The following is a 96,049-nucleotide window of genomic DNA, read 5'->3' as shown; positions in this document are numbered from 1 at the left end:
TGAAGCGGAATGGCGCTCCGTTCCTCTGGAACGGATGCGCAGTTCTTGCGTAATATGCAGCCACCTATTACAGTCATATCCATACGCTGTTTTCGTTATACACTTTATCTCTTAAACAGCAGGATATCCTGTGTAATATGTGCTTTCTTCCTTCCACCGGTATTTCTGCCCGTATATTTGCCAAATGGCTGGAATTGCCCACACTAAATGAGATCAACGATTTAATTGAGACTGGTTTTGTCCAAACAACAAAACGTCGCACTATCTCTCTGCATCCGATGATTCAGGAAATCACCCTTTCAGAGACAAAACCATCTGTAACTCGTTGCCACATATTACTGGATTCTTTACAGCACATATGTTTAATGCATGGAATGGAAGTAGCTTATTACAAAAAGCTATTTCAAACAATCGGAAATATCATAGAATTGATTGAAAAGGATGATATACCAAAGTATCTGCTTTTTCTGGAAAATGCATTTCCATACATGGATAACTATAACTACCACAAAGGTATGAATGGAATCATTCAGGAACTAACGGGGCTGTTAAAGACAAAAAACATTGGCACCGATTCTGACCGGGCATTGTTACTGGATTTTCAGGCTACTCTTGAAATCAAGCCAGAAAAAGCAATAAAACTGGAAAAGGATGCACTTGCCCAGATAGAAAATATCACTGCTGACAATGCTCGCCTTGTTTCCAACCTTCATGCCAATCTCGGTGGACTTTACCGCATGAACGGTCATCCCGATCTTGCAAGAGAACACATGGAAAAAAGTATCTCACTGCTTGACCAATTTAACCTGCTTCATATAAATGACAGCATACCTCAGATTGCCAATTATGCAATGTTCCTGACAGAACAGCAGGAACCCGAAAGAGGAATCTCTGAATTGCAAAAATTATCCGGCATCATCAAGGAATACCATTCCGATGACTGTCTGGATTATGCCAAAGTTCAGGAAACCCTTGGAACCATTTATCTGATGACTGCCAATCTTCCGCAAGCCAAAACACATTTTAAAAGAGCTTTCAAAATATATGAAAATATCTGGGCTGATGAACCAGAAATGATTGAAGCAAAATATCAGGAAATTCAGGAGTTATATCCACAGATTGGATTTTTCATTGGAAAAAATCTATCCGGTCTTTTAACAAAATAAGCATAATTTACGGCGGGCAACTTGCCCGCCGTTATATTCAACTATTCGTCAAATAAATATATGCATCTTCCAAAGTGATATCATTATCCAGGACACAATTCTCATTTGGCTTTCCTTTGCTTAATACTTTCATATGAATTCCATTTTCTACATACTGCTTAGATGATATAGAATAATTGGCTTCTAACAAACGGGCTTCTTCTGCATTTTGTACCGTACAATTCCAAACACAGCCCCTTGCATTTTCCAGCAACCCACTCACGCTTCCAGAATATAAAAAACTTCCCTTTTTCATAATGGCAAGCTGTGTACAGGTTGCTGCTAAATCTTCTACTACATGAGTGGAAAACAGCACAGTTCTATCCTTTGAAAAATCAACCAAAAGATTGCGGATCCTGATTCTTTCTTCCGGATCTAACCCGGTGGTAGGTTCATCAATAATCAAAAAATCCGGATTATTAAGAAGTGCCTGTATGAGTCCGACACGTCTCTTCATACCACCAGATAATTGCCGCATTTTTTTATTCTGATGCTCTGTAAGAGAAGTCTTTTCCAAATAATAGGTAATTCTTTGTTTGAGGTCATTTGTGGATACTCCTGATAGTCCACCCATATATACAAGGCATTCTTTCACCGTAAGATTCGGATATAAGTCGATTTCCTGTGGAAGATAACCAATCTTTTTCTGTATTTTTTCATAATTTCCCTCGTTATACAGAATTCCATCAAGGGAAACCATTCCTTCCGTTTGTTTTAAAACAGTTGTAAGAACCCTCATCAAAGTGGTTTTTCCAGCACCATTCTCTCCCAAAAGTCCGTAAATTCCCTTAGGTATTTCAAGAGATGCCTTATTTACTGCAACTACACCATTTTTAAATCTAACTGTTAAATCATTTATTCTAATACTCATAATCTATCCCCTTTTCTTTAAAGCCATTGGTAATACTGCAAATAAAAGCTGACCCACTATAAAAGACACAAGTGTTCCATAAATCCAACTCTCGGACATTAATTGAGTAGGTTCACAAAAGCTGAAAGAAAACAATCCCAGATTTCCGAAAAATGAACTTCCCGCTTTTGATATAAGTCCAATGACAATTCCAAACAAACATCCTATACCTGCCCACATATTTCCAAGCAATGTACACAAAATCACAGAGCATATACTCCAAAGCCAGATGGTTCCGAACATTGCAATGGAAAATAAAAGGAATATCTGAGTGCCCGAAACGCCTTCGTTTACACTGCCCGGTTTTTGCCAGAAAAACAAAACATATCCAACACAGGAAAGTATTAATAAATATAATATTTGAACGCACACTCTCTGTGATATTACTTTTAACTGCTTTTTTTGATCATACAAATGAAATACATCGGCACGCTTACTTTTTACTTCCATCAAATATGTGTCACTACAAAAAATAATTGTTAAAAATGCTATTGGAGACTGAATCGCTGAACCGATTTCTTCATAGTATATAATCGGATGAATAGCACACAATATCAGTATAAATGCACATGAATAAAAAATCTTATATAACGACAGGCAGTTTTTTAGTTCCGTTTTCAATGAACCCTCCTCCTTTTCCAGATTGTAACAGAAATACATACTAATATAACTGATGAAATTACAAGAATAATCTGATTTATGTTTGACATTTTGGCTACATGTGTTTCAAAAAATCTGCCAGGGAATCGCACCATAATAGAGAACGGTCTCATATAATAAATATCATTCTTCATGGTCAGCATATTTGAATATATAATGTGTAAAAACAAGATTGGTGCTGCCGGAAGCGGATTTTTAAATATTAATGCTGTAATTGTATAGACACAACATATCATCAAAAGATTCGGAACAATATAGATCAGAGAATTCACGCAAAAATCAATTGGTGTTACTGGAAAGCCCGATTCTAAAGACGTTTTCAAACACAGCATAAAGAATATAACATTCAAAATCACTAATACTCCCAGCATACTAATGAATCCGCTTATTACTTTCCCACATATATATTGGATTGCCGTAACAGGCTTTGTATGTAATAATTCATAGGTACTTTTTCGTGTATCCTGAATAAATAAAAATGATAGCAAGACTGTTGCAAAAAAGGCCATATGCAATCCTGCAAAATCCGTAAATTTTTTGGCAAAGTACCAGGAAAAAGAATGTTCGGATAATTTCCTCTCGATATAATGATTGATTTCTTCTGCTGTCCCCTTATGAATTTCAAGGTCTTCATAAGCATATAATGCATTATAATAGCCATATTGGGATTCCAAAAACTCAGAAGCAGTCTTTACATCCATATTCTGAATTTCTTTCATTACATGATCTGCTTCCTGCCTGCTAAATCCAAAACCATTTTGGGATGTGTCCATTAACGTCTCTTTGATCGTATCTTCCCACTCCCTTCTTCTTTCTTTATCATCAGATGTGGGAATGTACCCATCCATGACATCAGCATCTTCCAATGCTACGTCATTTTGTGTGATCTGTTCATTCTGTTTGACATAATGAATTTGCAAATACGATGACAGACATTGATACATACTGGCAACTATAATAATCAAGCCAATCCACAAAACAGGGTTCTTTAAATAATCAAGTATACTTCTTTTTATGATTGTTTTCATTGTATCTCTTCCTTTCTTTATTTCTTTAACAACATCATACAAATCAATTCTCAATAAATTCACAACAAAAAAGACTAAAACCACTTTATTTGTGATTTCAGCCTTATAAAGTATTTTTATTCAGCTTTGAAAAGAGCTTCTACATGAGCACCGCCTTGTCTGGCATTATATATTTTCAAATTTCCTCCATGCTTTTCACAGAAAATACGAGAAATATACATGCCAAGGCCAAAATGCTTTAAATCATCTTGTGGATTCTTATGATAAAATGGTTCTGTTACTTTTTCCTCAGTATCCACAAATCCTATTCCATCATCTTCAACAGAAATTATAAGAAAACCCTCCTTTTTCTTTATCTGCAAAGCAATACTTTTTTGTGTATATCGAATCGCATTTTCCAGTAAGTTGTCTGTCACTTCCATGACAAGTTCCTCATCCACTTTCACAATGTTTTGTTCCTGCACTCTTTCTACCTTACATAATTTACTTTCCTTCTTGGACAGCATGGCAGCTTCTGCCTCAATCTTTTTTGCCAGTTTTGATAATTCTATCTCTGAGCATTGCAGTTCCCTCTGTTCTAAATGGGACATTTTTCTCATGTTTTCCGTGAAATGCTCTATACGGTCAATCTGATACATGCCTGTTTGTAAGATATCAATAACATCCTCTGTTTTTATACTCTCAGCAGAAACAAACTCTAAGAGCATTTCCTGATACCCACGCAATATAGAAAGTGGAGAACGTATATCATGTGCAATTGCATTCCGCAAAGCCTTCTCGTCATCAATCATTCGCCACATCTTTCTGTTGTTATCTGCTAAATCACTTCGCATCATTTCAAATTCTTTACACAAAGTTCCCATCTCATCTTTATTTTCATAGGACACATGAAAATCCAGTTCATTATCTGCAATCATTTGTGAGGCATCTTTTAGTTCCTGTAGAGGTGTCTTTAACTTATTTTTATAAAAAAAGAATACCGCAACAACACTCCCAACAATCGAAAAAATCAGTACCGAATATGTTTCCATAAAGTCACACATTTCCGAAAGATGATGGTCCAAACGATTCATCTGCGATTGATTAGGTCTTGATATCTCAATCTCGTATTTCTTTCCATATTGCTGAAACACGTCCGTATAATCTGCATAATCAATATATTTTTCCCATATTTTATTCTGCATATTTCTTGCAAAATGAACTGTAAATCCAGATAACAGAAATGCTGCCGTTAAGCTGATCACAAAATAAAGCAGAATTGTTTTTTTCAGTGACAAGTTTCTTATTTTTTCCATCGGTATCCAATCCCCCATACAGTTTCTATGTATTCTTTTTCTGAATAATCCGCTATTTTTTTCCTTATACGCCGTACTAATTCCGTTATCGTTCTACTGTCCCCTTGTGCATCATATCCACAGACTTGTGCATATATACGTTCTTTATCAAACACCTGCCCTGGATGCATGGATAAGAATTCAATAATCTGATATTCAATTTTTGTGAACTCCATCCTGTGTCCAGCTATAGCTACTATTTTTTCAGAATAATCAATCAGCATTTCATCCATGAAACGATATTTTGTTTTTTGTTGATGCCTTTCTTCTCTCTTTATGTTTGTAACAATCCTCGCTTCCAACTCCCGAAGACTAAATGGTTTCGTAATATAATCATCCCCGCCCGAAAGCAGCCCATTAATTTTATCATCTTCATCAACTCTTGCTGTCAGAAATAAAATTGGACATAACACTTTACTGCGTATCAGACGACATACTTCAATCCCATCCATATGTGGCATGTTGATATCCAATAAAATAATATCCGGTTTCATTTTTATTTTATTTAATGCTTCCATTCCATCTGTAGCCGTAATGGTTTCATATTGTTTCATATTAAAATAACTACAAAGCATTTTCACCAATTCTTTATCATCATCGACAACTAAAATCTTGTATTTCATCCAAACCGTCGAGTAGACTTTGTCTCGACTTTTCACTTCCTTTCATCTATATTCTTTTGCGATGAGAGGTTCAAGTCTCAAAAGCCCCTCACAGAACCGCACGTGCCCTATTAAGGCATACGGCTCTTCAATAAGCCATTTACCTAATAAGCACTTTTCAGATATATCCTTGGATACTCCAGTGGATGTATCTTTAGAATATTCATATATTGCTTCCACGTCATCCAATACGTTTGGTCTCTGCGTCTCTTGCTTTTCCATAACTCCTGTCTCACATATTTGTAATACTTTTGCAAACCTATGTAGTTCCCATAGATTCCATAGTATCTGTAATGCCCCGTCAGTTTCACATTCAACGCTTCTATGGTATCGGCTATGCTTTCGTGCATATGCTCCCATAACCATTTCTTGACTGCTTCTCTTTTCATTTTCAGCTTCTTCCTGCTTGTTCTATGCAGTACACAGTATTTGCCCCAGTGACTTGTCGCATTGTAGTGTGTAAAGCCGAGAAAGTCAAAGGATTCCTTGGTTCCCTTGTATCTGCCAAAGGGTAGAATTCTGCTTTTATCCTCTGCAATTTCAAGACCGAATTTACGCAGTCTTTCTACCAGAAGCTGATAAAACCTTTGTGCTTCATTCTCGTATTGGAACAGACATACAAAATCATCTGCATAGCGTACCATGTACATTTCTCCCTTAAACTCATACTTTTTCACATAATCAAACCATGTATCTAAGGTATAGTGCAGATACACATTTGCCAGCACTGGCGAAATCAGACCGCCCTGTACTGTTCCAGCTTCTGTATCCAGTCGCTTACCATCCTCCATAACTCCCCCTATCAGAAATCTCTTGATATATCTGATGAAGTTCTTATCTGCTATGTCATGCTCAAGAAATTTTATCATCCAATCATGGTCTAGGTTATCAAAGAATCCCTTGATGTCTGCATCTAAAATGTAATTGACCTTGTCTGCCATGATGTGTTTGTTTACTCTTTGAATGGCATCGTGACAACTTCTGTTTGGACGAAACCCAAATGAAAACTCCTTGAACTTAGGCTCGTAAATCGCTTCCAGTATCTCTTTAAAGACACCTTGAACGACTTTATCCTCAAATGACGGAATACCGAGTCCTCGCATCTTGCCATTACCTTTTGGGATATAGGCTCTGCGCACGGGATATGGCTTATAGGAAAACTTCTTCATTCTGACAAGCAGACTCTCTATGTTTTCTTCTAAGTTCTCTCCGTATTGCTCCTTGGTTATTCCATCCACTCCTACTGCTTTCCCTTTGGGTTGTTTGTTGTAGGACTCTTTGAGTGTGTCACTGTTGACATATTTCATTAGCGACTGAACTCTGCCATATCTTTCTACGAGACTGGCTATTTCTGCTTTCTCTTTTTCCATAGATTTTATGCCTCCTGTGCTCTCTATGTTTTGATTACAAAAGCAACTTATTGTCCGTCCCTTCCCTCCAGCGTCATTACTGCTTTCATCAGTACTATGGACGAATCCGACTCCTCGATGGTCTTCGTTCATACTCACCATTGCATTGGTCGATATTCCCTACTGTCTCATGTACAGAACCATCCAGGTCTCCCAGGTATGTCAAATATAACGATATCAGGTATGCCATGCTCTAGGACTCCGGTGTGTTTTCATAGTCTCGCTTTAACGACTAATCCTTGTTGGTGACCCAAGGAGGTAGCAGACCACCCCACACAATTGATATTTCTAACGAAGCTCAATCACTTCACGCTTACGCATTACGGCGTTCCTGTTCCCTGTCCTACGCTTAAACATCATTGTTAGCCTTTGATGCTCCAAGGACTCGGTACTGGCGACTTGCTAGGTCTTACCAGACTGGATTCCCACCAGTTATATATTCGGCACCGAACTGGCGCACACCTCCAGTATCCATATTATACGATAAAAAACAATGAAATCACAACAAGAGTACATGAAGAACGTAAGCACAATATATCTTTTTTCTCAATTCCTGCTCAATTTCCCCTCAATGCCTTTTTCCTCCGATCTTCTTATGCTTATCTCACAGCAGAGCAGTACCACACCGGTACGACCTGCTGAATCAATCAATACGAAAACGGAGGTATTTTTTATGCGAGAACTCAGAAACACAAAAATCATCGCTGTAGATCATGGCTATGGCAATATGAAAACAGCAAACACCGTCACACCAACCGGAATCAAAGCCTATGAAACCGAACCAATCTTCACCGGGAATATTCTGGAATATAACGGCATTTACTACCGGATTGGCGAAGGACACAAAGAATTTATCCCGGATAAAGCTATGGACGAAGAATATTATCTTCTGACGCTAATGGCTATTGCAAGGGAACTAAATGTCTTTTCCTTCCGTGAAGCAGATGTTCATCTGGCTGCCGGACTTCCTCTGACATGGATCAGAACTCAAAGAGAAGCTTTTCGTTCCTATCTGCTCCAGAATCCAGAAGTCCGTTACCTTTTTAACGGCAAAGAGTATCATCTCCACTTTGTGGGATGCAGCCTTTACCCACAGGGGTATCCGGCTATTGTAAACCAACTTGGAGATTTCAAGGGAACCAATCTCCTTGCAGATATCGGAAACGGAACCATGAACATTCTGTATATCAACAATAAGAAAGCTCAGGAGAGCCGATGCTGGACAGAAAAACTTGATGTAAACCAATGCATGATTGCCGCAAAGAACGCTGTTCTGGACAAATTCGGAGTGAAAATTGAAGAATCCACAGTAGAACAGATTCTGCGGTTTGGAACCGCTGACATTTCAGCACCATATCTGGATTGTATCAGTTCTATTGCCAGACAGTATGTGGCAGAACTTTTTTCCACGCTCCGCAAATATGAATATAATCCTGACCTGATGCGCCTGTATGTGATTGGCGGTGGTGGATGCCTGATTCGTAACTTCGGAACGTATGACAAATCACGAGTCACCATCATTGATGACATCTGCGCCACCGCCAAAGGTTACGAATCTCTGGCTTATATGAGCCTGAAAAGGAGGGGATAAACCATGCAGAACAATATCCGCAACACCAACCTGCGCTTTAATCTGGGCAAAGAACAGCAGCGGAGAGCCTGGGAATATTTACAGACAATGGACAGGCAGGATTTTAAATCTTACAGTCAGGTAATCTCTCTTGCACTGGTAGATTATTTTGACCGCTACTACCGCACACAGGCTGATCCTTATCTGGAAACAAGAGAACGGGAAGAACTTTTTGTGAAACAGATTGTAGATGCAGTGGAAAACAGTCTGAAACAGGCATTGCCACTTTTTCTTTCCGGACTGACTGCAGGCATGGTGCAAAGGGAGCCCCAAATCAGGGCGTCCTTTCCAACACCTGAAAATTCACAGCCAGATAGTGATGTAGACTGGGATTTTCTTGGAGAATAACTGATTGGAGGTGAACACATGACGGACTTTCTGACAGCAGACACCAACCTGCCATCTTATATGATGTTTCCCCGTTTTCTTCTGGACATGGAAATAAACGAAACTGCCAAAATGCTTTATATTATCCTGCTCGACCGGGCAAGGCTTTCCCAGAAAAATGAGGGCTGGTCAGATATCAATGGTCATGTGTTCATTTACTTTACAATTGAAGCACTGGCAGAAGTTCTCCATAAAAGCCAGATGACGGTTAAAACTGCTCTGGCAGTACTGGAAAAACAGGAGCTTATCTTCCGAAAACGGCAGGGACCCGGACAGCCCAATCGGATTTATGTAAAACTCCCAAAAGAAACCATCCACTATACAGACAGATTTCTTTCCCTAAGACAGACAGAAAACTGTCCTATTGACAGACAGGATTCTTTCCCTGATACAGACAGAAAACTGTCTGGTAATAAGAAAGAGATAAAAAAGAACAATTTAGAAAAAAGAGGGAGTAAGGAGCCACTCTCACCCTATGGAAAATTTCAAAATGTTTTTCTGTCAGAAAAAGAGCTGGAAGATATCCGACAGACAATCCCTGACTGGAAGGATTATATTGAACGCTTATCCGGTTATATGGCTTCTACCGGAAAGCAATACCAGAACCATGCAGCTACCATCATCAGCTGGGCAAGCCAGGATCATCCTGCTTCCCGGCAAAGAAATTACGAAAGTGAGGAATACGAAACATATGACAAAATTTACAGAAAAAGCAACCGCTATAACACCAAACAGAGAGATTCAGCCTGATGAATATTTTAACGAAACAGACCACCTGATCTACTGTTCCAAATGCAATACGCCAAGACAATGCCGGCATGAATTACAGGGAAAGGTTCTTATTCCTTCCATCCGCTGTAAATGCCAGCAGGAAATCTTTGAGCAGGAAGAGGCCCAGAGAAAACTTCATGAAAAACAAATGGAAATAGAGCATCTTAAAACCAGCGGCTTACAGGACAAAGCACTCTATGACTACACTTTTGCCAGGGATAACGGCATCAATCCGGAAATAAAACTGGCACACAATTATGTAAGTAACTGGGAAGAGATGAAAGCAAACGCTTCCGGACTTCTCATCTGGGGTGATGTAGGTACTGGAAAATCTTTTTTTGCAGGCTGCATTGCCAATGCCCTTCTGGAAAAAGGCGTTCTTGTACTGATGACCAACTTTTCCCGGATTCTGAATACCCTTACCGGAATGCATTTTGAAGACAGAAACCAGTTCATCAACAGCTTAAACCGCTACAGTCTTCTGATTATTGATGATCTCGGAATTGAGCGGAACTCTGACTTTGCACTGGAACAGGTATTCAATGTGATTGACAGTCGTTACCGCAGTAAAAAGCCCCTGATCATAACGACCAATCTCACTTTATCAGAGCTGAATAACGCCGCTGATATCGCACACAAACGAATTTATGACCGTATTCTGGAAAGATGTATTCCTGTCCGTATCAATAACCGGAATATCCGTCAGGACAATGCAACAGCTAATTTAAAACAAGCGAAAAAAATCCTATTGAACAATCATGCTCCGAACCAGAATTGACTCGAAGAAGTATAACGCAATGATTGTTTTTCACTGGCAGTGGTACTACTTTCTTTCCTCATTTATTACCAGAAATATGTCACTGTCAGTTATCTAAAACCATAGTACCAAAGCATAAGATTTTAAAGCCAAAACCGCCCGGATACGGGCATAAAAAGGAGGTGCCAGATATGGCAGATAAAAGAATTATGACACCAGAAGAAAAAGCACTTTTACAGGCAAAACACCGCCAGGAAGAAGCCGAAGCAAGAAATCGCAAAAAAGAACGTGATGCCAGAACACACCGATTAGTCCAGGAAGGAGCCATTCTGGAAAGTATTGTTCCCCATATTAAAGAAATGGATTTAGATTCCCTGAAAAGGGAGCTGATGATCCGGCTACGGGGAATGTAAACGCACAAGTTCTACTCCCGAAGGGCGCACTTACTCACCACCTGATAAATCAGGCAGTGGTATCCCCTTCGGGGCTCGTGCGCTCTGCCGAGGGCTTTATCCGCTGTTGCAGGCAACATCGAAAGGAGGTGCCAGATATGGCAATTTATCATATGCAAGCTAAAGTCGTCAGCCGTGGTTCCGGTCGATCTGCTGTTGCTGCTTCTGCTTATATGAGCTGTAGCCGCATGTACAATGATTATGATGGCATCCAGCATGACTATACCAGAAAGCATGGTCTGATCTATCAGGAAGTGATGCTTCCTCCAATGGCGCCATTGGAATGGAATGACCGGGAACAACTCTGGAATGCTGTGGAAGAAACCGAAAAGACCAAAGACAGCCGACTGGCAAGAGAATTTGTTGTTGCACTTCCTGTTGAGTTGGATAAAAACAGCAATATTTCTCTTCTTCAGGATTTTATTAAAAAGAATTTTGTAGATATGGGGATGTGTGCTGATTTTGCCATTCACGATACAGATGGTCACAATCCCCATGCACACATTCTTCTTACTGTCCGACCACTAAATGAAAATGGAACATGGCAGTATAAAACAGAAAAAGAATATCTCTGTATCAAAGATGGAGAAGAAAAAGGATTTACTGCTTCTGAATTTAAAACTGCTCAGAAACAGGGATGGGAAAAGCAATATCGCTATAAAGTTGGGAAAAAGAAAGAATATCTGACTTCCTCTGTTGCACAGGAAAAAGGATATGAACGGATTTATAAACACCCCAAGAGCAGCCGATATGGCAGACAGAATCCTATTTCCGAACAATGGAACAGTGATGAACAACTTTGCATCTGGCGGGCAAACTGGGCAGATGCCGTAAATAAAATGCTTGCACGTAATCAGATAAATGCTACCATTGATCACCGTAGCTTTGCAGATCAGGGAATCACCGAACAGCCAACCATCCATGAAGGCTACATTGCCCAGAATATGGAAAAGAAAGGCATGATAGCAGACCGCTGTGAAATCAACCGTCAGATTCGTGCAGATAACAAAATGCTCCGGGAATTAAAAGCCCAGGTAGCAAAACTGGCACAGGCTGTAGAAAAATCTATTCCAATAATAGCAGAAACATTGGAAGCAATCCGCAATCACATGATTTTTACACAATATCATTTGCTCCACAATGAGATGCAAAAAGAAGTGATCCATGACTGGATGAATCATTTTAATCCAATACTGAATAAATACAACACAGTTAAAAAGAAACTCAAAGCTAAAGTTACGGAACGGAAAGAACTGAATGTGCAAAAGGATAAAACCAGTATTTTGAATCCCATCCAGCATATAAAATTAAATCAGCAGCTTACCACTATTACCGAAGAAATCGAAGAACTGAAATCAAGGAAAGAGCAGCTAATCTTCCAGGCAGAATGCTCTACCGATAAAGATATGACGAATCTATCCAAGAAATACGGCCAGATGAATAACAATCTTGATATCCTGGATTCTCAGGACATCTCGCTCAAAAAACAGCTTGAAAAAGATGCCGCCGCTTTCCGGGAAGAAAAATTTCGTCCTGAACCTGAACAGTATACAGAATTGCTGGACACCAGAATCCAGATACGTCCTGATTTCCGGGATAAGCTGATTGAGCAGCTCAAAGGTACTTTTGGTAAGTATTATGACTATCACCGCCGTGATATTGCCGCCAATGAGGTAGATTATCTCAATGTGGAAGATCCTGATGTTTTTTCCCATCGTGCCTGGGAACTTGAATATCAGAGGAAACAGGAGATGCGGCGAAATCAGCCTGCTCGAACTAAGAAAAGGTCGTATGATATGGAATTATAATTTGGTTCTTCTTTGCCCATTATAAACACAAGAGCTGAACAAATAGGATTTTTCGTCCTCTTATCACAGCGGCCAGACGATAAAATGTCAGATGAGCAGTTGGAACAGCTTGCCCCATGGAGCGAGACTGCGAAAACGAACTGTCAAAACTAAAATAGAGAAAGACGCTTGCATCTATCATTTTGGTGCAAGCGTAATTCATGAGTAACGTAGCAATATTTTGCGCTTACGCACATTTTGCCCTTATTCAATCCGCAACCTAAACCCTTCTTGTTGTCGGAAACATATCGAGTTTTTCTAGTTGCTACTATTCTGAAAGTATATCACCGCGAACACTTGTTTGTAATATTAATCTACAAAATAACGAAAATATCTGACAGCCGCGAAAATCGTGCACTCCCCCTTTTATGATTCTTATGGTAACAAACCGGCTGTCCTAATAAATGGACAGCCGGTTGCACTCATATTTCACCTTACTTTCAACCCATTCGAGTATCCAGCGTTAACCATTATTCGTCGCATTATTTCATACAAGACGCCATATTTTTGTGCAAGCTGTCTAATTGTCTTTTGACGACTAGCATATTCTTTAATGGCAGTTTTCTTTTCTGATTCAGACAAAAAATAAATCATACTAGTGTGCTCCTTTCTCTTTTTTGTAAGTTAAGGATAGCACCGTTTTTCTCCAAAATACTTAAGTACGAAATTTAAAAATTTTCTTGGGTTAAAAATGCCCATAGCATCTGCCCAATATATACATCTGCATACCGATGGTTATCAGTCTGCTTACCATACTTAGCACCGAAATACTCTACGTACGCATCATTAATATCCTCTATTTCCTCAGCAGTCACCGGAAAAATAGCTGGCTCGTCATTTTTTATTGCCTCTAAACGCTGCTCCAATGCCATAACTTCTAGTTTTGCTTCCGCAAGTTGCTTCTCATAAAATGCTACAATTGCATCTTTACCCTCCATCTCGCCAGATTCAATTTTTTCGGCCCAGTTTTTCCAAGCAGAAGCTCCTTTGGAATATGTATTTGTTGTATATTCTTCAAACTCTGACGAGACATACCATGACTGTACCATTTTGTAATACACATCCCTTACAGCGCCAATATCAGATTCCTCATCTTTTATAGACTCATACTGTATTTCTTCCTTATCGCTATTCATCTCTAATGCAATAGCCTTAATCAACTCTGCCAAGCCAACGTCTAGACCAACATTTTGAGTACCTATTGCTGGTTTTTGCATAGAACTCATGTTAAAAGGATTTGGAAATACACCAAATTGAGCGATCCAAGGGACAGCCTCTATAAGCTTATTATTCATGTATTCCATGTATGTCATTTTATCCAAATTAATAGCAAGAGCCTGACAAAGCTTACCTATATTTTCCTCTGGTTGATCCATATGCGTTTCTGTAAATAATGCCAATCCATTTACTACTCTTTCCGCCCATATTGCAAGACGCTTTGTAGTAAAATGACTCTGGCAAGATTTATATATAAGTCCTCTCAATTCTTTTGGAAGATCATCTACATCTTTTAATAATGCCCTATAAAAATCACAAATCTGAGTCACTGTAACATTATCTCTGTTAGCATTTTTTCTACTTGAAGGGTTTTTATCCCAATTTTTTATTAGAATTGCCAATAATTCAGCACAAACAACAGGATAAAAGTTTTCTCCTCCCTCAATGCTAGAATCCATTTTAAAAAGAGTTGGATCTATTTCATATCTCTCAAAGACTTTATCTCTTTTGTTTTCAAAAGTACTGCTGGCTTTCATTCCGCAAAGCTTTACCATCTCTGAAGTCGAATAATCAGCAAGCCTTCTTTTTTTCTGCTTTGGCACAAAATCCCTCCTTTCTAAGAATAAGTATTTTACCCAAAGTCATATATTAAGCTGAAAATTTACCATATCAGAGAGCGACGTAATATTCTCATCCAATATCAGTTTTTCTTCTTTTATTTTTACTCTTCCATTCGCCGAAGAAAGACTTTCATGTGTTTTACATAAACAATCGAATAAAGCTTTTATTTTATCTTTATCTATTCTTGAAAGATAATAAATTGAGAAAATTGTAAAATCTCCCCACAACGAGGCAATTATGCCATAATCACTTTCTGCGAATCGAGTTACTATATTTTCAAATAAAAGATTCCATGTATTATCATTGAACATTTCATAATAACGTTCAAATACATCGCTAATTCCGCTGCCTATATAACCATACTTGCTTTCAGATAGAATAAATTTAACAACACATCTATTTACATATTCTTCCATATGTTTTTGGGCGATAATATCTCCTGCCTCCATAATCAGCTTATGTAATCCGATTTCTCTTTTATCTATTTGTGTAAGAATTACTCCTTCCGCCTTTTCATTATATCCATCTTCTTTTAAAAGATTGATAATTTCGAGATTATAGTCCCTTCCTGTTTCTACAGAGAAATCTTTATGTTCCGCTTTATCATACAATCCTTTTGCCATAAGCTTTTCCCGAATTTCAGAACTTGAAATGCGAGAAATAATTTCATAATTGTAACTTCTTAAGGTTTCCAATCGATTGTATTCTCTATCATTCTCTATATACTCTTTAATCCATGAATTTGTAAGTCTGTATAACGCAATTAATTCAGAATCATCAGAAATCAAATCTATATTGCAATATAGAGAATCAAGAACTTTCATTCTCCAATAAACTAAACCTTTAGGAGTATTTTTTAGTTCAAATAATGCATTACAGTACTTGTACCCCAATTTAACGGCATCCTCTAGCAACTCTCGGTCAACTTCACTTGAAAACCTATTATCACCAATAGAATCCGCTAAATTTGAAACGTAAAACAGTCTCATGCCATAACAGCATAATTTTTCTTCATTCAGAGGAAGTTTTTTATAACAATCAAGTAAACCATTTAACGAATAGTCTTTTCTTCCCACATAGCCAAACATTCTATATTTCTGTTTTTCACGTACTTCCTCTATAAACTTGTTTTCTCCAAAGTATTCTAATGCAGGTATCATGTTTTTACATAAATCTTCCATCTCATCATATTCTGATCTCCAAGCCACTCCATCTTCGCCACACCAATATTCTGCAACTTTTAGAAAATCAGCATGCGCATTTGATATACAGAACAACCTGTTAAACTCCGGAATAAATCGAGTCTTATCCCATTCCAAACATTGAACAACCGCTTTACAAATAGTATCGATAATTCCTGCCTTGGGGTTATGCTCGGAAAAGCTCACCAATACTTTACGTAAAAATCTCATAACAGTATATCCATTACAATCATGAGCAGATCCAGCACCGTACTTATCCGCAAAATAAATCAATGAAAAGATATCATCTTTAGATAATACATCATTTCTGTCCACCGAATAAAATTGTTCACTAACATGCTTTGCAATATCATACTGTGCCAATGCTGGTTTATAACCTCTTTGTGATTCACCATTATGAGTTAGATTCAATATTTCTTTATAACATTTTTCAACTAACGATTCCTCAATCCTACCAAACAGGCACAAGTTAGCCTTAATCAAAGAAATTATTCTTAAATCTTCGTATTTATAATCTCTATCTATTTTTATAATATCACTTAAATGGTTGCCAATATATTCTATCCCAGCTTCGCATTTATATGAGTTTAACAGTCCATATGTGCAAATCTCTATAATTATTTCTATAGATGCAGACATTCCTAAAAGAATATTCAACAATTCGTCAAATGATTCTTTTTCAAGATTCTTTTCTTCTGTAATCTGATGAATATATGCATACAATGAATCTGGATTATACCATTTAAAAGTGAATGTTTGCCTGATATCTTCTTTTGATGTAATACTTACACTGGCATCTAACCATCCATCTACAAAATAAACATAATCGTTAGAATTTCCAGTAAGAGCATCCATATAATCTGCACCATAGCATCGAAATATATATCCTGCCTTAACAAGCGTTTCTTTGTTTAGCTCCCCGCTTAACAATGCCTCTATATTATATCCACTGAGGTATTCATCGAAAAGTTTATGTCCTCGTTCAAATCCAGCCTTAGCAGCAAAATCAATATCTAAAATGATTTGCTCTATATCATTTTTAACATTCAAACAATATTTTTCCGCTTTAGTCTTTTTGTTGATACTTTGTGCTTCAAAATAATCCGATTCTTTTGCATAATACTGTATGCAATTTGCATACTGTGCCAAACAAAGAGACACTGCACTTGAATGTATGCATACTTCTTCAAGATTATCCATTGGCAATTGGTGCGCTAGTATAAACTGCTGAAGTATCCTATCAAACGATATCCCATATAATGCTGAATCCATTACATATTCAACATCAATCAGTTTCAACACCTCATCAGTGGCCTTACAAGATACTAGTAAATTAAAAGAGATATCATATCGATATTTCCATAATTCTCTATCCTGTTTAATTCGATTAATTATTGATTCGGTAATTCCTTTTATATTTGAATTGTGAATAATTGCATTCTGTAAAAAAAGCCTTACATCATTATGAAAAGCGAAGTATCTATCGCCTTCACATACAATAATTGGATATAAGCCATTTAAAACAAACGCCGCCTCGTCGTGTTCAACTCCACACATTTGAGCCACGTCATAAGCGTTAATACGTTTACTTGAAAACGCCATAATTGCCTCAATTTTGTATAGCAAAAGGCTTTTTTCCTGCGAACTAATAATCCATTCGTAATATTTATCAATTTGTTTATTTAAAATCACAAAGTAATTTTTGATTATCTTTTCAAAAGTTCTTATATGCCGGTATAGCCTATTGTTACAGGCTTTTCCGGCATTTTTTGTTATGGAAGATACTCTCAAATCTTCTTATATCCCCGTATGTTTTGATGTTCAAAAGTAGTATGTGGAGTAGTAAATTCTCCGTTTACTACTTATGCAATTAGCCGCTTCATTTCTGTTATCGACGTTTCGGAAGTCGTATGCGCGTAATAGTTCAGCGTCATATTGATGTTGGAATGTCCCATGATGTACTGCAATGCTTTGGGGTTCATTCCCGCATTTGCTAACGTGGTGCAGAATGTGTGGCGTAAGGTGTGCGGTGTCATTACTTTTGGCAATGCTACCTTTTGCGTTTTGTTGTATTTCCTCACAAGTCCTCGGAACATACTTTCATAGTTGACCGCCACTTTTGGCAAGCCGTTCCGGTTAAGGAACAGAAATTTTGTGTAGCCCTCTAAAATAATAGGCTGTGCATATTTCCGTTTGTTCAGCACCCGCTGAAATGCTTCCAACACTTTTTCACTCATAGGAATAACCCGGTTGCCGCTTTTCGTCTTAGGTGTTTCCACATAGTAGCCCACGTCTGCAATTTTCAAAAGTTGGTGGTCTACATTGATAAGCTGTTTGTCTAAGTCAATGTCAGCTTCCGTCAGTCCGCAGAGTTCCGAAATGCGAAGCCCTGTCCCTAACAGTATGATAATCTCGTCGTAGTATTTCTGATAGACTTTATCATGCTGCACAAAGGACAGAAAAGCCGCTTCCTGCGTAGGGGATAGAGGTTCCTTTGGTTCCGTATCATCTTCAAGGACGGTGTTCAACTGGAAGTCAAATGGATTTTTACGAATACAATCGTCCTGTATGGCTGTGTAAAAGGCAGCCTTTAAGGAACGCTTGTGGTTGTTAATAGTCTTGAAGCCGTAACCTTTTTCTTTCATGCGTAACGCCCATTCCTTTGCGTCGGAGAGCTTCACATTTTCAATCCGACAGGCTCCAAGTTTATCCTCCTGCAAAATCCGCATGAGCTGTTTTCGCCCCTGCTTTGTACCATGCCGCACATTTGCCCGGTGGCGTATCTGCTTTGCGTAGAGTTGGCAGACCGTCATTTTCTTTCCGATATGGTCGATACCGTCGTCAAGGTCTTTTTGGATTTCTTTCTCTTTTTCCCTCAACGCTATATCGTCGCGCTTTCCTGCCGGGGTTTTGTCCGTAGGCACTAACTTCCAAGAATAAACAAACTGCGGTTTCCCAAAGGTATCTATATATTTGTAGGCATATCTTCCGTCTTTTCTCTGGCTCTCTCCGGTTCGGAGAATACGATTTTTATTATCCCGTCTTTTTTCCGACATCGTTATGCTCCTTTCCATAATGGAAAGAGCCTTGATATGCTTGACTACATTGTACCACATTCAAGGCTCGATTTCACTATCAGATTGCGTCCACCGTATCAATCATTTTTTCAAACTGCTTACGCTTAATCTGAATACGGTTTCCGTTCATCATTACCCAGTCCGGGACGGGATTTTCTTCTGCCAGTTTCCGCAGCTTGCTTTCTCCGATACGGAAATATTTTGCTGCTTCTTCTATGGTAAGCGTGTACTTTTCCCAAATCGGCACGTCGTTATTGTTCAATTTGTCGTCCCCCTTTCTTAACGGGTCAAAAATCAATCTGTGACATAGGCTTTAATCGGACGGCTATTAGCGTAACCTCATGGGAGTTGCACCCCTCCGGCGGTCTGCCGAAGCCCTACCCATTGCCTGCGACGCTTCTAACGCTCGGACTATGGCTGTAAGGAAGTATCATTATATATTCTGTGCGTTATCGCCCGCAGGGTGCTATCCCTACTTTACGGTGTGGTATTTCTCGCTCGCTTTTCGGTTAAGAAAAAGGTCATGGCGTACCCACCGCATGGCTCGGCACAAAAGGAACGTATCCGATTTGCCTTATGCTGCGTCGCCGTTCTCTTGCGTCGCTTTCTTTGTCAAGGTTCAAAATGGCTGTGCTGCCGCGTCAGCAGCGGAACGGAAAAGGGGGAGTAAAGACGTTCCACCGCCGATTGCGGTTATTTCTCTGTTCTAAAATTGAGGACAGCCATCATCAGTTTGGCTTGCAGCCGTTCCCGAATGTCGTTGTCTATACCAAAATAAACATTTCCACGCTCGTCATATAACTTTCGCATGGATAAACGGGCTATATAACCGCTGAAATGCTGCAAGACCATTTTCATAGCGTCCGGGTCGCCCTTTGTCGCTGCCACAATGACAGGATAAGGAACAAGGGCATTTTCAGGGTAGCCGGGTTGATTACCATTCGTCCCATTCATCAGCATTTTCCTCCAAATATTTTCTTAATTGTTCAAAAGAGCTTGTCCGTCTGTACTGTATTGTACTTCTCGGTGTATTGAGCAACTCTGCAATTTCTGTATCGCTCATTCCCTCGAAATAATACAGCAATATGGCTTTGCGCTTTTCTTCCGGCAAAGTACGGATTGCTTCAAGAAGCAACTTCGGCGTGATTTTCTTTCCGGCTTTTTCAAAGACGGTTTCAGCAGTTTCCCGTTTGAAATATTCATCAAAGGTATGTAGCTGTCGCGCTTCATCTAAGGTCATGTCGGAAAAGGTTACTTCCTTTGCCTTATGTGTACGAAGCTCTCTATGAGCGTCGCACGCTTCATTGTGCAATACCGCATTGCAATACTTCTGAAAAGAACATTGCTTATAAAACTCCCTGCTATTAGGTTCCACATTCTCACCTCCTTTCTCGTTGAAAGTTGGTGGTGCTTCCCCCTTTTCGCGGGGTAATACGGAGCTTTGAAAAAATGCCAAATATTTTCGGAAATTTTTTCAAAAATTTTTTTAAGCATACAAAATGCGCCCGTCCGCAAAAAAACGCGGACAGGCGCATAGGAATAATAAAAAGTATTTAGATGATTTAATAGTTCATATCTAAGGGTAGGAATATCCCCGGTGGCGGTCGGGCTTTTTTTGATAAATCAAAGAATGTAAGAATTTGTTGTTGTGGTTTATAACTCATGGCGGCTACCTCCTAAAGCCGCCATGTCTACATGGTTAAGGGTCGTCGTACAGACAAAAAGAAACGGCGGCTCTGAAAATCAAAGCCGCCGAAATAGAATAGGCGCGTGAAAATATGGCTGCTCTGCGACGGCTTTTTTTCTTTGCCGTCGTCCGGCAGATGTTGGTTGTATCATTACTTATTTTTGATTGTTTTTTTAGATATTAAAATCAAGACAGAAAACAATCCACAAAAGAACAAACTCATAAGGCTAATAATGATTTCTCCAAAGGTGGCAGAATAATAGCCGGAAATATTGAATGTAGCAGTAATAGGATAGCAAGCCGAAAGAACATCGGATATACTTGTGAATAATCCTGCAAAAGAATAAATTACTGTAAAAATCAAAGCAAGCCAATAGCCTTTCTTTATTCTTGATACAACCGCAATAACAGGTGCAATAGCAAAGAAAATCCCAATGCCGTCAAGTAAATAGATTTTGAAAAAACTTAAAATCATTTTGATAGACAAGCCCCTAAAATGTAAAATAACTTCAACTAAAAATGTAATGCCGAAAAGCAGCAAATAAAAGAGTACGCTAAATGCAAAAGTAATAAGTAATTTTGCAATCGTCATTTTAGCTTCACTTATAGGAATTAAACGTAATGATTTAATAGTATCTTCTTGTTCCTCACGACAAATCATATAGCTCCCCAAAAGTGCAATAACCGCAGGAAGAACAAAAAAAGTTGCTAAAGACTGTGCTGCGTTCATAAACCACCCTGCGTCATCTATATAGCGTTTTTCCCCAAAAGAAAACTGCCCTTGAGTAAAAACAATAATTGCAACCATAATAACTGCGAATATGGCGACCAACACAATTTTTGAACGTCGGAGTTTTTGATGTTCTGCCCAAATCAATTCTTTCATCATTCAATCACTCACTTTCTATGCTTTAAGGAAATGTACGCAAATACGATAGAAACAATAGTCCATATACCGATACAAAAAAGTGCAGCCGGAATATTGACTTCCTGTGCCAAAATAACACCGGGAATATCTCGCATGATAATTGCTGTTGCACTGGATAGAGGGTGTAGGTACATATTAACCATAAGCAAAATAAAGCTAAGAAAGGTGTAAACCAGTGTCACACATACAGGGAGTATATAGTTCTTCCCGGCAGCTGCAACCGCTAAAAGTGGTAATATGGAAAATGCGGTAAGTATGGCGATTTCAATACATTTCTTAAATAGATAACTGATACTATTCCATTCAAAGGTTATATAACCGGGAAGCATACCGAAAAATACAGACGCTATGGCTGTAAGCAACATAAAACAAACGGAATAAGACAGTACAACAATAAATTTGCTAAAAAAATATCCTGTCTTGCTAATCGGTATAATCCACAACTGTTTGAGCATATCGTTTTGATTTTCGTCATACATGAGCATAGTAGAAACCAAACCCAATACAACAGGAAGTATAATCCAAGCTGTATAGCTGAATGTAGTCCACTTATAAAATTGTAATGGTTCAATAACTGTTTTATCAGCACTTCTGAAATAAAAAACTGCAAGAAGTGGCATGAAAAGAGCGGATAACAGCATTAACACAATAAATTTTTTTCGACGCAGTTTAAGAAACTCTGCCTGTATCAGCCTAAGCAATTCCTTCTCCTCCTGTGATTTTTTTGAAATAGTCCTCTAATGTATCATTGCATAGCTGAGAACTGATAACAGCTATATCCTGTACCACAAGAGCTTTATTGACAGCAGCCATATCCAACGAAGTGTCATAAATCCGCAGGGTGTGTTCGTCCTGTACGGAATATTCGGTAACCCCAAACTGCCTTTCCAAAACAAGAGAAGTTTTCGGTATATCAGAAACTTGCAGAAGTATATACTTACTGTTTCTCTTTTGTAGCTCATTCATGCTGTTTTCTTCCAGTAGTACACCATGGTCAATAATGCCGATGTCATCAGCCAGTAGTGCAATTTCGGACAGAATATGACTGGAAATAAGAATTGTTTTTCCGCGCTCGATACTTAAAGTCTTAATAAAGTCCCTTACTTCTGCAATGCCTATCGGGTCAAGACCGTTTGTGGGTTCATCTAAGATTAGCAGTTCAGGGTCATGTAAAATAGCATTTGCTATTCCAAGACGCTGCTTCATTCCAAGAGAATACTTGCTAAACAATTTTTTGTCCCGATAAGGCAGACCGACAATCTCCAAGGCGTTTTTTACTGCATTTGGCGCAGCAGTACCGCGCAGTTTTGCAAATATCTCCAAGTTTTCCGTACCTGTTAAATTCGGATAAAAGCCGGGTGTTTCAATAATAGCACCAATCCGGGGATATACTCTTTTTTCCCTCCCTTTGATATTTTGACCGAATACGTCTACTTCGCCGGAAGTAATATCGGTCAACCCCAAAATCATTTTCATAATTGTGGTTTTACCCGCCCCATTACGCCCCAACAGCCCATATATCTGTCCTTGTTTCACATGGATATTAACAGAATTGACTACCGTTTGCTCTCCATAAGTTTTTGTCAGTTGTTTTGTTTCAATTACATATTTATTCATCATATATCCTCACTTTCAATAGGTCTGTTTCCGCAATGCAAGTACGGAAACAATGGCTGAAATACTTCCAATTACCAAAAGAGAAATTAAACAGATATTCGGAGATATAGTTATTTCTATTCCTCCCGCCCATTTCTTAACCATTTCTGCTGCGTCAGATGAAATATAGGGATAAATTCCCATAACACTCGCCAGTGGGTGCAGTCCCATAATCCCCGACGGAATAAGCACGACAGGCACAAGATAAAGTAATGCAGCCCCAATCGGTAGAACATATCCCTTTGCCAATGTTGCTAAAAAAATAACGGGGAGCATTGCAAGTGGAACTAACACGCCACCGGCTAAAAATAATAATCCCGCCTGTAAAATTGTTTCCGTATTCAAATCTGTAAAGCCGCCTGCAAGAAAGCCGCCAAGAATACAGATTGCAAAAGTAAGCAGACATAGTGCTAATGACATAAAAATTACCACTGCTATCTTTGAAAAATAAAGTTGCGTTTTGGAAATCGGAATAATCAGAAGTCCTTTTAAGGTATCATTTTTCTGTTCATCAAAGAACAATGTGGTTGCAAACATACTCAACACAATAGGCAGAAACAAACTTGTAAGGTTCTTAAATGCCAATGTGTATAAATCACTAAAACTATTCATTAGTGAGCTACTTCTTGATATACTGAAAGCACGTTCAACTGCGAATATTCCTAAAATTGCAGTTAGAATAAAGATACCTAAGACTGTCTTATTGCGTTTCCATTTCAGCATTTCAGTAGAAATGATAGTCATTGTCTTTTCCTCCTTTCTACCTCCCATTATATAGTATCAACCTTGCCATAACCTTGCCGAAACCTTGCTTTTTTCTTGTTTTATAGCAGGAAAGCCCCGCATTATTTACAGGGCTTTGGGAAGCAATATAGTAAATACAGTCCCTTTATCAGAGCTGTTTTCAGCGGTAATGGTTCCTTTGTGAACACTGATAAGCTCTTTAGCAATCGCCAGTCCTAAACCATTTCCCTTTGCAGACCGCGACTGGTCGCACTGGTACATTCTTTCAAAAATATGTGGCAGCTTATCGGGAGCTATTCCTTTTCCATTATCTGAAATTATAATTTTAGCTTGTTGTATATCTTCACAAATATGCAGTGCCATTTTATCTCCCGCACTATGGATAATAATATTTTGAAAAAGATTGTTAAGTACGCGGGTATATGCGTTTACATCTATGTGAATAAAATACTCTGTTTCGGGTATGACAAACTCATATTCAAAATGATTGCTTTCTAAGACGGGAATCCAATCCGCTATAATGTTGCGGGATAACTCGTTAAGGTCAAATTTTTCAAAATGAAAAATCTGCTCTCCGGAATCCAGTTTTACCCATTCAAACAAATTTTCCACAAAGGATTTCATATAGTGGGCTTTTTCATGTGCGACATGGATATATTCGTCCTTTTCCTCTCCAATAACAATTTTGTTTTCAACCGCTTCCAGATAACCTACAAGAGAAGCAAGCGGGGTCTTTACATCATGTGAAAGACTTGTCATCAGCCGTTTATATGCCTGTTCAGATTGTCTTTGCCGTATAAGCTGCGCCTGACTGTTTACTGCTATTTTGTTAATGTCATAGCAAATTGTTTTTGTCATATCGTTTTCGCCTGCTAAAATACGTCGGTTCAAATTCCCGCCCTTTATATCCTCTAAGGCGTCTTTTATCAGCGCAAGCTGTGTCCGCACACGCCGTAAGACAAAAAGGAGATACATAATAATAAGCAGCATAAGGGCTATCACTATGAAAAGATAAACATTTATATCCATGTTACGCCTCCTTGTTAAAACGGTAGCCGACACCCCGGACAGTTAAAATGTAAAAGGGGTGGTCGGGGTCTGGCTCAATCTTTTTCCTTAATTTGCTAATAAAAGACATAATATTGCTATCATCAAAAGCGTATTCTTCCTCCCATACCTGTGAATAAATTTGTTTTTTGGTAAATACTCGTCCTTTGTTGGAAGCAAGAAAGAGAAGTAAATCAAATTCTTTTCCTGTAAGCAAAACGGGAATATCTTTGACCGTAACTGTACGATTTAATTTGTCAATTACCATATCTTTCAACGATATGCTGTCTATGTCTGCCGTAAAGGGGTTTAAGGTGGTATATCGCCGGATAAGGGAATTGACACGCGCCAAAAGCTCGTTAATACCAAATGGCTTTGTCAAGTAGTCGTCTGCTCCCAGTCGCAGACCGAAAACCTTATCTTCTTCGCTGCTTTTTGCAGTAAGCATAAGCACCGGGATATTGCTTGTATCTCTAATTTTTTGGAGAATCTGAAACCCGTCTATATCCGGCAGCATTACGTCCAAAATAATAAGGGAATAGCTATCTTTATTTTCATCAATTAGACGAACCCCCTCAATACCGTTATATACAGTTACGGCTGATAATTTTTCCTGCTCTATGCACTTTTTCATAAGAGCGCAAAGCTCTTTATCATCATCTATAATCAAAACTTTATTCATGGTGCAGCTCCTTTCCTCGTTTTGTTCTCCCGTCAATCGGTTTTTCAGCGTCCTTTGGTATCAGCCACATATATCCAAGTTTTGAAACACCCGGTATGCGGTTTTCTCTGCAAAGTACCTGTACCCGCCTTTCAGAAATTCCCCATTTCTTCGCTGCTTCGGGGCAAGACATATATTCCATAACACCCAAGTCCTTTCTACAAATCATATCAGTATAATTATAGTCGGACATACGAATAATAGCAAGTATATAAATATGAATTATTATGGCTAATTAGTGGAACTGTATAGACATATCCAAGAAGAAAGGGGAACAGTAAAATGTAACTGGGTGAATAAATATGGCAAAAAGACCAGTAGAAAAATATGACTTCAAAGCCTTTGGAGAAGCGATAAAAGCTGCGCGGACAGGACGCAAGGAAAGCCGCAAACAGGTAAGTGATGAAATGTATATTTCCCCTCGCTACCTTGCGAATATTGAGAATAAAGGACAGCACCCCAGTCTGCAAATCTTTTTTGAGCTTATGCTCCGTTACAATATATCCGTAGACCAGTTTCTTTTAGATACGCCCGTCGGAAAAGATACAAAGCGGCGGCAGCTCGACGCTCTGCTTGATGATATGAGCGATAACGGCATACGGATTGTAACAGCAACCGCAAAGGAAATTTCAGAAGTCGAAAAAGAGGACAAATAGAAACGTCCGGCAAAATTGAATATGGATTTTCGGAAGCGTTGTAATCTTTTTTGAGATTGCAGCGTTTTTCTTTTGCATAAGTTCGGCAAAATGGTTTTTTCTCCGTAGAGGGAAATAAGGACATAAAAGATAAAAAACTTTCTTAGCAAGCATAGGAAAAGAGTACCCTTTTCCGTATTTTCGCCCTCCCGCCCTGCGGTGCGTCGGTTAAAAATTGCTTGTTGGGAAGTGTCCCAAACCCTCGGAATGGAAAGGAACGATTGCATGAACGGACGCAAAAGAAAAGTACAAATCAAATTCTATGTAACAGAGGAAGAACGGGCATTGATTGAACAGAAAATGAAGCTCGTCCCTACCCAAAATATGGCGGCGTATCTTCGCAAGATTGCCATTGACGGGTATATCATTCAGACAGACCATAGCGACATAAAAGCCATGACAGCGGAGATACAGAAAATCGGGGTCAACGTCAATCAGATTGCAAAGCGTGTCAATGCGACAGGCAGCGTCTACCAAGAGGACATAGAGGAAATAAAGGGGGTGCTTGCGGAGATATGGCGGTTACAAAGATTAAGCCTATTAAAAGCACGTTGAGCAAAGCCCTTGATTATATCCAAAACCCGGATAAGACAGACGGGAAAACGCTTGTGTCCTCCTTTGGGTGCAGCTATGAAACGGCAGATATTGAGTTTGAATATACTTTGTCGCAGGCTCGGCAGAAAGGGAACAACTTAGCCTTTCATCTGATACAATCGTTTGAACCGGGAGAGGTGGACTGTGAGAAAGCCCACACAATCGGAAAACAGCTTGCCGACGCGGTAACAAAGGGACAGCATGAATACGTCTTGACTACCCACATAGACAAAGGGCATATCCATAACCATATCATTTTTTGTGCGGTCAACTTTGTTGACTACCATAAGTACAATTCCAATAAGCGCAGTTACTACGGCATACGGAACATAAGTGATAAGCTGTGCAGGGAAAACGGGCTGTCCGTTGTCATTCCGGGTAAAGGCAGTAAGGGAAAAAGCTATGCAGAATATCAAGCGGAAAAGACGGGAACAAGTTGGAAAGGCAAGCTAAAAATTGCCGTTGATACACTTATCCCCCAAGTAGCAAGTTTTGAAGAATTATTGCAGCGGTTACAGGCGGCGGGCTATGAGATAAAGCCGGGAAAATATATCTCCTGCCGCGCTCCCGGACAGGAACGCTTTACCCGCTTAAAAACCCTCGGTGCAGATTATACAGAGGAAGCAATCAAAGAACGGATTGCAGGCAAGCGCACAAAGGCAGCGAAAGCTCCCAAAGAGCAGCGCGGCGTATCGCTGCTTATCGACATTGAAAGTAGTATCAAGGCACAAGAGAGCCGGGGCTATGAACAGTGGGCGAAAATCCATAATCTGAAACTGGCTGCAAAAACTATGAATTTCTTGACAGAACACAAGATTGAGCAGTACGCGGATTTAGTCAGCCGGATTGAAGAAATAAATGCGGAAAATGAAAAGACAGCAGACGCATTAAAGAGCGTGGAGAAATGTCTTGCAGACATGGCGGTGCTGATGAAGCACGTTACCACCTACCAAAAAACAAAAACCGTCTATGAAGCATACCGCAGGGCAAAGGATAAGGACACATACCGGGCAAAGCAGGAAAGCAGTCTGATACTCCATGAAGCGGCGGCAAAGGCATTGAAAGCGGCGGGCGTTACCAAGCTCCCCAATCTTGCCGCCATGCAGGAAGAATACGGGAAGCTCCAAGCGCAGAAAGAAGCCCTTTACACTGATTATGGCAAGCTGAAAAAACAGGTCAAGGAATACGACGTTATCAAACAGAACATAGACAGTATTTTAAGACTGGAAAAAGAACCGGAACGGGGCAGGGAAACCGAACGCTTACAGTAGAAATATCTATAAAAGCGTGGTAGGATAAAGGTATTCCAATATAGACAGGAGCGTGAAAACATGGCAGACCAAACGATACCCGATTATGAAACCATAAGCGCCGCCGTTACCGGAGAAACATGGGCGGTGGAAAAGGTGCTTATGTGCTACAAGGACGAAATCGACAGGCAGGCAACTGTAAAGAAACGTCAGCCGGACGGAACATTCAAACTGGAAATTGATGAAGATATGCGCCAGTATATCACAATGAAGCTGATAGAAGCCCTCCCCCAGTTTCCCCTTGAAGAAATGGAAAGAGAGGAAAAAAGAAATCGGGACAAAAAATCATAAAAAGGTAGACGGGAAGCTGCTGCGGACAGATAAGCAGTTCCGGCATTTGAAGCAACGGCAGAAAGAAACTATCAGTACATGGCTTTATGAGGAATACCGCCGTCTTTGGATAGAAAAGGGACAGGAGCCGCATAAGTACAACAACCGGGAAATCGTTGCCGCTGTTATGGAACGGATAGAAGCTGCGGGGATATGGCTGCCGGAACAGGAAGTAACAAAATATTTTTACCGCAGGAAAACCCATTACCGGAACCGGATAGAAAAAGAATTACAGCCGAAGCCGGAAATGCAGGATAAAGACAGTCAGACACAAAAAGAACAGGGCGCAGGAAGCCAGTAATGACCTCCCGCACCCTGTTCTTTTATATAGGTACTGATTTTAAAATGTTACGCAGTAGAACCCCCATTTTAAGGGAAAAGGTATTCTGTATCGCCTATGCCAGTTTCACGTCATTTATGCCCTGTAAATCAAGGCTTTTTTTGCCCTTATCGCGTAACCGCCGCACGCCGTTTCCTCATGCGCTCGGCTGCCTGTCTGCGGGTAATCCGCTTCCGGCAGTCCGGGCAGTATTTGACGCTGTTCGATTTTGATACAAAGAACGTGCCGCACTCGGTACAACGCTTTTTGTCCTCTGTCTTGAAAAGCTCTGCATACAGTAGCTTATCAAGAGGAAGTACGGCAATTTGAAACCACTTGCATAAAAGCGAACAGGAAATGAGCTGCGGGCAGACACATTCCTCCCCGTCGTCCAGTAAGATACAGTGTCCGCGCTCGCAGTTGCAGCACTCCTTTTTTACAAGGCTGTTGACTTTTCGGCTCTGTGGCGGCGTAAGCCGCTTACCCCCGGTCATACTTCATCAGCGGCGAAAATGGCAAGCTCCGCATACTCGTTTTCTGTTAGCGGGGAAATTTTCTGTAAGGTGCGTTCTGCAAAGGGGCGCATATCCTCGTCCATGAACGGCAGCGCAGCCGTCATATTTTCCATAAGCTGTGCTTTGCTTCCCTCATGGTAAATACTCAACAGGTTCATTTCTTCAACGGTCAGTCTAATCATGCTCATACCTCCAATTCGTGATGTTTTGATTTTGCTGTCTTTTTCGGGACTTTTGGGGATTTTTCTGTTTGTAACTGCGCCCGGACAGAGGGAGGGGACTGTTTCATCTCTTTCTTCCTCTCGCTTTTATCTATCAGCGCATAAACGCCATGCCTGCCCTCCAACGTAGATAAGGAAAGGCTTTTGTAAGGGAGCATGGAAAGCAGCCGTTCCATATCCTTATCCGTTGCCAGTGGAACAAAGTAGGGAGAAAGTTCTACCGCACAATGGGTCTTTTCGGGGCTGTCCGGTTCTCCAAGCCCTTTTACATTTTCCACAATCCGGCGGGCTTCTGTTTCAATCTGTCTATCATGCAGGGCGGCGATATGTAACTGAAAATCCCTCTGCGTATGCGGTGTTCGTTTTTTCTGCTGTTCCCTCAAAAGGCTTTTTAAGGCTTCCGGGTCGTTTGGCTGTGCTTCAAAACGTATAAACTTTCCAAGTTGCGGGTCAGTGTCCCCGTCAAAATATTGTCCGGCAGGCTTTGTCAGCTCCCCATGCTCATAAATCAGCGTGTAGTTGTCGGCAGGGATTGATTTTTCGATTACTTCCCGGAAATGCTGCAAATAATCCAGTTCATAAAGATTGCCCTTGATTTTTTCCTGCTCTGTGCCTGTCAGTTCCACCGCATAGGCAAGGATAGTATCGCGGGTCTGTTCCCCGTAAAACCGCCATGTATTATGCTGCCTTGTGTCCTTTAGAAAAACGTCCCGTTCCCGGAAGCAGCACGTCCCGGACGGGCGGGAAAACCACAAAAGCCGTTTGTCCTCCGGGATAAGGCTTACCGCCGCTTTCCGCAAAATCTGTTTGTCTATGTCAAAATCGCTCTGATAAAAAGCGGTGTTCTGTTTCATTATGGCTTCAAGGGAAGCAATAACGTCCACATTTTCAAATTTTTGTAACTTCATAGGTCAGCTCCTTTCCAAATCCTGTGTTTTCTGTCTTGCCTGTTTCTTCGGTGCCTGTTCTTTCGCTGCTTTAAGCTGCGCCCGGATAGAGGACTTTTTCTCCGGCTCTGCCTGTTTCTTTTCTGCTTTGAGGGCTTCGGCGTATTCTGCAAGGGAAATCTGTCCTCCGGCTTTTGCTTTTTCTTCCAGTTCCGTAGCGGTCGGGGTGTTGTTTATCTGCCCGTCAATCATGTTGTAATTCTGCTCGGTGGTCTGTTCGGCAGCTTTCAGATAATTTTCCGGCTGCAAAAACTCCGGCACGTCCTTATAACCGAAGCTGTCTACATAGTGGGCGGTGTCCTGTCCGTTCTGATGAAGTACCACCACGTCGGAAACGGAAAGGCTGTGTCCCTTAAAATCTTTCGGGTGGTCGATATTAAAGCGGGTGTAAATATCTTCAAGGGAAGTCCCCGGCGTAAGAGGTGCGGAATAGACAAGTGTATAGTTTTTCGCGTCTACCCGGTGTCCGGCGGCAATCAGACGGTCGTAAGGCTCAAAACGCAAGTCCCTTGTTTCGTCCCCGCCTTTTATCTGATAAATGGAAAAGGTGTCTTTATCCTGTGGGGCTTCCTGCTCCGGCTGCCCTTGTGCGAAGTGTTCCTGTGCAGTTACCTTTTGCGCCCGGATATGCGCCCGCTGTAACTCGGTAGGCTTTTCCCCGGTAAGAGGTGCAATCGCCTTGACATAATCAGCCGCATAATAGGCGTTACTGGTAAGCTGCCGCTGCCATACCCCGGCTTTTGGCGACCAACGGAAGCCGTTGCTTTTTAAGGCTTCCCGCGTAGCTTCGTCCGGCTTATCCTCAAAGAAGATTTGCAGACGGTTCGCTTCGGTGTTTGCTTCCACCTTGCCGCCGTCGAATTCCCAACCCACAAAACCGATTTCTTTTTGCTGTGAAAGGGATTTGATACGGTCTTTCACGCGCCGGATTTCCGCGCTGTTGTTGGATAACGCCCAAGTCGCAAAGGGCTTGTCCCCCAAATGCCAACTGCTCGCCATGTCCGCTTTTAATTTTTCAAGCTGTTCCGGCAACAAATGCGGGCAGCCGTCAAGGGTCTTGTGCTTACGGTAATAGGCGTTTACGGCTTTCATGGTTTCCTGTGATTTTTCAAGGCTTTCCAGTTTCTTTTCTAACTTCTGTACTGCCTGCGGGTCGTCTGCACTGATACCGCCCATGCCGGTACTGCGGATTTTATCAAGAAGTCCTTGTATGTCCTGCCATTCCCGGTAATTGCTGTCGCGGGCTGCGTTCTGCTTTTCTTTCTTCCTTGTGGGGAAGTTAGAGCCGCCCGCAATGAGGATAGAGGGAACACGCGCGTCAATCTCATAGCCTTTGTTCATGTTCGCCGCCAGTTTCCGGGCGTAGGTGTCAAGCAGGCTGTCGATTTTCTCATGGTACATCGGGTCTACCCGCTGTTTCTGCCTTTCTGCAAGCTGTACGGCTTCATCTACATAGTGCCTGTATTCAGCCGTCGCGCTGCCTTGCTTATAATCGGAAAAACTGTTTGCGTCCTTTGCACGTTTGGCGGCAGCTTCGTTGATTGTGTAATAAGGTGCGGCGGGTGCAGCTTGTTCCGGCTGTGGTGCTTCGCTGCTTGCGCCTGTATCAGCTTCCGGCTCGGTCTGTGCTTCTTTTTCCTGTACCGGGGCTGTTTCTTCGGGAAGCTCCGGCGCGGCTGCTTCTGCTTCGGGCTGTATGGTAGCTTCCTGTGGGGTCTGTGCCTGTTCGGTGGTCTGTTCCTTATCCTGTGCCTTTTGGATTTCTGCAAAATGTCCGTCTATGGTATCAATCAGACTTGCGGCGGTGCTGCGGATTGTTTCAAGAGAGCCTTTCAGTTCTGCAAGTTCTTTTCCGCTGCTCCACCCGGCGATATATCCAAAGGAATAGTCCGACGTATCAAGCCCGTAGTGTTGGCAAACGGCATAGGCGACGCTTTCTGCCTGTACCTCGCGGGTGCGGCGGTCGGGACGTTCCGGCGCGTCTTTGTCTATGTCATGGAGTGTCGCATGGGCAATTTCATGGATAGCGGTCTTGATATTCTGCAATTCGTCCATGCCCTCGTTGATGAGAATACACTTTTCCTCATAATTGCAGCGTCCTTTTATACTGCCGCTTAGTGCTTCAAATCCCATAGCAAAGGGGGAAGTTTTTTCAAGGGCAGCGAAAAAATCCTGATACTGTTCCACGTCGCCCGTAAGCTCCTTTATCCCAAGGTCGGGCAACTCCTTACCCTCGGTCTGCGACACGTCAAAAACAGATACCACACGAAAGGCGGGGATTTGGATTTCCTTTTCCTCGGTAACGGCTTTCCCGTTCTTATCGAAAACAGGCTTTTGCGTGTCCGGGTCGATTTTTTCCACCTGTTTCTTAACGGTAAAGGGCGCGGGCGCAATTATCTTGATAGCTTTTTCCCCCGGCTTTACATGGCGGTCAAATTCCTTTTCCCATTGTTTATAGCCTTTTACAAGGTTGCCGCCCTGCATGGCGATAAGGATTGTATTGTTTAGGCTGTAATCATGGAATTTAGACATAGTACGCAGATAGTCGGCGTAACGGTCGCTTTCATAAATCCCCAAAATGCCCTGTTCCAGTCGGTCGGTAATCTCTTTCATTTTGTTGGCGGGCTTTTCGGAAGATAGGATAATCGGGAGAACCGGGGGCTGCTCTGTGGCAGTGGTCGGTATGGCTGCGGCAGCGTCAAGGTCTGCCTGTTCCTTTTCCTGTACTGGCGGCTGCGGTGTTACCCGATATTCCTCCGGCACGTCCCGTCCGTCATACCACTGTGTAAAGGTGTTGCGGTTGTTGTAGATATATCCCTGCTCGGTAAATCTGCCCCCGTCATTGATAGCAGCGTCCCGCCCGTATTCCTCATAGAGAAAATAGTTTTTTGCTTCTTCCGGCAGCTCCAACTCGTCCAGTTCTTCAATCAGATAATGCCCGTAATCTTCCTCGGTTTTTACGGACGGATAAATCCAGTAACAGTCAAGATTTTGTGCAAGGTTTATAATGTCCTGCAAGTCCCTTGTATGGTCGCCGTATGTGATAGCCGCAGCAAATTTTTCCCGGTCGTCGTCAAACTGCATTTTCAAAAGCTCGCCCAAATAGTTCAGTTCGTCAAGGCTTTCAAGCTCGGTCAATTTCCCTGCCAGTCCCGGAATAGAGGACTGATATTCTGTGATGTGCAGCTCCCCGTAGTTTTTGCCGTCTATCCCGATACGGTCAAAGACTTCTTTCAAATGTTCAGCAGTCGTGGGGAATGATACCCATTCGCCCGCAGGTCTGCCCTCGGTGTACTTTCCAAGATTAGAAAGATACCCGCTTAAAATCGTTTCTTCCATGCGCTCACTCCTTTCTTTCTCAATCATGCGGTGCATAAGCTCGTAGTCCTCCATGCTCATGCTCCCGTCAAATAGATAGGGGTCGGGTTCTTCGCCGCCCCGGTAGGCTTTTTCAGAAAAAGGCAGCCCCGCAGCGTGGGCGGCGGCTCTTGCTTCCTCGATAAGCTCCGGCGGCAGCCTGTCGTCGTGGGCTTCGATAAATTCCCCGATATTGCTATATCCGTTTTCGTAGTGGCGGCGCACCCCGGCGGTCAGTTCGTCAAGGTTCCTGTCCTCGCCAAGATAGCCGGAATAATAGCCGTTTACCACAACGGCGGCAGGGTCAGCCTGTTTGATTTCTTCCATGCGGCTTCTGTCCTCCGGGTAGAGAATATCGCCCATTTCAAGGTGGAAATATTCCGCGTTCCAAGAACGTCCCGTTTTCCAAAACGCCACCCAAGCGATACCGTCCCTTAATTCTTCTTGATAGTCTTTTACGGTGTCCCGTAAATTTGCCATGTGTAACCTCCTTTCCCAAAGGCAGCGCGGACGCTGCGCTTTCCAGTTTCATCATTCAGTACCCCGCGCCCGCGTTTTTGCCAAAGAGTTTAGATATTTTTCAAGATTTCAGAGGGTTTGGGAAACTTCCCAACAAGCAAAAATCCCCGCCGTTCTCGGTAGAGAAAGCAGGAATTTTACGGAAAAGGGTACTCTTTTCCTATGCTTGCTATTCAGTTATTTTTTCTTCGGAAGCTCCACCCGGTAGTTGACATATTTCCCGCCCGTATCAGCCAATACGATAGTTCCGTCGTAGGTCTTGCCCGTCTTTGGGGAATAGAGCTTTTTCACATTTACCTTGCCGGATTGTAAGAGCGCGGCGGCAATCTTCGGGGTAAAGGTTACTTTTCGTTCTTCAAAGAAACGGTCATTTTTCCACATGGTAAAGATACATTCCTTATTGCTGCAATAGTAATTCTTCTTGCCCTCATAGACAGGAGAACCGCAGCGGGGGCAGCTTCCCAACGCTTCCCGTTCCGGCTTGAACATCTGCGCTTTATCATCAGAAAGAAACGGGTACGTCTTTACCAGTTCCCGCGCCATATTCTCAATACCCTCCATAAATGCGGCGGGGTCTGCCTTGCCTTTTGCAATCTGTGTCAGATTGTTTTCCCATTCTGCGGTAAGCTGCGGGCTTGTCAAGGTGTCCGGCAGGACGCACACAAGGTTGATACCGTCCTTTGTGGGAAGTAGCTGCTTGCCTTTTCGCTCCACAAAACCGCCCTTTACCAGTTTTTCAATGACGGCGGCGCGGGTGGCGGGAGTTCCAAGCCCTTTGCGTTCTGCGTCCGGGTCGGTGTCCTCGCTTCCGGCGTGCTCCATAGCAGAGAGCAGCGACGCTTCGTTGTGAGGTTTTGGCGGTGTTGTGTCATGTTCCGTTACCGTTGCCGCCGGATTTTCAAAGGTCTGTCCCTCGGTAAATGGCGGCAGGGTCTTTTCTGTGTCGCTGTCTGCGTCGTCCGTTTCGGGCTTGTTCTTTAAGGCTGCCCGGTAACGGCGGTCAATCTCTTTCCACCCGTCGTACAGCACTGTTTTTCCCTTTGCGGTAAAGGACTGTCCGGCACATTCAAATGTAGCCGTAACCGCTTCAAAGGTATGTACTGCGGCGGTCGCCATGAGCAGACGCGCCCCGGCAAGGGTAAGGATATTCCTTTCGCTTTCCGGCAGCGCGGCAAGGTCGGTCTTTGCAAGCTCCATAGTCGGGATAATGGCATGGTGGTCTGATACCTTTTTACTGTTCAGCACTTTTGCAAGCTCCGGCGCAAAGTCCATGCCCGCCATAAAAGAAAATTTCCCACAAAGCAGCTTGATAATGCCCGCCGCTGTGTCGCCCATGTCGTCGGTCAGAAATGCGCTGTCGGTTCTCGGATAAGTAAGCAAACGCTTTTCATACAGGGCTTGTGCAAGGTCAAGGGTCTGCTTTGCGGTATATCCGAACAGGCGGTTTGCTTCCCTCTGCAAAGAAGTAAGGTCAAAGAGCTTCGGCGGGGCTGCGGTCTTTTTCTCTTTCACAAGGGAAGTACAGACTGCTTTTGACGCTTCACAAGCAGCTTTCAGCCTGTCAGCTTCGGAACGGTCAGACAGTTTTTCGCTTGCAGCTTCCGCGCCGGATAAGGACAGGCGCACATGATAGTATTTTTCTTTCTTGAACGTGGTAATCGCCGCGTCCCGGTCAACAAGCATTTTTAAGGTCGGGGTCTGTACGCGTCCCACATTCAAGGTATGGTTGTAAAGGACAGAAAAAAGACGGGTGGCGTTGATACCGATTAGCCAGTCAGCCTTTGCCCTGCATAATGCGGAAGCAAAGAGCGCGTCGTATGCTTCGCCGTTCTTCAGATGAGAAAAGCCCTCTTTGATAGCAGCTTCTTCCATTGAGGAAATCCACAAGCGGCGCGTGGGCTTCCTGCACCCGGCAACTTCGTAGACAAAACGGAAAATGAGTTCTCCCTCGCGCCCCGCGTCGCAGGCATTGACGACTTCGGAAACGTCTGCCCGGTGCATAAGTTCCTTTAAGGTCTTGAATTGCTTTTCCTTGTCAGAAGCAACGGTGTACTTCCATTCCTGCGGCAAAATCGGTAAGCTGTCATAGCTCCACTTTTTATACTGCTCCCCGTAGGCGGCAGCTTCGGAAAGCCCTACCAAATGTCCCACGCACCAAGAAACGATATAGCCGCTTCCTGTGAGAAATCCGTCTTTCTTTTCCTTTGCCCCAAGTACGGCAGCGATTGTCTGTGCCACACTGGGCTTTTCTGCGATAACTAAAATCAATGATAATTCCTCCTTTTATCGTTCGGTCTGTCGTTTGTTTTCCAGTTTTCTCATACAGTACCCCACACAAGGGGACTGCCCCTTGTAAGGGCAGCCCGCGCAGCGTGGGGAAGAAAGCTCCGGCGGGGATTTTTCCCGTTTGCCATAGTCCGGCTTCTGTATCATCATCTTTTCAAAGGGATTGTCGGTAAACAGGGTCATACTTCCTCGTCCTCCGTTTCTTCCTCTTTGGAAACTTCCCCGGTATCTGCTTCCGGCTCGTCCTCGTCGTAATCCTCAAAGTCAAAATCTTCAAGGTCGGTGCTTCCTTTCACGTTATGCTTCGGTTTTACAAACTTAAAGTAGTAGAACGCCGCGCCGCCACCAAGCAGCACAAAGAGGACTAAGGCAAGCACCGCGCCGGGATTGCCGTCTTTTTCTTTGGGTTCTTCCGGCTGCTCGGTGGGTGTTGGCGTGGGTTCCTTGCCTGTGCAGCCTGTCAGAGTAGTTGCACATACCGGGCAGGACGTATTTACCTTTCCGACTTCGCATTTTTCCGTACAGTTGCAGACTTCCGGCTTTTTCGTGGCTTCCCCGGTTTCGGTCAGTGCCATAAGGTCGGCTTCGTCCACTTGATTAAGGAAATGTACGGTCTGTTCCCCCTCGGCTGCCCGGTCAATGAGGATATAAAAGTAGTTGCCGCCTTTGGTGGTAACAGTGATAAGCTGCTTATTGCCGCCGAAATCATCCACCAGTGTTGCGTTGCCCTTTGGGGTAAGGGGCGGCGTTTCCGGTTCTTCCACCACTACATTGCTGTCGTTGGTCGCGTCCTCTGTGGGTGGCTCTGCGGCTGTTCCCTGTGCATAGGCAGGGACAGAAAAACCGCCCATAAGGATAAGGGCGGCACAAAGGGCAGTCATGGTCTGTTTGAGTTTATTTTTCATCTGCATTGTCCTCCTGTTCTTCGTAGTCTGCCGCTTCGGTAGCGGGTGCGGCGTTCATGCCGGGAATACCGCCGCCGGACAGCATAGCATTTAATTCCTGCGGGGTAAGTCGCATAGCGCGTACAAGCTGCACGATTTCAAGGTTTTCCGCTTCGGTTTTCTGCGCTTCCAGTCCTTTTAACTTGTTCTGATACTCTGTGATTTTCTCGCGGGTCTTTGCGATTTCCTTATTGATACGGTCGATTTTGTTGTTTGCCATAAAATAAATTCTCCTTTCTTTTCGGGGCTGCTTACCAGTTCATCAGCCCGTAGCCTTTGATACATTGATAGTTGAGGTCATAGCTTTTAATCTTGCAGGCGTCGCCGGAATTGCCCTCAACGGTATAGACGCGGCTTCCGTCCCTGCCAAGCACAAGCCCCACATGGTCGGCAACGCCGTCTAAATCCCAGTCGAAAAAGATAGCGTCGCCCGGTGCGATATTCTCATAGCCGCGTGCGCCCCATTGTCCCCTTGACTGGAACCAAGGAACGCCCTGCCATTCGCAGCCCGCAAAGCGGGGTTCGCTTTTTCCGGCTTGATTGTAGCACCATGACACAAAGCAGGCGCACCATTCCACGCGGCTGTTAAAGCCGTACCAAGACCAGTAAGGGTAGCCGCCCACGTTTCCGACCTGCTGTTTTGCAAGCTCCATAAGCTCCGGGTTTCCGGGACGTGTGCCGTTTACAAACTCCACGCCGCTTAAATCCTCGGACGGGCTTCCGTCGGGAGAGCCGCCGCCAAAAATCAACGGTTTGTTGCCCTGTGTCTGTAAGTACACCTTGAACATTTCAAACTGCTGTGGGTTCAGCAGTTCTTCCGCAAGGGAAGCAATCGGCTTGTTTGTCAGTTTCACATTTAAGATACGGTATTCGTATTCTTCCTCGTTGCCCTCCTCGTCGGTGGTGGTGCGTATCTCGATTTCTTCCGTCAGCGTCAAGGTGTACTGTAAGCCGAACAGCCGTTTTAGCTCTGCCTGTGCGCTCTGCGGGGTGTAACTCTGCAAAAGGGCAGTCAAGTACGACGCTAATTCGTGGGGGTTATGCCCGATAGTATCAAGGTCATAGCGGTATTCATCATAGCCGCTGTGGGTGCTTTCGATATTGTCAATTTCCTGTTGCAGCTCATTTTCCATTGCAGCATAGCTCTGTTCCGTTGCCACAAGGTCGCTGTCCTCGGACGTGTAGGAAGTCCCTAACACGCTGTTCATGCTGCCGGAAAACATTGCCCCACAAGAGGAAAGCCCTACGGATACCATGATGAACAGAAGCAGCGCGGCGATAGCGATTATCACGCCTGCCGGGTGTCGTCCTGCAAAGGCAGCCGCTTTCTTTGCTGCTGTTTGGGACGCTCCGGCGGCAGCTTTGGCGGTGGCTGAGCCGCTTTTCTTTACGGTTTTTGCATACTGGCGTTTGATTTTCTGTTTCTGCATGAACCGGGAAAAGGGATTGCTTGTAAGCTGCGGGTTCTCCTGCAAGGCTTTGTGATACTGAAAATTGACGTTTGCCTTAAACGCTGCCTGTTCTGCCTTTGCCGCTTCCCGGTAGGGTTTCAGCTTATGGCTGCGGTAGCCCTGTTTTAATTTTCTTGTCCCGTACCTTGCGCCGCGCTCGGCAAGTTCCTCCGATTTGTGCGCGCCCTCCACACCGGAATTATCTTTCTCGACGCTATGGATTTTGTTGTGAACAAAAATACCCGCTTCCTGCGCGGGGTGGGATAACGGGTTACTGTGGGATTTGCCGCCGGGTATCGGCTTTTCCTGTTCTTCAAAGCGTAAACGGGTCTTTGCCTTTCCGGTGGTTTCCTCAAAGGTGCGCTCTTTTACAAGTTTCTTCTGCTTCGGGAGAGCTGCCTTTGCTGCGTCCAGTTTGTCGGCTGCTTTTTCCGATTTTTTGATGTAGGGTTGCAGTTTTGGCGTTTCCCGTTCCTCGTCGGTAAACTGCAAGCGTGAAGTGGAAGTACGCAAAACAGCCGCTTCCTGTGCTTTCTTGACTGCCTTTTTGCTTGCCTTTCGGGTATGGGCTGCGTCAAGGTGTTCCATGACACGCTCTGCGGTAGCGGTGTCCGGCTGTGAAAAGTCGCTGTCTGCTTCCCGGCTGCTGATACGCTCGGCAGTCTGCTGTGTTTCATTGATTTCCACCGCACCGTCGCGGGTCATTTTCTGCGTGATTTTATCGCGTGGTTTTAACTGTTTCATAGGCTGCTCACTTCCTCCGGCTTCGTCGTCATAATGCGGTAAAGCTCGGTATCTTTCGGGAAATGGTCTACAAAGGGAAGCACCACATTCCCATAAAAGATAAGTCCCTCGCCTGCTTCGGTGTGGGTTACATACTTCATCTGCTGTGGGCTGATATTTAACTGCTTTGCAAGGATAGCCCGGTCGCCCTGTGCCTGATTGAGCATGAGGACAAAATCAGAGTTTTCAAAGATATTTTCCACCTCGCGGGAAGCAAGCAAGTCCTTAATGTTCTGCGTGATAGCTGTGGGTATGCCTCCCCATTTTCTAAAACGCTTCCAAATCTCCACACTGTAAGCGGCGGTCTGTTCCTCTTTTAAGAGCAAGTGAAATTCGTCCATATAGTAGCGGGTAGATTTCTTTTCTGCCCGGTTAATGGTAACGCGGTTCCATATCTGGTCTTGCACAATGAGCATACCTAACTTTTTGAGCTGCTTCCCAAGCTGCTTAATGTCAAAGCAGACAAGGCGGTTAGAAAGCTCCACATTCGTTCTGTGGTTGAATACGTTAAGACTGCCGGAAACATACAGCTCCAATGCCGCTGCAATGCGGGCAGCTTCCGGCTCCGGCTGTTTTAACAGCTCGTCGTAAAGGTCGCCCAAGATAGGCATTTTTGCCGGGTCGGGGTCAGCAAGGTAGTCCCGGTACACATTCCTTACGGCGCGGTCAATGACGGTCTTATCAACGGGCTGCAAGCCCTCCTTGCCGCCAATGACAAGCTCGCAGAGGGACAGGATAAAATCACTTTTCAGTGCAAGGGGGCTGTCGTCCTCGCTGTAATTAAGGTTCATATCCATAGGGTTCACATACTGGGGCTTGCCGTCCATGCCTTTCCCGGTCGGGGATAAGCGTATCACTTGCCCGCCAAGCCGCTTGACAAGGGCAAAATACTCGGCTTCCGGGTCGCAGATAAAAATATCATCGTCAGTAATGAGAAAGGCGTTTGTGATTTCCCGCTTTGCCGCAAAGGATTTTCCGCTGCCCGGTGTTCCCAAGATAAGCCCATTCGGGTTTTTAAGCTGCTTGCGGTCGCAGAGTATCATGTTGTTGCTTAAAGCGTTCAGCCCATAATACAGGGCAGACCCGGTCTGAAATAGCTCCTGCGTGATGAACGGGATAAAAATAGCGGTGCTTGATGTGGTAAGTCCCCGTTGTATCGGGATAAGGTTCTCCCCCAAAGGGATAGAGGACATCAGCCCCGCTTCCTGCTGATAGTCAAGACGGGTCAGGGCGCAGTTGTATTTCTGTGCAATGCCCGCCGCCGCGAAAATGTCATTTTCCAGTTTCCGCTTCGTGTCTGCCATGTTTACCACAAGGAACGTGAGAAGAAACATTCGCTCGTTGCGGCTCTGTAAATCCTGCAACAGGTTCTTTGCTTCATTTCCAAAGGTGGCAAGGTCGGACGGGATTATATCCATATCGTAACCGCTTCTAACCGCTTTTTTCTGTTCCTCAATCTTCATCTTGTCAAGGTCAGTGATTTTGCGCTTAATGGTCTTGATTGCTTCCGACTGGTCGATACTTTTAATGTGGAGATTGACAATAACGCCTGTTTCCAAGTCCAACATATCCGCTAAGATACGGTCGTTTAACTCCGGGGCAAGGATTTCAAGGAACGATACCGCCCCCGTCTTTTTCCCCATAGCAAAGTAGCGTCCCTCCCCGAACTTGAAAGAGGACGGGGCGATAAAGTCCTTTGTGGTAAGCCCCGTCGGGGTCAGCCAGTCATAAGAGAATGAGAACGGCTCGCCTGCCGGGTGGAATACCCCATGCAGCACCTTTAGGCGTTCATAGCCGGATAAGGGGTGCGCCGATACCCCAAGCACCTTAAAATTATTGAGTACGTCTGTTTCAATACGGGAAAGCCGCGCCCTTGCTGCCGCCGGATTGTCCGCTTCAATGGAAAATGTGATGTACTTATGCTTGACAAGCCCGTTGTTCCCTTTGGCAAGCTGCGATTTCAGCATATCGGAATACTCAGTGCGGATAGAGTTAAAATCGTCATTTTGCAGCGGGATATGGATTGCCAGCGCTGCCTGTTCCTGCTGTGAGCCTTGATTGATGAAAGAAAGCTGCACGTTCACGCTTGCGTCAAAGTAGTTGAGAAAATCGCACCAGTTTTCAAAAATGGCGGTCTTATCGTCTGCCTGTGCAAGCTGATAGTTGATGTCCTCAAAGGCAATGCTCTTTGAATATTTCCGCTGTGCCACTTTGCAGATACCGTCCGGGTACATGGCAAGGTAGGGAATGGTCTGCTGTGCGGTGTGGGCTTTGCCGTCCCCCTTTGCCTGCCGGATAACCGCCGCTATCTGTTTCTTTTCCGCGCGGGTCAGCTTACGCCTGTTTCCTGCGGCTTCCCGCGTCTTTTTTGTCTGTCCTTTTGACAATCGCTGATACCTCCTTTTCTAATGCCCGCTGTTTCTCCAAGAGTGCATACAGGTTTTCCGTCTGATACGGTCGCACTTTGGGGCGGGTCAATTTTGTCTGAATGATGTTCTTTACAACCACTTCAAGGGGCTGCCCATGCTTTTCATACATGGCAACCAAGAAGCAGGGAAGCATGACGACAATCATTGCCATTGCCGCAAGGCTCGTCCCTGCGCTGTCTTTGAACAAAAAGAAAAGTGGCAGTCCCATAAGAAGTGCCACTGAAAAACAAAGGATTTGCCGCTTTGTCAGATTGAAAGCGACTTTTGTTTTGACTTTGGATAAGTCTTTGGGTACAGGTACATACGCCAAGAAAAAACCTCCTTTCTGCCCTTAGTGGGCGTTGAATATAGATTTTGCCAGTGCGCCGGATTTGAACAGGGAGAAACAGAGGATAACGGTATAGGCTGCAAGGGAAAAAATCGCGCTGTGCAGGTTGTCCGCTAAGACCATTTCGCCTACCAAAACCGCATAAATGCCGACGCATATCATAATGAGGAAGCCTTGAAAACCAAGTGCAAACAGCCCCTTTAGGTAGTTGTTCCCAATCTGTCCCCATTCCCGGTTTGTCATGGTGGCAAAAGGGATAGGGGAAACGGAACAGTAGGCGTATATCTCAATCATTCTGCCGTAGAGGATAACGGTTATCAGTACGGACATGATTTTCATACAAAGGCTTACAAGGCTCGTTTCCATGACAAGTAACAGTAGTTCGGGGATTTCCATATCTTTTAGTCCCTCCTGCATGGCGGCAAGGGCTTCGGTTACGTCGATATTCGTATCGCCGCCGATTACCCCCGCCGCGCCGGACACAATATGCTGCGCCATATCAAACACCGCCATAGTAATATCAAAGGTATGTGTTACCAAGAAAACGGCAACAAAGGCTTTGAAAAACCACTTAAAGAACATGAATGTGTCAACGTCGTGCATATTGTTTTTTTCCGTTACCATGCTGATAAGCTCATAACAGAGGACATAGGTAATGACAAGCCCCGCAATGGGTACAATCACATTTTCGGACAGATTTTGTATCATGTTGAAAATGTTCGCGTTCCACCCCTGCGGGGTCTTGCCTACCTCCGCTGCAATGGTGCCTACTTTTTCGTTTACGTCCCCGAACATCGTTGACAGATTACCGTTTATCGCGCCGATAAGGATTTCCTTTATCCATTCGTTAATCGCGTCAAGTATGCTCTCCATAGGCTACCCTCCGTAAACTTATCCGAACAGACCGGAAAGAAGCGGTACAAGGATAGTGCCAATAAGGGCAACGCCGCCGCCCGCCATAAGCTGCTTAATGCCCTGTGATTTTGCACCTGGGTTGTCGTTTCCATATCCCTCTAAGAGGTTGATAACGCCCCAAATGCCTAAGCCTGCGCCCAGTGCGATAACAAGGGTCTGTAATACGTCGATAGCAGAGTTAAAAAATTCCATAAAGCTCCTTTCTGCCGCAAATGCGGCTTGCCCCATAAAAGGGCATAAAAAACGGCGGTCAGTTTTGTAACTGCCGCGGTCATAAGTCCCCGCGCTGCCTATGTGTCTGCCGCGCGGCGGTATTCAGTTGTTAGCGATAGGAATTTTTGTAGGGGCGCGTATTCTGTAAGTTATCTGTTTCTTTGTTACTGCGTCAATTCCTCCTTTCGCTGCTGCTCATACAGGGTTTCACACCGTTTTACAAACTGCCGGATAGCTGCCTGTCGCTGTTGCTCCCGTCGCTCGGCAATGAAAATAAGCCCGTTTATGGCTTCTGTGATTTTCTTATCCTGTTTCTTTCGGATACGTCTATTCATGGGCGGTGTCCTCCTGCAAATCTGCTTCGCTGATTTCGTAATAGTCAAAGGGTTCGTCCGGCTTCACAAGGGCGGGTCTGCGTCTTAAATGCTTTTCCATATCAAAAGTATTTTTCTTGTCATAGTCGGACAGGTATTTATAGTTGGGGTGTTTTGTAATGTCGTACTTATCAGAGAAGAACGGGCGCACCCCTCGTAGCTGCAAGATACATTTCCCGCCGTCCATGACTGCTATTTCATCTTCCGTCATAAGCTGCTTGCCTAACTTCTGATAGTTCAGTCCATGTGATACCTCCCGCCCCCGGTTCTCGGAAGTGTTGAAGCTGTCAATGGTTTCTTTCCCCAAGATTTCCGACATTTCTTTGAGGGTGGTTTTCTCCTTGCCGCCCAAGAACAGGGTGGTGTCGCAGTTTCCGGCTATGGTATCGGCGTTGTCCTTGTAAATGGCTTTTAGCTGCGACTGGCTCTGCAAAATGATTGAAGCGGAGATTTCCCGGCTTCGTATGGTGGCTATGAGCTTTTCAAACTTCGGTATCTGCCCGATATTTGCAAACTCGTCTAACAGACAGCGCACATGGACTGGCAGCCTGCCGCCGTATTCATCATCTGCCTTGTCGCAAAGCAGATTGAAAAGCTGCGTGTAAAGAATACTCACAACAAAGTTAAAGGTATCGTCGGTGTCGGAAATGATAACAAACAGGGCGGTCTTGCGGTCGCCTATGGTGTCAAGCTCCATTTCGTCGGTTTCCATAAGGTCGCGCAGCTCTTTAATGTCAAAGGGGGCAAGCCGCGCACCGCAGGAAATGAGGATAGAGCTTCTTGTCTTTCCCGCAGATAACAAAAATTTCTTATACTGCCGGACGGCAAAGTGTTCCGGGTCTTTTCCCTCCAACCGTTCAAACATAAGGTCAACGGGGGACTGAAATTCCGGGTCGTCCTCGCGGGCTTCCGACGCATTTATCATTTCAAGCAGCGTCGTGAAGTTCTTTTCTTCCTCCGGGGCTTCGTACCAAATGTAGCCGATAAGGGCGCAGTAAAAGAGCCGTTCCGATTTTACCCAAAAATCCTCCCCGGCTTTTTCCCCGTCCCCTTTGGTGTTGGCAATCAAAGTGTTTACCAGTTTCAAAATGTCTTTCTCGCTGCGGAGATAGGCAAAGGGATTGTATTTCATGCTTTTTTTGAAGTTAATCGTGTTCAGCACTTTTATCCGGTAGCCGCCCCGATGCAAGAGCCTCCCGCACTCGACTAAAACCGTACCTTTCGGGTCAGTTACAACGTAGCTTGAGTGCATTTGCATTAAGTTGGGCTTCACGAAAAATCTCGTCTTGCCGCTGCCGCTTCCCCCGATAACAAGGATATTTTTATTCCTTGCATACTTCGGCTGCTTTGGGCGGCTGTTCATGGTAAGCCGTTCCGTCTGTGTCAGCAGCACATTATTTTGAAATACCGGGTCGGTGTAGGGCTTAATATCTTCGGCAGTCCCCCAACGGGCAGAGCCGTATTCGATACCTTTGCGGTATTTCTTCGCGTTCTTGCCTTTTACATAGACAATCAGCCGGATAAGGACAGCCCCCACAATACCGATAAGCAAATCCATACGGGCAAGGCTCGGAAGCGGATTTGTAAAGGCAGCGGAAAAGCCGTCTGCAAGGGAAAGCACCTTGCCGGACAGGTCAGCCCCCGGCGCAAGGCGTACCGCCTGCCCGACTTTATCAAAGAGATACACAAAGAGCAGATAGGGAATGTTGGGAAGCAGCAGCTTTTTCCAGTTGATAGCATTCATCTTGCAATCCCCCTGTCTTTGTTTTTTACTTTGTCCCGCTGCGCGTTCAGAGCCGCCGCCTTTTCTTTGAGGGAAACAATCAGCTTGCGGATAGAGGGCTTTTGTTCCTGCGTCAGCTTCTTTGCGGAAAACTCCTTAAAGGCTGCGGTCAGTGCGTCCGCGTCCCGTCCCTTGAAAAACACAAGATAACGGGGCGGGGTTTCGGTGCTGTCTTTCTTTAGGGCAAAGTCAATCCCGTATTTTTTCGCCGTACTCTCAAAGGCTTTGATATTGTCCTTTGTGATTTCAATGTTGGAAACGCCCGCGTTCTGCTTCATAAGCTGCTTTAGGGTCTGCTTTCCATGCGGGATTTTCTGTCTGTCATGCTGCTTTTTCATCTGTGCAAGCAGGGCTTTCATAGCCTTTTGGAGCTGCTGTGCCGTCAGCTTCCCGGTCTTGATGTAAAGGGCTATGGTCTTTTCGTTAGTTTCCTCCTGCAATGGGTGTCCTCCTTTCGTGTTCTATGGTGGTATGCCCGCCGCCGGGAAGCGGGGCGGGCATGAAAAAAGAGCGTCCGCTTTCACGCCGCCCTGTTAAATCCGTACCCGCAGCCCGGAAAGGTCTGCCGCCCGAATACCCACAAGATACCAGTTGTCCCCGTACTCCATACGGGTCGGCTTCCATTTGCCCCGCACAAAGACCTCCATGCAGTCGCCGCAATGCAAGCCCCCGTAATAGTCGTTTACGTCAAAGCGAATGTCGTAGCGGTCAGCGGTTTCATCAAAAATCAAAGCTCCTGTTTTCTGTGTCATCATAAAATCCTCCTTTGGGTTGGTTTACAGGCTTTCGCCCTCGTTGCAGGTGTAATCGGGTATGCCCTTGCTTCTTGCCGACTGGATAGTACTCCCGCCGTACATATCGTGAGATACAAGGGACGTGTAATAGTTGCCAATCGTAGACGGGGCATTGAAAAGGGCAGCTTTCATGTACTGCTTGATGTTGCGGATTTTGGTGGTGTTTTCCTGCATACAGTCCAGTACAAAGCGGATATGTTCGCTGTTCAGTTTCATAAATTTTGCTTTTACAAGCTCTGCCGGGTGGTCGTCCCCGGCGATACGGATTGTTCTTCGTTTGGTGCAGACAGTTTCAAGAATAAGGGCAAGGATTTCCTCTATCCTGTCCCGGTCAAGGTATCTATCCTGTATCAGATAGTCGTACTCGATATTGTCCTTGATGATTTCCTCATACACGCTATATGCGTCTGTCGTTTCCTTTCGCTTCCGTTCCGGCGGCTGTGCCGCGTCCTCTAAGGGAGAGGGATTTAGGGAATGGAAAGGAATGGAATGGGTACTTGATATATCTGTATTTAATTTTTCTTTTGTTGGTAAGTTAGTCTTTAATAGTTCTTTATTTAATTGCGTTGGATTTTCCAACGTAGGTTTTTCCAACATAGGCTTTTCCAATGTTGGATTATCCAATGTTGGTTTTTCCAATGTAGGTAAATCCAACTTAGGCGGCTGCTCATAGATAACATACGTTGTACCGCGTAAGCATCCTTTCTCATCACGTTCCCTTGAACGCTGTATATATCCGGCATTTTCCAGTTCCCGTACTGCTTCCCGGATAGCGTCAATCTTTTCCCGGTTGATAAGGGACAGTCCTGCAAGGGTGTAGTCCCAATCTTCGGGAAGTGAGAGCATTTGCGACAACAAGCCCTTTGCCTTTAAGGAAAGCTCCTTGTTGCGTAAATGGTGGTTGCTCATAACGGTATAACCTTTGTTCTTTTCCACGCGGAAAACTGCCATAGCTTCGTCACTCCTTTTCGTTGGATTTGTTACGCAGTAGAAACGCGGTTTTGAGGGAAAAGGTATCAACCCTTGTCTTTCTCATTTCCACGCTCTAAGAGCCGCATAAATCAAGGCTTTGTTTGCCCTTACTGCGTAACACGAGGGCATAAAAAAAGCAGCGTTCCTGTTCTCCTGTGTAGGAGTGAGAAACGCCGCCTTATAGGTGGTGCTTATTTTATTTTTTCTTTTCGACGTGCCGCGTAAGGTGGTGCAGCGGTCTATCCGGCAGTCCGCAGGTGCTTTTTGCATATCAAGGCTCAATTCATTAAAAGTAGTAAATGAGTAGTAAAATCAATCTGCAAACCTGCGAATATGCCTGCAAATCAAGCATTTTTCAAGACAATCAACTAATTTGTCTAAAAACCTACTATTTAGTTCCTTCTCTATTGCCTCGAAGGAAAGTGGCAATACCATTTTCTTCAATTCCAGAATTGCAAATATTATATTAAGAACATTGTTCCCAATAACTGAAATAACGGTTTTCGCCAAGTTTTCCATATCGACTGTATTCTCTGCTACACCGCTTTGCTCTAATAATATAACAACATCATCTGTATCCAAAGCCGGCATGCTGTAATATGTAATACCTTTATTATCTTTCATCCAAGACGGATAACCATCATTTATAGGCTGTCCGACCAAGACAAAATAAAAATCATCCCCGATTTCCTCTGGTCTTGGCAATTGAGATAAAAATGAATTTCGTGCATCTTTTGATCTTGCAGCATGATCTAATCCATCTATAAAAAAGTAGCAAGGCCTTCCTATACATTTTGCATATTCCGGTAGGAAATGTATTACCGTTTCCCGCATTTCAGAAACAGACATAAATTGGTATATAAGTGGAAACTTTACAACAGATAATAAATTATTCTCTTCAAATTTTTTCTTAAGCTGTACGAGAATACTTCTCCACAAAATATTACCCAAATAAAAGCCTTCATCATCACTATATGAACCATCTACTTTATTTACTGGGAGATATGTGTAAAATCTAAAATCAACTATAGACTCATTCATCTGTGATAAATAACTTATAAAATTTGTTTTTCCACAGCCCGGTAATCCTTCTAAGAATATGATATGATTACTATTCTTTTTAATGTCATCTATAAAGGTCTCCCCAAACCGTTGTCGAGAAGGAAGTATCGGTTTTTCTGGACATAGTTCATATGAAGGAACATCCGGCTCGGTATAGCATAATGCTCCATATACATTTTCTCTTGTTATTTCCTGCTTCTCTCTTCTTGATGTTGCCCATATATTCAATTTAGAAAGAAGACTATTTAAGCAAAAATCTATCGCATCACTATTATCTGTTCCTAGTATTTCGCCAATCTTCACACGTATTTTTTCTTCCACATCAGCAAGACACGACTCTTTTCTAAAAGAGAAAATTTTAGTGAAACACGCCGCCTCATTTGAATCTAAATTTATCTCCAAATTTTCTCTGTACCATTCGATAGCCTTCTGCTCATTAGGCTTTGCCGAAGTATAATTATAATTATCTTGTAAGCATGGAAACACCTTGGAAATAAAGTCATCCATTGAACACTTTCCATCTGTTTCCTGCGGACCCCATTTTTTATTTGTTACAATTTGAATACCTTTAAAATTATAATTATCTTTATTATTCTTCCATTCTAAAGCCAACTCATTCAGTAAAGGCTTTTTCCCAGAAGCTAAAAAAGAATATGTGAAATTAGCATCTTCATCTGTATGTTTTACTTGAATATTTAAAATGCTTTTATCACTATAATTTACTACGACATCATCTAATGCCTGAAAATCAGTTGATTGAAGTATTACTGATTCAATTGATGTATCTTGTAGCATATTCAAGCATTCTAGTATTCCAATTTCCCATTCAAACCAATAAGGTGTACCTATTCCCGAATTATACATGTTCTCCCTCTATTCTTTTCAAAACGTAATTACATAATTGATAACAATACGTCTCAACTTCTTCTGTAGACATATTTATATGGTATCCATTCACAAGCGAATCAAATAAATAGTTTATCTCTTCGTAATAATCCTTATTATAAAATTCAACTCCAAATAATTTATTCAAGCCTCGTACCATTTGAGATAATTCTTTATAATTTACTGGAAGGACATAATCGATTTTGTCATCAATAATCTTCTTCATCAGCCTCTCATTTCCTATTATTTTTGAGGCTATATTTATAAAATCTCCACAAGTTTCAAAAACATTCCAATCACACATGAACTGCCAACGAAAAAAGAAAGGACTCCATACCTCTGCTGGTTCGATCTTTATATTATATGGCACCAATTCCTTCTTTAATTCATCCTCTATGCAATTATAAGTTCCTTCCAATATGGCTATATCATTTTTTCTCACATCAATCGGATAATAAACGCCCTTATCATCGCATATTATGTAACCAATTATTCTGTAATATTTTTCAATGACATTTATAGCATCTCTTGTAAAAAAAACAGATCCTACAACTAAATCATCATTATAATTTGAGGTGTCTAATTCCCTAAAACAATGCTTAAAATCATCAAAAACTAATATTGAATCCATATAAATTACCTTCTTTGTTGTACTTATTTATAATAAATTGCCCAGCCTGTTATAGGCTGGACATAAGTAAGTTTTTATGATAACTAAAAAACAGCTTTCAACCGATACTTCTTTGATATCTAATTAAAAGAAATTGTGTTATATCAACTTGTCACAACCATTTTTCACAATCACTTTGATTCTATTTCATACTTCTTAAAAAGTTCGGGACATTCCTTTTTATATCTCTCAGTTGGTGATAAACCACCTTCATCCGGCAACAATCCTTCTCCACTGCTAACAGAATGGGGCAAATACTTGCATTTAAAATATACTGTCGGATATGTGTAAATAATACTCATATTTCCAAACAGTTCTTTCATTAGGTAAATTTCAATAATATAAAGTGAAGCCAATGCTAATACTGCATTTTCAAATGTTGCATTTTTTATAGATTCCTTTTCGTCATGCTTTATCGAATTATATGCAAACCACCAGTCCAAGCCTTCTACTTTTACATTCTTTCCATTATCAATACGTGTCGTCTTCCAATCATGTAAAGGTGTATTAATCCAAAAAGGTGTACTTACTTCAAAATCAATAATTTTAGGGAATACTCCTAGTATTGTTTCGCTTATATCTCCTATCCTCTTGTTTTTTACTCCCTTAGCACTACATAAGGCCTTACTCATTATTTCAAATTCAGAGGCTGCTAAAACAATTATTTGTTTAAAAATATCAGAGTATACTTTTCCATGTACAAGTTCTCTTATTCCATCATGTTCTTGCAAACCATGGTCTATATAATGCTTTGTATCATCCAATCGTTCAGCAAGGGAACAAAAATAATTCCAATGCTGTATAAGTTCAATTTGCTCCATACATTCTTTTCTGCTTTCTAGTTTTGAAAGCATTCCCCCATTCTCTATGATTTCTAATTCTTGTTATATCCAAATTGTCGAGTCATTAAGAGCTCTTTCCACCAGGATTCCCTCTCTAATATCGCATCATCATCTGTTGTACTTTTATATATTTCCAAGATGCTATATCTGAAATTCTTCTGGATATATTCAAAATCCAAACTCTTCAACTCAATATTTCCACCATTTCCATTGGCTATGTAATCCTTCCATCTTCCCCAAATCATATTTTCACCTGTTGCAGAGCCAACATATTTCTTTCCATTTGAAGAATCCGTAATATAACATGTTTATTTCATCTCAATATTTTTCACGCAGGAATGTAAACTGCTCATCATTCTTTATTACTTCCAATAGCCCTTTATGACAGTTATCCATTATTATCAGTTACCACTCGTACCGTTTCCTAGGAAAACCTAATCCATGTATTCCTATTTCTTCACAAATTGAAGATAATATCTTTAATATTTCTTCCCTTGTTGAATCAAACCATATTGCCAAATCTCTGTCATAGAAACAATACATCACATCATCTTCTCCATATAATGAATATGCTCCAGTGTCTTTTGCAATTTTTAATCGTTTTCTTAGTGCAACCAACATATCACAAATTGTATTAAGCTTCTCCCGCCACTCTATATTTACAACAGACGATTTTCCGTCTGCTTTTTTTAAGATACTTCCGTCTCTGGTTCTAAGAACTCCCGTATTTAAAGCGATAATAGTATCCTCAATAGCCTTATCAAAATCTTCCATTCTTCCTTCTTGATATATTCTATCCTGAAATGCTGGACGATCAAAACATTGCACAAAGAACTTTATAAGTTCTTTATCTTCATGTTGCTCCTCTGCTGTTGCTTCTTCCAAATCAAGAACTGCCATTTGCTCTGAAATTTCCTTCCATTTTTTCAATTTAGCAATCGTATATCTATTCACATCTGAATCTATTAATTTTGAACACGACTGGCATAACCATATTCCATTTTCTGCTGATGCTCTCTCTTGAGACGTTATGTTCTCATCATACCTTGGTCCGCCTTTAGAAGCTGCTGTAATATGAGATGCAACTCCAATATTTATGATATTCTCTTTTCCTATTCCTGCTCCACGAGTTGCTTTTCTACAATTAGGATTGCTGCATTTCCATCCAACTCTATTAGCTAACAAATCCTTTGTTCTTTGTGAAAAATCATCTCTCATATAATTTTACCTCCACCTTACACTTTATCATCTTTAAATTTTCTATAATCAACGAAAAGCTCCCGAAAGAGCTTTCCATTACCTTAAATATACACTAATTCTTTTAACACAATCTCTTCTGCCCTACTACGAATACCATTTACCACTCTGACCCATTCCATCTGATCACGAACTTTCAATTCCTCCGTAATCCCCTGCTTCTCCATCATCTGACGCACCAGAATATCCATCCTTTCCTGTGCTTCATCGTCTACAACATTCAGATGTTCTGTCAATCTGTCTTCCAACATATACAGTGAATACATTGCCGGACGATGCTCTTTCAGATATGTTTTCCGCATCATTCCATATTTCCCATAATGCGGTTCTTCATCTGTACTGACAAGATTCGGATAGTAAATTCCGTCTGCGCCAAGTGTGTAGGTTCCACCCATTTTTTCAAATGTGCTTTTCATGTGTTATTCCTCCTTGAAATCAGCGATTTCCTTAGATCATCGCAAAATATTTCAGGGCAGCCTTGATAGCTTCTTCCTTCTCTTTCGGGCATTGTGGAACTCTTGCATTTTCTGATTTTGGAAGATTATAGTTTTCTCCCACTTCAATTCCACATTTGCGTTTTACCTGAGAAATATATAAACTTGAAACCTTCAAGCCAAATTCTTTCAGCACATAATCTTTGATTTCCTGATAGGTCGCTTTCGTCTCTGCACTGGTTGCATCCAGCTCATCTAAGTCTAAGTCGATCTCTATCGTGTCATCTGGTTTTTGCGCGAGCAACGAGGCAAGCCGAGATGCTTGCATCTCGATTTGCCGACTGCCGCGTTCATCGAGACAAGTACTCTTGTCTCGATGTTGGGACAAAAGTACCACCGTCTCCACATGCACAGTCTGTGGAAACATATCTGCCGGGCAGACGCGCCGGAGGGCATAGCCGTGGTCGCAGAGATAGCGAAGATCGCGTGCCAGGGTGGCGCTGTCACAGCTGACGTAAACGATCCGTTCCGGCTGCATTTTTACCATGGTGGAAAGGAGGGCTTCGTCGCAGCCTTTCCGGGGCGGATCCACTACGATGACATCTGCCTGAATGCCCTCTTTTTCATATTTTTCAGGAAGCACTTCCTCTGCTTTTCCCACATAAAATTCCGCATTGGCAAAGCCGTTTAATGCTGCGTTTCTGCGGGCGTCTTCTATGGCATCCGGGATAATTTCCACCCCATAGACCTTCTTTGCCTTCTGTGCCAGAAAGAGAGAAATGGTGCCAATCCCACAATAAAGATCCCATACGGTCTCTTCTCCGGTCAGTCCTGCATATTCCAGGGCTTTTCCATAAAGCCGCTCCGTCTGAACGGGATTTACCTGGAAAAAGGAAAGCGGTGAGATCTGGTATTTTACCTCTCCGATATAGTCCTCAATGTAAGGACGGCCCCAGAGATTGATGATTTCGCTTCCTAGGATCACATTGGTTTTTTCCCGATTTACATTGAGAGAGATACTGGTCATTCCCGGAATGGTCTTGAGGGAATCCACCAGTGCATCCCCCCCTACGATCTTACTGCCATTGATGACAAGACAGACCATGATCTCCCCCGTGCGGAATCCGCTGCGGATCAGACAATGACGTACAAGGCCTGTTCCCGTGGCTTCATCATAAGGATCCACAAAATAAGCATTCATCCAGATCAGGATCTTCCGAAGGATCGTTTCATTGACTTCTTTTCCCAGATAGCAGCTGGTGTTCTCAATGATGCTGTGGGTACGGCCGGCATAAAAACCTGTGACTGTCTTTCCGTCCCGGTTCTTTCCAAAAGGAAACTGGGCCTTGTTCCGATAATGGAAAGGCTCCTCCATGCCGATGATGGTTTCCATTGGAATCTTTTCAAATTTACCGATCCGTCTGAGATTGTTCTCTACTTTTCTGGTTTTAAAAGCCAGCTGGGCTTCATAACTCATAGCCTGGATCTGACAGCCGCCACACTGGCGGGCTACCGGACAAAGCGGAGTCACACGGTCTGCGGAAGGAGTCAAAACCTCCATCAGACGGGCAAAACCGTAAGTTTTTTTCAGTTTCATGATCTTGGCACGGATCCGGTCACCGATGACTGCATCTTTGATAAAAAATGTCATTCCGTCGTATTTTCCGATCCCGGTCCCGTCTTCACTCAGATCTTCTATTGTAACTTCGATCAAATCATCTTTTTTCAAAATTCTGTGGTCCTCCTCACATTGGAGTCTACAAAACGATTGTATCCCAGCCACTCATCTGTAGTGGCAGTCCCCATGAGGATCTCACGGAAAGTTTCCATCCGTGCATCCGTATTGTCCGCAAAATTCAGTGCTGCTGCCTCTGCCAGTGCCGGTTTCTTCGGCGAACCATACTCCAGTTCCCCGTGATGTGCCACGATACAATGTTTGAGCTCACTGGCAAGACGTTTCGGGAAATCCGGGATCCGGCGGATCCCGAGGCCAACCAGTTCCACGCCGATCACGATATGGCCTAAAAGCTGTCCGTCATCCGTATAGTCATTGGCCGGAAAAGCAGAAAGCTCTTTGGTCTTTCCGATGTCATGGAACATGGCTGCCGTGATCAGAAGATCACGGTTCAGATAATCATACTGATCCGCATAAAAATCACAGAGCTTCACTACGCTCAAGGTATGCTCCAGAAGGCCTCCCACAAAGCCATGATGTACACTTTTTGCCGCGGAATGGTTTTTAAAAAGGCGGATAAACGCTTCATTTTCCACGAAAAAGCTCTCAGCCAGCTTCAGAAGAAACGGATTTTTGATTTTTTTCATATATTTCATTAATTCCTGATACATCTCATCGATATTTTTCCGGCTCATAGGAAGATAGTCTGATGGATCATACTCTCCCTCGTCCGCACGGGTCGCCCGTTTGATAGAGAGCTGCAGGGAACCTTGAAAGCTTGTCACATCTCCCACCACATAGACGTAATCCAGAGCATCAAAGTCGCCGATTCCCGGAGAACCCGGATCCCAGATCTTGGCATCCAGTGTGCCTGTCTTATCCTGAAGAATCACATTTTCATAGGCTTTTCCGCTTTTGGTAAGGGCGGACTGTCTGGATTTACAGAGATAAATATCTCCTAACTTTTCACCTTCCCGCAGTGTTTCAATATACTTCATTCTTTTTCCTTTCTATACAACACGCTGTCTCTCAGCGTTTTGCCAGTGTGATAGTTATCTTTGTCTCTTTGTAATCATTTTTCCATTTCCGCCAGAGATTTACAGAAATGGTATCTCCCGGCTTTTTCTTCCGCAGGATATTCATATAATCCTGCACACTTTCCACGGAGCTGTCGTCAAGCGCAGTGATCACATCGGTTGGCTGAATCCCGTTTTTCATGGCAGGCGAACCCTCCTCCGTCTGCATGACAATGATGCCTTTCGGCATACCAAGCTCTTTTGCCAGAGCATCTGTCACATTTTTTCCGGTGATCCCAAGATAAGGAAGGGTAGTCTTATTTGCAAGAGCATTGACCAGATTTCCGATCTCCAGAATCTCCACTCCATTTAAAGTAGAAGAATCTCCTTCTTTTATATCAGGACCCAGAACACCTATGATCTGTCCTTCCAGATTGATAAGGACACCGCCGTCTTCATTTTTTCCGATGATATCCGTATTGATCCGCCGATAACTGCCATCACAGAGAGAAAGATAGGGCTGTGACGTTACCATGCCAAAAGAAACATAGCCGACACTCAGGGCTATGATGGGATCCCCGATCTTCGTTTCTCCGGAATCCACAAAATTTGCCGCTTCCACATAAGCAGTCGTTTCTTCACTGAGGTCTTTGGAAAAAACCTTCACCACAGCCAAATCGGAAATCTCATCCGAATCCTGGATCCAGCCATCCGCCAGAGTTCCATCTTCAAAGGTAACCTTGATGCTGTCTGTATCGTCAATGGTATCCTTCTCTGTGAGGATCAGAAGGTCCTTGTCTGTCTTACTGATAATGACACCTGCCACACTGCGGCTGCTCTCTCTGATGTCGTTAAAAAGATCCAGTTCACTGGTGACTCCCGTAAGCGTAACAATGGATTTTTTTGTTTCATCTGCGGCGGCCGCCATTTTTATATAAACTTGCTCATAATTACTGAGATCCTCTTCCCGGGCCGCTGTTTCCGTCACTTTTTCTGCAGCGGCAGTCTCTCTTTCTGTTTCACTGCTAACAACGACCATTTTATCCTTTTCCTTTCTATATTGCAATGCCAAAGGCTGAACAAACGCAAAAGTTCCTCCGGCAGAAACACCTAAAAGCACAATGGCTACAGTTCCCCGCACGGTCCGCTGAAAGCATTTTCGCCTGTAGAAAGGTTTTTTTCTAATCTGTTCCTGGATAAAAACATCTTTTTTCTTTTCATCTTCTGACATATTTACAAGTCCTCCGTCAAAAGTCAGCGCACATTTCGTAAATAGTTTACCAGAAAGATATGAACATTTTATGAATTTGTTCTTTGCAATCCGGGGAATATAGGATAGAATGAAGATAACTTCCTGTTATTTTTTTTGTAACTATTCAGAACCTGGCAGATTTCCGGCAGGAATTGTAAGCATCCTTGCATGAATGAACACTTTTTGCCGAAAATCTATTTGGCGGACAGCCGTTGAGATGGATTTTGAATCGTTACCAGTTTTCAGAATGGAGATTTATCATGAACGAAAAAGCATTACGAACCCTGGAATATACAAAGATCATCGACCGGCTCACAGAACTGGCCGGCTCTTCCATTGGAAAAGAGCTCTGCCGGAATTTAAAGCCGTCTTCCGATATTACGGAGATTGAAGCAGCCCAGAAACAGACCTCTGATGCCTTAAGCCGCATCTATCAGCGGGGAAGCATCTCTTTTTCCGGCGTCCAGGATGTCCGCGGCTCTCTGAAGCGCCTGGAGATTGGCGGATCCTTAAGCACACTGGAACTTCTTCGGATTGCGAAGCTTCTGGAGACTACCTCACGGGTGAAATCTTTTGGCCGGCTGGAGAATTCCGACCGTGAAAAAGATTCCCTGGATGATATGTTTGACAATCTTCAGCCGCTGTCCGGTCTCTACAATGAGATCTACCGCTGTATCCTGTCCGAAGATGAAATCGCAGCTGATGCAAGCCCGGCTCTTTCCAGGATCCGCCGCTCCATCCGCCAGACCAACGACCGCGTCCACACACAGCTGGCCTCTCTGGTCAACGGTTCCTCGAGAAGCTATCTTCAGGATGCCGTGATCACTATGAGAAACGGCCGCTACTGCGTTCCGGTCAAAGCAGAATACAAAGGTCAGGTACCAGGCATGATCCATGACCAGTCCTCTACCGGCTCTACTCTTTTCATTGAGCCCATGGCCATTGTCAAACTCAACAATGAGCTGCGGGAACTGGAGCTTCAGGAACAGAAAGCCATTGAAGCGGTCCTTGCAGAGCTCAGCAACGCTGCTGCCGCAGAAAATGAAAATATCGCAGACAACTTCCGGATCCTGACCCGCCTGGATTTCATTTTCGCCCGGGCCATGCTGAGTAAATCCTATAATGGAACGGAACCCGTTTTTAATGAGAAAGGCCATATCAACATCAAAAAAGGCCGCCACCCTCTGCTGGATAAAAAGAATGTGGTTCCCATTGATATCTGGATGGGAAAAGACTTCCGGCTGCTGGTCATCACTGGTCCCAATACCGGTGGTAAGACCGTTTCCTTAAAAACCGTCGGCCTCTTCACACTTATGGGACAGGCCGGTCTTCACATCCCTGCTTTTGACCATTCCGAGCTCTCTGTTTTTGATGAGGTCTTTGCTGATATCGGAGATGAACAGAGCATTGAGCAGTCCTTGAGTACCTTCTCTTCCCATATGACACATACTGTGTCTATCCTGAAGGAAGCGACAGACCGTTCTCTGGTGCTTTTTGATGAGCTCGGCGCCGGTACCGACCCTACAGAGGGAGCGGCTCTTGCCATTGCCATTTTAAACGAGCTTCACAGCCGGGGAACCTGTACTATGGCTACCACCCATTACAGTGAGTTAAAAGTCTTTGCTCTCACCACTCCCGGTGTGGAAAACGGCTGCTGTGAATTCAGCCTGGAGACCTTACGTCCCACGTACCGCCTCCTCATCGGCGTTCCCGGAAAGAGTAATGCCTTTGCCATCTCCGGAAAACTCGGTCTGCCGGAGCATATCATCGAGGATGCAAAGAGCCGGATCAGTGAACAGGATGAAAGCTTTGAGGATCTTTTAAGCGATCTGGAACACAGCCGGATCACCATTGAAAAAGAACAGGAAGAGCTGGCCCGTTACAAAGCCGAAGCAGCTTCCCTCAAGGCCCAGCTGGAGCAGAAACAGGAACGTCTGGATTCTTCCAGAGAGCGGATCCTCGCCGAAGCCAATGAAAAAGCCCATGCCATCCTGCGGGAAGCCAAAGAATATGCAGATGAAACGATCAAGAATTTCAATAAATACGGCAAAGCCGCCGGCGTTTCCATCAGCGACATGGAACGGGAACGGACCCGTCTCCGCGAAAAAATGAATGCCACAGAGAAAAACATGGCGAAAAAAGCTCCTGCCAAAGCGAAAAAGACCATCAATCCCAAAGAACTCCGTGTGGGTGACAGTGTAAAAGTCCTGAGCCTGAACCTCAAAGGAACCGTCAGCACCCTGCCGGATGCCAAAGGAAATCTTTTCGTACAGATGGGTATTCTCCGGTCACAGGTCAATCTGCGTGATCTGGAACGCATTGACGAACCGGTGATCACAGCCCCCAGCTTCAACCGTACCGGAAGCGGAAAGATTAAAATGTCCAAGTCTGCTTCTGTCGGCATTGAGCTGAATCTCCTCGGAAAAACCTCAGACGAAGCCGTTTCCGAACTGGATAAATATCTGGATGACGCTTATATTGCCCACCTTCCCTCTGTCCGCATTGTTCACGGGAAAGGAACCGGTGCGCTCAGAAAAGCCGTACACAACTACCTGCGCCGCTGCAAGATTGTGGAGGAATATCATCTGGGTGAGTTCGGCGAGGGAGACGCAGGCGTTACCATCGTAACCTTTAAAAAATAGTAACTGTTCAGGAAAGCGAGGCACAAAACATGGCTGCAAAACAGAAAATCATGATCGTGGACGATGACAGCAATATTGCAGAGCTCATCGCCCTCTATCTCAACAAAGAATGTTTTGATACCCGGATCGTGGGCGACGGCGAGGCCGCTCTTCGAAGCTTTGATTCGTTCGCTCCGAATCTGATTCTCCTGGATCTGATGCTGCCAGGTATGGATGGTTATCAGGTCTGCCGGGAGATCCGTCAGCGATCCAACGTCCCCATCATCATGCTCTCTGCCAAGGGTGAAATCTTTGATAAGGTCCTTGGACTGGAACTTGGTGCAGACGACTATATCATCAAACCTTTTGACTCCAAGGAGCTGGTGGCCCGGGTCAAAGCAGTGCTGCGCCGTTTTCAGCCGGACAAAAACGGAACAGACAAGCCCAAAGGAAAAATTGTGGAATATCCGGATCTCATTGTCAATCAGACCAACTATTCTGTGATCTACCGCGGCAAAACCATTGACATGCCCCCAAAAGAACTGGAGCTTCTCTATTTTCTTGCAGCTTCTCCCAATCAGGTTTTCACCAGGGAACAGCTGCTGGATCACATCTGGGGCTATGAATATATGGGCGATACCCGTACCGTAGATGTCCATATCAAACGGCTCCGTGAAAAGATCAAGGATCATGAGGAATGGTCCATCTCCACTGTCTGGGGCATCGGCTACAAATTCGAGGTGAAACATCCATGAAAAAACGCCTCCGGGTAAAATTTGCCATCCTTTACGCTCTGTTTGCCCTGCTGAGTTTTCTTACCGTTTCCACCTTCGGTATGTCTCTTGCCAGAAAATATGTGACAAAAAGCGTCGCGGACGGTCTCTATCAGGATGCCAGCCGGATCGCCTCCGGCTCTCTGATCCAGTCTTATATGAAGTCCTTAAGCTCCCGGGATGATCTCTATCATTTTCTTTCTTCCGCGGCAGCTTACCAGAATTCCACCATCTGGCTGACGGACATCTCCGGAAATATCCTGATCGACACCTCCCGGCCTTTTGAAGAGACCGATGATCCGAAAACGCTTCCGGAAATGGATTCGGAAGCGTTTACAGGCAGCTACTACCAGATCGGCACCTTTTTCGGCTATTATTCCAGTGATGTCCTGAGTGTAGGCAGCCCGGTCACCTCCGGTGACACCGTAAAGGGCTATCTCATCATCCACTGCTATCTCTCAAAGATCGAACGGGAATGTAATTCCATCCTGAATATTTCCTACCTTATTCTTCTTGCGATCCTGGGTCTTTCGCTGATCCTGGTTCTCGGCTTCTGGTTTCTTGTCAGCCGTCCGCTGGACCGGCTCATCTATGCCGCCGAAGAATATGCCGCCGGAAATCTGGATTACAGATTCATCAAAGAACCGGCCGATGAGCTGGAATATCTTGGTGCCAGTCTCCAGGTTCTCGCCGGACAGGCCGGAAAAGGAGGCGAAAACCAGAGAAAGTTCATTTCCAACATTTCTCACGATTTCCGTTCCCCTCTCACTTCCATCAAAGGCTATGTGGAAGCCATTCTGGACGGAACGATCCCGGTGGAGATGCAGGACCGCTACCTGAACATCGTCCTTTCCGAAACAGAGCGCCTGGAAAAGCTCACAAAAGGCCTTCTCACACTGAACACCTTTGATGACAACGGATATCTGATGGAGATGAGCGATTTTGATATCAACGAGGTCATCCGAAAGACTCTGGAAACCTTTGAAGGCCGCTGCAATGCCCGTGGAATCCGTTTTTCGCTTCTTTTTGACGAGCCCTGCCTTCCGGTCCATGCAGATAAGGAAAAGATCCAGCAGGTTCTTTATAATCTCATCGACAATGCGATAAAATTCAGTCCGGATCATTCCATCATTTACATGGAAACCCTGCTGAAGCGTGAGAAAGTCTTTGTTTCCATCAAGGATACCGGCCTTGGGATCCCCCAGGATTCCCTGCCGAAGATCTGGGACCGTTTTTATAAAACAGATCTTTCCAGAGGAAAAGACAAGAAGGGCACCGGTCTTGGTCTTGCTATCGTAAAAGAGATCATACAGGCGCATGGCGAAAATATCAATGTAGTAAGCACCGAAGGCGTCGGAAGCGAATTTACCTTTACGCTGCAGAGTGCCTCATAAAAAACGGCAGAAAACAGAAGTCTGATCCTTTCTGTTTTCTGCCGTTTTTTTATTTCCAGTCGTATCTGGTCAGATGACCATCCAGACGCATGTGGTCAAAATGATTCTGTCTTAAAGCCTCATAAAGCACAACCGCCACGGAATTGGCCAGGTTCAGAGAACGGATGTTCCCGATCATCGGAATCCGAACCGCCCGTTCCTGATTTTCCAGAAGAAGCTCCTCCGGAATGCCGGCGCTTTCTTTGCCGAACATGATATAACAGTCCGGCTCATAAGAAACATCGGTATAAACCTGCGGTGCTTTGGTCGTGGCCATATAGATCTTGGCTCCCGGATTCTTTTCCAGAAAATCTTCATAATTGATGTAGGTCGTCACATCGAGATCCTTCCAGTAATCCATTCCGGCACGCTTCAGATTTTTCTCGGTAAGGCGAAAGCCCAGAGGTTCGATAAGATGCAGCCTGGTCCCGGTAGCCACGCAGGTCCGGCCGATATTTCCCGTATTGGAGGGGATCTCCGGCTCCAGGAGAACGATATTCAGTTTTGCCATCTTATCTTCCCCCTTCCAGCTTCTCAATGAAGTGTTTCAGACGCTCCAGCGCCTTTTTCAGATCTTCCAGGGAATACGCATAGGAGATCCGGAGGAAGCCTTCTCCACAGCTTCCAAAAGCCGTTCCGGGAACGACGGCCAGCCGTTCTTCCCGGAGAAGACGTTCTGCAAACTCATCAGAAGAAATACCGAATTTCTGAATGGATGGAAATACATAAAACGCACCCTTGGGTTCAAAACAGGGAAGTCCCATCTCTTCAAACGCATGGAGCAGATACCGGCGGCGGCCATTATAGGCCTGACGCATCTCCTCCACGTCGGAATCACCGTTCCGGAGAGCCTCCACAGCTGCATACTGGCTGTTTGTCGGTGCACACATAATGGCAAACTGATGAACCTTTGTCATCTGCCGGATAATGGCTGCCGGACCGCAGGCATAGCCCAGGCGCCAGCCCGTCATGGCATGGGATTTGGAAAAACCATTGATGGTAATGGTCCGCTCCTTCATTCCCGGCAGGGAAGCAAACGAAACGTGATTACCGCCGTAGGTAAGCTCTGCATAAATCTCATCCGAAAGGACAAACAGATCCTTTTCCTCTACAACTTCTGCAATCGCCTCCAGATCTTCCCGGCTCATAATGGCACCGGTGGGATTGTTCGGGAAGGGCAGGACCAGGATCTTTGTCTTTTCATTGATGTGTTCCAGAAGCTCTTCTTTTGTCAGCCGGAATTCGTTTTTTGCCTGAAGCTCGATGATATGCGGCTTTCCTCCGGCCAGCGTACAACAGGGGACATAGGAAACATAGCAGGGCTCCGGGATCAGGACTTCATCTCCGGGATCCAGCATGACACGCATGGCAAGGTCGATCGCCTCACTGCCTCCCACCGTTACCAGTGTCTCTGTTACCGGATCATAGTCCAGTGCAAACCGGCGTTTCAGATAACGGCAGATCTCCTCACGGAGTTCTTTCAAGCCTGCATTAGACGTATAGAACGTACGGCCCTTCTCCAGACTGTAGATACCCTCGTCACGGATGTGCCAGGGCGTATCAAAATCCGGTTCTCCAACACCGAGAGAGATCACATTGTCCATTTCACTTACAATATCAAAAAATTTCCGGATACCGGAAGGTGCGATATCCATTACTTTTTTTGTCAGAGGGTCTCTCATAAGGTCACCGGCATCCTTTCATCTCTTGTTTTTTTCTCAAAGATCGTTCCGTGGTCTTTGTATTTTTTCAGGATAAAATGAGTCGCTGTACTCAAAACAGAATCCAGCGTGGAAAGCTTATCGGATACAAAACCGGAAACTTCTTTCAGTGTCTTTCCTTCCAGGATCACCATAAGGTCAAATGCACCGGAGATCAGATACACAGAACGGACTTCCGGATAATTGTAGATCCGCTCAGCGATGGAATCAAAGCCCTGCCCTCTCTGAGGGGTCACGCGGACCTCGATCAGGGCAGTCACCTTGTCTGCGGAGGTCTTGTCCCAGTCGATCAGCGTATGATAACCGCAGATAATGTGTTCCTGCTCCATTTTTGCGATTTCGTTGGCAACGGTCGCCTCATCGGTACCCAGGATCACTGCCAGTTCCTTCAGATCGATCCGGCTGTTTTTTTCCAGAAATGTTAAGATTGCTTCTCTCATCCTTCATTCTCCTTTTTCTCTGTTCTTGCTGGTTTTTCGATGTATCGTTTGATTTCCTGATTGTAAAGGATCCGTTCCGGTCCTTTGCTGACTCTTCCTATCACTGTCGCCGGGATCCCCGCCCGTTTCAGTTCTTCGGTAAGCTCCATGCCATGGAAGGTACCAATGAGCACAGCGCCTTTTGAGTCCATCCGATAGGGATCCAGATCAAAAAGCTCTGTGATCTCTACGGTCTCCTGGCGGATCGGAAGCTTCCGAAGTTCTGCACTCAGTCCCAGGCCAGCCTGGTCTGCGATCTCCCAAAGTGCTTTCAGGATGCCGCCTTCTCCCAATGGATAATACTCCTTTTCCTCTTCACCGGTTCCGGAATCTGTCCCGACACGCCCGGCAATCTCCAGTGTTTCTTTGATCTCTTCCAGATCCGAAAAATGCTGTGCTTCCCGCACCAGAGTCTCCGGAAAGCGTTTCAGAAGCTCTTCTTCCTTTTCTACAGCCAGCTTTGCTGTCCCGGAAAGGGCAATCCATCTGGTCAGGACCAGTTCCATGCCCGGTCTGAGACGGGAGCTGCCGTCTGTTACCATGGTATGCAAATATCTATCCCCTTTCTTTTGCTCCTCCAAGATCGGTGGAGATAAAAATAGGGCACCGTACGCTTTTGATGTCATACGGCACCCTTTCTTTTTCTTTCTATAAATTTCTGTTGACCACCCAACAGCAACGATTCCTTAAGATGTTTTGGCCTGGATATACCAAAATCCTACCCTGCTACTGGATCACCGTTACGTCCTGGCCCGGATCCGGAAGTACATTGTCATCCATATCACCTGATGGATCCTGCGTTGGTGCAGAGGTTTCCGGTGCACTCGTTTCCGGTGCAGAGGTTTCGGGGGCACTTGTTTCCGGTGCACTCGTCTCAGGCGCACTTGTTTCCGGTGCACTCGTCTCAGGCGCACTCGTCTCAGGTGCGGTCGTTTCCGGTGCACTCGTCTCAGGGGTCGTGGTCGAACCGTAGCTTCCATTGATAACCGCCTGAACAGTTGCCAGATCATTATTGGCAATAGCGGTCTGAATCGCTGCGGATGCCTGGGCATTTGGTGAAACAATACCTACCTCATAAATGGCCGGTGATGCCTGATAACTGCTGGAATTGACCTGAATCGTATCTGTGCTTCCATCTGGATTGACAATATCCTCCCAAAGTACAGCCTCCAGTCCCTGATGAGCACTCTGTGTCTGATTCAGATAACCAATGTTCTGATCCGCCTTCGCCACCAGTTTGATATTAGTGCTGGCATCCGTCTGACTCAAGGTCTCGCTCCGGAAAGAAATCGAACGGTTCGGATCTCTGGTCTCATGACCATAAATGGTAAAATTCAGCGTTCCCTGATACCCCACACCATAAATATAGATAGGAGCATCTGTATTATTGGTAAATACAAAATCCATCAGGCCTTCTGCAATGGCTGCATCCTTGGACGGATCCACATAGGAGACCAGCATGGTATGATTGTGACGCTCGTTCACCTGAAGTTCTGCTTTCAGGACCGCATTATAAAGGGTCGTGGAAACCTGACAGATACCACCGCCATAAGTGTCCACCACCTGGCCGCTCTCATAGGAGGGAGCCGGATAATAGCCGTTATCGGCATTGAAAGGCGTTACTGCTGCCGTCACTGAGAAGGATTCTCCCGGCATGAGAAGCGTACCATTGATCTTGGACGCTCCCACTTCCACGTTGGTATTTCTCTCGTAAGAGGAACCATAATACGTGGTCGCTGTTCCCAGCACGTCTTTTACCAGACTCAGCTCTTCTTTCGTAACGGAAGGCTTCTGGACCTCCGCAGCAACCGTAAGCTCCGTACCGTCACCCTTCAGTTCTTTCATAATGGTGGAAACCGACTGATCCACATTGACTGCGATCCCAGTCTCTCCGCCTGTTACCTCCGGATATCCGTTTGAAAATGTGATATCTCCTTCTTCCGGATCCCGGTTATATTTTGCTGCAAGCTTCTCTACGTAGGTTTTGACTGCCTGCTCATTGGGCGCATACGCTACGTCAAAATTCTTTGGTTCCACCTGCAGATCTTTTTTCTCTTTATACTGTTTGATGAGATTGCCGCCCTTGGCTACTTCCAGTGCCTCATGAACAACCTCACGGTTGGTCCACTCCATCCCAAAATCCTCTGCGGTGGCATGGATCTCTTCATCGCCAAGCTTAACGGTATAGTTTCCGCCGGTTCCCTTTCCCAGCTTCTCTTCTACTGCTTTTGTCGCCTGCTCCTCTGTCATGCCGGAAACATTCACGCCTCCGATATAAACATTTTTACTGATTGTCTCTGTATCATCTGCCAGAGCAGAACCTTCCGCTGCCAGAACAAAAGCTGTGCAGGCTGTCAGGATCAGGCTTATTTTCTTTCTTTTTTTCATTCAGTGACTCCTCTTGCCGACTTACTCCAGGTAGCTTAAAACCATGGGCAGGATCATCGCGATCACCAGAAGAAGGCAGATCACTGCTGCAATGGTTTTCTGCGTTTTTTTATTGTTGAAATTCATCATATCTTTCACCTCTTGATCTTTCCATACTGGGAAATAATGTTGTCGATCATTCTGGACGCCTCACTTTTGGTCAGTTTCTCCAGGACAGCATCCGTTTCTATTCTATGATATTTTATCAAATCATTCAAGTACCGTTTTTGTGAAATCGTAACAGGACTCTCTTTCTTCACCTGATAAACCAGCTGTTTCGGCTCAAACGCCACAGGGCTTACAGAGAAAAACTCCCGGCTCAGACATTCATAGAGGTGATAGGCAGAAAGTGCATCCTCATAAGCCCGATGTTTCTTCTCCTGGCTGATTCCATAGTGCAGGCAGAGAGCTTCCAGCGTACGGCTGGGAAGTTCCGGCAGAAATTTCTTTGCAAGAGCCAGCGTATCGATGCCTTCCCGGTCAAAGTTCCGGCCGGCATTGGCCAGCTTCTGTTTCAGAAAACTGTAATCAAAAAGAATGTTATGACCCAGGATCGGTGCTTCTCCGCAAAAATCAAGGAAACCATCCAGTGCTTCCCCAAGAGGAAGACCTCCTTCCGCCATCTCATCTGTGATTCCGGTCAGCCCTACGATAAACTCCGGTATCTTTTTTCCAATATTGATAAAAGCCGCATAGGTGTCTTCCACCCGGCCATTCCGGATGCGTGCCGCTCCGAGTTCCAGGATCTGATCGGTCCTTGGGTTCAGCCCCGTGGTCTCAAGATCCAGGGCTATGATCTCTTCTGTCATTTGTCTTCTCCTTATCTTCTCAATAAATCTGGACGATCCTGGCATCACCGGTCAAAGGATCCCTTTTCTGATAATCAAAAAGGTACCACTCTTCCTTTTCTCCGGAAAGGATTTCCAGATGCGTCTGATTCAGAAGCTGGCGTGCATTCATGCCCTCATACGTTTCCCCGGTAAGATACCGGTGTGCCTCCGCTTCTTTTTTATAAAACTCGTAAATCTCATTTTTTTTGCCGGAAAGATCCGGTGCAAAGGCCGGACGGCTCTTACTCTTTTCCCGGGCATAAAGATCCATCAGTAGTGCCTGCTCAAACGAAACCTTTCTGTCCCGGTTTATGGAAAGGGCAAATTCCCGCAAGATCAGAAGACGCTCCATCCTGGAATGGCTCCGCCCGTTATAGTTCTGCTTCTCGTAGAAATCTGCCAGTGCCTCATAAAGCCCGAAAAAATCTTCAAATTCTTCCGTCAGAAGTTCCACGGTACGTGCAAACTGCCAACTGTTATAATAGACCTCTACCATCTCCTCGATGCCTTTGATCTTCAGCACATCCCCATAGCTCAGCCATTTGGTGGAAAGTACCTCATAAGGCGGACGTTCTGTCCGTACCACACCGAATTCTCCGGCTCTTTGTCCCATTTCTGAGCCTTTTAAAACCTTCAGAAAACCCAGCTGAAACTGCTGCGGCCGAAGACGGTAAACATCGTTAAAGGAACTTCGGAATTCCTCTGGTGTACCATAGGGAAGACCGGCAATAAGATCCAGATGCTGATGGACATTCCGGCCTTTTTGGATCTTCCGCACTTTATCCGCAATGATTTCAAAATCCGCAGTCCGGTGGATTGCTCCCAGAACCGCTCCGTCTGTAGACTGGACACCGATCTCCAGCTGTACCAGGCCGGGCCGCAGGCCATTCAGAAGGTCAATCTCCTCCTCATCCAAAAGGTCTGCCGAGATCTCAAAATGAAAATTCGTAACGCCATTATCCTGTTCTTTCAGAAAACGGAGAAGTTCTTTTGTCCTGGCATGATTCACATTAAAGGTCCGGTCCACAAATTTCACCTGGGGAACCCGATGTTCCAGAAAAAATGCCAATTCCTTTTTCACAAGAGGAAGACTTCGGAAGCGCACCCTCTTGTCAATAGAAGAAAGACAATAACTGCAGGAAAAAGGGCAGCCTCTGCTGCTTTCATAATAGATGATCCGGTTCTGAAATTTTGTCATATCTTCATAGACAAAGGGAAGATCATCCAGTTTTTCGTATTCCCGGATGCCGGTATGACAGAACTTTCCCTCTTCATCACGGTAGACCAGTCCCCGGATGTCCGAGAGTCTTCCTTCTCCGTGATACCAGGACTGAAGTTCCCGAAAAGTCGTCTCACCTTCGCCTGTCATAACTCCCCGGACATTCGGTTCCCGCTCCAGAACCTCTTCACAGTCATACGAGACCTCCGGGCCGCCCAGCCAGATCTCCGTGTCCGGCAGAATCTTTTTCAGATCCTTCAAGAGTGACTGCACATATTCCATGTTCCAGATATAGCAGGAAAAAGCTGCCACGTCCGGTTTTCGCCTGTAAATATCTGCAAGGATATCCTCCCGAAGATGATTGATGGTATATTCTGCGATCTCCACCTCATCCTTCCAGGATCCGGCACTGGCCTTCAGACTGTAGACTGCCAGATTGGAATGAATGTATTTCGCATTGATCGCGATCAGCAATGTTTTCATAAATATTCTGATGAATCCTTTCTGTTCCACTCCCGTTTCCACGGGTCTTTCCATACTGTCGTGGCTCATTATATCTCATTTTGAAAATTTTTTCAATTTTTTTCACTTTACCTGTTGACAAACCGAAAATTCTATAGTAATATATGACCTGTGCTTGAGACAACATCTCAAAAGCAAATGCGCGAGTGGCTCAGTTGGTGGAGCGCGACCTTGCCAAGGTCGAGGCCGCGGGTTCGAGTCCCGTCTCGCGCTTTTCTTACGCCCTGGATTTTCCGGGGCTTTTTTGTATTCCAAGGGAAATTACGCCGGGATCAGCTTTTCATATAAAAAATTCCTGGCTATGGATGACAGACACATCCATAGCCAGGGAAAACAAGGATTCTCTTAAGCCAGCACAGTTCCTTCCGGAAACAGTCTCCGGAAAAGTCCTCGGATAACAGGACCTGCAACCAGAAGCTGAAGAGGCAGTGCCATGATAAAGTTTCTTGGAATATTGAAAATCCAGATCAGAAGCAGCTGATCCCATCCGGCACCCCCGCTGATAACAGCTTCCATTGCTCCGTAAAAGGACATGATGATAACCATTGGAACTACCATACAACAAGAAACTGCCAGGACTTTTTTCAGCGGTACACTCTCTGGTTTTACCAGGAAACGAAAAGCAAAACCTTTTGCCAGACCGGATACCAGAAACCAGTCACAGCACATGGCAAAACAATAGGCAATAGGAAAACCCAGCCAGGCGTCCTTGATGATTTCCAGATTAAACGTACCATGGTGACAGGCAACGTTATAAATGCTCATGAAAAACACCATAAAAAAACACATCATTACAGTAAAAATCAAACTTTCTCTCTTATTCTGCGGCATATTTTCCTCCTCTTCCGGCAATGAATTGTAAAGCGGACATTCGCAATCCGCTTCGCTACTTGCTCATGAACGCAGTCGCTTCGCGATCTGTCAGTGGGAGCTTTCAACTCCCACTGACATAAGCATTCCCAAACAGACATACAAAAAACGGGTGCCGTCCGTAACTTTCGCTACAGACAACACCCGTTGTCAATTCACTACCATTTGCATTTAAAAGTTCTTATAAAATTTTGCAGATGTCATAATAACACAAATTTCTTTTCTCTGTCAACGTTTTTCTTTGGAAATTTTTTCCATTACCCGTCCAAAAAGCACTATGGAAAGCACCGCAGCCACAAGCTCTGTCACCCAGAAGGCCTGCCAGACACCGGCTGCCCCCTGAAAACGACTGAACAGAAACGCCAACGGAAGAAGCACGACCAGATACCGGATCAGAGAGATCGTAAGCGATTCCACTCCTTTTCCCAGCCCTTCAAAAACACCGGAAATCGTCACAGACACACCGGAAAGGATAAACCCTCGACAGATAATGAGCAAGGCTTCTTTTCCCAGCAAAACCGTCTCCTGATTCGATGTGAAAATGCCGATCAGCCGATCCGGGATCAGAAGGCAAAGCACGGTTCCTGCCAGCATGACCACGCTGATCAATTCCAGACCTGCTTGAAAGATCGCTTTCACGCGCTTGTACTCTCCCGCTCCGTAGTTGTAGCCGCAGATGGGACGCATTCCCTGTACGATGCCGTTTCCGGTCAGGTAGATGAAGGTCTGAAGCTTATAATACGCACCCAGCACCAGTACATAGGAGGCGGAATAAGCCGCCAGGATACCGTTCAGTACCATGATCATAAAGGAGGGCAGCGCCAGATTTAGCGAAGCCGGAATTCCGATACCATAGATCTTCTTTAGCGTCTTTCCGCTGTCCTGCATGTTTTTTAAGGAAATTTTTACCGGAATGTTGTCGCTGTCTTTAAAATAAACAGCCAGGTAGATCACCAGAGATACCACCTGTCCGGTTCCGGTGGCCCAGGCAGCTCCTTCGATGCCCATGGCCGGAAGCGGGCCAAAGCCGAAGATCATCAGCGGATCCAGGATAATATTCACAATACAGCCCACCAGCATGCTCACCATAGAAACCTTCATCCTGCCGATCGCCTGGAACATTTTTTCATAAGAGACCCCGGCACCATTTGGAATTGCAAATAGAAAGACGATTCTGGCATACTGGGTACCCAGACGAAGGATCTCAGGATCACTGGAAAACCGTCCCAGAAATGCCGGCATCCCGATGATACAAAGCATACCGATGAGAAAACTGTGAAGGATATTAAAAAACAGCCCGAGGGTTGCCGTCGTATCTGCCAGCTTTTTCAAGCCAGCTCCCAGATAATAGGAAATCACCGCATTCATACCGATCGCAAAACCTACCGTTACAGCGATCAGAAGATTCTGTGCCGGATAAACGAGCGAGAGTGCCGTCATGGCCTGCTCGCTGATCTTCGCCACATAAAAACTGTCAATGATGTTGTACAGAGAATTGACCAGCATAGAGATTGTCATGGGTATTGCCATAGTGATCACCAAAGGCATGATCGGTTTCTCTTTCATAAAACTTTGATCCATTTTTTACCTCCTGCCTCTTTTTTACACAAAAAAGTGCCACACAGCAGAGTCTCCAGAGCTGTGTGGCGAAAAATAAAGCATTTGCTTTAGAAAAATCCACTCCATGTAGCATGGTTTTGGACTTTTATTCTAGCATTTGTTTTTTTGTTCTGTCAATAGGTGAGTGCTAATTATTTTGTGAAGAATTTGCGAAGCCTTGATTTTACGCAATGTCATTAACTTTAGCAAAAAGCAGAAATCGTAATTATTATAAATTATGATTCCGAAATGTGATATTAACCGACAGCCCCTTCTGCTTTGCTTTATTCTATATCTTTTTGTAATCCGTTCATTCGACAACCTCTATCTGGCACGCTTTCATGGCCTTCAGTGATGTATGTATATTTTTTAAATACGAGTTACACCGGTTCTCTTTGCTGCCTCAGCAACCGCTTTGGCTACCGCTGGTCCTACTCGCTTATCAAATGCCTTCGGAATGATATACTCCGGAGAAAGTTCCTCATCTGTGATCAGATTTGCAAGTGCTTCAGACGCTGCCAATTTCATTTCGTCATTGATTTCTTTTGCTCTCACATCAAATGCACCACGGAAGATTCCCGGGAAAGCAAGTACGTTGTTGATCTGGTTCGGGAAATCACTTCTTCCTGTGGAAACAACTTTTGCTCCGCCTGCCTTTGCATCATCCGGGAAAATCTCCGGAGTCGGGTTCGCACATGCAAAAACAACTGCATCTTTGTTCATGGTCTTAACCATCTCTGTTGTAACAGCACCCGGTGCTGAAACACCGATAAATACATCAGCGCCAACCAGCATCTCTGCAAGAGAACCGGATCTTTTAGCCAGGTTAGTAACTTTAGCCATTTCTTCTTTGATCGGATTCATGCCTTCCGGGCGTCCCTCGTAGATTGCACCCTTTCTGTCGCAGAGAGTGATATCTTTGAATCCTGCTGTCAGAAGGAGACGTGCAATAGAAATTGCAGCAGCTCCTGCTCCGTTCATAACGATACGAACATCTTCTTTTTTCTTTCCTACAACCTTCAGTGCGTTGGTCAGACCGGCAAGAGTGATAATCGCTGTACCATGCTGATCGTCGTGGAAAATCGGGATATCACATTTTTCTTTTAATTTCTTCTCAATTTCAAAACATCTCGGTGCTGAAATATCTTCCAGATTTACTCCGCCAAAAGAACCGGAGATCAGATAAATTGTATTAACGATCTCATCTACATCATTGCTCTTGATACAAAGAGGGAATGCATCTACATCGCCAAATGCCTTGAAAAGTACACATTTTCCTTCCATTACCGGCATTCCGGCCTCTGGTCCGATATTTCCAAGTCCAAGAACAGCTGAACCGTCAGTTACTACCAGACACATGTTCCATCTTCTGGTAAGATCATAAGATTTATCCACATCCTTCTGGATTTCGAGACAAGGCTGTGCAACACCTGGTGTATAGGCAAGTGACAGATCATCCTTATTTTCTACAGGTACTCTTGTTACAACTTCAATCTTACCTTTCCATTCTCCATGCAGTCTTAAAGATTCTTTTGCATAATCCATTTCTATTGTCCTCCCTGGTATCTTAAATTTTGCGAAACCGTATCATTCGACTCTTCTATTGTTGCTGTTCACTCCGTTCACAGCAATCTTCTAATCTATTAATAATTACCGGTAAAGAATTTGCTTTCTTTTGGAAGCTCATATCCATCAAAATATTTATTAAAGTCAAGTCCGAGATATTCACACAGATTAGCAAGTTCGACCATCGTATTATCGTTTACAGGTAATCCATGCTCTCTTCTATCTTTTTCTGCCAAAACTTCTTTTTCACCATGTGTATAAATACGATCTTTGCCTTCTGCCTTCGGACTTTCTCTCAAAGTTTCCAGGTATTCTGAAAAGTGTCTGCGGATTGCTTGAGGATCACCAAATGCAGCCGGATCGATTGCCATAAATCCATGACAGATTCCTGTTTTATCCGGGAATGTGCAGCAATGATCCGAAGTAACGCCCATAGAAAGAATGGAACTGAATAGTTCACACAGCATACCATATCCATATCCCTTGTGGCTTCCTGTAACCTCTTCATTTCCACCAAGGGGCATGATTCCACCGCCCTTCTTTGCAACAATATTGGAAAGGACATCCGGTGCATCTGTACTTGCATGACCATCTTTGTCCAGGGCCCATCCATCCGGAAGTGGTTTCTCCTTTTTGTTGTACATTTCGAGTTTTCCTCTTGTAACTACCGTGGTAGAACAGTCAAAGAAAAACGGATACGGGTCTGCCGGCATAGCTACTGCGATTGGGTTTGATCCAAGCATGGCTTTTTTGCCAAACGTAGGAACCATAATAGCCTCTGAATTTGTACAGGCCATTCCCAGAAGTCCCTCATCGCACGCCATCTTTGCATAATATCCGGCGATACCGAAATGATTGGACTCACGGACAGTTACAATTCCAACTCCGGTCTTTTTGGCTTTTTCGATTGCTTTTTTCATTGCATAAACGGAAATAAGCTGTCCCATTCCATTATGACCATCAATCACTGCAGATATCGGTGTTTCAAATACAATTTCAGGCTTTGCCTGCGGATGGATCGTTCCCTTTTCGATTCCCTTATGATAACGCACCATTCTCTGCATGCCATGACTTTCTATTCCATAAAGGTCAGCCGTAAGAAGCACATCCTTGATCTGATTGCTTTCTTCCTCTGTAAAACCAAACGCCTTGAATACGTCTCCGCAAAAATGATTCAGTATCTCATATGACCATTTCACATATCCCATTGTTTCGTCCCTCTTTCTGGTTTTGCCGATTTTATTTATTGGCATTACCAATTTGTATTTTAATTATACCACTGGTATTACCAAAATACAATAGAGGTCATATCAATTTATCCTGTAAAAATGCCCAAAATTTCTCAGGATGTTTTTTGCATTTCTTCCATATAACGTTCAATCGTATCCATATGTTCGGACATACATCGTTCCGCCTGTTCTGCATCTCCGTTGATGATTGCCTCAACAAGCCGATGATGCTGGTCATCAACCTCTCTGGCAGAATTATTCTTTTTCATAATGTAGTCTCTCGTCCCGGAAACAATATTCTCAGTAAGCTGATCTGCTGCCGCAAGGACACAGTAAACCATCGGGTTACCTGCGATCTTTGCAATCTTCTTGTGAAGTTCGCGATCCAGTTCACCCCGTATCTTTTCATCTTCTGCGGCGTTCAGCCGTGCAAGAATCACCCATAATTCTGCTGCATCCAGCGGTGTGCACTTTCGTGCCGCAAGAATTGCCGCTTCTCGCTCCAGTGCCGCACGGAACTGCTGATTCTGGCGCAGATATCCATTATTTAATTTAAAAAGTATGGATAAGGGTTCGATCAGCCAGGTATCCAGGTCCTCCGTAATATAATTTCCGCCTCCCGGCACCGGCTTGACTATTCCCAGCAGTTCCAATGCTCTCAAAGCTTCTCTGACTGCCGGTCTGGATACTCCCATGATCTCCGCCATTGTCCGCTCCGCCGGAAGGGCATCGCCCGCTTTGAGACTGCTATTCTGAATGTTCTCTATAATCTGATTTAAAATCCCGTTGAAAGCCCGTTCATCTCTAATTTCTTTAAACATGCTCCATTCCTCCACATCCCATTTCCGTCCGTGTATTCTTACAGGCGGTATCATTTTTTCACCGTCTTTCCCATACATTTTATTTTGGGTACAACTGTACAGTACGACAGATATTTCTTATAATATAGCATTCCTGACAGTTTACAGCAAGTGGAATGGATTTTGACCAAGTTGCTGTGAACGGAGCGAACAGCAATCACAGGATTCATTAAGGAATATATGCATCTTTAACAGCGTTGAATAATTTCTGCAATTATGCTAAATCCCTCTATGCGCTCTTTATCATCAGGAAATATCCGACCCACAAATAAAAAAAGAACTGTCGAATATTAAAAACGACAGCTCATTCCAAGTCACTTTATATTTCACCCATTATTATGCATACTGCTTTTCTTCGTCAACGCCTCATGCATCACAAACATCAAAATCAAAATAATAAACAAGTACACCGGCAATAACGCAACCGTGATATGATTTGCAATCAATCCAAAAACAGGTGGCATCAACAATGTTCCCACATACGCACTTGCCATCTGTATCCCGATAATTGCCTGTGATTTGTCTGCACCAAAATGCGTTGGCGTAGAATGGATTATGCATGGGTAGATTGGTGCACATCCAAGTCCGATCACTATCAGGCCAACCAATGACAATGTCTGACCAAATGGTAAGAACATAATCAAGATTCCGACCGCGATCAGCACTTGTCCTAACCGAATCATCTGAACATCATTTAATTTCATTGTAACAAATCCACATAGCGCACGTCCAATGGTAATTCCTATGTAAAACATGCTTGCAAATGTTGCTGCTGTTTCTGCAGATACACCCTTATATAATGACAGATAACTGCTTGCCCACAATCCCGCGGTCTGTTCCAATGCACAGTAACAGAAAAAGCATACCATGATTTCTTTTGCTCCCGGTATTCGGATAACTTCTCTTAAAGATAAGGCTTTTGCTGAGACTTCCTGTCCATTGTCATCTATAATCTCTGGTCGATTCTTCCACAGAGGAAGGCTGAAGAACAAAATCATTGTAAGTATAATCTGCAATACAGATATCACACGATATCCACTATTCCAACTTCTTCCGTTTGTCAAGACATATCCCATAATGTATGGTCCTGTTGCCGCACCGATTCCCCACATACAATGCAGCCAGCTCATGTGTTTGCTCTCATAATGTAATGCCACATAATTATTCAGAGAAGCATCTACGCTTCCTGCACCGAGTCCGTAAGGAATCGCCCACAAACATAAAGCCACAAAAGAATGACTGGTGGAGAATCCAAATAACGCGACCGCCGTCATCGCTACGCTGATTGCAGTTACCTTTCCCGTTCCTAATTTTCTCGTCAGTCGATCACTTTGCAAACTGGAAATAATGGTTCCAAATGCTATGATCATCGAAATTGCACCTGCATATGATATCGACACGTGTAATTCCCGATACATGGATGGCCACGCTGCTCCAAGCAACGCATCCGGCAATCCCAAACTAATAAATGATAAGTAAATGATAAGTAATAATAGTTGAAACATCGATGTGAACTTCCTTTCCTATAATAATTGATATTTTAACTTATTAACACTTTTTATAATATGTAAATAATATCATGGTTCTCTCAATATTCCCCGATATTCCACTTGACTCGCTTTTAAATATCCATTTGCCAGCATAAGACTCCAGATAGCGTTTTCGCCTTGATCCAACTGCTCGAATACAAGCTGCTCATCAAAATTTACAAAGAGTGCTAGGTGCCAGGCACCAATAAATTTTTATACCAATATCAATTTCATTATACTACAATTTTTTCAACTCCAGAATCATCTTTAATCTTGGCTACAGATTCTTTTACAAACGGTCTTTCCAAAAATGCATCTTCCTTTTCTCTGGTTTCCAGATACGGATCTGCTTTATTCCTGTACTCTCTGGAAAAATAGTCATTCAAAGCTACTACAACAGCTCTGGTATATAATTTATATTTTCCCTGTCCATCGTCTGCAAATATTCCCATGCCTGCCTGTCCTATTCATCGCAAAGATTCAAACGGATATTTGTATTGATGATTTTCCGTTCTTTTCTCATACATGCATTCCTCCGTTTCTCTGGATTTTCCTTACGGTCATTGCTTCATAGCCTTTCGCTGTAGCACAGATAAATCAATTCCTTGAGAATAATCTCTTCCGCAATCGCTCTGTGCTGATTAGCAGCTCTTACCCAGGCAATCTGATCTTTCTCTTTATCCGGTAATGGTTCTTTTTCTTCCAACAGTTTCAGGATCACTTCTTCCCGTTCTCTGGCTGTCTTGTCTACTTCCAGAAGGTGTTCTCCAATTGTATCCTGTAAAAGTATCACTTGATAGGTTGAATTTCGATGGTTTTTCAGATAATCTCTACGAAGAAAAGTATACGTCATAACAGTGGACATTCGCAATCCGCTTCGCTACTTGCTCATGAACGCAGTCACTTCGTAGCCTGCGTTCATATTATTAGCACTCTCCATTTCTCATCATTTTTTGACCACAAATTTACGACAAATCTGACACTGCTTTACAATACCAGACAAAATGACCGATACCCCGGAAAGCCTGTAAAACAGATACTTCCAGGGTACACAAGACAGGACAAAAATCGCCTTCCATGATCAAGAGATTTTATGCATAAATCCTCCAATCCTGGCCATACTTTTCCTGTAACCAATCAGGAAAGGATGTAAGAAATCATGATGAGTATTGTTTTGAAAGAAAAAGAGCGGGCAGTGATCCAGGATCTTCAGACACAGGAAAAAAGCTGCGTGGAAAAGTATGGAAAGTATGCAGAGGCTGCGCGGGATCCGGAGCTTAAAAATCTGTTTCAGAACATCCAGAAGCAGGAAGAAGAGCATTACCAGTCCTTAAGCCAGGTGCTTTCCGGTACGCTTCCGGCCTGTAACTGCAATGACACCCAGGGCCGTGATTATGAGCCAAAGGCTTCCTATAACGGCATGATGAGCCCGGAAGACAAGCAGCATGATGCTTTTCTGGCCACTGACTGCATTGGAACGGAAAAACTGGTTTCCGGAGAGTACAATACCAACGTTTTTAATTTTGGTGAAAGCGGTCTTCGCAAACTTCTGGCCGATATCCAGATTGAAGAACAGAATCATGCCGAGATGCTTTATAAGTACAAAACTGTAAATCAGATGGCCTGAAACCCAGGAAAAGAAAAAGTCCCGTATCCGGCGCCATGACAGCGTAGATACGGGACTTTTACCGTAAAGTTTTTTATAGGAAGGATTGGTAGGCAAAAAGATTATTCTGCAATGGCTTTGAAGGCCTCATCCATATCTTCAATGATATCATCGATGTTTTCGGTACCAATGGAGAGACGAATGGTATTGGGTTTGATCCCCTGGTCAGCAAGCTCCTCTTCATTGAGCTGTGCGTGGGTGGTGGAAGCCGGATGGATCACCAGAGACTTCACATCTGCCACATTTGCCAGCAGAGAGAACAGTTCCAGATTATCAATGAATTTCTTGGCTGTCTCGGCATCACCTTTGATCTCAAAGGTAAAGATGGAACCGCCGCCGTTCGGGAAATATTTCTTGTACAGTGCCTGCTGCTCCGGATCTTTGGAAACAGAGGGATGATGTACTTTTTCTACCTGCGGATGGTTATTCAGGTACTGAACGACCTTCAGAGCATTCTCCACATGACGTTCTACACGAAGAGACAGTGTTTCAAGCCCCTGCAGGAAGAAGAATGCATGGAACGGAGAAATGGTAGCTCCCGTATCTCGAAGAAGAATAGCGCGGATCTTGGTCACGAAAGCGGCAGGACCTGCAGCTTTTGTAAAGCTTACACCGTGGTAGCTGGGATTCGGCTCCACCAGTGCCGGGAATTTACCGCTTGCCTCCCAGTCAAATTTTCCACTGTCCACAATCACACCGCCGATGGTCGTACCGTGACCACCGATGAATTTTGTAGCGGAATGAACGACAATATCTGCTCCGTACTCGATGGGACGTACCAGATACGGAGTTGCAAAGGTATTGTCCACTACGAGCGGAATCTTATGTGCATGAGCGATCGCTGCCAGCTTCTCGATATCCACAACATCAGAGTTGGGATTTCCAAGCGTTTCCACATGGATGGCTCTGGTATTTTCCTGAATGGCATTCTCTACCTCTTCATAATTAAACGGATCTACAAAGGTTGCTTTGATACCGTATTCCGGAAGCGTATGCGCCAGCAGGTTATAGGTTCCTCCATAAATATTTTTTGCGGCAACGATGTGTTCCCCTGCATGTGCCAGATTCTGAAACGTATATGCGATGGCTGCTGCACCGGACGCAACTGCCAGTGCTGCCACGCCGCCTTCCAGTGCTGCGATTCTTTTCTCGAAAACATCCTCTGTCGGATTGGTCAGACGGCCATAAATATTTCCGGAATCACTCAGATCAAATCTTGCTGCTGCATGATCGCAGTTGCGGAATACATAGGAAGAAGTCTGATAGATCGGAACCGCTCTTGCGTCTGTCACCGGATCCGGCTGCTCCTGTCCTACATGAAGCTGTAATGTTTCAAATTTTAAATTTCTGTCGGCATAATGCTTTTTGCTCATGATGGATACCTCACTTTTTCTTTTTTATCGAATAATAAAGCGGACATGCACAATCCGCTTTCGCGACTGTTGGATGAATTCCTATCTGTTTGTGGTGATATCATAGCATGCTTTCACAAACCTGTCCAATAGATAAAAAAAACAGCCAGATATAGGTTTTCCCTATATCCAACTGCCTTTGTTAAGCTCGATCTGCTGACAGTAATCTTCCTTGTCCTGCTGCCACTCCAGCAGATCTGCCAGCGTGGTATGATCTACCACTTCATTGACTGCCTCACTGATCTTTTTCCAGAGCATGGCTGTCGCACAGGTAGATATGCGTTCACAGCTTCCGTCTTCCGCACAGTCTACCGGAGCCAGGCTCCCCTCTGTCACCCGAAGGATCATCCCGACGGTATAATCCTTTGGCTCCATTTTCAGAAGATAGCCCCCCTGAGCTCCTCTGACACTCTTCACATAACCTGCTTTGTTCAGGCTGGAAATGATCTGTTCCAGATATTTTTCGGAAATCCCCTGTCTTCCCGCAATATCCTTGATACTGACCGGCTTTCCATTCTCTTCCATTGCCAGATCCAGCATCAGCCGAAGCGCATATCTTCCTTTTGTTGAAATTCTCATACAACCTTCTCCTTTTCCAATACATATGATTCCGTATCTTCACAGTTACGTGCTCTTTTTTTCCTCACTGCGGAACGTGACAGACAGCACGCAGCTCCTCCAGATATTTCTGTCCCAACGGACTTAAAGCGATCCCTTTTCGTTTCAGGTAACCGATGGTCATGATCTCATCGGATCTTAACCGTACTGCACAGTAATCTTCACCGTTCAGCTCCTCACAGAGAATGCCAGAGCAGAGCGTATACCCGTTCAATCCAACCATCAGATTCAGCATAGTCGCCCGGTCGTTGGCCCGGACCAGCCGTTTATACTGATAAGTACTCAGCACTTCCTCTGCAAAATAAAAGGAATTGTTGGTTCCCTGGTCAAAGGAAAGACAGGGATATTCCTCCAGTTCTTCCAACGCGATCTCCTTTTTCTTTGCCAGGGGATGATCCCGCCAGAGATATACATAGATCCCGCAGTCCTGGATCGGCCGGAATTCCAGGTTGGATTCTGCAAAAAGCTTCGTCAGCACCTTCCGGTTAAAATCATTCAGATACAGAATTCCAATCTCGCTTTTGAAATTCCGTACATCCTCGATGACTTCATAAGTTTTCGTCTCATGAACGGCAAATTCATACTCATCCATACCGAACTGCTTGACCATTTCCACAAAGGCTTTTACCGCAAAGGTATAATGCTGCATGGAAACACTGAATTTTTTCTTTACATCTTTTTTTTCAATATACCGGTCTTCCACCAGCTGGTACTGCTCCACCACCTGTCTGGCATAGCCAAGAAACTCTTCCCCCTCCGGTGTCACCGTCACTCCCCGGTTGGTCCGTTTGAAAAGTTCCAGACCGATCTCGTTTTCCAACTCCTTGATCGATGTGGAAAGACTGGGCTGAGAAATAAAAAGGGAACGGGAAGCTTCATTCATGGAATGGGTGTCTGCGACACAGATGGCATAACGCAATTGCGCCAGTGTCATGGAAATCCCTCCTTCTCAAGGAAACACCCCAAGGCAGCAAATGCCCCGGGGCTCCTGGATTATAAATCTCTTTTTGTAACTGTTCAGAGCCAAGCAAAATTTCAAAAAACAGGTATAAAATGCTTGCATTTTTAAAACTGTTTTTGAAATTTTATTTGGCGGATACGCCACACCGACGAAATGCGCAGCATTTTGGAGGTTGGTTCTGAACAGTTACCTTTTTTTACTTACTCTTCCGTAAAAAGCGGAGTGGAGTAATAACGGTCACCGGTATCAGGAAGAAGCGCAACGATGGTCTTTCCCTTGTTTTCCGGACGTTTTGCAAGCTGGATTGCTGCATAGAGAGCCGCACCGGAAGAAATTCCTACCAGGATTCCTTCTTTCTTCGCCATTTGTTTGCCAATGCGGAAAGCATCCTCATTCTCTACCGGAAATACCTCGTCGTAAATGCTGGTGTTCAGTACATCCGGCACAAAACCTGCGCCGATACCCTGGATCTTGTGGGCTCCTGCGGTTCCTTTGGAGAGGACCGGAGAAGTAGCCGGCTCTACGGCAACCACTTTCACATTCGGATTCTGCTTTTTCAGATACTCACCGGTTCCGGTGATCGTTCCGCCGGTACCTACTCCGGCTACGAAGATATCGACTGCTCCGTCCGTATCGTTCCAGATCTCCGGACCGGTGGTCTCAAAGTGTACTTTTGGGTTTGCCGGATTTACAAACTGTCCCGGAATATAGCTGTTCGGGATCTCCTTTGCCAGCTCATCGGCTTTTGCAATGGCACCCTTCATTCCCTTACTTCCCTCGGTGAGCACCAGCTCTGCTCCGTAGGCTTTCAGGATATTCCGGCGCTCCATGCTCATGGTCTCCGGCATAGTCAGAATGATACGATATCCCTTTGCGGCAGCAATGGAAGCCAGACCGATTCCGGTATTTCCGGAGGTCGGCTCGATGATCACAGAACCCTCTTTCAGTTTGCCGGAAGCCTCAGCCTCTTCGATCATGGCTTTCGCGATACGGTCTTTTACACTTCCTGCCGGATTAAAATATTCCAGCTTTACAAGAACGGTTGCCTCCAGCTTCTCTTCTTTTTCAATGTTTACAACTTCCACCAGGGGTGTATTTCCTACCAGACCAATGCTTCCTTTATAAATCTTAGACATATCAGTTTCCTCCTTGATATATATGGCAGATAATCTGTCGTTTTATTTTTTATCCCCGGTGGTCTTTTCACCAGGTTATTCTTCTTTGGATCGTAAAATTCTTCCTCCGCCCAGAACCTGATCTCCGTCATAGAAGACCACGGCCTGTCCGGGAGTGATTCCCCGCTGCGGTTCATCAAAGACAACTTTTACCCGATTTTCATCGATCGGCGTCACAGTAGCGGGTGCTTCCTTCTGCTTGTAACGGATCTTCGCACAACATCGAAAACTCCCCCTTGGATATTCGCCGGAAATGAAATTCAGCTCTCCCGCCTCCAGCGTATCCCGGAACAGCCGCTCGTTCGGAGCCAGAACCACCTGATTTTTCTCAAGATCCTTCCGGCATACGTAAAGAGGCTGAGGAAGGGAAAGACCAAGACCTTTTCTCTGGCCGATCGTATAATGGATGATGCCTTTATGATGTCCCAGAATACGACCGTCCTCTGTTATAAAATCTCCTGCTTCAAAGGGACTGAACTTTGCTCCGTCCTCTTCTTTTCCGGTCCGTTCACAGTATTCTTCGATAAATTTTCCGTAATCGCCGTCCGGCACAAAGCAGATGTCCTGACTGTCATGCTTTTGTGCATTAAGAAGCCCATTGGCCTCTGCAATCTTCCGTGCCTCTGTCTTTTCGTATTCTCCCAGCGGAAAAAGTGTATGCGCCAGCTGTTCCTGTGTCAGGTTATAAAGCACATAGCTCTGATCCTTGCTGGAATCCAGCGCTTTCTTTAAAATGTATTTCCCGCTGTTTTCATCGTAGGAAATCCTTGCATAATGACCGGTCACCACATAATCGTAATCCAGTTCTTCCATCCGCCGCATGAGAGCCCGGAACTTGATCCGGTGATTGCAGTCGATGCAGGGATTGGGCGTTCCGCCTTCGATATACGTATCCACAAATCTCTGAATAACCTCTTCTTCAAATTTATCCTTAAAATTCAGTACATAATATGGCATGTCCAGTGCCTGGGCAACAAACCTGGCATCTTCCACATCCTTCAATGTACAACAGGTTTTCTCTGAACTGACTCCGATCTCTTCATTATCATAAAGTTTCATGGTCACACCCATACAGGTATAACCCTGCTGCTTCATCAGGCAGGCCGCCACGCTGGAGTCCACTCCGCCGCTCATGGCGATCAGCGCCTTTTTTCCATTCTGCATCCTCTCACCTCTTTTCCTACTTTATCGGTAGGAATAGTATACTTTCTATTTTTTATTTTGTCAACCCTGAAAATGAATCTTTTGCACCGGGCGGATGCCTGTGAATTGCTCCGCTGTGAATCTCAGGATGAACTCTGCTATTATTTTATCACATCTGGCATCAGAAAGACAAACCACATTTGCACTTTTCCCCTGTCCATGGTACACTCAAGAAAAAGCTTCAAAAAGGAAGGATATAACATGAATACTCCGAAAAACAGAAAACTTTTTCTGGAGCTGTGCAAAACGAAAAAGAAAAAACAAATGCTTCTGATCTTCGGTCCCACCGGTGCCGCCATCCTGATCCTCCTGGTCTTCCTGCTTCTCCGTGCTTTTTCCGGAAACGGCGATGCCAAAACCGTTTCCAACGATCAGCCGGAAACGCTGGAAGCAGAAAGCGCCGGCATACAGGAGAGTGAAACGCAGCGTTTTCAGGAACCGGTCTCTGTCACGGTAAGTATGGCCGGAGACTGCACACTTGGAAAAGATGAAGCTTTTAATTACAGCACCAGCCTGAACGCCTATTACGATATGTACGGTCCTGCTTATTTTTTCCAGAATGTAAAGTCTGTTTTTGATGCGGATGACCTGACGATCGTCAATTTTGAGGGAACTCTCACGGATTCCACCGCACGAAACGGAGAGACTTTTGCCTTCAAGGCTCCTGCCGAATATGCGGAAATCCTTACAGACGGCGGCGTGGAGGCTGTCAACGTGGCAAACAACCACAGCCACGATTATGGAGATCAGGGATTTGCTGACACAAAGGAAAACCTGAAAAAAGCCGGAATCACCACTTTCGGTTATAACGAGACGGCTCTTATGGAGGTCAAGGGCGTCAAGATCGGACTGGTAGGCATTTACGAACTTCATGATCACCTGGAACGGGAACATCAGGTTCGGGTAAATATCCAGAAGGTACGGGCAGAAGGCGCCGATCTGGTCTTTGTGGTCTTCCACTGGGGAAATGAAAAAGATACGGTTCCCGATGCCAATCAGGTGACCCTGGCCAAGCTCGCCATCGACAACGGTGCCGATCTGGTTGTCGGCCATCATGCCCATGTGCTTCAGGGCGTCACCACTTATAAGGGAAAGACCATCGCTTATGGTCTCGGAAATTTCTGCTTCGGCGGCAATTCCGCCCCCAGTGATATGGATACCATGATCTTTCAGCAGACCTTTACCCTCGACACCGACGGAAGCGTCACTTCCGAAGAACCGAACCTGATCCCCTGCCGGATCTCTTCTGATTATTACATCAACAATTATCAGCCCACTCCTGCTACCGGAGATGAAGCAGACCGGATCTTGCAGAAGATCCGGGAGCGGAGCGAAGGGCTGGGATAAAAAGAAAAGCCTGCAGACCGTTGTGAATATAGCATAATAGTCTGTAGGCTTTCTGTTTTTTCTGAACTATTTTACATGGATATCCATACTTCCGCTACGAAAGCCTTCCAGATCCAGGGTCAGATAGGGGACGCCTACTTCTTTCAGGATCGTCAGGACTTCTTCTTTCCGTTCCAGAATCACCGGGAAGGAAGCGGTATCCACCTCCAGACGGGCAATCTCGCCATGGACACGGATGCGGACGTTTTTGAGGCCTAAGTTTCTTAAATCCTCCTCGCCCTCGCCGATCCGTTTGAGAAGGGCCATATCGATCTCCGTTCCATAGGGAAGGCGGGTAGCCAGACAGGGGGAAGACGGCCGCTCTGCCACGGAGATTCCCAGTTCCCTTGCATAAGCCCGGATCTCTGCTTTGGTAAATCCAGCCTCCATGAGAGGACTTTTCACACCCAGCTCTTTTACAGCCTGGATACCGGGCCGGTACTGCTTCAGGTCATCCTGGTTGGTGCCTTCCATGACAATCGCCGCGTCATGGGCTCCGGCGAAGTCCAGAAGACCGGAAAACAAAGATTTTTTGCAGAGATAGCAGCGGTTTTTCGGGTTGAAACGGATCTCTTCCTGTTTCAGCTCATCTATGGAGATCACTTCATGGATGGAGTGGTTTTCCTTCGCCACCCGTGATGCGATCTCCCGGTCTGCTTTCGGATGGAGTACCGTGTCAAAGGTTACTGCATAAAGCTTTGTCCCATGGCGGTCTGCCGCTTCCTGCGCCAGTTTCAGGATCAGACTGCTGTCAATCCCACCGGAAAACGCCAGACAGGCGTTTCCCTTCGTATATTCGTCCAAAAGTTCTTTTAATCGTTGCTTTTTTTCTTCCATGCCTCTTCTACCGCCTTCTGATAAATTTCCTGATAAGACCGGCCTGTTTCCAGAACCCTTCTCCGGATGCTGTCATATTCCGGATAAACATACGTATTTCCTGCTTCCGTGCAGATTTTAAGCTCTACTTCTCCGTAAACGGTCATAACCGTTTCTTTTTTTCTCGGAAGGATCCTGCGGACCTCTTTTCGTTTCCGAAGGCCGATGGCCGTCGTCTGGTGGAAAATGACTTCCTCCAGCACAGAAACTTTCTCCTCTTTGCAGAGAACCTCCAGCCTGCAGGCCGGACGGTTTTTCTTCATATAAATGGGCGTATAGTTCACATCCCTGGCCCCTGCAGCCAGAAGAAGCTCCATGGTAAGGCCCATCATCTCTCCGGTGCAGTCATCCAGGTTGGTTTCCAGCACCCATATCTCATCCTCCGTTTCGTCGGAGGAAGCTTTCTCACTGGCAGAAGAGCCGCTTTTCTGCGCGTCTCCGTCTGTGTTTACAGATCCGGTTGTTTCTTCCACAGCTTTTCCTGCCGGCTGGGCATTCATGGCCGGCTCAATGATCATGGCACGCAGAAGGTTTGCATGCGGGAAATCTTTCTTTCCGGCTCCCATGCCGATCCTGCGGATCACGAAGGACTGGGGCCGGCCTTTCTTCGTACGGAGAGCCGCTGCGATCGCCGCACCGGTGGGCGTTACCATCTCACCGGAAGCATTGGTGATCGCAAGATCCAGCTCTTCTGCTGCCGCGATCCCTGCTACAGCCGGAGCCGGAACCGGGATTCTGCCATGCTGGCACCAGACATGACCCTGACCTTCATAGATGGTAGAAAGGTAAGTCTCCGTGATGCCCAGATCCACCGCACAGGCCGCTGCCCCTACGATATCCACAATGGAATCCACAGCGCCGGTCTCATGAAAATGGACCTCCTCCAGAGGAGTGGCGTGAACCCGGGATTCTGCCTCGCCGACGATGCGGAAAATCTTCTTTGCCAGAGTGCGGACTTCCGGTTTTAGGGGAGCCTCATCCAGCATGTGCATGATGTCAGCGTAATGACGGTGGACGTGATCGTGATGGTGAACGTGGGCTTCCGGACTGTGTGTGTGAGTGTGATCGTGATGGCAGGCATGGGCTTCCGGACCGTTGGTGTGCGAGTGATTGTGAAAGTGAGTGCCACCTTCATGAGCGTGTTCGTGAAATTCCTGAGCATGCGTGTGATCGTGCTCTTCATGGAAATGGTCTGCATAGCTATGCTCCCCGTGAGAGTGCTCATGAGAATAAACTGGCTCGCCTTGTAAATGCTCATCTTCCCCTTCCAGAATCACATCAAAATCGCAGGCATCGATCCCGCATTTTTTTGTCCGTCCGATCCTGATCTCATACCCTTTGAGCGGCAATGCCTCCAGTGCTTCCCTGAGGGCCTCCTCTCTGGCGCCAAGATCCAGGAGTGCGCCCACAGTCATATCACCACTGATACCGGAATAACATTCCAGATACAAAGTTTTCCCCATATTATGCCTCCTTTTTATTCGTCCGTACAGCCAGATGGTTGATCTGATTGGCCATGTATCCGGCTCCAAAGCCATTATCAATGTTCACGGTCGCCATGCCCTCCGCACAGGAGTTCAGCATCGTCAGAAGGGCAGAAACACCTCCAAAGGAAGCTCCGTATCCGACCGAAGTCGGTACTGCAATGACCGGATTTTCCACCAGTCCGGCTACCACACTGCCAAGTGCCCCTTCCATTCCTGCAACTGCGATCACACAATTGGCCTCTCGGATCTCTTCCGTTCTGGAAAGCAGACGATGGATCCCTGCCACCCCGACATCAAAGATCCGGTCTACCTTACTTCCAAAAAATTCCGCAGTCAGGGCAGCTTCCTCGGCAACCGGAATATCCGAAGTACCGGCTGTGCAGACCGCCACCATACCAACCTGCTCCACCGGATGATCCATCAGCATGATGACCCGTGCTTCCGAATGGTAGATCAGTTCCGGGAATCGCTCCTTCAAATAAATGTATTGTTCCGGTTTTACCCGGGTTCCCATCACATTGGAACCCCTTTTCTGAAAGCTGTGCAGAATCCCTTCAATCTGCTCCGCTGTCTTGCTTTCACAGTAGATGGTTTCTCCATAACCGTTACGAAGCTGTCTGTGATGATCCAGATTAGCATAACCCAGATTTTCATAAGGAAGCTCCTTCAGGATTTCTTCTGCTCTTGACAGCTCCATTTCCCCGTTTTTTACCTTTTTCAAAAGTTCTTTTATCTCCATAATAGACAATCCACCTTTTTTTTCGATAGGGTTATCTTATCATCTTTTTTGGGGTTCAACAACTTGATCTTCACTCACAGGTATATATTTAACAGATCATTACAGCAGCTGTTATATAAAAAAACTTCTCTTTCCGCTACATAAGGATAGAAAGAGAAGTTTTCCATATTTTCCCTACCAGTACCGCCTTGCTGCCACAGGTGTGGAGTAATAGGCGTTGGAAATGATGATTCCACTGGCGGAATTGGCTGCGTGGACGATCTGTCCGCCGCCGATGTAGAGGGCTACATGGTCGATGCTTCCGCTGGAAGAATAGAAGAGAAGGTCACCTGCCTGGAGACTGTCCAGGCTCACGGAAGTGCCGCCGGAGGCCTGGGAGGCTGCGGTTCTGGAAAGTCCGATGCCGAAGTTGGCAAAAACAGACTGAACGAAACCGGAGCAGTCGGCTCCGTTGGTCAGGCTGGTGCCGCCATAAACATAGGGATTACCCACAAACTGTACCGCGTAGGAAGCGATCTGCTGACCAAGATCTGAGGAGGAAGAGGTATCTTCCGGTGCAGGAGCTTCGGTTTCCGGTGCTTCTGTTTCAGGTGCGCTGGTTTCTGGCTCTGTGTAGGGTGCGTCTGTCTCTGGTACGCTGGTCTCTGGCTCTGTATACGGTGCGTCTGTCTCTGGCGCGGAAGTCTCCGGCTCCATGTAGGGTGCGTCCGTTTCGGGAGCACTGGTTTCTGGTTCTGTGTAAGGTGCGTCCGTCTCGGGAGCATTGGTTTCCGGCTCCGTATAGGAAGCGTCAGTTTCCGGAACACTGGGCTCTGTGTAAGAGTTATCCGGCTCGCTGTACGTTCCGTCAGTCTCAGAAGTGCTGCTGTCGGATTCTGTATAGGAATCTCCGGACTCTGTACTATCTACAGTGCTGCCGTCGGAAGTGTCGCTCCAGGTCGTATCATCGGAAATATCCGAACTGTTGTCCCAGCTGGTATCTTCTGAAGTGTCAGAACCGTTATCCTGGCTTCCGTCAGCCTCAGTCGCAGATCCCATATCGGAGCTGCTTCCACTATCATAGGAAACCGGTTCTGTATACTCCGCAGCCTTCTCCACACCGTAGATTGCACACTGACCGGAACCATCGCTGGCAGCCTCGGAACTGTCAGACTGATTCTTCAGACGGTCCTGCTCCTCTTCCAGTGTTTCTGCCACCGGATAACAGGTCAGATAATCGGCATAATAAGCATTGATATAGCCTTCCGTTCCATCCTCTGCCACTACCTGGATCCAGGCACCGTTGTCGTAGGAAACCGCATCCAGTTCATCTGCCTGATGAACGCTTCCGACTGCCGTACTGTCCTCACTTTTTTCAGACCGGATGTAAAGTTCCTCCGGATGGACTCTGGCAATGTGATACTGAACCTTCTCCGCAATGGCTGAGGCTTCATCCCCTGTCACCAGATAATCGGCCTTCACATAGCCAAATGCATTTCCGGAAGTGACCTGATACCAGTCACCCGTTCTGGAAATGATGGTCGCCGCATTGTCATTGTAGATCTTTGCGACGATCTCACTGTTTTCATCGGGTTCTTTTCGAATATTGATGTACTCTTCGCACTGGGCAAAAGCCAGTTCTCCGGTCATGGATCTGTCTGTTTCTTCCGCCAGAGCCGTCACACCATTGGTATGGCAGGCGATCCACCCTGTCAGCAGACAAAAGGACAGGGCTTTCGCCAGATTTTTTCTTATCACGCTGTCATGCCTCCTTGTTCCCAAGCCAGACATCAAACCACAGATCAGATCTACGCTCTGCTCCGGTCGGTGCCAACCGAGTCCCACCGGGACTCAACACCCCGCGCTTTCACACGGTCGCCGCTACCGCAGCTTTCATCTGGGGCTTGTGGGCGCTTCCGCCCACACCACAAGGAAAATCAGACCTGTTGCAAATAAATCTGCATAGTCTTCCTTTTCCTTGTGGTGATGCCTTCAACTATTTGTTACGAAAATATTACAGAAGGCATTTTACAGGGTGAATGTGTCAGAAATTTGATAAAAAAATTAAAATCCTCTTAACGCATTTTTTTGAAATACGATTTTCCAGGATCTTTTAAGTAAAAAAACTGCCATCCGATCCTTCTCTAATATCGATCAGACAGCAGTTTTCCTGTTTTTCATGAATCGGTGCAATTACTCCATCGCACTGTTAATTTGCCTTATAAGGGATAGTAAAAACTATTTTTAATCCTCCTTCATCTGGTAAAAATACTTGCATCTGAAAAGCATCTCCGTAAAGATATTTCATTCGCATACGAATATTAGAAATTCCTATATGTGCTCTTTTCCCTTTTTCATAAATATCTAAAAATCGTTCCTCTAGGTTACATTCAAAAAATTCCTCTATCTGCTTTCTGTTCATTCCAACCCCATTATCCAGAACCTCTGTTATCACTTGCTTATCTTGCTTTCTTATTAAAATTCGAATTTTTCCTGGTACCAATTTTCCATCTTCATTCCGATGGAGCAAAAGACCATGTAAAATAGAATTTTCTACCAGAGGCTGGAGTACGTTTTTGGGATATAATACATTTTCACATTCTGGCATTGAGCAAAATTCGTAATCAATTTCCCCGCTACATAAGTATCGCTGAATTGTTATGTACGATTCAAGCTGTTTTGCCTCTTCTTTAATGTTATCAAAAATCTGCAATCCAGATATCTGCAATCTATCTCGCAACATTCCAATTAAAGCTTTGTTGATTACCATAATATCTTTGGTTCTGTTTAACTCTGCCAAATATGTGATTGTATTTAGTGTATTGTAAATAAAATGCGGATTGATTTGTGACACCAGAAGACTATATTCTATCCGATGCTCTTTTGCTTCCTGTTCTCGGATTGTATTTAGATTAACCTGTATTTGATCCATCATCTGATAAAAACTGTCGGCCAACATTCCTACTTCATCACTTCCACTTACCTGTTCTTCTAAATTGTAATTTTCCTGTTTTATCTGTTGCATCTGTTTCGAAAGCTTCTCCAACCTAAACAAGATTTTCTTCAAGATTAAAATAATTAACATCAGTAATATAACCGTAAATCCAATCAATAGTTTTCCTGTCATCCGCCGAAAAGGAATATACGGTTTTAAAAAATCTGATTTTTTCAAACTTACTACCAATCTTAAATTTTCTATTTTATAGGAAATACGAATTCCAAGCAGTGTATCTGCCTTTCTTTCTTCCAGTTTAACTTCATACTGTCCTTCTGGAAACAGTTTGCAAATTTCCTCCTGTGACATCTTTTCAAAAACAGATGGTGTTTTATTAGTAAATAAAATTTTCTCATCATATCCAATTAACGCTAATTCACCGCTCTCTGCTTCTTTTAAGTCACCAAAAAGATCTTTGAAGTCAGAAAATGCTTCAACCATAACAACATAAATCATTTGGCTCTCATATATGCGTGGCATTACATAATAAATCATTTCTTGTTCATTGCTATTTTGTGAAAATACCGGACTATAACATCTAGGAATACTTTCTTTAAAATCATCTTCTATATCATGCAATGTCTCTGGAAGCTGCTGAAACCATTGAGATTTCATCATTGCTTCTGCTCCCGCTTTCAATTTCTCTGATCCTAAATATTGTCCATCTACAATCAAAAATACATATCTGCTGGAATGAATGGCACCCAGTTCTGTTTTCCCCAGTATCTCCGGCTGCAATCTTTCACAAATAGTTTCATACAGCTTATTCTGTCCTTCTTCAACTTCATTTTGATACTCCAAAACCATCTGCATAAGGTCTGTATCTGTCCAAAAACGTAACAAATACTGTGTATTCTGATGTAAAATATAGCTTAATCGTGTACCAACAGCAGATGCTACCACTGAAACACTGTTTTGCAATTCTGGTCTTAAAAGTTTATAGATCCAATCATTCATCCTGCACTCTACCAGAATAAGCATTAAGATTGCAACTGTGCAAATCGCACATACACATTTTTTAATCACTGTAGGTCTCATTTTCTTATTCCAACCTTATACTCTTGCGGAGAAACTCCGTAATATTTTCTGAACACTCTGGCAAAATACGAGGTAGATGTATAGCCTGTTTTTTCTGCAACAACCGACATTTTTTCTCCGCCATTCAAGATCTCTCTTGCCCTTTCCATACGAATTCGCGTCAGAAACTTCCCTACGGTTTCTCCCTGCTCTTTTTTAAATAAATCATTCAAATGATTCACACTGATTCCTGCATTTTCCGCAATTTCTTCTACGCTGAGAAATGCATTTTGATATTCATGATAAATATAACGAATAACTCCTTTTATCACCTCCGAGCTACATTCGCCTGCATTTTCTTTTTTTTCGGAAAACTCTGCTATTTTCTTTTTCATCCATTGTACAATCTGACTGGCTGTAACAAGCTCCGTACTTTCCAGACAATCCAGTTTCCAATCCAAAGCAAGTTCATTTGCTTTTTGCTCTAACACACAAGCAATTTCCTGGATTTCATAAATAAATGTCTGATAATCACCTCTTATGAACAATGGCCGAAACATTTGATCAAGTAAACGTCCTTCTAGATTTCCATTTTCTAATTCTCTCCGTATTTTTTCTTTTCCTGAAACAGAAACAGAATTCGGTTGTTCTGACAAATCTGCAAAAATACATACTTCACTTCCTTCAAAATATCTTTGCTGAAATGTAAATTCACTGCTATCATATCTTTCTCTGAGTTGAATAATATCATTCATCTCTCCAAAAATAATACTTGAGAACTGTAATGGTTTTAAAAACTGCAGCTGACTCTGAACCTTATAAGCATTCTGCTCCAGAGATGTATTTTTGCGGCAAAGGCAAAGCCACCTGTATTTTTTTATATGTATCGTATATTCAACTTCAGAGACTGTGTTTTCCAATATAGAAATTATTTTTCCGCTGTCAGCTTCCGGTGTTTCCTTTTTTAAAATTTCTCGCAGTTCACAAGGAATATGATCTTGCTCTATAAAAAAAACACCACAGTTTTTTTGAAAAACTTCCTGATAAAGTTCTCTATCTATTTCTCCTGATGCCATCTGAAAACACCCCTGCAAATATCCCGTAAAAACTTTTTTGTTTTTATTCTCTTTTATTTGTAAGATTTCAAATATCTCTTTTAATTTTTTCTCCAATGAAGCTGCATCCAGTTCCTGCTTTAATATGTAATCTTTCACATTTAAATCGATAGCTGCTCTTGCATAATCAAACTCATCATAGCTTGACAAGAATACGATAATTGTTTCTGGTCGAAATGCCCGTATCTTCTCCGTCAGTTCAATTCCATCAATTCCTGGCATTTCCACATCTGTAATTACAACATCTGGTTCATAATGACAGAAATTATTCCATGCCTCTACTCCGTCAATTGACATGTTCACAAGTTCAAAACCTTGTTTTTTCCAGTCTACTAACTGCGAGAAATATTCCAATGCAAATTTATTATCGTCCGCTAACATCACCCTGTACACAAGCTTCATTCCCTTCTACAAATAAAGTACTTAAATGTTATAAATTCTGTGACCATATCTTTCATAAACTTATTATACATGATATCAGAAACAAAAAGTCAAAAAACAACTGAAAAACTGCCATCTAATCATTTTCTAATTTTGATCTGATGGCAGTTTTATTATTGGGTAAACGTTACGATTTTATAATAAATCCAGATGATATAACCTTTAGTTTATTTTAAATCCTCTTCTGTCAGACCCAATGCAGCAAGAGAAACTTCTTTGTTGATTTTTTCTCTTTCTGGATCTGCATTTTTCACATATTTTGAAGTTCCATTTGTCCACCACATAAAGGAACCATCAGTGTCAGCAGAACATACATCCCACTTTTCCAATCCTTCTCCATTTGGATTGCCTGTTTTTACAAAGTTAGAAATATATCCTGTAATCTGATCTGCCAGTTCATAATCACTGTCTGTCCAGATTCTCTGACCTTCCACATCACGCATAGAATCAAAGAAATACCATAATTCTGAAGAATGGAAAGATCCATAGAATTCTTCATCTCTTACCGGTTCTGCATGCTCTGGAAGCATCTGATTGAAATAATATACATATACATCTGTATCATTATTCTTTTCCGCATATTCTGCAGAAATTACATACTTAGAAAAAGCAGAATCACTACTTGAACGAAGTTTCTGACGATAAGCATCCTTTTCATCTTTCGGTGAATAAGCCGCTTTATATCCTTCTCCGTAAACAGTTTCCATACTCTCGGCAAACTCATCCATCGTAAGTGTACCTTCTGGATTTCCCATCAGAGACGTCATCTCATCCGAAGTTCCTCCAATCATAATATTGATACCGTCCAATGCCCCTGGCCTATTTAAATCCACTGATTCCTCAGTAAAAGTATAGCCATCAATCACATAACTGGAACTTGCACCAGTGATCACGTCATACAGATCCTTTTCCGGATCAACTACTGATTTCGTCGTCATATAATATTCTGCATCATGTGAACGTAGCTCCGCAACAAGAGCTTCTGATGTAGTATCTTCTGAAAGTCCCATTGCTTCACATATTGTTTTTTCTGCCTCTTCCTGTTTCTCCTTCATGTCTGCATATGCCAAGGTCCCTTTACTGGTCAGGAGACCTGAAAATCCACTCTGAATGATCGCATTCTGAAAAAGTCCTTTTGCCAGAGGGCTTCTAAGAAGTGCTGTCACATTCATTGCTCCTGCAGATTGCCCTGAAATAGTTACCTGTTCTGGATTTCCACCAAATCCTGCAATGTTCTCATTTACCCATTTGAGTGCTTTCACCAAATCCTGCACTGCATAATTTCCAGAAGCTCCATTTTCATTCTCTGCGGATAGTCCCGGAAGTGTTAAGAAACCATACATACTTACACGATATTGTACAGTTACTACGATAATTCCTTTTTGGGCAAGTTTTGCAGCATTAAATTCCATCTCAGATGCATTTCCATGATTGTTTCCACCACCATGAATATACACTAGAACCGGAAGTTTTTCATTTGCTGATACATCCGGTTTGTATAAATTCAAATTCAAACCATTTTCACTGATTGCCGGATTATAACTCTCATCAAAGTAAAATTCATCCCCCCAAAATCCACCAACCGGATTTAATTCTGCTGCACTTCTCTGCATGGCCTGATCTCCCCAAGCATCGCAGACTTTTACTCCATCCCAGGATTCTGGATCCTGAGGAGCTTTCCACCTGTTCTCACCAGATGTGTTTGCCGCATATGGAATTCCTTTATAAAGAGTAACACCTTCCACATCTGCAACAATTCCTTGTACCTCTCCTCCTGTTACTGCAACTGTTTCGGAATCCTGCTGCTGTAAATCATCTGTGGCTGTGGTTTCAGCAGCAACTACAGATTTCAATGGTACCTCTGTTGACATACAGATTGCTACTGTACCTGCAATCACCAAAGCAGTATTTTTCCATTTTCTAGTTTTAGTTCTTTTCATGATGTTACCTCCTTTTTTCATTTATATTTTATATTATTTTTACATATTTTCCTTTGTTATTCAATCATATTTTATTTATTATGCAAGAGATTTTTTTAACCTTCATCATTATTTGTAGTATTTTTTCACATTTTCTTGTATTTTTTCATTCTCTTTATAGATATTATACATATCGAGAATAGAGTAGGAGGCGGTGACTAACCGCCGTCCTCTCACACCACCGTGCGTACCGTTCG

At 44.1% G+C, this 96,049-nt stretch carries 90 protein-coding genes, 1 tRNA gene and 1 pseudogene; 18 read left to right on the top strand and 74 right to left on the bottom strand.

Annotated features, from left to right (window positions below; genetic code table 11):
- Positions 1-59 precede the first annotated feature (59 nt).
- Positions 60-1,166, top strand: a pseudogene (locus DXA57_RS17515) (tetratricopeptide repeat protein); the annotation flags it as partial.
- Positions 1,167-1,203: 37 nt separating this feature from the next.
- Here the strand turns inward: DXA57_RS17515 and DXA57_RS12230 are convergent.
- The 6 genes from DXA57_RS12230 to ltrA form a co-directional block, all read right to left on the bottom strand.
- A complete protein-coding gene (locus DXA57_RS12230; protein WP_117767627.1) occupies positions 1,204-2,076 on the bottom strand; it encodes an ATP-binding cassette domain-containing protein in 873 nt (290 codons plus the stop codon).
- Between the two features lie 3 nt (positions 2,077-2,079).
- Entirely contained in the window at positions 2,080-2,736 is a 657-nt protein-coding gene (locus DXA57_RS12225; RefSeq protein ID WP_243005788.1) for a transporter, read from the bottom strand.
- Entirely contained in the window at positions 2,733-3,803 is a 1,071-nt protein-coding gene (locus DXA57_RS12220; RefSeq protein ID WP_117767626.1) for an ABC transporter permease subunit, read from the bottom strand. The genes DXA57_RS12225 and DXA57_RS12220 overlap by 4 nt, the downstream gene beginning before the upstream one ends.
- A gap of 116 nt (positions 3,804-3,919) precedes the next feature.
- Positions 3,920-5,098: a sensor histidine kinase gene (locus DXA57_RS12215; protein ID WP_117767625.1), complete on the bottom strand. Its 1,179-nt coding sequence runs from the start codon at positions 5,096-5,098 to the stop codon at positions 3,920-3,922.
- On the bottom strand, positions 5,086-5,760 hold the full coding sequence (locus DXA57_RS12210; RefSeq protein ID WP_117767624.1) for a response regulator transcription factor: 675 nt from the start codon (positions 5,758-5,760) through the stop codon (positions 5,086-5,088). The genes DXA57_RS12215 and DXA57_RS12210 overlap by 13 nt, the downstream gene beginning before the upstream one ends.
- 143 nt (positions 5,761-5,903) lie before the next feature.
- Positions 5,904-7,169, bottom strand: a complete 1,266-nt coding sequence (gene ltrA / locus DXA57_RS12205; protein WP_117767623.1) for a group II intron reverse transcriptase/maturase — start codon at positions 7,167-7,169, stop codon at positions 5,904-5,906.
- A 712-nt stretch (positions 7,170-7,881) separates the two neighbouring features.
- Between ltrA and DXA57_RS12200 the strand changes: the two genes are divergently transcribed.
- The 6 genes from DXA57_RS12200 to mobQ all read left to right on the top strand — a co-directional run bounded on the left by DXA57_RS12200 (position 7,882) and on the right by mobQ (position 13,013).
- The gene (locus tag DXA57_RS12200) at positions 7,882-8,799 is read left to right on the top strand and encodes a ParM/StbA family protein (protein ID WP_117767622.1); all 918 of its coding nucleotides are present in this window, start codon (positions 7,882-7,884) and stop codon (positions 8,797-8,799) included.
- 3 nt (positions 8,800-8,802) lie between these two features.
- Complete coding sequence (locus DXA57_RS12195; protein ID WP_006858996.1) at positions 8,803-9,186, top strand: hypothetical protein; 384 nt, start codon at positions 8,803-8,805, stop codon at positions 9,184-9,186.
- 18 nt (positions 9,187-9,204) lie between these two features.
- Positions 9,205-9,975, top strand: a complete 771-nt coding sequence (locus DXA57_RS12190) for a replication initiator protein A (RefSeq protein WP_117767621.1) — start codon at positions 9,205-9,207, stop codon at positions 9,973-9,975.
- A complete protein-coding gene (locus tag DXA57_RS12185) occupies positions 9,917-10,774 on the top strand; it encodes an ATP-binding protein (RefSeq protein ID WP_117767620.1) in 858 nt (285 codons plus the stop codon). Before DXA57_RS12190 ends, DXA57_RS12185 begins: the two co-directional genes overlap by 59 nt.
- 170 nt (positions 10,775-10,944) lie before the next feature.
- On the top strand, positions 10,945-11,166 hold the full coding sequence (locus DXA57_RS12180) for a DUF3847 domain-containing protein (RefSeq protein WP_117767619.1): 222 nt from the start codon (positions 10,945-10,947) through the stop codon (positions 11,164-11,166).
- Positions 11,167-11,303: 137 nt separating this feature from the next.
- Positions 11,304-13,013: a MobQ family relaxase gene (gene mobQ / locus DXA57_RS12175; protein ID WP_117767618.1), complete on the top strand. Its 1,710-nt coding sequence runs from the start codon at positions 11,304-11,306 to the stop codon at positions 13,011-13,013.
- 707 nt (positions 13,014-13,720) lie between these two features.
- Here mobQ and DXA57_RS12170 read toward each other — a convergent pair.
- The 13 genes from DXA57_RS12170 to DXA57_RS12105 form a co-directional block, all read right to left on the bottom strand.
- Entirely contained in the window at positions 13,721-14,872 is a 1,152-nt protein-coding gene (locus tag DXA57_RS12170) for a hypothetical protein (protein ID WP_117767617.1), read from the bottom strand.
- A 39-nt stretch (positions 14,873-14,911) separates the two neighbouring features.
- Positions 14,912-17,884, bottom strand: a complete 2,973-nt coding sequence (locus DXA57_RS12165; protein WP_158571318.1) for a hypothetical protein — start codon at positions 17,882-17,884, stop codon at positions 14,912-14,914.
- A gap of 71 nt (positions 17,885-17,955) precedes the next feature.
- Positions 17,956-19,149, bottom strand: coding sequence for a site-specific integrase (locus DXA57_RS12160; RefSeq protein WP_055152828.1), 1,194 nt, complete (start codon positions 19,147-19,149; stop codon positions 17,956-17,958).
- Positions 19,150-19,228: 79 nt separating this feature from the next.
- Positions 19,229-19,432 carry an excisionase gene (locus tag DXA57_RS12155; RefSeq protein ID WP_009905235.1) on the bottom strand — a complete coding sequence of 68 codons (204 nt, stop codon included), beginning with the start codon at positions 19,430-19,432 and terminating at the stop codon, positions 19,229-19,231.
- A 431-nt stretch (positions 19,433-19,863) separates the two neighbouring features.
- Entirely contained in the window at positions 19,864-20,124 is a 261-nt protein-coding gene (locus DXA57_RS12145; RefSeq protein WP_005933821.1) for a helix-turn-helix domain-containing protein, read from the bottom strand.
- Entirely contained in the window at positions 20,105-20,545 is a 441-nt protein-coding gene (locus DXA57_RS12140) for an RNA polymerase sigma factor (protein ID WP_021421424.1), read from the bottom strand. Before DXA57_RS12140 ends, DXA57_RS12145 begins: the two co-directional genes overlap by 20 nt.
- Positions 20,546-21,008: 463 nt before the next feature.
- Complete coding sequence (locus DXA57_RS12135; protein ID WP_005933814.1) at positions 21,009-21,746, bottom strand: ABC transporter permease; 738 nt, start codon at positions 21,744-21,746, stop codon at positions 21,009-21,011.
- Between the two features lie 8 nt (positions 21,747-21,754).
- On the bottom strand, positions 21,755-22,486 hold the full coding sequence (locus DXA57_RS12130) for an ABC transporter permease (RefSeq protein ID WP_021421426.1): 732 nt from the start codon (positions 22,484-22,486) through the stop codon (positions 21,755-21,757).
- Complete coding sequence (locus DXA57_RS12125; protein ID WP_117767615.1) at positions 22,479-23,402, bottom strand: ABC transporter ATP-binding protein; 924 nt, start codon at positions 23,400-23,402, stop codon at positions 22,479-22,481. Before DXA57_RS12125 ends, DXA57_RS12130 begins: the two co-directional genes overlap by 8 nt.
- Positions 23,403-23,417: 15 nt before the next feature.
- A complete protein-coding gene (locus tag DXA57_RS12120; protein ID WP_021421428.1) occupies positions 23,418-24,185 on the bottom strand; it encodes an ABC transporter permease in 768 nt (255 codons plus the stop codon).
- A gap of 105 nt (positions 24,186-24,290) precedes the next feature.
- Positions 24,291-25,214, bottom strand: a complete 924-nt coding sequence (locus DXA57_RS12115) for a sensor histidine kinase (RefSeq protein WP_005933807.1) — start codon at positions 25,212-25,214, stop codon at positions 24,291-24,293.
- 1 nt (position 25,215) lies between these two features.
- The gene (locus DXA57_RS12110) at positions 25,216-25,914 is read right to left on the bottom strand and encodes a response regulator transcription factor (RefSeq protein WP_005933804.1); all 699 of its coding nucleotides are present in this window, start codon (positions 25,912-25,914) and stop codon (positions 25,216-25,218) included.
- Positions 25,907-26,095, bottom strand: coding sequence for a helix-turn-helix domain-containing protein (locus DXA57_RS12105; RefSeq protein ID WP_025578756.1), 189 nt, complete (start codon positions 26,093-26,095; stop codon positions 25,907-25,909). The genes DXA57_RS12110 and DXA57_RS12105 overlap by 8 nt, the downstream gene beginning before the upstream one ends.
- 160 nt (positions 26,096-26,255) lie before the next feature.
- Here DXA57_RS12105 and DXA57_RS12100 point away from each other — a divergent pair, with 160 nt between their 5' ends.
- From DXA57_RS12100 to DXA57_RS12080, 5 genes are all read left to right on the top strand, one after another.
- Positions 26,256-26,609, top strand: a complete 354-nt coding sequence (locus tag DXA57_RS12100; RefSeq protein WP_005933802.1) for a helix-turn-helix domain-containing protein — start codon at positions 26,256-26,258, stop codon at positions 26,607-26,609.
- Positions 26,610-26,873: 264 nt separating this feature from the next.
- A complete protein-coding gene (locus tag DXA57_RS12095) occupies positions 26,874-27,203 on the top strand; it encodes a plasmid mobilization protein (RefSeq protein WP_015529200.1) in 330 nt (109 codons plus the stop codon).
- Entirely contained in the window at positions 27,164-28,513 is a 1,350-nt protein-coding gene (locus tag DXA57_RS12090; RefSeq protein ID WP_117767614.1) for a relaxase/mobilization nuclease domain-containing protein, read from the top strand. The genes DXA57_RS12095 and DXA57_RS12090 overlap by 40 nt, the downstream gene beginning before the upstream one ends.
- Positions 28,514-28,573: 60 nt before the next feature.
- Positions 28,574-28,843: a helix-turn-helix domain-containing protein gene (locus tag DXA57_RS12085; protein ID WP_015529202.1), complete on the top strand. Its 270-nt coding sequence runs from the start codon at positions 28,574-28,576 to the stop codon at positions 28,841-28,843.
- A 46-nt stretch (positions 28,844-28,889) separates the two neighbouring features.
- Positions 28,890-29,183 carry a hypothetical protein gene (locus DXA57_RS12080; RefSeq protein WP_025579757.1) on the top strand — a complete coding sequence of 98 codons (294 nt, stop codon included), beginning with the start codon at positions 28,890-28,892 and terminating at the stop codon, positions 29,181-29,183.
- A 146-nt stretch (positions 29,184-29,329) separates the two neighbouring features.
- Here the strand turns inward: DXA57_RS12080 and DXA57_RS12075 are convergent, their stop codons facing one another.
- From DXA57_RS12075 to DXA57_RS11945, 27 genes are all read right to left on the bottom strand, one after another.
- On the bottom strand, positions 29,330-29,695 hold the full coding sequence (locus DXA57_RS12075; RefSeq protein WP_005933796.1) for a cysteine-rich VLP domain-containing protein: 366 nt from the start codon (positions 29,693-29,695) through the stop codon (positions 29,330-29,332).
- Positions 29,692-29,904, bottom strand: coding sequence for a transposon-transfer assisting family protein (locus tag DXA57_RS12070; RefSeq protein WP_005933795.1), 213 nt, complete (start codon positions 29,902-29,904; stop codon positions 29,692-29,694). Before DXA57_RS12070 ends, DXA57_RS12075 begins: the two co-directional genes overlap by 4 nt.
- A complete protein-coding gene (locus DXA57_RS12065; protein ID WP_117767613.1) occupies positions 29,901-30,845 on the bottom strand; it encodes a hypothetical protein in 945 nt (314 codons plus the stop codon). Before DXA57_RS12065 ends, DXA57_RS12070 begins: the two co-directional genes overlap by 4 nt.
- A 3-nt stretch (positions 30,846-30,848) precedes the next feature.
- Positions 30,849-34,721, bottom strand: a complete 3,873-nt coding sequence (locus DXA57_RS12060) for an antirestriction protein ArdA (protein WP_117767612.1) — start codon at positions 34,719-34,721, stop codon at positions 30,849-30,851.
- Positions 34,722-34,937: 216 nt separating this feature from the next.
- Positions 34,938-37,028: a DNA topoisomerase 3 gene (locus DXA57_RS12055; RefSeq protein ID WP_054344402.1), complete on the bottom strand. Its 2,091-nt coding sequence runs from the start codon at positions 37,026-37,028 to the stop codon at positions 34,938-34,940.
- A 15-nt stretch (positions 37,029-37,043) separates the two neighbouring features.
- Complete coding sequence (locus tag DXA57_RS12050; protein WP_015529206.1) at positions 37,044-37,229, bottom strand: hypothetical protein; 186 nt, start codon at positions 37,227-37,229, stop codon at positions 37,044-37,046.
- Complete coding sequence (locus tag DXA57_RS12045) at positions 37,226-37,951, bottom strand: DUF4366 domain-containing protein (protein ID WP_015529207.1); 726 nt, start codon at positions 37,949-37,951, stop codon at positions 37,226-37,228. Before DXA57_RS12045 ends, DXA57_RS12050 begins: the two co-directional genes overlap by 4 nt.
- Entirely contained in the window at positions 37,941-38,210 is a 270-nt protein-coding gene (locus tag DXA57_RS12040; RefSeq protein ID WP_005933780.1) for a DUF4315 family protein, read from the bottom strand. The genes DXA57_RS12045 and DXA57_RS12040 overlap by 11 nt, the downstream gene beginning before the upstream one ends.
- A gap of 31 nt (positions 38,211-38,241) precedes the next feature.
- Entirely contained in the window at positions 38,242-40,029 is a 1,788-nt protein-coding gene (locus DXA57_RS12035) for a CHAP domain-containing protein (protein WP_442857677.1), read from the bottom strand.
- 152 nt (positions 40,030-40,181) lie between these two features.
- Positions 40,182-42,611 carry a VirB4-like conjugal transfer ATPase, CD1110 family gene (locus DXA57_RS12030; protein ID WP_035394372.1) on the bottom strand — a complete coding sequence of 810 codons (2,430 nt, stop codon included), beginning with the start codon at positions 42,609-42,611 and terminating at the stop codon, positions 40,182-40,184.
- On the bottom strand, positions 42,559-42,963 hold the full coding sequence (locus DXA57_RS12025; RefSeq protein ID WP_035394369.1) for a PrgI family protein: 405 nt from the start codon (positions 42,961-42,963) through the stop codon (positions 42,559-42,561). Before DXA57_RS12025 ends, DXA57_RS12030 begins: the two co-directional genes overlap by 53 nt.
- Positions 42,964-42,984: 21 nt before the next feature.
- Positions 42,985-43,854 (bottom strand): VirB6/TrbL-like conjugal transfer protein, CD1112 family, encoded by an 870-nt coding sequence (locus DXA57_RS12020; protein WP_015529210.1) that lies wholly within the window; start codon positions 43,852-43,854, stop codon positions 42,985-42,987.
- Between the two features lie 18 nt (positions 43,855-43,872).
- Positions 43,873-44,088: a Maff2 family protein gene (locus DXA57_RS12015; protein WP_009906233.1), complete on the bottom strand. Its 216-nt coding sequence runs from the start codon at positions 44,086-44,088 to the stop codon at positions 43,873-43,875.
- Positions 44,089-44,273: 185 nt separating this feature from the next.
- On the bottom strand, positions 44,274-44,444 hold the full coding sequence (locus DXA57_RS17320; RefSeq protein WP_179860393.1) for a hypothetical protein: 171 nt from the start codon (positions 44,442-44,444) through the stop codon (positions 44,274-44,276).
- Positions 44,437-46,227 carry a VirD4-like conjugal transfer protein, CD1115 family gene (locus tag DXA57_RS12010; protein ID WP_097771237.1) on the bottom strand — a complete coding sequence of 597 codons (1,791 nt, stop codon included), beginning with the start codon at positions 46,225-46,227 and terminating at the stop codon, positions 44,437-44,439. The genes DXA57_RS17320 and DXA57_RS12010 overlap by 8 nt, the downstream gene beginning before the upstream one ends.
- Entirely contained in the window at positions 46,224-46,706 is a 483-nt protein-coding gene (locus DXA57_RS12005) for a PcfB family protein (RefSeq protein WP_074430170.1), read from the bottom strand. The genes DXA57_RS12010 and DXA57_RS12005 overlap by 4 nt, the downstream gene beginning before the upstream one ends.
- Positions 46,707-46,799: 93 nt before the next feature.
- Positions 46,800-47,018 carry a DUF5348 domain-containing protein gene (locus tag DXA57_RS12000; protein WP_004611927.1) on the bottom strand — a complete coding sequence of 73 codons (219 nt, stop codon included), beginning with the start codon at positions 47,016-47,018 and terminating at the stop codon, positions 46,800-46,802.
- Between the two features lie 24 nt (positions 47,019-47,042).
- Positions 47,043-48,011 (bottom strand): DUF6017 domain-containing protein, encoded by a 969-nt coding sequence (locus DXA57_RS17510; RefSeq protein ID WP_243005787.1) that lies wholly within the window; start codon positions 48,009-48,011, stop codon positions 47,043-47,045.
- Between the two features lie 333 nt (positions 48,012-48,344).
- Complete coding sequence (locus tag DXA57_RS11985) at positions 48,345-49,958, bottom strand: hypothetical protein (protein WP_117767609.1); 1,614 nt, start codon at positions 49,956-49,958, stop codon at positions 48,345-48,347.
- Positions 49,951-50,610 (bottom strand): hypothetical protein, encoded by a 660-nt coding sequence (locus DXA57_RS11980; RefSeq protein ID WP_077327348.1) that lies wholly within the window; start codon positions 50,608-50,610, stop codon positions 49,951-49,953. Before DXA57_RS11980 ends, DXA57_RS11985 begins: the two co-directional genes overlap by 8 nt.
- A 170-nt stretch (positions 50,611-50,780) precedes the next feature.
- Positions 50,781-51,503 carry a hypothetical protein gene (locus DXA57_RS11975; protein WP_147345692.1) on the bottom strand — a complete coding sequence of 241 codons (723 nt, stop codon included), beginning with the start codon at positions 51,501-51,503 and terminating at the stop codon, positions 50,781-50,783.
- A 20-nt stretch (positions 51,504-51,523) separates the two neighbouring features.
- A complete protein-coding gene (locus DXA57_RS17830; RefSeq protein WP_077327345.1) occupies positions 51,524-51,790 on the bottom strand; it encodes a GIY-YIG nuclease family protein in 267 nt (88 codons plus the stop codon).
- A gap of 106 nt (positions 51,791-51,896) precedes the next feature.
- On the bottom strand, positions 51,897-52,709 hold the full coding sequence (locus DXA57_RS11965; RefSeq protein ID WP_117591688.1) for an HNH endonuclease: 813 nt from the start codon (positions 52,707-52,709) through the stop codon (positions 51,897-51,899).
- A gap of 83 nt (positions 52,710-52,792) precedes the next feature.
- Positions 52,793-53,164 (bottom strand): TnpV protein, encoded by a 372-nt coding sequence (locus DXA57_RS11960; protein ID WP_117767607.1) that lies wholly within the window; start codon positions 53,162-53,164, stop codon positions 52,793-52,795.
- A gap of 31 nt (positions 53,165-53,195) precedes the next feature.
- Positions 53,196-54,911, bottom strand: a complete 1,716-nt coding sequence (rlmD, locus tag DXA57_RS11955) for a 23S rRNA (uracil(1939)-C(5))-methyltransferase RlmD (protein WP_117767606.1) — start codon at positions 54,909-54,911, stop codon at positions 53,196-53,198.
- Positions 54,908-55,855, bottom strand: a complete 948-nt coding sequence (locus DXA57_RS11950; protein WP_117767605.1) for a 3'-5' exoribonuclease YhaM family protein — start codon at positions 55,853-55,855, stop codon at positions 54,908-54,910. Before DXA57_RS11950 ends, rlmD begins: the two co-directional genes overlap by 4 nt.
- A 31-nt stretch (positions 55,856-55,886) precedes the next feature.
- Positions 55,887-57,104: a S1C family serine protease gene (locus DXA57_RS11945; RefSeq protein WP_117767604.1), complete on the bottom strand. Its 1,218-nt coding sequence runs from the start codon at positions 57,102-57,104 to the stop codon at positions 55,887-55,889.
- 281 nt (positions 57,105-57,385) lie between these two features.
- Here DXA57_RS11945 and DXA57_RS11940 point away from each other — a divergent pair, with 281 nt between their 5' ends.
- The 3 genes from DXA57_RS11940 to DXA57_RS11930 are packed head-to-tail and all read left to right on the top strand — an operon-like array spanning position 57,386 to position 61,913.
- Positions 57,386-59,767 (top strand): endonuclease MutS2, encoded by a 2,382-nt coding sequence (locus DXA57_RS11940; RefSeq protein WP_117767603.1) that lies wholly within the window; start codon positions 57,386-57,388, stop codon positions 59,765-59,767.
- Positions 59,768-59,796: 29 nt separating this feature from the next.
- Positions 59,797-60,501 carry a response regulator transcription factor gene (locus tag DXA57_RS11935; protein WP_117767602.1) on the top strand — a complete coding sequence of 235 codons (705 nt, stop codon included), beginning with the start codon at positions 59,797-59,799 and terminating at the stop codon, positions 60,499-60,501.
- Complete coding sequence (locus tag DXA57_RS11930; protein WP_117767601.1) at positions 60,498-61,913, top strand: sensor histidine kinase; 1,416 nt, start codon at positions 60,498-60,500, stop codon at positions 61,911-61,913. Before DXA57_RS11935 ends, DXA57_RS11930 begins: the two co-directional genes overlap by 4 nt.
- A 49-nt stretch (positions 61,914-61,962) precedes the next feature.
- Here DXA57_RS11930 and DXA57_RS11925 read toward each other — a convergent pair whose 3' ends face one another.
- From DXA57_RS11925 to DXA57_RS11895, 8 genes are all read right to left on the bottom strand, one after another.
- Complete coding sequence (locus DXA57_RS11925; protein ID WP_117767600.1) at positions 61,963-62,463, bottom strand: tRNA (cytidine(34)-2'-O)-methyltransferase; 501 nt, start codon at positions 62,461-62,463, stop codon at positions 61,963-61,965.
- A 1-nt stretch (position 62,464) separates the two neighbouring features.
- Positions 62,465-63,634, bottom strand: a complete 1,170-nt coding sequence (locus DXA57_RS11920) for an aminotransferase class I/II-fold pyridoxal phosphate-dependent enzyme (protein ID WP_117767599.1) — start codon at positions 63,632-63,634, stop codon at positions 62,465-62,467.
- The gene (locus DXA57_RS11915; RefSeq protein WP_117767598.1) at positions 63,631-64,113 is read right to left on the bottom strand and encodes an Lrp/AsnC family transcriptional regulator; all 483 of its coding nucleotides are present in this window, start codon (positions 64,111-64,113) and stop codon (positions 63,631-63,633) included. The genes DXA57_RS11920 and DXA57_RS11915 overlap by 4 nt, the downstream gene beginning before the upstream one ends.
- A complete protein-coding gene (locus tag DXA57_RS11910) occupies positions 64,110-64,694 on the bottom strand; it encodes an AIR synthase-related protein (RefSeq protein WP_243005790.1) in 585 nt (194 codons plus the stop codon). Before DXA57_RS11910 ends, DXA57_RS11915 begins: the two co-directional genes overlap by 4 nt.
- A gap of 184 nt (positions 64,695-64,878) precedes the next feature.
- Positions 64,879-66,540: a VanW family protein gene (locus tag DXA57_RS11905; protein ID WP_117767596.1), complete on the bottom strand. Its 1,662-nt coding sequence runs from the start codon at positions 66,538-66,540 to the stop codon at positions 64,879-64,881.
- A 21-nt stretch (positions 66,541-66,561) separates the two neighbouring features.
- Positions 66,562-66,669, bottom strand: a complete 108-nt coding sequence (locus tag DXA57_RS17825) for a synaptobrevin-B (RefSeq protein ID WP_199612727.1) — start codon at positions 66,667-66,669, stop codon at positions 66,562-66,564.
- 5 nt (positions 66,670-66,674) lie between these two features.
- Complete coding sequence (locus DXA57_RS11900) at positions 66,675-67,388, bottom strand: 3'-5' exonuclease (RefSeq protein WP_117767595.1); 714 nt, start codon at positions 67,386-67,388, stop codon at positions 66,675-66,677.
- Between the two features lie 19 nt (positions 67,389-67,407).
- Entirely contained in the window at positions 67,408-69,111 is a 1,704-nt protein-coding gene (locus DXA57_RS11895; RefSeq protein ID WP_117767630.1) for a B12-binding domain-containing radical SAM protein, read from the bottom strand.
- Between the two features lie 179 nt (positions 69,112-69,290).
- Between DXA57_RS11895 and DXA57_RS11890 the strand changes: the two genes are divergently transcribed.
- A tRNA-Gly gene (locus DXA57_RS11890) sits at positions 69,291-69,363 on the top strand.
- A gap of 132 nt (positions 69,364-69,495) precedes the next feature.
- Here the strand turns inward: DXA57_RS11890 and DXA57_RS11885 are convergent.
- The 8 genes from DXA57_RS11885 to DXA57_RS11850 form a co-directional block, all read right to left on the bottom strand.
- A complete protein-coding gene (locus DXA57_RS11885; protein WP_117767594.1) occupies positions 69,496-69,981 on the bottom strand; it encodes a DUF2798 domain-containing protein in 486 nt (161 codons plus the stop codon).
- Between the two features lie 267 nt (positions 69,982-70,248).
- On the bottom strand, positions 70,249-71,601 hold the full coding sequence (locus tag DXA57_RS11880; protein WP_117767593.1) for an MATE family efflux transporter: 1,353 nt from the start codon (positions 71,599-71,601) through the stop codon (positions 70,249-70,251).
- Between the two features lie 387 nt (positions 71,602-71,988).
- Positions 71,989-73,164 carry an NAD(P)-dependent malic enzyme gene (locus tag DXA57_RS11875; protein ID WP_117767592.1) on the bottom strand — a complete coding sequence of 392 codons (1,176 nt, stop codon included), beginning with the start codon at positions 73,162-73,164 and terminating at the stop codon, positions 71,989-71,991.
- 98 nt (positions 73,165-73,262) lie between these two features.
- Positions 73,263-74,393, bottom strand: a complete 1,131-nt coding sequence (locus tag DXA57_RS11870; RefSeq protein WP_117767591.1) for an Ldh family oxidoreductase — start codon at positions 74,391-74,393, stop codon at positions 73,263-73,265.
- A 134-nt stretch (positions 74,394-74,527) separates the two neighbouring features.
- Positions 74,528-75,235: a FadR/GntR family transcriptional regulator gene (locus DXA57_RS11865; protein WP_117767590.1), complete on the bottom strand. Its 708-nt coding sequence runs from the start codon at positions 75,233-75,235 to the stop codon at positions 74,528-74,530.
- 365 nt (positions 75,236-75,600) lie between these two features.
- The gene (locus DXA57_RS11860; protein WP_117767589.1) at positions 75,601-76,779 is read right to left on the bottom strand and encodes an MFS transporter; all 1,179 of its coding nucleotides are present in this window, start codon (positions 76,777-76,779) and stop codon (positions 75,601-75,603) included.
- A 257-nt stretch (positions 76,780-77,036) separates the two neighbouring features.
- Complete coding sequence (locus DXA57_RS11855; RefSeq protein WP_243005786.1) at positions 77,037-77,255, bottom strand: hypothetical protein; 219 nt, start codon at positions 77,253-77,255, stop codon at positions 77,037-77,039.
- Between the two features lie 116 nt (positions 77,256-77,371).
- Complete coding sequence (locus tag DXA57_RS11850) at positions 77,372-77,656, bottom strand: TnpV protein (RefSeq protein ID WP_243005785.1); 285 nt, start codon at positions 77,654-77,656, stop codon at positions 77,372-77,374.
- Between the two features lie 315 nt (positions 77,657-77,971).
- Here DXA57_RS11850 and DXA57_RS11845 point away from each other — a divergent pair, with 315 nt between their 5' ends.
- A complete protein-coding gene (locus DXA57_RS11845; protein WP_117767629.1) occupies positions 77,972-78,430 on the top strand; it encodes a ferritin-like domain-containing protein in 459 nt (152 codons plus the stop codon).
- Positions 78,431-78,531: 101 nt separating this feature from the next.
- Here DXA57_RS11845 and DXA57_RS11840 read toward each other — a convergent pair whose 3' ends face one another.
- The 5 genes from DXA57_RS11840 to mnmA all read right to left on the bottom strand — a co-directional run bounded on the left by DXA57_RS11840 (position 78,532) and on the right by mnmA (position 83,799).
- Positions 78,532-79,842, bottom strand: a complete 1,311-nt coding sequence (locus DXA57_RS11840) for an O-acetylhomoserine aminocarboxypropyltransferase/cysteine synthase family protein (protein WP_117767588.1) — start codon at positions 79,840-79,842, stop codon at positions 78,532-78,534.
- Positions 79,843-80,004: 162 nt separating this feature from the next.
- Positions 80,005-80,460, bottom strand: a complete 456-nt coding sequence (locus DXA57_RS11835; protein WP_117767587.1) for an RrF2 family transcriptional regulator — start codon at positions 80,458-80,460, stop codon at positions 80,005-80,007.
- A 64-nt stretch (positions 80,461-80,524) separates the two neighbouring features.
- Positions 80,525-81,433, bottom strand: a complete 909-nt coding sequence (locus tag DXA57_RS11830) for a LysR family transcriptional regulator (RefSeq protein ID WP_117767586.1) — start codon at positions 81,431-81,433, stop codon at positions 80,525-80,527.
- 227 nt (positions 81,434-81,660) lie between these two features.
- On the bottom strand, positions 81,661-82,596 hold the full coding sequence (cysK, locus tag DXA57_RS11825; RefSeq protein WP_117767585.1) for a cysteine synthase A: 936 nt from the start codon (positions 82,594-82,596) through the stop codon (positions 81,661-81,663).
- Between the two features lie 75 nt (positions 82,597-82,671).
- On the bottom strand, positions 82,672-83,799 hold the full coding sequence (gene mnmA, locus DXA57_RS11820) for a tRNA 2-thiouridine(34) synthase MnmA (RefSeq protein WP_117767584.1): 1,128 nt from the start codon (positions 83,797-83,799) through the stop codon (positions 82,672-82,674).
- Positions 83,800-84,039: 240 nt separating this feature from the next.
- Here mnmA and DXA57_RS11815 point away from each other — a divergent pair, with 240 nt between their 5' ends.
- Positions 84,040-85,185 (top strand): CapA family protein, encoded by a 1,146-nt coding sequence (locus tag DXA57_RS11815; RefSeq protein ID WP_243005784.1) that lies wholly within the window; start codon positions 84,040-84,042, stop codon positions 85,183-85,185.
- Positions 85,186-85,251: 66 nt separating this feature from the next.
- Here DXA57_RS11815 and larE read toward each other — a convergent pair whose 3' ends face one another.
- The 7 genes from larE to DXA57_RS11780 all read right to left on the bottom strand — a co-directional run bounded on the left by larE (position 85,252) and on the right by DXA57_RS11780 (position 95,813).
- Entirely contained in the window at positions 85,252-86,061 is an 810-nt protein-coding gene (gene larE, locus DXA57_RS11810; protein WP_117767583.1) for an ATP-dependent sacrificial sulfur transferase LarE, read from the bottom strand.
- A complete protein-coding gene (gene larC / locus DXA57_RS11805; protein ID WP_158571316.1) occupies positions 86,037-87,563 on the bottom strand; it encodes a nickel pincer cofactor biosynthesis protein LarC in 1,527 nt (508 codons plus the stop codon). The genes larE and larC overlap by 25 nt, the downstream gene beginning before the upstream one ends.
- A 1-nt stretch (position 87,564) precedes the next feature.
- Positions 87,565-88,326: a nickel pincer cofactor biosynthesis protein LarB gene (larB, locus tag DXA57_RS11800; RefSeq protein WP_117767581.1), complete on the bottom strand. Its 762-nt coding sequence runs from the start codon at positions 88,324-88,326 to the stop codon at positions 87,565-87,567.
- Positions 88,327-88,500: 174 nt separating this feature from the next.
- Positions 88,501-90,063, bottom strand: a complete 1,563-nt coding sequence (locus DXA57_RS11795; RefSeq protein WP_158571315.1) for an NlpC/P60 family protein — start codon at positions 90,061-90,063, stop codon at positions 88,501-88,503.
- Between the two features lie 451 nt (positions 90,064-90,514).
- The gene (locus tag DXA57_RS11790; RefSeq protein WP_158571314.1) at positions 90,515-92,257 is read right to left on the bottom strand and encodes a sensor histidine kinase; all 1,743 of its coding nucleotides are present in this window, start codon (positions 92,255-92,257) and stop codon (positions 90,515-90,517) included.
- A gap of 77 nt (positions 92,258-92,334) precedes the next feature.
- Entirely contained in the window at positions 92,335-93,825 is a 1,491-nt protein-coding gene (locus tag DXA57_RS11785; RefSeq protein ID WP_199612726.1) for a response regulator transcription factor, read from the bottom strand.
- 215 nt (positions 93,826-94,040) lie between these two features.
- On the bottom strand, positions 94,041-95,813 hold the full coding sequence (locus DXA57_RS11780; RefSeq protein WP_158571313.1) for a carboxylesterase/lipase family protein: 1,773 nt from the start codon (positions 95,811-95,813) through the stop codon (positions 94,041-94,043).
- Between the last annotated feature and the right edge of the window lie 236 nt (positions 95,814-96,049).

The organism is Blautia sp. OF03-15BH (assembly GCF_003463065.1).
Classification (GTDB): Bacteria; Bacillota; Clostridia; order Lachnospirales; family Lachnospiraceae; genus Limivivens.
Note: the sequence above shows the minus strand (reverse complement) of the source record. Positions and strands in the feature narration are given on the sequence as shown.

What these genes read in the sequence shown, in the direction of transcription:
- DXA57_RS12230 (WP_117767627.1), bottom strand. Translation starts at nt 2,076, where the DNA reads ATGAGTATTAGAATAAATGATTTAACAGTTAGATTTAAAAATGGTGTA.
- DXA57_RS12220 (WP_117767626.1), bottom strand. Translation starts at nt 3,803, where the DNA reads ATGAAAACAATCATAAAAAGAAGTATACTTGATTATTTAAAGAACCCT.
- DXA57_RS12215 (WP_117767625.1), bottom strand. Translation starts at nt 5,098, where the DNA reads ATGGAAAAAATAAGAAACTTGTCACTGAAAAAAACAATTCTGCTTTAT.
- DXA57_RS12210 (WP_117767624.1), bottom strand. Translation starts at nt 5,760, where the DNA reads ATGAAATACAAGATTTTAGTTGTCGATGATGATAAAGAATTGGTGAAA.
- ltrA (WP_117767623.1), bottom strand. Translation starts at nt 7,169, where the DNA reads ATGGAAAAAGAGAAAGCAGAAATAGCCAGTCTCGTAGAAAGATATGGC.
- DXA57_RS12200 (WP_117767622.1), top strand. Translation starts at nt 7,882, where the DNA reads ATGCGAGAACTCAGAAACACAAAAATCATCGCTGTAGATCATGGCTAT.
- DXA57_RS12195 (WP_006858996.1), top strand. Translation starts at nt 8,803, where the DNA reads ATGCAGAACAATATCCGCAACACCAACCTGCGCTTTAATCTGGGCAAA.
- DXA57_RS12190 (WP_117767621.1), top strand. Translation starts at nt 9,205, where the DNA reads ATGACGGACTTTCTGACAGCAGACACCAACCTGCCATCTTATATGATG.
- DXA57_RS12185 (WP_117767620.1), top strand. Translation starts at nt 9,917, where the DNA reads ATGACAAAATTTACAGAAAAAGCAACCGCTATAACACCAAACAGAGAG.
- DXA57_RS12180 (WP_117767619.1), top strand. Translation starts at nt 10,945, where the DNA reads ATGGCAGATAAAAGAATTATGACACCAGAAGAAAAAGCACTTTTACAG.
- mobQ (WP_117767618.1), top strand. Translation starts at nt 11,304, where the DNA reads ATGGCAATTTATCATATGCAAGCTAAAGTCGTCAGCCGTGGTTCCGGT.
- DXA57_RS12160 (WP_055152828.1), bottom strand. Translation starts at nt 19,149, where the DNA reads ATGTCGGAAAAAAGACGGGATAATAAAAATCGTATTCTCCGAACCGGA.
- DXA57_RS12145 (WP_005933821.1), bottom strand. Translation starts at nt 20,124, where the DNA reads ATGAATGGGACGAATGGTAATCAACCCGGCTACCCTGAAAATGCCCTT.
- DXA57_RS12135 (WP_005933814.1), bottom strand. Translation starts at nt 21,746, where the DNA reads ATGATGAAAGAATTGATTTGGGCAGAACATCAAAAACTCCGACGTTCA.
- DXA57_RS12125 (WP_117767615.1), bottom strand. Translation starts at nt 23,402, where the DNA reads ATGAATAAATATGTAATTGAAACAAAACAACTGACAAAAACTTATGGA.
- DXA57_RS12120 (WP_021421428.1), bottom strand. Translation starts at nt 24,185, where the DNA reads ATGACTATCATTTCTACTGAAATGCTGAAATGGAAACGCAATAAGACA.
- DXA57_RS12115 (WP_005933807.1), bottom strand. Translation starts at nt 25,214, where the DNA reads ATGGATATAAATGTTTATCTTTTCATAGTGATAGCCCTTATGCTGCTT.
- DXA57_RS12110 (WP_005933804.1), bottom strand. Translation starts at nt 25,914, where the DNA reads ATGAATAAAGTTTTGATTATAGATGATGATAAAGAGCTTTGCGCTCTT.
- DXA57_RS12105 (WP_025578756.1), bottom strand. Translation starts at nt 26,095, where the DNA reads ATGGAATATATGTCTTGCCCCGAAGCAGCGAAGAAATGGGGAATTTCT.
- DXA57_RS12100 (WP_005933802.1), top strand. Translation starts at nt 26,256, where the DNA reads ATGGCAAAAAGACCAGTAGAAAAATATGACTTCAAAGCCTTTGGAGAA.
- DXA57_RS12095 (WP_015529200.1), top strand. Translation starts at nt 26,874, where the DNA reads ATGAACGGACGCAAAAGAAAAGTACAAATCAAATTCTATGTAACAGAG.
- DXA57_RS12090 (WP_117767614.1), top strand. Translation starts at nt 27,164, where the DNA reads ATGGCGGTTACAAAGATTAAGCCTATTAAAAGCACGTTGAGCAAAGCC.
- DXA57_RS12085 (WP_015529202.1), top strand. Translation starts at nt 28,574, where the DNA reads ATGGCAGACCAAACGATACCCGATTATGAAACCATAAGCGCCGCCGTT.
- DXA57_RS12075 (WP_005933796.1), bottom strand. Translation starts at nt 29,695, where the DNA reads ATGACCGGGGGTAAGCGGCTTACGCCGCCACAGAGCCGAAAAGTCAAC.
- DXA57_RS12070 (WP_005933795.1), bottom strand. Translation starts at nt 29,904, where the DNA reads ATGAGCATGATTAGACTGACCGTTGAAGAAATGAACCTGTTGAGTATT.
- DXA57_RS12065 (WP_117767613.1), bottom strand. Translation starts at nt 30,845, where the DNA reads ATGAAGTTACAAAAATTTGAAAATGTGGACGTTATTGCTTCCCTTGAA.
- DXA57_RS12060 (WP_117767612.1), bottom strand. Translation starts at nt 34,721, where the DNA reads ATGGCAAATTTACGGGACACCGTAAAAGACTATCAAGAAGAATTAAGG.
- DXA57_RS12050 (WP_015529206.1), bottom strand. Translation starts at nt 37,229, where the DNA reads ATGACCCTGTTTACCGACAATCCCTTTGAAAAGATGATGATACAGAAG.
- DXA57_RS12045 (WP_015529207.1), bottom strand. Translation starts at nt 37,951, where the DNA reads ATGAAAAATAAACTCAAACAGACCATGACTGCCCTTTGTGCCGCCCTT.
- DXA57_RS12040 (WP_005933780.1), bottom strand. Translation starts at nt 38,210, where the DNA reads ATGGCAAACAACAAAATCGACCGTATCAATAAGGAAATCGCAAAGACC.
- DXA57_RS12035 (WP_442857677.1), bottom strand. Translation starts at nt 40,029, where the DNA reads ATGGAACACCTTGACGCAGCCCATACCCGAAAGGCAAGCAAAAAGGCA.
- DXA57_RS12020 (WP_015529210.1), bottom strand. Translation starts at nt 43,854, where the DNA reads ATGGAGAGCATACTTGACGCGATTAACGAATGGATAAAGGAAATCCTT.
- DXA57_RS12015 (WP_009906233.1), bottom strand. Translation starts at nt 44,088, where the DNA reads ATGGAATTTTTTAACTCTGCTATCGACGTATTACAGACCCTTGTTATC.
- DXA57_RS17320 (WP_179860393.1), bottom strand. Translation starts at nt 44,444, where the DNA reads ATGAATAGACGTATCCGAAAGAAACAGGATAAGAAAATCACAGAAGCC.
- DXA57_RS12010 (WP_097771237.1), bottom strand. Translation starts at nt 46,227, where the DNA reads ATGAATGCTATCAACTGGAAAAAGCTGCTGCTTCCCAACATTCCCTAT.
- DXA57_RS12000 (WP_004611927.1), bottom strand. Translation starts at nt 47,018, where the DNA reads ATGACACAGAAAACAGGAGCTTTGATTTTTGATGAAACCGCTGACCGC.
- DXA57_RS17510 (WP_243005787.1), bottom strand. Translation starts at nt 48,011, where the DNA reads ATGGCAGTTTTCCGCGTGGAAAAGAACAAAGGTTATACCGTTATGAGC.
- DXA57_RS11985 (WP_117767609.1), bottom strand. Translation starts at nt 49,958, where the DNA reads ATGTATAATTCGGGAATAGGTACACCTTATTGGTTTGAATGGGAAATT.
- DXA57_RS11980 (WP_077327348.1), bottom strand. Translation starts at nt 50,610, where the DNA reads ATGGATTCAATATTAGTTTTTGATGATTTTAAGCATTGTTTTAGGGAA.
- DXA57_RS11975 (WP_147345692.1), bottom strand. Translation starts at nt 51,503, where the DNA reads ATGCTTTCAAAACTAGAAAGCAGAAAAGAATGTATGGAGCAAATTGAA.
- DXA57_RS11965 (WP_117591688.1), bottom strand. Translation starts at nt 52,709, where the DNA reads ATGAGAGATGATTTTTCACAAAGAACAAAGGATTTGTTAGCTAATAGA.
- DXA57_RS11960 (WP_117767607.1), bottom strand. Translation starts at nt 53,164, where the DNA reads ATGAAAAGCACATTTGAAAAAATGGGTGGAACCTACACACTTGGCGCA.
- DXA57_RS11950 (WP_117767605.1), bottom strand. Translation starts at nt 55,855, where the DNA reads ATGAAGTATATTGAAACACTGCGGGAAGGTGAAAAGTTAGGAGATATT.
- DXA57_RS11945 (WP_117767604.1), bottom strand. Translation starts at nt 57,104, where the DNA reads ATGTCAGAAGATGAAAAGAAAAAAGATGTTTTTATCCAGGAACAGATT.
- DXA57_RS11940 (WP_117767603.1), top strand. Translation starts at nt 57,386, where the DNA reads ATGAACGAAAAAGCATTACGAACCCTGGAATATACAAAGATCATCGAC.
- DXA57_RS11935 (WP_117767602.1), top strand. Translation starts at nt 59,797, where the DNA reads ATGGCTGCAAAACAGAAAATCATGATCGTGGACGATGACAGCAATATT.
- DXA57_RS11930 (WP_117767601.1), top strand. Translation starts at nt 60,498, where the DNA reads ATGAAAAAACGCCTCCGGGTAAAATTTGCCATCCTTTACGCTCTGTTT.
- DXA57_RS11925 (WP_117767600.1), bottom strand. Translation starts at nt 62,463, where the DNA reads ATGGCAAAACTGAATATCGTTCTCCTGGAGCCGGAGATCCCCTCCAAT.
- DXA57_RS11920 (WP_117767599.1), bottom strand. Translation starts at nt 63,634, where the DNA reads ATGAGAGACCCTCTGACAAAAAAAGTAATGGATATCGCACCTTCCGGT.
- DXA57_RS11915 (WP_117767598.1), bottom strand. Translation starts at nt 64,113, where the DNA reads ATGAGAGAAGCAATCTTAACATTTCTGGAAAAAAACAGCCGGATCGAT.
- DXA57_RS11910 (WP_243005790.1), bottom strand. Translation starts at nt 64,694, where the DNA reads ATGGTAACAGACGGCAGCTCCCGTCTCAGACCGGGCATGGAACTGGTC.
- DXA57_RS11905 (WP_117767596.1), bottom strand. Translation starts at nt 66,540, where the DNA reads ATGAAAAAAAGAAAGAAAATAAGCCTGATCCTGACAGCCTGCACAGCT.
- DXA57_RS17825 (WP_199612727.1), bottom strand. Translation starts at nt 66,669, where the DNA reads ATGATGAATTTCAACAATAAAAAAACGCAGAAAACCATTGCAGCAGTG.
- DXA57_RS11900 (WP_117767595.1), bottom strand. Translation starts at nt 67,388, where the DNA reads ATGACAGAAGAGATCATAGCCCTGGATCTTGAGACCACGGGGCTGAAC.
- DXA57_RS11895 (WP_117767630.1), bottom strand. Translation starts at nt 69,111, where the DNA reads ATGAAAACATTGCTGATCGCGATCAATGCGAAATACATTCATTCCAAT.
- DXA57_RS11885 (WP_117767594.1), bottom strand. Translation starts at nt 69,981, where the DNA reads ATGCCGCAGAATAAGAGAGAAAGTTTGATTTTTACTGTAATGATGTGT.
- DXA57_RS11880 (WP_117767593.1), bottom strand. Translation starts at nt 71,601, where the DNA reads ATGGATCAAAGTTTTATGAAAGAGAAACCGATCATGCCTTTGGTGATC.
- DXA57_RS11875 (WP_117767592.1), bottom strand. Translation starts at nt 73,164, where the DNA reads ATGGATTATGCAAAAGAATCTTTAAGACTGCATGGAGAATGGAAAGGT.
- DXA57_RS11870 (WP_117767591.1), bottom strand. Translation starts at nt 74,393, where the DNA reads ATGGGATATGTGAAATGGTCATATGAGATACTGAATCATTTTTGCGGA.
- DXA57_RS11865 (WP_117767590.1), bottom strand. Translation starts at nt 75,235, where the DNA reads ATGTTTAAAGAAATTAGAGATGAACGGGCTTTCAACGGGATTTTAAAT.
- DXA57_RS11860 (WP_117767589.1), bottom strand. Translation starts at nt 76,779, where the DNA reads ATGTTTCAACTATTATTACTTATCATTTACTTATCATTTATTAGTTTG.
- DXA57_RS11855 (WP_243005786.1), bottom strand. Translation starts at nt 77,255, where the DNA reads ATGGGAATATTTGCAGACGATGGACAGGGAAAATATAAATTATATACC.
- DXA57_RS11850 (WP_243005785.1), bottom strand. Translation starts at nt 77,656, where the DNA reads ATGACGTATACTTTTCTTCGTAGAGATTATCTGAAAAACCATCGAAAT.
- DXA57_RS11840 (WP_117767588.1), bottom strand. Translation starts at nt 79,842, where the DNA reads ATGAGCAAAAAGCATTATGCCGACAGAAATTTAAAATTTGAAACATTA.
- DXA57_RS11835 (WP_117767587.1), bottom strand. Translation starts at nt 80,460, where the DNA reads ATGAGAATTTCAACAAAAGGAAGATATGCGCTTCGGCTGATGCTGGAT.
- DXA57_RS11830 (WP_117767586.1), bottom strand. Translation starts at nt 81,433, where the DNA reads ATGACACTGGCGCAATTGCGTTATGCCATCTGTGTCGCAGACACCCAT.
- cysK (WP_117767585.1), bottom strand. Translation starts at nt 82,596, where the DNA reads ATGTCTAAGATTTATAAAGGAAGCATTGGTCTGGTAGGAAATACACCC.
- mnmA (WP_117767584.1), bottom strand. Translation starts at nt 83,799, where the DNA reads ATGCAGAATGGAAAAAAGGCGCTGATCGCCATGAGCGGCGGAGTGGAC.
- DXA57_RS11815 (WP_243005784.1), top strand. Translation starts at nt 84,040, where the DNA reads ATGAATACTCCGAAAAACAGAAAACTTTTTCTGGAGCTGTGCAAAACG.
- larE (WP_117767583.1), bottom strand. Translation starts at nt 86,061, where the DNA reads ATGGAAGAAAAAAAGCAACGATTAAAAGAACTTTTGGACGAATATACG.
- larC (WP_158571316.1), bottom strand. Translation starts at nt 87,563, where the DNA reads ATGGGGAAAACTTTGTATCTGGAATGTTATTCCGGTATCAGTGGTGAT.
- larB (WP_117767581.1), bottom strand. Translation starts at nt 88,326, where the DNA reads ATGGAGATAAAAGAACTTTTGAAAAAGGTAAAAAACGGGGAAATGGAG.
- DXA57_RS11790 (WP_158571314.1), bottom strand. Translation starts at nt 92,257, where the DNA reads ATGAATGATTGGATCTATAAACTTTTAAGACCAGAATTGCAAAACAGT.
- DXA57_RS11780 (WP_158571313.1), bottom strand. Translation starts at nt 95,813, where the DNA reads ATGAAAAGAACTAAAACTAGAAAATGGAAAAATACTGCTTTGGTGATT.